Source organism: Clostridium tanneri (assembly GCF_033659955.1).
Classification (GTDB): domain Bacteria; phylum Bacillota; class Clostridia; order Clostridiales; family Clostridiaceae; genus Clostridium_AM; species Clostridium_AM tanneri.
This window is the reverse complement of record NZ_JARUJP010000001.1, coordinates 57,672-173,014: the sequence shown is the minus strand read 5'-3', so window position 1 is coordinate 173,014 and position 115,343 is coordinate 57,672. Positions and strand designations below refer to the sequence as shown.

Sequence of the window (115,343 nt, the reverse complement as noted above, 5' to 3'; positions counted from 1 at the left end):
AATGTCAAATATAATAAGTGGAGAAGTTAAGTTTACTGTAAATGGTAAGACTTTTCACTACAACTTTAACAGTGATACCGATAATAAAACTAACCCAGATGACATTATAGTAGGTGCAAAAAATAAATCAATAGATGATATAATTAGAGATATTGAAAGTAAGGCAGGAGTAGATATTTCCTATACTCAGCTTACAAGACAGTTTGTAATGACTTCAACGCAAACTGGAGCTAGCCAAACTCTAACTGGATCAGATACTACAGGAACTTTCTTGAATAAAATTTTTGGTTCCTCTAGCATAAATAAAACGGGAGAGGATGCTACAGTTACGTTAACTAGTAATGGCGTTTCTACTACTGTTAAGCAGTCTTTAAACAATTTTACTATTGATGGGGTAAACTATGTATTAAATGGAACTACTACTAGTCCCATAAGCTTTTCTGTAAACTCTAATGTGAACAAAGGATTTGACTCCATTAAAGGATTTATAGATAGTTATAATGAACTTATAGGTAAAATTTCTAGTGCAGTAGAAGAAAAAAAGCAGTATACCTATTTGCCTCTTACTGATGAACAAAAAAAATCTATGAGTGACAGTGAAATAGAAAAGTGGGAAACAAAAGCTAAACAAGGTATACTTTCTAAAGATAGTACCTTGGAAAATATGCTGCTTCAAATGAGAAAAGCATTTTTTGATGGAGTTGAAGGTGCTGGTACTAATTTATTTGAAGTAGGATTAAATACTTCATCTGACATAGCTCAAAGAGGAAAGATAATTATCGACGAAGAAAAGTTAAAAGAAGCTTTAAAAAATGAACCAGACAAGGTAATGAGCTTATTTACTCAAAAGTCTACAAGCCATAGTTCTTATTCTCGAACTATGGGAAGTGATGATAGAAAAGAAAGATATAATGAAGAAGGTATATTTAATAGAATAAGTGACATTTTTGAAGATAACATATCAGTCTTCAGAGATAGTAATGGTAGAAAAGGAACTCTTTTAGAAATAGCAGGAATTAAAGGGGATTTTACAGAATATAAGAACAGTATTACTAGTCAAATTCAAGATAAAGAAACCAAAATAAAGGAAATGTTAGAAAAAATATATGATAAAGAAGAGAGATATTATAAACAATTTGCTCAGTTAGAAACTGCAATGAATACTATGAATTCTCAAAGCAGTTGGCTGGCTAGTCAGCTAGGAATGAGTCAGGGCTAGTGAATAAACTTAACATGGAGAGCTTATTATGAATTTAAGAGAAAAGCTAATTCAGTACAAGAATATAACTATACAACTTATAACTAGTGCTGAAAATGAAGATTATGATAGTTTAGATAAGCTATTAGCTAATAGGCAAAATATAATGGATGAAATAGATAATATAACTTATTCTAAAGAAGAATTTTTACGCCTGTGCAGAGAGTTAGATATATTAGTACTAAATCAAAAGTTGATAAAGGTAACAAAAGAAAAAAAAGCTACTATTCTTAAAAATATAGATGAACTAAAAACATCAAAGTCGGCTAATAAAAGTTACAATAAAAGATTTTCAGTAGATTCAGTGTTTTTTAATAAAAAAATTTAAAATGCTATTAAGCATTAAAAAAAGCTAACGATATATTTACTGTAAACAAAAAAGGTGGAAAAGGAATTCCACAATTTAAAAATCAAGGAGGAATATTATTATGATAATCAATCACAACATGAATGCTATGAACTCTCATAGACAAATGACTGCAAACACAGCAGCAGCTGGAAAATCAATGGAAAAATTAAGCTCAGGTTTAAGAATTAACAGAGCTGGAGATGATGCAGCAGGACTAGCAATATCTGAAAAAATGAGAGGACAAATCAGAGGTCTTGACCAAGCTTCAAGAAACTCACAAGATGGTATCTCAATGATTCAAACAGCAGAAGGAGCTTTAAACGAAACTCACTCAATTCTTCAAAGAATGAGAGAGTTAACAGTACAAGCATCAAATGATACTAACGTTACAGCTGATAGAAACGCAATAAAGGACGAGTTAACTGCTTTAACTAGCGAAATCAATAGAATTGCTACACAAACTGAGTTCAATACTCAAACAATGTTTAGTGCAACTTCTCTTGGAGTGAACTTCCAAGTTGGAGCTAATAAGGGTCAACAAATAACTCTTACTTTCTCAGGAATGCAAGCTTCAAATTTAAGTATTGCTTCAGTAGCTAGTTCAGTAAGCACTGCAGCTGATGCAACAGCTGCAATTTGTGTAGTAAATGATGCAATTGAAGCAGTATCAAAAGAAAGATCAAAACTAGGAGCAGTACAAAATAGATTAGAACATACTATTGCTAACTTAAATAATGCTTCTGAAAACTTAAGTTCAGCTGAATCAAGAGTTAGAGATGTTGATATGGCTAAGGAAATGATGAACTTCTCAAAGAATAACATTCTTAACCAAGCTGCACAAGCAATGCTTGCTCAAGCTAATCAACAGCCACAAGGAGTTCTTCAATTATTAAGATAATTTAATGGCGAAGAATAACTGAAAAAATAAGATATCCAAAATTGTATTAAGTAGTAACAATTCGATATCTACTAGAATCTAAATTTTTTAGATTTTAATAATGATATATAAATAAAAAGGGTGGAAAAGGAATTCCACAATTTAAAAATCAAGGAGGAATATTATTATGATAATCAATCACAATATGAATGCTATGAACTCTCATAGACAAATGACTGCAAACACAGCAGCAGCTGGAAAATCAATGGAGAAATTAAGCTCAGGTTTAAGAATTAACAGAGCTGGAGACGATGCAGCAGGACTAGCAATATCTGAAAAAATGAGAGGACAAATCAGAGGTCTTGACCAAGCTTCAAGAAACTCACAAGATGGTATCTCAATGATCCAAACAGCAGAAGGAGCATTAAATGAAACTCACTCAATTCTTCAAAGAATGAGAGAGTTAACAGTACAAGCATCAAATGATACTAACGTTACAGCAGATAGAAACGCAATAAAGGATGAATTAACTGCATTAACTTCAGAAATCGATAGAATTGCTACACAAACTGAATTCAATACTCAAACAATGTTTAGTGCAACTTCTCTTGGAGTAAAATTCCAAGTTGGAGCTAATAAGGATCAACAAATAACTCTTACTTTCTCAGGAATGCAAGCTTCCAATTTAAGTGTTGCTTCAGTAGCTAGTTCAGTAAGCAGTGCAGCTGATGCAACAGCTGCAATTTGTGTAGTAAATGATGCAATTGAAGCAGTATCAAAAGAAAGATCAAAACTTGGAGCAGTACAAAATAGATTAGAGCATACTATTGCTAACTTAAATAATGCTTCTGAAAACTTAAGCTCAGCTGAATCAAGAGTTAGAGATGTTGATATGGCTAAAGAAATGATGAACTTCTCAAAGAATAACATTCTTAACCAAGCTGCACAAGCAATGCTTGCTCAAGCTAATCAACAACCACAAGGAGTTCTTCAATTATTAAGATAATTTAATAGTGAAGAATAGCTAAAAAATAAGATATGCAAAACTATATTAAGTTTAGCATATCTTATTTTTTAATTAATACTCTGTGATTGATAGTCATTATTTAAGAATTAACCTTGGAAGGATAGATATATAATGTTACTAAGCATAGCGATGATTGTTAAAAATGAAGAAAAAAACATAGAAAAATGTTTACAAGCATTAAAACCTTTGAAAAATAATGTGAATTATGAAATAATTATAGTAGATACTGGCAGCACAGATAATACTATTAGTATAGCAAAAAAGTATACTGAAAAAATATATGAACATCAGTGGACTAATAATTTTGCAGAAATGAGAAACTTAAGTATTAGCTACTGTAAAGGTAATTGGATTTTGGTAATAGACGCAGACGAAGTTTTAGAAAATCCTGATGAACTCATTAGTTTTTTTAAAGAAAAATATAAATCATATAATAGTGCCGTAGTTAAGCTTAATAATTATACTTCAGGAGATATGTATGTTATAGGAGGATTAATTAGACTCTTTAAAAATGAAGGTGATTTCCACTATGCAGGAAGGGTTCATGAACAACCTATCTGCAAAAAACCAACCTGCATTACCAACATAACCTTTAATCATTATGGATATTGTAGAAATGATTATGACTTAATGCAGTACAAATATGATAGAAACATTAAGTTATTATTAAAGGACTTAGATGAAGGAAAAGATGAAATATATACCTTATTTCAATTATGCCAAAGTTATTCCATGGCAAATAAAAAAAACCAAGCCTTAAAGTCAATAAATAAAGCTTATAAGCTAGTAAAAAGTAAAAAAGAGTTGAAAAATGATGTAAGATATTTATATGTAGATCGACAATTAGCCATAGAACTTTTTGACAGTAGTAATTATGAAAGAACTATAGAGGTATGTGAAAAGGCTATATTAATAGGCGATAACTTTATAGATTTTTACTACTTACTGTCTAAAAGTAATAACTTTTTAAAAAATTATTCTGCAGCAGAAAAATACTTTGGTAAGTATTTTGAACTATATGAAAATAACAAAAAAGAATATATAGATTATGTTACAGTAGTTGATTTTTCAACCTCAAGACATAGTGAAATGTTGATGAATAGAATTATTAATTTATATGAATTAAAGAATTATAAGAAAATTATTCAGTTATGTGAGAAGTTAAATAGAAAAGAAAGAGAAGAATTAAATCAGATTATATTATACTCCTTTATAAAAGAAAAAGAATACAAAAAAATAAGTGATTTTTATAAAAATAAAGAGATAAAAGATAAGGACATAGAAAATATTAGTGTTGTAATACAAAGAGTTGTGTTAGAAAGTTCAAATAGTAATTTTAATAATCTATTCAACAGTTTTAAAGATTTGAATAAAATTATGAGTTGTTATTTAAAATATATTATTTTTGATAATAAAATAGATATAAAAAATGCAGAGGTTAATTATGAGAATTTTTATTCATGGAAAGCAGAGATATTGAAATCAAAAATTAAAGAAGATATTTCTGTATTAGAAGAGATAAAAAAACTTGATAATATAGATAAAGAAAAGTATTTGGATTACGTATGTAGCGATTATGAATGTATAAAAATATTAAATAATTATGAAAAAGATAATTTCTTATGCCCAGATATAAAAAGTTTAAGTTTTATTAATATGATAGAAATGAAGTTGACTTTCTTATCATATATACAGGAAAAAAAGTTAGAGGACTTAATACAAAGAACTTTTACAAATAATATTAATTTGATTCAACAAATCTATAACTTTGATACTATTAATGAAGAAAATAGTAAGTTTATCTTAAATAGATATCAGTATTTTTGGTACAAAATAAACTGCGTTATAAGTAAATATTGTAATGATAAACTTCATTACATAAAGGGTTTAAAAGCTATTACTAAAGAAATGCCTGAATTTAAAAAGGTTTTGGAAGTTTTTACAGAAAGTATTAGTGATACTGTAATTTCAAGTGAAATGGAAAAAGAAAAAGATAACATTTTAGCAAAGGTTGAAGAACTTGTTAACAATAATATGTTAGATGAAGCTGAAAATATATTACGAGAATTAGATGGGGTATTCCTATATGATACTAGAGTGAAAAATTCACTAGGTGTGGTATTGTTTTTAAAAGGGCAGTTGGATAATTCACTAATTAATTTAGCAATATCAAATATTCTAAAACAAAACAACTTTGATACAATATATAATTTGGCATGCGTTCTGGAATCAAAACAAAACTTTGATGCAGCAATATATTATTATAGTAAGGCTTACGAGTTGTGTCAGGATGAAGAATTTAAGATACAAATTAAAAATATAATAAATACGTTGAGTAAAGGCTAAGGAGAAACAGTTATAGTTTATAAAACCAATAGGAATACATAAAAACATAACTGTTATTATTAGGTATTTTATAAAAGTTTTATAAAAGTAAAGAAACTAACTTGGAGAAACGAGGCAGTACATCTTGTTTCTTTGTTTTTTTATAATTAAAGAAATTGATTATATTGTCGATATAAGTAGTAGTGTATATGAAAATCTATATTATTCTAAAGAGGTAATAAGATAGTTTGAGGTGGCAAAATGAGATACATAGAACCATATATAATTAAGATAAAAGAAAAAATACAAAAGTTAATCAACGAAGGCATTACGGATGAAGCAACAAAGTTAATTTTAGAATACGAAGAGGAAACAAAAGATGATATAGAAATTCTTTCTATGAAATCTGTAATATTAATAATGAAAAATGAATTAGATGAAGCTGAAACTATTCTAAAAAAAGCTTTAGAACTAGATAAAAGTAATCCAGATATACTTTTTAATCTAGGCTACATTCATGAGCATAGGAGACAATATAAGGAAGCATATAATTATTATTCACAGTCTAAGATTAAATCGCAGGATATTGAATTTATTTCTAATGTAGATACAATAATAAATAAATTAGAAGAGAGTTCTAATTTAGAGATAGATAACTTCAGTAATAAAGAGTTAAAAACTAGTATAGTTATTTTAACATACAATAAATTAGACTATACTAAATTGTGCATAGATAGCGTAAAGAAATATACTAAGGCTGGAACTTATGAAATCATTGTTGTAGATAACAATTCTACTGATGATACAAGAGATTGGTTAAAAGAACAAAATGATATAAAAGTTATTTTAAATGATATAAATTTAGGGTTTCCTGGTGGATGTAATGTAGGTATAGAAGCAGCAGAAAAAGGTAATGATATATTGCTATTAAATAATGATACAATTGTAACACCAAGATGGCTTGAAAATCTCAATAACTGTTTATATAGTGATGAATACATTGGGGCAGTTGGAGCTGTTAGTAATAGTTGTTCAAATTATCAAGCAATAAAAACAGAATACAAATCTATAGAAGAAATGGTAGCTTTTGCAGATGAATATAATGTATCTGATTCAGCAAAATGGGAACAGAAAGTAAAATTGATAGGTTTTTGTATGTTAGTTAAAAGGCCTGTTTTGGATAAAGTAGGGTTGCTGGATGAAATATTTTTTCCAGGAAATTTTGAGGATGATGATTTAGGATATAGAATACAATCTGAGGGATATAAATTAATGCTTTGTAATGATACTTTTGTTCATCATTTTGGAAGCACCTCCTTTAAAGACAATCCAGAAAAATTCAATAAATTACTTAATGATAATTCAATTAAATTTATGAATAAATGGGGATTTAGTTCAGAAGAGAATTTTTCCGTAAATTATGATATTATAGAAAAACTTGATGTAAATAAATCTAATATTAATGTGCTTCATATAGGGTGTGGTACGGGCTCTCTTTTATATAAAATTAAGTATATATTTAAAGATGCAAAATTATATGCCATAGATGATAACAGGTACACCACCAAAGTTATACATAAACTTATTACTTTAAAAGAAACAAGTATAGACGATGAATTTTACTACCCAGAAAACTATTTTGATTACATTATAATTACAAATACTTTGGAAAAATCAGAAGCTCCAAGGTCAGCAGTTAAAAAGCTACTAAAGTTTCTTAAAGAAACGGGCAAGGTGATAGTAACTATAAAGAATTCTAACTTTTATGAAGAGCTTATAAAAATATTAATGGGAAGTGCAGATTTTAATAGTAAAAGAATGTACAACTATAATGAGATTAAAGAGATATTCTCTTATAAAGATTTTTCAAACACTACTATAGAAAGTGAAACTATAAATATAACTTCTGATAACGAAATGGTATTGGATTATATTTGCAAGTTAACAGGGGAGGACATGAAATCTCAATATGTAACGAAAGAATATTTAATAACACTCAATAAGAACTCTATAGATGTAAAAGAAATAAAGCTTATTTTAAGAAGAATAGAAAACTCTATTAATATTGATGAAAATTTAAAACTACTAAAGAATTATTTAGATAAAAAAAACTACGAAGTAATAAATGATATAGTGATGGAAAATATAATAAAAAAAGAAGAGGTTTTTAACACTATAGCTATAGATATGTTTAATAATCAAAGACAAATAGATGCATTAAAAATGTTAGAGCTATCCTATAAATATAATCCCAATCATAAAGATACAGTTTACAATATTTCATATATAATATCCCAGTTAGGAGACAAAGAAACTGCTATAAGTTATTTAGACTCATTCTCTAATAAATATCATGATAGTGATATATTAAAATTAAAGGAAGAAATATTAGGTGATACAAATGAACGATAAAAAAATATGTTTTATAACCTGTGTAAATGATGATAGACAATATGAAGAATGTTTGTTATACATAAATAACTTAAATATACCTAAAGGTTATGAAATAGATGTTATTTCAATTAAGGAGGCAGAAAGTATCACATCGGCGTATAACGCTGCAATCCAAGATACAGATGCTAAGTATAAGGTATACTTACATCAAGATACGTATATTATAAACAAAGATTTTTTATATGATATATTAGGTGTTTTTAATTCTAATGATAAGGTAGGAATGATTGGAGTAGCAGGAGCTAAAACAATTCCCCCTAGTGGAATTTGGTGGGAATCAATACATAAGTATGGAAAAGTGTATGATAGTCGTGCAGGTAAGATAGAGCTTTTATCTTTTAATGAAGTTACAAATGCTTATGAAGAAGTGAAAGCTATAGATGGACTAATAATGATAACTCAATATGATATACATTGGAAAGAAGACATATTTGATGGATGGCATTTTCATGATGTATCTCAAAGTATGGAGTTTATTAAGTCAGGGTATATAATAGTAATTCCAAAGCAAAGAGAAGCTTGGTGTATTCATGATTGTGAGGGATTTAATCCAAAAGATAGATATGATGACTATAGAAAAAAATTTTTAGATGAATATTCAAAAGAGATATTTAGAGATGATAATAATATAGTTAATTTAAATAAAAATACTAGCGAAAAGTTTTACAAGTTTGGCCGAAATTCTAGGATACAGGGTGAAGCAGAGATTTTTACTGCAGAAGGAATCTCAATTGGAAATAATGTCTCAATCCAAAAAGATGTAAGGCTTATGTTACCTTATAATAATTTTAATGGAGAACCAAGAATAATTATTGAAGATGGATGTGATATAGGGAAAAGGCTTACTGTTTCAGCTACTAATAAAATAGTAATAGAGAAAAACGTTATAATAGCTGCAAATGTTCATATTACAGATCATAATCATGAGTACAAAGAAGTAGGCATACCAATTATGTACCAAGGTGTAACATCTTTTACTAATGAAGTTATTATTGGACAAGGTAGCTGGATTGCAAATAATTGTGTCATAGTCGGTAATGTTCACATTGGAAGAGGATGTACAATAGCTGCTAATAGTGTTGTTACTAAGGACATTCCTGATTATTGCGTTGTAGCTGGAAGCCCTGCTAGAGTTAAAAAATGCTTTGATAGAGTTTCAGGAAAATGGATTAAGGTAAAAGATGAAAACCATTTAATGGAGGTTATTGAGGAGAGACAAACTTTTAAGCCTTTACTGACGATAGGTATTTTTACTTATAATAGGTCTAATTACTTAGATAAATGTTTGTATGCAATATTTAATCAAATAGGAAATGATAGCTTATTTGAAGTTTTGGTGTGTGATAACAATTCTACAGATAATACAAATATAGTAGTAGATAAATATAAAAGTAAGTATAATAATTTGGTATATTATAAAAACGAAAATAATATAGGGGCAATGAAAAATGTTCATAAAGTATTAGAAAAAGCTTCAGGAGAATTTGTAATTGCACATGGAGATGACGATTATTTAGCATATTTGACGATTTATAAATTAGTAGATATGATATATAAAAATAGAAATTGCTCATTAATGTACATGCTTCCTTCAAATGACAATTTCACTATTTATAATGGGGAAGGTATTAATAATTATGTTGAACAAGTATCTTTTGTTACAACCTTTATATCAGGTATGGTAGTAAAAAAAGATGAGTTTGATAAAATTGTGGATAAAGAAAAATTTATTTATACAGATATTAATCAAGTATATATTCAATTAGAATTATTAAGAAATAATCCTAATTTTGCCATTTTAAAAGGTAATACTCTAAGTAGGGGTTCTGGCGAACATAAGCCAAGTGGATATAACTTTGGTGAGGTTTTTATTAAAAATTACTTAGATATATTGACTCATTTTAAGGAATTTGGGTTAAAGGAAGATGTTGTTAAAAATGAAAAGTATAAACTTTTAACTTCTATGATAATTCCTTGGTGCAGAAAAATTATAAATGAAAACATAGACTTAGATATTAGTAATATTATGAGTCTGGTATATGATTATTATAATAGTGAAACTTATTTTAATGAAGCAAATAGAGAATTACAAATGATTTTAAAGAAGTAGTTGATTCAATTTCAACTTGTATAATTTATACATAGAAACGAATATAAATGTGCTATTTAACAAAGGAAATTTAAGTTCTAAGTTAAAGCTTATATATGAAATGTATTAATAAAGAGGGTGAAACTAATGAAAGCAGTAATTCTTTGTGGTGGAAAAGGTACACGTATGCGCGAAGAAACAGAATATAGACCAAAGCCTTTAGTATTAGTAGGCGGAAAACCAATACTTTGGCATATAATGAAATTATATTCTCATTATGGTATAAATGACTTTATACTTTGTGTTGGATATAAGGGGGACATGATTAAGCAATACTTTATGGAGATGTATTGGAGAAACAACGATTTTACACTTCATATAAATGGTAATAAAAATATTGATTATCTGACAAAAGAAGAAGATAACTGGAAGATTACTATTGTAGATACAGGGCTCGAAACTGGAACAGCGGCACGTTTGAAGCAAGTAGAGAAATATATAGAAGAAAATACTTTTATGTTTACCTATGGAGATGGACTAAGTGATGTTAACTTAATTGAATTGCTTGAATATCACAAATCAAAGAATAGAATTTCCACATTGACTGGTGTTCACCCATTTTCTACTTTTGGTTTAATGGACGTTGAGAATGGAATAGTTAAATCATTCAGAGAAAAGCCTGTACTTATGGATATGGTTAATGGTGGTTATATGGTATTAAATAAAAGGGTATTTGACTATATACCGGATGAAGATTGTATGTTTGAACAGGAGCCATTAAAGAATTTAGCAAAAGATTCACAACTTGCTGTATATGAACATAACGGGTTTTGGAGAGCATTAGACACTTTTAAAGATGTAGAAGTAGTGAATAATATGTATGAAAATGGAGATGCACCATGGAAAATATGGAAGTAAATATGTTTTATAAGTGCTACATAGAGATAAAGTAGTTTTAACTTACTTTATATACTAGTACTAAAAATTACCGGATTTTATTTTAGTTTAATGAATTCAGTGCAAATGTTGTAGGTTATTGATTGAGTTCATATACAGATAAAGATAACTTTGTAGTTGTAGGTTTTAAGGGCAGATGATATTAAATATACTTTAGTGTTATAGTAAGTCAGATTTGAACAAACTTGAAACATAGTAATTACTGGTAAATGATATATGAATAAAGTTCAAATATGAGATTATAGGTGGAATAATTTTTATTGCTAATATGAAAATGATACGTAAATTATTATGAACTATGTTTACAGCAAATAAATATACATTGGAGTTGATTACTTTGAATAAAGAACAATTGGAGATTATCATAAATGATTGTCATAGTATCATTAAAAGGGTAGGAAATGATTTTAATAAACTTCAAGGTAAGAAAATTTTAATAACTGGATCAAGTGGTATGTTAGCTAGTTATTTCTTAGATACGATAAATGTACTAAATGAGTGTTATTTTAAAGTTCCTTGTAAGGTTATAGCTATGATTCATTCCCCATTGTTAAATTATAAGAGATTAGAACATTTAAGAAATAATCCAAATATAAAGTTTATAACTCAAGATATATCAAAGTCATTTGATATAAACGAAGATGTAGACTATATAATACATGCAGCCTCTAAAGCCTCACCTAAATATTATCTGAATGATACTCTAGATACTATATATGCCAATTTAAATGGACTTAAAACAATATTAGAATATAGTACTAATAATAGTGTAAAAAGTATTTTATATTTTAGTAGTGGAGAAATATATGGTAATCCTGATGAAGACAATATACCAACATCTGAGGTATATGAGGGAAAAGTTTTATGTACAGGTCCAAGGGCATGCTATACAGAAACAAAAAGATTTTGTGAAACCTTGCTGATGAATTATGTAATCAACTATAAGATACATGCAAAAATAGTAAGACCTTGGCATGTATTTGGACCAGGGATGAAACTAAATGATGGTAGAGTTATTGCTGATTTTATCAGCAATGGATTAAATGGAGAAGATATAAAGATATTGAGTAGTGGCTTAGCAACAAGAACATTTTGCTATATAACGGATGCTCATGTTGGGTTTTGGAAATTATTATTTTCAAATTATGACGGTGAAGCTTTTAATATAGGAAATGATAATCCAGAAATAAGTGTAAGAGAGTTAGCGAGCTTAATGTGCAAACTATTTGGAAATAATATCAATTATATATTAAAGAAACAAAATGATGCTGAATATTTAAATAATGCTCCGTTAAGATGTTGTCCTAATATAGATAAGGCTAAAAAATTGTTGAACTATAATCCAGAAGAAAAATTAGAAGAGTGGTTACTAAAAATGATTAGGTGGTATCAGATAGGAGTGAAGCAATATGAAAATAATTAATGAGTGTAGATGTTGCAATAGCATGGAACTAATAGAATTGATTCATTATGAGTCTTTACCTGTAGCAGGTTTATATTATGATGAAGAAGAGCTGAATATGTCTTTAAAGTTACCGATGACTATTGAATTTTGTAAAAGTTGTGGACATGTACAGCTAAAAGAAGTTGTTAACAATAATATATACGAACAATATAGCTATGCTGGGACTTTCTCAGATAGTTATATGAAACATTTAGAGTATGTAGCAAAATATCTATATAAAGATTATAATATAAAAAATAAAAATATAATTGAAATCGGTTCAAGTAATGGACAGTTATTATATCTACTGAAAGAGATAGGAGATAACTGTGTTTTTGGATATGAACCATCAAAAAAATTGACAGATGATGCTTGGAATAGTAGAGGAATAAAATCAGCAACTACTTACTTCTCGAAAGATAACTTAAAATATAGTAGTTTTAATAAAGTAGATTTATTTATAGTTAGACATGTTCTAGAGCATATAGACGATTTTGATTGTATATTTGACGGTATAAATAGCTGCCTAACTGATAATGGATTATTGGTTATTGAAGTACCAAGTATTGAAAAAATTCTTGAAGAAAATTTATATTCAAACTTTTTTCATGAACACTTAAATTATTTTTCAGAAACAACTATTACATATTTAGCTAATAAATCTGGATTTAGTCTTATAGATAAAAAAGATGTTAATATTCATGGTGGATCTATATTCTTGATTTATAGAAAAAGTAATAATGTTAGGAATTATACAAGTGAGTTAACTAAAATTGATTTAGATACCATCAATAAATTTATAGAGAGGATGAAAGATTACTATAACAGTATATACGAATTTATATGTAAAGAAAAAAATAAAGGATTAAAAATATGTGGTTATGGGGCGTCACATAGAACTACTATGTTACTTTCAATGTCAGGTTTAGATAAAAAGGTTATCGATAAAATATATGATAAAAATGTATTTTTAAAAGATAAGTATATACCATTTACAGGTGTAAAAATAGATTTGCCAGAAAGAATAAAAAAAGATAGTCCCGATATTCTAATAGTATTTGCAATTTCATTTGAAGATGAAATATCTAAGTATATTCGTGAAAATTATAAAAATGAAATAAAAATTATTTCATTAAAGGGAAGTCCTCATTTTATTGAATAGTTAAAATGAAATTTAGGAGTATAGAGGTTGAAACAATGAATCAAATAGAGATAAATGAATTGGTTAATATATCAAAGAAAATAAGAAAAGACGTAGTCAGAATGTCTTATAAAGCATGTAGTTCTCACTTAGGTTCTGCATTATCTATGATTGATATCTTAATTGTACTATATTTTAAAATATTAAACATTACTCCTGAAAATTATAAAAATAGAGATAGAGATAAATTTATACTAAGTAAGGGTCATGCCTCTTCAGGATTATATGCAGTTTTAGCACAAGCAGGATTTATTGATAGGAAAATACTAGATACATATTATGAAGATGGCTCTCATTTAATTGGACATCCTAAAAAAGATTCATTACCTGGTATAGAAGTCTCTACAGGATCTTTAGGACATGGATTGCCTTTAGGATGTGGTTTAGCGTTAAGTGATAAAAATGATAGAAAACTGTGTAAGACTGTTGTATTAATGGGTGACGGGGAATGTAATGAAGGATCTGTATGGGAGTCAGCTATGTTTGCTGCATCAAGAAATTTAAATGATTTAATAGTTATTGTAGATAATAATAGACTTCAAGGATTGGGTACAGTTGATAAAATAACTGGACTATATCCTTTGGCTGAAAAGTGGAGAGCTTTCAACTGGAGTGTAGAGGAAATCGATGGGCATAATTTTGAGGAAATATATAAAAGCTTAAAACAAGCTTATGAGTCAAAAGATAAACCAACTGTTATAATAGCACACACTATCAAAGGTAAAGGAGTTTCTTTTATGGAAGATAAGCTTGAGTGGCATTATAAGTCGCCTAACAAAGAACAATATGAATTAGCAATAAAGGAGCTAATGTAAATGAGAACAACATTCATTAATAAAGTTACAGAAATGGCGAGAAAAGATAAAGATATTTATTTAATAACTGGAGACTTGGGGTTTTCTGTATTTGAAAACTTTGAAAAAGAATTTTCAGATAGATTCATAAACGTAGGAATAGCTGAGTCAGCTATGATTGGAATAGCTGCAGGGTTAGCGTTAAATGGAAAAAAAATATATGTTTACTCCATAGCACCGTTTCTTACAATGAGGTGCTTTGAACAAATTAGAGTTGATTTGTGTTATCAAAATCTAAATGTAAATTTAATAGGCGTTGGTGGGGGGCTAAGCTATGGAGCCTCAGGAGCAACTCACCATGCGATAGAAGATATAGCAATCATGAGATCATTACCTAATATGAAGGTTATATGTCCAGGTGACCCATTTGAAACTGAAAATATTGTTGAACAGGTATTGAATATAGGAGGACCAACATATATTAGATTAAATAAAAATAGGGAACCTAGATTATATACTAAAAAAAATATAAATTTTCAGATAGGAAAGGCTATTAGAGTATTTGAAGGAAATGATGTTTCAATAATAGCTACAGGAAATATGCTGGAGCAATCTATAAATATTTCAAAAAGGTTAAAAGAAATCGGGTATAGCGTTAACTTGATAAGTATGCATACTATAAAACCTATTGATATTAATATAATAAATGAGTGTATAAGTAATACAAAATACATATTTACTATGGAGGAACATAATGTAATAGGTGGTTTAGCGTCAGCAGTTTCAGAAGTGGTTGTATCAAGTAGGTTAGAGCACGTAACGTTTAAAGCTTTTGGAATACCAGATGTATATGCTGATTGTGCTGGAAGCAGAGATTATTTTAGAAAAAAATATAATATTGATGAAGATAATATATTTAATGAAATGACTAAAATTTTAAATGAAAATGGTTTTGAAAGTTACAATTGATGAAATATGAAATAAGAAAAGCAACTAAGATAAGAAATGTAGATATAGTAAAAAACTTTACCGATTAAATTATTTGTTATTGAATTTATACCATAAATTTGTATAATTCGGATAATGAAAAAATAAGCGTAACAATAGGATTATGTAATATGCTACAGGCTTTCAGAAAGTCTTGCAGTAAAGTGCATTGGTAAGATTCACAAGTGTGAGAATTTAGTACAACACGTAATTTTATAATTAAAAGATTTAATGATATAAACAAACTATATGTGATATAAAATAGAAATGGAAAAGTTATTAACGAAGGAATAATTTGTGGTTTTGACAGTAGTAAAGACAATATGAAAGAAATGAATTTTCAAAATCATGGTGACATTTTTGTAGGAATAGCTGTGAAAGATGTTCTTAATAATACATTTGGATATTTGCAAGTTTGTGGAGAAGTTTCTGAAAGGATATTATTAATTTAAATGAAAATGGTAAAGTTAAATTAAAATATGATTCTGTACTAAAACATAAAAAAATTGGTCTTGGAATAATGGCGTATAAATATATAAAATAAAAATATATATGAAGCAAAAAAATACAGCATAGGAATGTTTTAAAATAAATTATTACTTAGAAAGAGTAGGAATTATTAAGTGAATAAGTTTAGTAATATATATAAGAATAAAAAAGTATTAGTTACAGGTGCTACTGGATTTAAGGGAGCCTGGCTTTCTATATGGCTTAGTAAATTGGGCGCAGAAGTTATAGGATACTCTCTAGAGCCTTCAACTAATCCTTCTATGTTTAAAATGTGTAATTTGGATAACAAAATTACCAATATAATTGGTGATATTAGAGACTATTCTAGTTTAGTAAGTGTATTTAAAGAGTATAGACCAGACATAGTTTTTCACTTGGCGGCACAACCTCTTGTAAGACATTCATATAACTTTCCAAGAGAAACCTATGAAACTAACGTGATGGGTACAGTTAACGTGCTTGAAGCGGCAAAAAGTACAGATAGTGTAAAAGCAGTAGTAGTTATTACCACAGATAAGTGTTATGAAAACAAAGAATGGGTTTATGGATACAGGGAAACAGACCCAATGGGTGGATATGACCCTTATAGTTCTAGTAAGGGATGTGTTGAACTTGTGGTTTCTTCCTACAGAAATAGTTTTTATAATGAAAGAGATATAGCCTTAGCTTCCGTAAGAGCAGGGAATATTATAGGTGGTGGGGATTGGGCAGAGGATAGGTTAGTTCCTGATTTTGTTAGAGCAGTATCAGAAGATAGAAGTATAATTATAAGAAATCCTCTAGCCATAAGACCTTGGCAGCATGTATTGGAGCCATTATCAGGATATTTGTGGCTTGGTGCATTAATGTTTAAGAGTAAAGAAAAGTATAGTAGTGCTTGGAACTTTGGACCGAAGGATACAGATGTTTTAAACGTAGAGGAAATAATAAAGTTAGCTATAAGTTCTTGGGGAAAAGGTTCTATAGTGTTAGATAAAGGCTATAATCCTCATGAAGCTAATACGTTAAAATTAGACATAAGTAAAGCTAAGGCTTACTTAAAATGGAGTCCAGCATATAATGTTAGTAAAGCGGTAGAGAAAACAATAAGTTGGTATAAGACTTATTATAAAAATGATAATCAAAATATGTATGAATATACTTTGAAACAGATAGACGAATACGAAAAAGAAGCAAAGATACAAAACTTAATATGGAGTGAATAGAATGAGTGATTTGAGTTTTAATGAAATTAATTTTAGAGCTGATATTTTAAATAAAGCTAAAGAGTTCCATAATAAAAAAAGCATCGATAAAAAGTTTATTCCAGGGGAAACTTATATACCAGCTTCAGGTAAAGTATTAGATGAAGAGGATTTAGCCAATTTAATAGATGCCTCTTTAGATATGTGGTTAACTTCAGGGAGATATGGAAATCAATTTGAAAAGGAGTTTCCTAAGTTTTTAGGTACGAGGCATTGCTCCCTTGTAAATTCAGGTTCCTCTGCAAATTTAGTAGCGGTAACTGCTTTGACTTCTCATAAATTAGGCGATCGAAGATTGAAGCATGGTGATGAAGTAATAACTGTGGCTGCTGGATTTCCTACTACAGTAGCGCCAATAATTCAAAATGGGTTAGTTCCTGTATTTGTAGATGTAGAACTTGAAACTTATAACATAAAAATTGATGACTTGGAGAAAGCTATATCAGACAAAACAAGAGCTATAATTTTAGCACATACTTTGGGAAATCCTTTTAATTTAAATAAAGTGATGGAGTTTGCTGAAAAGTATGATTTATGGGTTATAGAGGATAACTGTGATGCACTAGGAGCAAAGTATGGAGGAAAATATACAGGAACTTTTGGGCATATATCTACATATAGTTTTTATCCAGCACATCATATAACTATGGGTGAAGGTGGAGCTGTAGTTACTAATAATTTAGAATTACATAATATAATTCGCTCTATAAGAGATTGGGGAAGAGATTGTATATGCCCTCCAGGAAAAGATAACTTTTGTGGACATAGATTTACTCAACAACATGGAGAACTACCTATAGGATATGACCACAAGTATGTTTATTCTCATTTAGGATATAATCTTAAAGTTACAGATATGCAAGCTGCCATAGGAGTATCGCAACTAAAAAAACTAACTAAGTTTATTGAAATAAGAAGAGAAAATTATAGAAAATTGCATGAAGGATTAAAAAACTTTGAAGAATATTTAATTCTACCTAGAGAAACAGAAAATAGTGAACCTAGTTGGTTTGGATTTCCGATAACATTAAAACAAAATACTAGATATGACAGAAATGGACTTGTACAATTTCTAGAAGAAAGAAAAATAGGAACAAGATTACTTTTTGCAGGGAATATGTTAAAGCAACCAATGTTTACAGAAAATAGAGTTAAATATAGAGTAGTAGGAAATTTAGAAAACACAGATATCATAATGAAGGATACCTTTTGGATAGGGGTTTGGCCAGGCATTGACAATGATCAAATAGAATATATTATTAAGCAGTTTAAAGAGTATTTCTATAAATAGATTTATTAAAAAAATAACTAATAATTTAATTTTTATATTTATAATTCTTCAAATAACGATAAAAGAATTTGTAATAATAGGTGATAAAATTGAGAATTATTGTAGCAGGATCTAGTGGGCAACTTGGAACTGAAATAATTAGTGGATTTAAGAAAGGTATTTCAGAGATTGGGGAAATATCAAAGAAATACAGAAAATCAGAAATTATAGGAATTAATAGTAGAGACATTGATATATCAAACTTGGATAAAGTTTTGCAGTATATTGAGCATGCTAAACCTAATATAATAATTAATACGGCAGCATACACTAATGTTGATGGCTGTGAAGAAAACTCTGATATGGCTTTTAAAGTAAATAGTTTAGGTGCGAGAAACCTTGCAGTAGCTGCTGAAAAAGTTGGAGCAAAGCTCATACATATATCTACAGACTATGTATTCGACGGATCAAGTAATATTCCTTATAAGGAATATGATATAACAAAGCCAGTAAGTGTTTATGGTAAGTCAAAGCTTTTAGGTGAAAAATATGTACAAGATTTTTGCAGTAAGTATTTTATAGTGAGAACTGCATGGCTTTATGGAGATGAGGGTAAAAATTTTGTAAAGACTATCTTAAAAGCAGCAAGGGAAAAAGGATACCTTGAAGTAGTAAACGATCAAAGAGGTAATCCGACTAATGTAGAAGACTTAGCTTATCATATATTAAAAATAGCTTTAACAGATGAATATGGAATATACCATTGTACAGGTAATGGTGAATGTTCTTGGTACGAATTCGCTTGTAAAATAGTAGAATATGCAGAAATTGATTGCGTAGTAAAACCTATAACTTCAGATAAATTAGATAGGAAAGCTAGAAGACCATCCTACTCATGCCTTGATAACATGATGCTAAGGTGTACTGTTGGTGATGAAACGAGAAATTGGAATGAAGCTTTAAAAAGCTTTATTAAGAGGAATATCTAGGTTACATAGGATTAAAAGAAAGAAGTGAAATTATGGGTCAATTTAAGTTTGGTGAAACTTTTATAGAAGGTGTTTATGTTATTGAGCCTAAAGTATTTGGAGATAACAGAGGATATTTTATGGAAACCTATAACTACGAGGATTTTGAGAATGCAGGACTCGATATGAGGTTTGTTCAAGATAATCACTCTATGTCAAGAAAGGGCGTATTAAGGGGACTTCATTTTCAGAAAGAATGTCCTCAAGGAAAGTTAGTAAGGATAACAAAGGGAGAAGTTTTTGATGTTGCAGTAGATCTTAGAAAAAGTTCTAGTACATATGGTAAATGGTTTGGTATTGTTTTAAGTGAAGAAAACAAAAAACAATTATACATTCCAAAAGGCTTTGCACATGGTTTTTTAGTTCTTTCTGAAACTGCTGAGTTTATATATAAGTGTACTGACTTTTATTATCCAGAATATGAATGTGGAATTACATGGAATGATGAGCAAATAAGCATTGAGTGGCCTTTAGATAATATACAAGAGATTATATTATCAGATAAGGATAAAGGATGGAAAAGTTTAAAACAGTTAAACTTTTGCTTTGAATAAATGATTTAGAGGTTATCTTCTAAATCATTTTGTTTTTCTAACGATAATCATTGTAAGTTAAATATTCTAAAGTTAGGAGAAGATTTATATGAAAACTTACCTTGTTACAGGTGGAGCAGGATTTATAGGATCTAATTTTATATGTTATATGCTTAATAAATATAAAAACGATATATTTATCATAAATCTAGATAAACTTACCTATGCTGGAAACCTAAATAATCTTAAGGATTTAGATGGAAACTCTAATTATAAATTTATAAAGGGCGATATATGTGATAGAGAAGCTTTACATAAAATTTTTACAGAACATGATGTAGATTATGTAGTAAATTTTGCAGCGGAATCTCATGTAGACAGAAGTATAAAGGAGCCTGAAATATTCGTAAGGACAAATGTTTTAGGAACTCAAGTTTTATTAGATTTAACAAAACAATATTGGAAAGTAAATTCTGGGTTTAAATCAGGAAAAAAATATATTCAAGTATCTACAGATGAAGTATATGGTTCACTAGGAGAAAAGGGATACTTTGATGAGGATACACCATTAAATCCCCATAGTCCCTATTCAGCAAGTAAGGCTTCAGCTGATATGCTAGTTAAAGCATATTATGATACTTACAAAATGCCCATAAATATAACTAGATGTTCTAATAACTATGGACCATATCAGTTTCCTGAAAAATTAATACCTCTTATAATAAATAACTGTTTAAATGGCAAGGAACTACCGATTTATGGAGACGGTAAAAATATTAGGGATTGGCTTTATGTAAAAGATCATTGTAAGGCAATTGATATGGTGCTCGACAGAGGAACTTTAGGTGAAGTGTATAATATAGGTGGACACAATGAGAAAGAAAATATATATATTGTAAAACTAATTATTGAAAAGCTACATAGTATACTACCGGATGATAGTGATAAAAAGAAGCATATAAATGACAGCTTAATAAAATTCGTTGAAGATAGAAAAGGTCACGATAGAAGGTATGCTATAGACCCTACTAAAATAGGAAATGAGTTAGGGTGGCTTCCAGAAACTAAGTTTGAAGAGGGAATCTTACATACTATAGAATGGTACATAAATAATGAGAAGTGGATCAATTCTGTAACTTCTGGTGAATATGAAAATTACTATAATGAAATGTATAACAAAAGGTAAGGGGGATAAAGGCTATGAAAGGTATTATACTAGCAGGGGGAAGCGGAACAAGGTTATATCCAAGCACTAAAATGGTAAGTAAACAGATTATTCCTGTATACGACAAACCTATGATATATTATCCATTGTCAACTCTTATGCTTGCTGGCATAAAAGATATATTAATAATTTCTACTAAAAGAGATATACCATCATTCCAAGAGCTGTTAGGAGATGGAAGTCAGCTTGGCATTTCTCTTTCATATAAAATTCAGGATGCGCCTAAAGGAATTGCAGAAGCATTTATAATAGGCGAAGAGTTTATTGGAAATGAAAAGGTTGCACTGGTACTTGGGGATAATATTTTTTATGGCTATGGTTTTTCTGGAATTTTAAAAGACGTAGTAGATAATAATGAGAGCCCCTGTATTTTTGCTTACTATGTAAATAATCCGGAAGACTATGGAGTTATAGAATTTGATAAGGACGGCAAGGCTTTATCTATAGAAGAAAAGCCTAAAAATCCAAAATCAAATTATGCAATACCAGGACTATATTTTTATGATAATAGTGTAGTTCAAATAGCTAAGTCTCTGAAACCCTCATTACGAGGAGAATTAGAAATAACGGATATAAATAAAGTATATCTTAAGGCTAGAAAATTAAATGTAAAAACTTTAGGTAGAGGTTTTGCCTGGCTTGATACAGGTACTCATGATTCATTGCTTGAAGCTAGCAACTTTGTACAAGCTATTCAAAAGAGACAAGGATTATATGTTGCTTGCATAGAGGAAATAGCATACAGAAGCAAATTTATTACTAGAACTCAGCTTGAGAAATTAGCTGAACCTCTTCTTAAGACAGATTATGGAAAATACTTGATGAAATTATAAAAGAGGGAGATCAATATGTTAACTTTATGCATGATAGTTAAAAACGAAGAGGAAACACTAGAAAAATGCTTAAATAGTGCTAAAGAACTAATAGATGAAATAATTATAGTTGATACAGGATCTACAGATAAAACTAAAGAAATTGCATTTCAATGTACTGATAAGGTTTTTGATTTTAGGTGGTGTAACGATTTTTCAAAAGCTAGAAATTACGCTATTTCAAAAGCTTCAAATGACTGGGTATTAATTTTAGATGCTGATGAGATTATAAAAGAATTTAATAAAAAAAGCATACTTGAGTTTTGTAATAAAAATAACAATACAATTGTTGGTAGGTTAAAGAGAATAAATGAATATGAAGATGAATACGGAGTAAAAAGGTATATAGAGAGGGTTAACAGACTTTTTAATAAAAATTACTTTAATTACGAAGGTATAATACATGAACAGATAGTTAGGAAAGATAGAAATTTATATAATGCTAACAATATAGATTTAATTATAAATCATATAGGGTATTCTAAAGAAGTTGTAAATAAAACAAATAAAATTCAAAGGAATATAGATCTTTTAAAGAAGGCTCTAGAAAATAATTTTACGGATCCGTACTTACATTATCAACTGGGTAAAAGCTATTTTATGCATAAGGATTATAAAAATGCTTATAATTCTTTTAAGGAAGCTATAAGTTTTATAGATAATTTCCAATATGAATATGCTGAAGATTTAGTAGAGAGCTATGGTTATACATTGATAAATTTAGAGTTGTTTAAAGAAGCACTAATACTATATGAATATGAAAAGTACTATTGTAATTCTCCAGATTTTTTATTTATATTAGGTCTTATAGAAATGAATAATAGTAAATTTCAAATAGCAGCAGAAACTTTTTTGAAATGTACGGAATTCAAGGAGGGGAAAATAGAAGGAATTACTTCCTACTTACCGTTATATAATATAGGTGTTATATTTGAATGCTTAGGATTTGAAGATGAAGCTTTACAATATTACAAGCTATGTGAGGGGTATGTTCCAGCCGTAAAAGCTATAAAGAGAATTTAGATATGTGAAAGTCAAGCTTAATAGTGGTAGCACAATTAGAGTTTGTACAAGATAAGAATAGATAGTTATCACAATTGTGGTAACTATCTATTCTTATTTATTTATGATACATTTGATTGATTAACGTAAAGCTTCTAAAAATTCAGCTAAATTATGCTCTTTGATTACTATAATACCCCTTAATTTTTTCTACGCACTACTGGTAGTAAACCAGAACACTATCCTCTAATCTTTCACAGTTTTTAGTTGTTTGTATAAATTTTTCATCAATATCAGCAAGGTAAAATATATCATGATTTACCATACATCTAATATGAGCGAGAAGGATATTGAGGAACTGTTCAGTTTTGGTGATTGAAACAGAAAAGGTTGAAGAGATGAGGAAAGATTTAGTAACTGTAGAAATAGTGAAAGACATGGGAAATTTAAAAATTGTAAAATAAAATTGAATTATTATGAAAAACTCTTAATGAGCTATCTCACAAAACCTAATTTGTGAGATAGCCTATTTTATTCATGAACCTAAAGTTACCATTTGTTAAATATTCACTAAATACGATCAAAGGAGTTTTTGTTAGTAAATCCATTCGTATACAGCAGAAGGAAGGAGAAAATTTTTAAAACTTGGTGTTTTTTGTGGAAAAAAGTAGCATAAAATGGTATCATATTATATAATGAGATTTTTATTGGAATAAATGCAGAAAATTGTAATTTGCAACTAAGTTTTAGTGTAAATGTTAGAGACAATAGATAAGGGGAATGGAAACACTATGGGGAAAACTAAAATATATGTATCAGTACAAGAACTTAAAGCTGGAATGATTTCTGCACAAAAAATAATGTTTAATAATCTAATATTAATTAGTCCAGGATTAATATTTACCGAATCAATAATCGGAAAACTCAAAGAAAAGTATCTATTTGATAAAGTGCTTATCTATAGTGACCAAGAGGTAGAGGAATCTGACTTACCAAAACAAAAAACTGTAGAAGAGATAGAGAAAAGTTTTCAAGAGTTTTCAGATATAGTGGAAGATATGTTTTCTACTATTGAAAACACCAATAAAGCAAATGTGGATGAAATTAGACTTTTTGGAAAGAAGATTCAAGATGAGTTAGGTCCACCTAGTTTGGTCATTAAAAATATAGTACTTCATGGAAGTGGTGATGATTGTATTTACAGACATTCTGTAAATGTTGCAGCATTAAGTTCAATGATAGGTAATTGGATGGGCCTTGACGAAAAAGAGGTTAATTTATTAACTTATGCAGCTATCCTTCACGACTTTGGAAAAACAAAAATAGACAAGAGAATACTTAGCAAATCAGATACATTGACAAGAGGGGAGTATGAACTAATAAAAAAACACCCTATAATTGGATATGAATTTGCTAAAAACATACCTTACTTGCATCAGACAGTGGGCTATGGCATAGTTATGCACCATGAACGGTTAGATGGTTCGGGATATCCTTTAAGGTTGAAAGGTAATGAAATTCACCTTTTTGCAAAAATAATAGCAATTAGTGACGTTTTTGATGCTATAAATTCAGACAGACCTTATAGAAAAAAGATGGATCCTTTTAGTGCTCTAGAAACAATTCGTAGAGAAAGTTTAGGAAGGTTAGATTATGAGTGCTGTAAAATGTTCATAGAGCATGTTGCAAATTACTACATTGGTGAAAAAGTTTTACTAAGTAACAATAAGGTCTGCAAAATAGTTCAGGTAGATTTCAAAAATCTTTCAAAGCCTTTACTACTTTCAGATTCAGGGTTTATAGACTTTAAAAATGAAAAAGGAGTATCTATAGAAAGACTGATGCTGTAGACAGATTATTTCTAGAACTAGATAGTATGAGTATTCTGATAAAGGTATAGAGTGTATCTTAAGACTTAAATAAAAGTATGATATACTTTAAATAGTAGTGCATAATTATAGTCTTAGGATAGGATTATCCCAAGACTATAATTATGCAGTTTTTTCAATATTGTTATTTAAATTATAAATAAGGATTACTAGTATGGAGAGATAGTTCTTCTCCACTGCTATTAATTATTACTACCTTTGTAGGAAGTTCTTTAACCTTTTCTGCAAATTTCTTTGTAATATTGCAGTTATCACCAAAATGCATAGGAATGAAAAATTTAGGTTTTAACTCTTTAATAAAATACTCGCCACCTAAACTGTAGTGTTCTTCAAGTCTAGGGTCTACAGGGAAAAAAGCTATATCTATATTTTCATCCTTAATTTTTTCTATTTCTAATTTAAAGTTTTTCTCTGCGAAGCTCCTTTCCTCAAGAGAATCGTCCTTCCAATGCCACCAGTTTAAATCACCAGCATGAAAAAGTGTTATACCATCTACTTTAATCAAAAAAGATATACCTATATCTGTAGAACCATAGGCTTTTACATAAACTTCTGAAGAGTTATCAATTTTACTATTATTCTTATGAGCATGTGGTGAATCATCTTTAAACTCGAAAATTGTTTCTTCGTATTTTGAAAGCTTATAGTAGTTACTTTTTTTAAAGTCTACAGGTATGTCACTATCCAGTATATATTTAATACTAGGATTAATTTTTTCCCAATGTAAAATTTCAGTATTAAAATGATCCTCGTGATTATGAGAAGAAAAAACCAGAACATTATTTTTATTTTTTATATTGTCCTGTAGTGAAAACTTACTTTGGCCATTATTATTTAATTCTTTGGCGCTCATATAGTAATCAAATACTAAAAAATGATTTTCAGTTTCTACAGCAAATCCGCTGTGGAATATATAGTATATTCTTATTTTTGATTTATTCATAGTAATTCTCCTTCTATACTTAGTGTATATTCCTGCACATTATTGATTTTACTTATAATTATTATATACTATTTTGATGCCGACCACACATAGAGCTTTCTGTATAAATATTTGTAAAAATATTAACTGTGGATTGAAAACCAGTATTTTTATATTAAATAATAAGATTATTGGCGAGCTATACTTATACATAATAGTTTAAAAATATTAAAATTTAGTATATAATAAAAAGACAAATTGGATGAAAGGGGAAATGAACTATGAAATTTACATTCGAACACAATAATATAAATGTATTTGATCTGGAAAAAAGCGTAGCTTTTTATAAAGAGGCTTTAGGATTTAAAGAGATTAGAAGGTATCAGCCAGAAGATAAAAGCTTCACTCTTGTGTTTATGGGGGATGGCGTTAATGCTTATCAGCTTGAGCTAACATGGCTTCGTGATAGAAAAGAACCTTATAATTTAGGAGATAATGAAATACACATGGCGGTAAAAACTGAGGATTTTGAAGGTGCTTATGAACATCATAAGAAAATGGGTTGTATCTGCTATGAAAATAAAGGAATGGGTCTTTACTTTATAGCAGACCCAGATGGATATTGGACTGAAATTTTACCTAACAAGAATGTAGTTTAATATAAACCTTGGCATGAGCTATATTGTAATACATAAATTTGTATTACAATATAGCCCATTTTAATTTACATAAGATCTTCTTATAAGTTTCCCATAACATTTTAGTGACTATTAGAATATATTTTACTATAAGTAAAAATAGGAGAGATAGATATGTCAATAGGAGATAAGTTAAAGATTTTAAAAATTTCACTGGAAGACGGGGCAGAAGCTGCAGCTAAAAAGTCCCAAAGTCTTGTTGAATACTCAGAACTATCAATTTCTATGGCATCCTGTAAGAAAAAAATAGATGAAGTGTATTTAAAAATAGGTGAAAGAATATATAGGGACTTTAAAGAGGGGGACCTAAACATTTCAAATATTAGGGAAATATTAGAGTATTGTACTGAAATAAATGAACTAGAGAGAGAATTAAAAAAACTAAAAAAGAAGATGCTAAAGCTAAAAAATAAAAAGGAATGTAGAAGCTGTGGTAGGCTTATCGAAAAAAAAGCTCAATACTGTGATAGATGTGGGTGTAAGCAGTGATTAAACTTTGTTAACTTGGACATAATTACAGAAAATGTAATTAGGAGGACAAGGTCTTGAACAAAGTAGTTTTAATTGGGCGACTGACAAAAGATGCGGAACTTATGCAGCTGGAAGGTAAAGAAAGAGGTGTTTTAAGATTTACCTTAGCAGTGGACAGAAGGTTTTCAAATAATAGTGGAGGAAAAGAAGCAGACTTTATTCCAGTTAGATATTGGAGTGATTTCGGACATAAAATTCAGCCGTATTTACTGAAAGGAAAGCTTATAGGTGTAAGTGGAAAAGTAAGTACAAGAAGCTATACTACAGATGAGAGTGCAAAACGATACGTTACTGAAATCGAGGCGGACAATATTCAGTTCTTAGAAAGAAAGAAAGAGGATATTGTATAATTAAGCTAAGATAAAGTAGTATGAATAAAGAGAACTGTTTATTTTAGGCTCAACATTAGGTTGTTGAGCCTAAAATTTAGTTGATAACAAGTAGATTATTTAAGTCATTTTTCTATAACTTAAACTTATCTATATTCGCCATCATTTCCTTTGAAGTATTATTTAATATGTTAGTTGAAGATGATACATCATTAGAAAAAGAGCTTAGCTTTTCAGATAAAGCGGCTATTTCTTCAGAGGAAGTAGACACTTCTTGCGCTAATGAAGAAATTTTCTCTATATTGCTTAGTATTTCATTCTTTTGATTGTCTACGCTGTTAATGGAGTCGGTTGCCTTTTTCATTTTAGAGGCAACTCTAGATACAGAATCCATAATGGTTTTAAAGGATTGAACGGTACTGTTTATTGTCTGTATTTAATTGTTTGATTCTTCATTCACTGACATTGAATCACTAACGATTAAGCTTGTACTTTTAGATATATCTTCTATTAACTTATTTATACTTTCATTGTTGTTACTAGCCATACTGTTAATTTCTTTTGAACTAGAGGGAAAATAATATTATTAGCATTAGATTCCTATAAAAATTTAAAAATCTTAGTTAGTTAAATATAGGTTTTTGTTAAATTGTTTTTTATTTACAAAATCTATCATCTTAATTGACACATTCATGATTTCATTGATAGAATAAAGATATGGAATAATATATTATTAGACTTAAAAAATTATTAAACATATTTAACAATAAAAGGTGGGAAACAGTTTTGGGTGGTAACGAGAAAATACTGATTAATAAAGAATGCATAGATAAAATTAAAGCTGGAATGCATACTATAAGAGTAACAACTAAGGAAAAAAAAACTAGAAGAGAGATAGAAGCCCTCATAAACATGCTGGAAAGTGAAATTAACTTAGATAATTTATCTTTAGAAGAGAAGATACTTCAAAAGATGAGAGAAACGAAAAGCGCAGATCCTGAAATGAATGCAAATCTTTATATACTACATCGTAAATTAATCAATGGACAAATTACTGAAGAACAGGCGCTGGAGTTATTTGAAATGTATGTTAAAACAAATGACTTTAATTCATTTTTTTAAATTAAAATTGAAGGTGGGATCCTATGAACAATAAAATTTTGTTAAACAAAGATCTGCTAGATAAGATAACTTCAGAATTAAAAGAGCTTAAGACTATATGTAGAGATGAAAAGATGGCCAAGAAAATCGAGGATTTATTGAATAATATAGTCGATGAAACTACCAATAAAACAGTGTCTCTAGAAGAGCTTATAAGAGAAAAGATGAAAGAAACTAAGCTTGTAAACCCGGACCTTAATGCTAGTTTATATCTCTTATACCGTAACTTAGTGAATGGTAAAATAACTCAAGAAGATGCTTTAAGAAGATTTGAAGCTTATGTTAGAATGGAAGGCTATGACAAAAAGATATATTAATTATATAATATCAACCTTTAAGTTGGAAAACATTACTAGGTGTTTAACTTAAAGGTTGATTTTTATTTCCTCATAATTTATTGTATAATAGAATATAATGTCATATTTAGTATATTAAACTTAAAAAGAAAATTTATTTTAAAACAGCCTATTATTAAATATTATTGTAAATTATACGATAATAAGATAGGATGAATATTCCATTGTGTATCACACAAGAAATTAAATTTGTTTCTTAAATAATATTAAAATTATGATGTTTTATTTTTAATAAAAGTATTGGAGGAAATATAGTGATTAGGAAAAAGAAATATATACTCGCTTTAATATTAACTGCTACCCTAAGCACTAATTTTTTTTATAAGGTTAGTGCAGCATTTCCAGGGCTAAAGAGGTTATATGGTGAAGATAGGTACACTACTTCCTTAAAGGTAGCTCAAGACGGCTGGTCATCTTCTTATTATGCTATTTTAGCCTGTGGTGAAGATTATCCTGATGCCTTAAGTGCAGTACCTCTTGCAAAAAAGTATAATGCCCCTATACTTTTAACTCATAGAAACTATATTGATTCATCAGTATTAAATGAATTGAAAAGTCTTCAGGTGCAGAGGGTTGTTATAATTGGAGGAGCAGGATCTGTCAGCGAAAAAATTGTAAGCGAGCTTAATTCCTTGGGTATAAGTACTGAAAGAATCGGAGGCGCTGATAGATATGAAACATCTATAAAAATAGCAGAGAAGTTTGGAAATGTAGATACTTTAACAGTGGCTACTGGAGAGGACTATGCTGATGCCATATCTGTAGGGGCAGCAGCTGCTGCTATGGAAGTCCCTGTGGTTTTAGTTCCTAAAAATACTATGCCTAATACAACAAAGGAATATATAAATAGGTTAAGAACTATAAAAAGTTCTGAATACAGTAATCCACAAAATGGACAAAAGGATAACACAAAAGACAATGTGGGAGCCTTTAGAAAAATGAAGGTTTTTGTAGTAGGAGATAACAATATAGTAAGTGATAATGTAGTAAGAGAATTTGAAAATACCTTTAAAGATGAGGGTGGAATACAGCAATTTGGAAATGTTGAGAGAATAATCGGACAAGATAAGTATGAAAGAAATATTAATATAGTAGCTAGATTTTTACAGAATTATGAAGGTAAAACTATAGAATACGATGATCATAAAAAGAGTAAAGATGACTATGATAAGACACAGTATTCTACAGAATATGATTTGTTTAATCTTAATAATATATTTATCGCCTCAGGAGATGGCTTTGCAGATGCTTTATCCGGTGCAGCTTTAGCAGCTAAGACCAAGTCTCCCGTTATACTTAGTGGTAATTCTAATTCTCAAATGTTAAAAAACTTCATTTTAGATAAAATACCTAACTACGATAACAACAGTACTGCTCCAGAATATTTGACAGTATTAGGTGGAGAAGCTGTAATGCCGGATAACAGAGTAAATGACATTTTTGGAACTGTAATTTTTGATAGCGGTGTTGATTTCACAAATTCTTCAGTGAAATTTAAAGATAAGCAGTTTGAAAAGCTTGTTAGGGATAAGGTAGGGATTCATGACAGGGAATTACACTACTCTGATTTGAAAAACATTACATCTTTAGACTTAAGTAATAAGGGAATAGGAGACATAACTGGACTTGAGTATTTTTCCGGTCTGCAAAGTTTGGATTTAAGTTACAATCAGATAACAAATGTAAAGCCCATTATAAAATTATATGCCCTTGAGAACTTGAATTTAAGCCATAATCAGATAATGGATATATCCTATATATCCAATCTTAGGAACCTTAAGCAGTTAAGTTTAAGCGACAATAAAATAAGTAACTTAGATGACTCAAGGAAATCAGAGAAGGACTATGATGAAAAGGACTATGATAAGGTAAGTCAAAATGTATTTAAGTATCTTACTAATTTAACCTTTTTAGATTTAAGTAATTCTAATATTAAGGCATCTACCAGCAATAAAAATAGAATAAACAGTGGAGATTTAGATAACTTAAAGGTGCTTACAAACCTTGTATCCTTAAATTTAAAGGGAAACAGCTTAGGAAGTCTTAGTGATTTAGAAAAGCTGACAAGCTTAAAGACTCTAAACCTAAGCAAAACAGGGATAAGCAGTCTAACCTCCTTAGAAAAGTTAGTTAACCTAGAACAACTTGATATAAGTCTTAATAACAACATAGATGGAAAAGACTTAAAACCACTGCAAAAGCTATACAACCTAAAGTATTTAGATGCTAGCAGCAATAATATAGATGATTTAACTTATATAGGAGGATTAACTTACTTAAATACTCTTTACTTAGAAGATAATCCTATTAGGGACTATACCCCTATATTAAACTATAAAAATTCACTTTATTATAGAGATTTTGATGCGGCTTTAGTGGAAGAGAGTGACAACTTTTATTCAACAGATTCTATTATAAATGGGCAAATTAAAAACCAGATAAGTGAATTTGAAAGTGCCTATAATTATAGCAATTACAGTAAGCTTAAACTTAGACAGTTATATCGTCCCTATGATTTGGGTGCTTACAATACGAAGCTTACAGAACTTTATAAGGATAGGGAATGGTTAAATAGTCAATTATCCTTTGGTGGGTTATCTGCTCTTCAGCTTAAAGATATAAATGATGATTTAACAAGTATTGAGGATCAAATAGCAGATATAAATAAGAAAGATGATATGAATAGAAAAGTTAAGGATTTACAGAATCAGCTTATTACAACTTATACCCCAAAGGATATGGCAAAAATTATAAATGAAATAAATTATATTTACGCAGATTACAGATATGATGATTATAGAGTAGAAGTCGATAGATGCAGCAGAGATATAGAAAAGATGAAGGCACAGCTGCAAATAATAAGTATGCAAAGTCCAAGCTATAGCGGTGCTAGCAGTGTAGAAGATATTAAATATGAGCTTGAACAGAGACAAAGGGATTTGGATTTTGCTCAAGAAAAAGTAGGAATGTATGATAACTATAGAAACTTTTTCAATGCAATAAGTTCAGTAATTGAAGAAAATTAAAGAAAGGAGCTGTATATATATTAATGAATAAATCAATATTTATAGGCGTGTTAAAAAGCAAAAGACTGGCATTAATAGTAGCAGCAGTAGCAGTCTCCAGCACATTAAATGCTGCAAAGGTACAAGCTGCACCAGAGGTAAACAGATATAATGGCATGGATAGGTATGAAACTGCTGCTAAGGTATGTAATGATGGTTGGAATATGGATACAGATTATGCTGTAATAGTAAATGGCGAAAATTTCCCAGATGCTCTTTCTGCTGCTCCTCTTGCTAAAAAATATAATGCACCTATACTTTTAACGGAGGCAGAGGTACTAAATCATTATACTTCCGCAGAACTCACAAGGTTAAATGTGAAAAATGTATTTATAATAGGAGGAAAAGGTGTAGTATCACAAAGCATAGAGGATGCTTTAAAGGCAAGAAAAATAAAGGTAACTAGACTTGGTGGAGCAGATAGATACGAAACTGCCCTTCAGGTGGCTGCAAAGGTTGGGAAAACCGGGGAAGTAGCTATTATCAATGGTAATGATTTTAGGGATGGTATGACCATTGCATCTATAGCAGCTGCAAAAGGAATGCCCATAGTCTTAACGGAGAAAAACCACATGCCAGATTCTGTTAAGAAGTATTTAGGCAATACCTCTAAAATGGCACAGGTATATGTGGTAGGAGATGAAAATACCATAAGTGAAGAAGCTATAAAAGGTCTTTCTAACGTCAAAAGAGTAGGTTATGGAAATGCATATGAGAAAAATACCAGCATAATAGATGCTTTTCAAAATGAACTAGATACAGATACCTTGTATGTAGCTTCTGCCAAAGATTTTCCAGATTCACTTGCAGCTTCTGCATTAGCTCCAAGGACAGCATCTCCTGTCTTATTTGTAGATAGTCCTATGGATGCTTCTACGCAGAGATTTTTGAAGAAGCATATAGTTAACAAGCTAAAGGTTTTAGGTGGACCAGGTTCTGTAAGTTATGATGCTGAACAAATTGCTAAAGGGCTTCCACTAGGGATAGGAAAAGCTGAGAATATAACAGATACTATATGGCAAAATGAAAAGTATACTCCACCAGCAACTATGATAATAACCGCTACAGATGGCAATAAAAAAGAAGTATCTGTAGACTGGAATCTTACTAAAATAAATACTACAAAGCCGGGGATATACACCTTTACTGGAAAAGTTAAAGGTTCAGACAAAACAGTATTTACAACTTTAACAGTAAAACCAATACCATATAAAATTGATGATATAACAAAAACTGCTAAAAGTAGAGAGAGTTTTGAACTTCCATCTACAGTAACTGCTCAGATGTCTGATGGAACTAAAGTTCCAGTGCCCGTTACCTGGGATTATGGAACACAAAATGGCAGCAAAGGAGGAGTTTATACCTTCAACGGTACTGTAGATAAATACAATAAAAAGGTTAAATTGACCTTAACTATAACCCCTAAAGCTGCTATAGCAAGCATAGAGGATTTCAAGAAGGTTTTTGAAACTTCGCAGGATATGTATAGCTTTATAAGATCTAAAATGCCAAAGGAGGCAACGGCATTAATGGATGATGGAAATGAGAGTACTGTTGATATAACTTGGGAACCAGTAAGTAAACTTACTAATGGAAGTGCAGCAGGAACACATATACTAAGAGGTACTGTACCAGATTATGCAAATAAGGTTAAATTCCTTATGATAGTAAAATCTGAAGGTGGAGTAGATCCAAATCCAAGTAATCCGGGAAATGGAAGTGGGGATACTGGAACGAACCCAAATAACCCGAATAATCCAGAGGATCCAGATGATACTGTTAAAGATTTAGGAGAATTACCAGCTATTGTACAGGGACAGGCTTATCCTGATACAGTTAAAGATCCTGTAACTGGAAGACAAGTACAAGTTACTTGGACAAAAGTTATTAATATAGATACTACCTTTGTAAATGAAGATAAATTAGAGGATTGTAGAATATCAAAAGTAACTTTAGAAGGAACTATAGGAAATAGCAATAATAAAGTTAAGGCTACAATTGGAGTAATCCCTAGAATATTAGGAATAACAACTAGTAGTAATACAAGTAATACTTTAACACCTGTAGTTATACCTATAAGTGGAACTGGCGTCTATGATATGGAAACAGCTACAGAGCAACTAAGAGCTATCATAATAGATCCGAGAACTGGAGAGAGAATTAAAAAGGAAGTTACCGTTCTTATTTGGGATCCTCCTTATATAAGTGTGGGAGATTCTCAAAACTATAATGTTAGAGCAGCCATAAAGTATTATATTAATTCAAATAATACCAATACCATTGATGTTACCTTACAAGTTCAACAAACTCAAAATTAGAAGCTAATTAGGAGGAAAATGTAATGAAGAGAACCAAAGTATTAGTCATGATAGCAACAATTGTGCTGGGAATTGGTTCAGCAGCACAAGCAAAACTACCAGCTGACTCAATAATGATTGGTAGTAATGTATACAACATAGGATATCTTAACAATCCAGCAAATTTGTTAAATATAAATGATCAACTAATGAATAATTTAGGATCAATATATTTTATAGATAGTTCAGGAAAAGCAAAGGATATTTTTACTGAAGCAGTAGTAGAAGATAACCAAATAGCAGCAAAAGTAGGAAACACATTGACTTATTATACATCTGCAGGAACAAAAAAGAAAATAGTTACAAATTCTAATGGTGAGTATACAGATCCTGCAGATACCAATACAAATATGTTTGCTATAGTAAATGTAAACTATAAAACTATAACTACAGGATTTAGTATGTATAGTGTTAAGGCTACACAGGTTGAAGGAATAAGTAATGCTGCTTATTTTAAAGTTGGGGATAGTGCAATTACTCCCCTTACAGATATAGCAACGTATATAGGTGGATACTCATCTGGCAGTGGAATTTTATTCTCTTTATATGCCAGTGATGGAATAACTGAACTTGCAAATGGTTATGCGAACTTAAATCAAGGAAGTTCTACATCTGGCAATGTTAATGTTTCTATAATTTTAACACAAACATCAGCACAGAATCCGGCAGATAACTCAACTCATGGGAACACTGCTTTGAATTTAACTAATAATGGTTTTGCAGCTATAGATAAGAATAACAGCTGGATATACTATAAAAATACTGCAGATAGTAATAAACTTTATAGAAAAAGTGTAACTGGTGTAGATGATTATGTTATAAGTGATGATAGTGTTAATTATGTGAATACAGTTGGTGACTGGGTATATTATAGTAGTTATAAAGACGGTGGAAATATTTACAAGGTAAGAACTGATGGAACCCAAAGACAAAAAATCTGTGATGATATGGCATCATATATAAATGTAGTAGGAGATAAAATCTATTATATTAATAACTCTGATAGAGGAAGAATATATATAATAGATTCTCAAGGAAGAAGACAATTTATATCAGATTCAGCTAAACAGCTAGCTGTCGGAGACAGTTTCTTATTTTATATAAATGCTTCCGATGGAAATAAGTTGTATAGCTATAATCTACTAAATAATGGTATGAAAACCAAGTTGAGTGATATCAGTGCAGAATTTATTAGTGTTTCAGGAGATTATTTAATTTACTATAGTGGTAAAGATGGTAAGCTTTATAGATCTACAGGAAGCTATACAAATCATCCAACTCCACTAAGTGTAATTACAAATATTCCTCAAAAAGGATCTGCTAATATGAAAAGTGTAGCAGATAAGACTACAGCTATACTAGGAGTAAGTGACAATAACATTTATTATATAAGCTATGTTGATGGAAGAAAAATATATAAGTTAGACAGCACTGGAAATGGATACAAGGTAGTAGACGATTCTGCAGATTTTATTAATATAGTAGGTGACTCACTCTATTATATGAAGTCAGGAAAGGTATCTGTAATTCCAAAAGATTCAGATGGAAGTACAAAGGGAACTGCAGTTACAAAACCTAAGTTAACTGAAAAAGTAGTAAGTATAGATCCGCTTCCGACTTTTTCAACTGATGACATAACAAACTTTAATTTTCCAGACAGAGTTTCTGCTATTATGAGTGATGGAACTATTCGTCAATTAGTTGTTAACTGGAATAAGACTGTACCTAAACCACAAAAAGGTGTGTATAATTTCACTGGTAGTATATTAGGTTATGGAACAAAGGTTACTTTATCAGTGGCACTAGATTCTGGAACAATAAACGCAGGCAATATAATCGTTGTAAATGAAGTAGGAAGTAAAGACACTGTAACTGTAAAGGGAGCAAATACAAAATTAAAACCAGGAGACATAGTAAGTGTTTATACCAATATGTCTGATACAAAACCAGCAAAAACTGCAGTAGTAGATAATAATGGTAATGCTGTTATATCTGGTTTAAATCTTGATCCAAATGGCACTACTATATATGTAACTGTAACAGCTACTGGTAAGGCAGAAGGAAGTAAAATAGCAGTTTCATGTCCAGCAGAGGCACCAACAGGCTTCCAGATAGATGCCCAAAACCAAAAGATAACAGGTTTAAAACCAGGAAAAGCTTATAAAGTTTATATCAATGACCAAAGTACTGATGGAAGCATACCTGCTCTTCCTTCAGATTATATAACTGCTAGCGCTAATGGCGATGGTGAAATAATAGTGAGCAATATGCAGTCTAAGATAACAGGTAATAAAGATCTTAAACAAATGCTTAGAGTAGTCCTTGCTGGAAATGTTGATAGTATGCCATCAACACCAATAGAAATAAGTAAAGCAAAAGTTCCAGATTATGTATCTATTGACTTAAATCTTGGAAGAATTGTTGGAAGTACTGCTGGAATGCAGTATAGATACAACACAGATGATTGGAAAGACTGTCAAGGAGGAAGTACACCGATTTCAATGACTATGTCGTTACAGGTACAAGTTAAGGTTAAAGCAAGTGGACCGGTTATGGAAAGTGATGTTGAAACCTTTGGATTGTTCCCAATGCCTGTGGTAACAGGACTTGAAAATGGAAAGATTTACTCTACCGGTGTTGATGCTGACGGAAAATCTACTTTCCCTGAAGTAAGCTGGAATACAGGAAAAGTTGGAAGCATAACTTACTCAGCTAAGTTGACTAGAAAAGATGGAACATTAATAAGTGATAATGAAACTCCATCAACGATATTGAGTCATTTAAAAGCATCAGGAAATGGAGATTACATATTAACTGTAACTGCCACTAAAACTGATACTAATATGAATCCAAGCACTGCTACAAATAGCAAAGTTATTAACTTCACTATCAACTCCGCTAAACCTTCAGTTGTAGATATAGATATGATAGAGAAGCCGGGAACTAAGAAAGCTAAGCCAACTGATCCAGATACTTACCATCAAGCAACACCAACATGGACAAACTTAGCAGGAACTTATAGTACAGCTACTATAACTATGACTCATACAGCTAGTGGTACTCCAGGAAGTGTAACTTATACACCAGTACCTACGCCAGCTACAGTAGCTTTCGTACCAGGAAACACTATAACTCAAAATGGAGAGTATAAGCTTGTTGTAACTACAACTAGTAGAGAAAATGGAGCAGTTACTACAACTGAAAAGACATTTAGAGTTGATAGTATTGATACAGCAGTTTCGCCTACTGTAACAGGAGTAACTAATGGAGGAGCTTATAATGGAGCAGTAACTCCGAAAGTTGTTGATGATCCAAATTGTACTACAAAAGCAACTATAATGCTTAACGGATATACTACGGATTATCCAATAGACCCTACAACGCACGAAGGCAGAAAAGTTACTGTTAATGGATCTTATGTATTGATACTAAATACTACAAACAATATTAATGGAAGTACAAAAGAAACTAAGATTGTATTTACCATGAATGATATAAGCAGTATATCTGCAGATGTATCAAGTATCACTCCAACAAATAATCCTTCAGGAGACGATTATGTGAAGGTAAATGATACCATTCCATATGGTTCTGTAATTAAGGTGTACAGTTCTACAGGAAACCTAATAGGATCAGCAACTAATAATAGTGTAGCAGGACCAGTAACAGTAACGATAACTGGAGGCTTCCCAAATAGTGACACTAGCATATATGTAACAAGAACTGATTCAGGAAAGCAAGAAAGTAATAAGACAAAGTTCCCTATAGCATTGGTGCCAAGCATAAAATCAGTTTCTCCAACAACATTAACTGAAACAGCAGCTAATGATGGAACTGTATCAGGAACGATATCTGGAGCTTCAACTGATACCATTGTTGTAGAGATACAAAATGGAACTATAGATAATTCAATAGCAAAAGCTGATGTAACACAGACTAATTTACCAGCAGGATTAGGCTATGATGTTAAGAAACTAGATGATACTCATTTAGGTATAATTATTTCAGGAAAGGCATCAGATCATGCTAATGCAGATGACATAAATTATGTAACCTTTACAATTGATAAGAGTAAAGTAGCAGGGGCAACTGAAAACTTGACTACAGTAAATATAAAGATAGACTTTAATGATCCAGTAGAATTAAAAGTTTCTCCGACAGCATTAACTGAAGCTGCTGTTAACGATGGAACTGTAACGGGAAATATAATAGTGACAGTCAACAATGGAACATTAACTGATCCTAGTGCAAGTGATAGTGTAACTGACAGTACTGGATATGTAACGGCAGCTAATTTACCAGCAGGCTTACATTACAACGTAACAAAAGTTGATAGCACACATTTACAAATAGCTATTTCAGGAAAAGCAGCTGCTAATGCCACTGCTGATAGTGTAAATAATGTGGCGTTCACAATTAAGGCAGGTAAGATAGTAGGGGCAGCTGGAGACTTGGCTACAGGAAATATAAGTGTTAATTTCAAGGATAAATCAACACTAACATATTCAAGTAATGGTTTTTCGGAGGCAGCTGCAAATAATGGAACTATAGGAGCACCAATAACTATTACTCTTACAGGAGATGCATTTGCAGGAAATGTCGGTGATGATTTTGTTTCTAAAGGCCTTGTAACTGTTTCAAATGTACCAGGCGGTTTAAGTGCAAAGATAACAAAAACAAGTGCCAGCGTGTTAACAGTAACATTACAAGGTAATGCAACACTTAATGCTAGTGCAAATAATGTGTCTAACCTAATAATTAATTTTGCTGATGGTGCCTTTGCAAATGAGCCTGCAGCCCAAATAACAAATTCTAAGAAATCAGATCTAACTGTAACTTTTACTGATTAGTAGAAAGATACTTAAGCAGTTGGGTATGGAATTAATTACTTTAACACAGCGGTAGCTTTTACAGCTGTGTTAAGGTATAGTTTTCTATAGAATTTATGAATATCTATGATAAGAAATAATGAGGAAAGATATCTTTAAATTATTTTAATTCAAGGAGGATAAGAAGATTGTTATATAAACTTAAAAAATATAATATATTAGCGTTACTTGTGTTTGTATTTATTACCTTTACTTCTTATGTGGTCTTAGCTGCAGATAATGATACAAAAGATATGGGAAATAAAACTATAACGGATACAAAAAAAGTATGGACTGTAAGTTTTAAATCAGAAGTAGATTTAGCTTCTTTATCAAATAATGTACAAATTAAGGACATAACAAATGGAAATGCTTTCACTCCTACCGTTACTGCAGGCGATACTGCTAATACTGTAAAGGTAAATCCACCTTCTTCAGGCTATACTGTAGGACATAAGTATCAGCTAATATTAAAAAATGCTATAAAATCAAAAAAAGGCAAGAACCTGCCTAAAACAACTGTGTTAACTTTTTCAATTGCATCCAAGGACAGCAGCAATGATTATAGTATTAATGCTAGTGTTACAGTTTCACCAGTATGGAGTGGATTTAAAGCAGTGACAATTAATTCTACAAACTTGCCAGATGCTAAAAAATATAAATTAGAAGGAAACAACAACTTGTTTGATATAGGAAAACAAGCGGCTTCAATAATACCTGGAGATACTGTCAAAATTTCCATATGTGATTCTCAAGGAAATGTGCTTGCAACAGTAGACATGGATGTTTCAACTAATAAGAGTAATATAGATTTAGATTTAAATATTTAGCCTCAAGGTTATTTTGTAACCATTTATAAAAATTAACCTAATGTAGTATGAACTTTTTATTATATTTAGAGAATGCTAAAGAAAAAAAAAGTTTTAACGATAAAAGTAATGAATAATAGGTTATAGATAACTAATTTAGTGAATGTTGCTGAAAACTAGTAATTAAGTTATGTATCTTTAAACCAACTATATTAGAGAAGTTGGAGTGAAAGTCTATGAGATTAAGTCATAATATAGCCTCATTAAATGTATATAGAAGCTATTCTAAAGCATTGCAGAAGCAAAGTGATGCTTTAGGAAAAATTTCATCAGGCTATAAAGTAAATACTGCAAAGGATGATCCGAACGTTATAGCGCAAAGCGAAAGAATGAGAATGCAGATAAGAGGTCTACAGATGGCAGGAAGAAATGCACAGGACGGGGTAAGTATGTTGCAAACTGCTGAAGGTGGACTAGATAGCATAACCTCAATGCTTCAAAGGGTAAGGGAACTTGTGATACAGTCAGGGAGTGGAGCAAATAGTGAAGATGATAAAGAAATTATTCAAAAAGAAATAAACCAGATGATAAACGGTATAAATGATGTTGCTAATAATACTGAATTCAACGGTATAAAAATGCTTGGTAATAATACATCATCACTAACAATGTCAGTAGGAGCAAATGCTGATGAAAATGTGAAAATACCACGTTTAGATGTAACACCAGAAGGAATTGAAGTATTTGATAAAAAGACATCAACAAATATAAAGTTACAGCAGTTACAAACGGACTATAGCGTTACAAAAGATAACACAATAGACACAGCGTTAAATGTTGTAGATGGAGCTTTAGATATTGTAACTTCAATAAGAAGTAAGTATGGTGCTTTAGAAAATCGTTTTGAGGACAGCCTTGGAAATATAGGCGAAATATCAGTCGTTATGGAAGGTGCAGATAGTAGTATAAGAGATGCGGATATTGCAGAAGAAATGATGGAGTTAACAAAGAGTAACTTACTGGCAGAAGCAGGAAATGCAATGATGGTTCAGACAAATAAGTTTCCTCAAGATGTTTTAAGGATACTTGAAAATGTAAGAAGCAGGTAAAAGAAATAAAAAATTTTAGCCTTTAGTTTAGGTATACTGTCATTTAGATATTAACTTATAAAACAAGAGAAGCGGTGTTTACATAAAATTGAAACACTGCTTCTCTTGTTTTATAAATTAAAACAAAAAAAGACAAATACCGGCCTCCTTAATTTACCTATAGATTAGTACTAAGGTTTAGAACATTGAAACATAACAGTTTTTTATGAGTCAACAGTTATGGAGGGAAAAGTGGCAGTAGTTTCTTATTTACAAAGACTTCACCTTGATGATATGTTATTTATATAAGATTATATAAGTTAGTATTAAAGTAATATTTGTTGTTTTACACTGCCTTAAATTCTTCTTTGAATTTAAATAAAAAAAATATTTAAATTTTGTTATCGAGTTATGTCTAAAAAGGTAGCAAAAAATACCTTTTTATTGTATAATGATAGTGGCAAAAATACTATTATATAAAAAAAATGAAAATATTTACATAAACACAGCAAATAATGCAATAGATTCATGGGAGGTTATGGTGGCTATCAATGAATTATATAAAAGTATGGTAAATATATACTTACATATGATAGAATAGTTATCTCGATATTTCCTGATGATAATTATAGTAAATTAAAGCAACACTAAGATTTTTGTGAGTATAAATATGGAGGTGGGAAATTTGAATATAGGAAGTATGTCAACAGACAAAAAAGTCTATGATCTACTAAAAAAAGGATTAGATACATCTTCTCTTAGAAGCAAAGCAACAGCAAACAACATAGCCAATATAAATACTAAAGGCTATAAGAGGCAATATGTAACCTTTGAGGAAAATCTAAAAGAAAACATGAGTAACTTTCCATTAAAGACTACAGAAGACAAGCATATTGGAGGAAGCAGTAATGATGGAGAGGCAAAGGTTGAAACGGATAAGTCTTCTAGCATGAGGGAAGATGGAAATAACGTGGATATAGATAACGAAATAGTAAATCAAGCAGCAAATACCATGATGTATAATGCACTAATTAGCCAAGTTAACAATAGAATGGCTATGGAAAGATACGTAATTAATGGTAGATAAAATTTTAATGAGGAGGAAAGTTTATGATAAAGACCTTTAATACATTAAGAATAAGTGCCAGTGGTCTTTCGGCAGAAAGGCTTCGAATGGATACTATAGCATCAAATATTGCAAATGTCAATACTACTAGAGGGGCAGATGGACAGCCCTATAGAAGAAAGATTGCTGTTTTTCAAGAAAATCTAAATAAAGAATTGAATAAAGAAACTGGTAAATATGAAGGTAAATCTATAGGAGTTAAAGCGGTAGGAATTGAAGAAGATAAATCTCCACTTAGAAGAGTTTACGATCCATCTAATCCGGATGCAGATGAAGAAGGATATGTTTCTATGCCTAATGTAAATATATTGAATGAGATGGCTGACATGATAGTTGCTACGAGAGCTTATGAAGCAAACATCAATGCAGTAAATTCGGAAAAAAGTATGTTTTTGAAAGCTTTAGAAATAGGAAGGTAGGTAGACTAGAATATGAGAATAAATGAGTTTGTTCCAGATAATAGGTTATTTGAGAAAATAGGCGAAAAGGAAGTTAAAAATGAAAAAACTTCCACAAGCTTTGGCGAATTTTTGAAAGAAAAACTAGATAATGTCAATGAAAAGCAGGTTAATTCTGAAAATACAACAGAAAAATTCATCAAAGGTGATGAGGTGGATATACACAAGGTTATGATGGATTCAGAAGAGGCCAAGATGTCGCTAGAACTTGCAGTTCAAGTTAGAAACAAGTTTGTTGAGGCATATCAGGAATTAAGTAGAACGCAGTTATAGTAAGGAGTGCTAGATTAAATGAGTAAGCTATCAGAAAGCTTTAAAAAGCTAATAGATAAATTGAAAGGTTTAAGTAAAACCAGAAAGATAGCTTTTGGTGTAATTTTTGCGGGAATTATAGCATCTTTAGTGTTTTTAGGCGTATCTTTAGGTTCAACAAAGTATGATGTGCTTTTTTCTAATATGGATCCTGCTGACTCAGCGGCAGTTTATAAAAAGCTACAAGACCAAAAAATATCTGCCAAGGTAGAGGGGAATTCTATACTGGTTCCTAAGGATCAAGTAGATACACTTAGAATGCAAATGCTTGCTGAAGTTCCTATGACTAATGGCAGCCAGGGCTTTGAAATTTTAGATAAAAGTAAATTTGGATCAACAGATACGGAAATGAAAATAAATTACCAAAGAGCCCTTCAAGGAGAGCTAGAAAGGACAATTAAAAGTTTTCCAGAGGTAGAGAATGCTAGGGTTCACCTTGTACTTCCAGAGGATACAGCTTTCGTCAAAGATACTGAGCCTGGAAGTGCTTCCGTAACACTTAAGCTAAAACAGGGAGAAAAAATAAGTAGTGATCAGGTAAAAGCTATAATTGCACTAATAACAGGATCTGTGAAAAATATACCCAAAGAAAATGTACAAGTTATCGATGATAAGATGACTTTATTATCAAAGGATTTATTTAATGAAAATAAGGATATATCTGATTCTACTACTCCAGCAGAAAAACAGCAGCAATTAAAGCAGCAATACGAAAAGGATATGGAAAAAAGACTTTCAAATATGCTGGAAGCAATATATGGAAAAAACAAAGTTAAAGTAAAGGTTAACGCAGATTTAGATTTTGATGCAGTACAGCAGGACTCTGTAACCTATGATCCTAAAAGTGTTGTGGTTAGTGAACATGGTGTCAAGGATAGTTCTACAGTTCCAGGTACTAATTCATCAAGCAGTCCAGTAGATAATAATATGACAAATGCTGCAGGAACTAATACTAATAATAATGGTGTTTCAACTCATGAAGAAACTACGAAAAACTATGATATTTCAAAAGTTGAGCAAAAGACAATAAAAGCACCAGGAGCTGTTAAGAGACTGACAGCATCAGTAGCTTTAGATGGAAATATAGATGATGCTACTAAAGTTTCTATAAGAAACTTAGCGGTATCAGCTATAGGTTATGATGATAAGAGAGGGGATACCATAAGTGTAGAGGGCATACCTTTTGATACTTCAATAACTGATGATGCCAAGAAAGATTTAGATGCGATGAATAAAGCAGCTGAACAAGCTAAAAAAATTAAAACCTATGCAGCCATTGGAGCAGGAGCAGCTCTTCTTGTAGGTTTGATAGTGGCTCTTATACTGTGGAGAAGAAAGAAGAAGGCAGAGGAAGAGGAATTAATGAAAGATCAAATAACTCCGCAAGGTATTGATGTAATTATAGGTGATGATGGAATCGAAGGAACAAAGGAGCATCCTAAATTTAAGCCTATAGAACTTGATGAAGAAAATGAAAGAACTCATTTTGAAAATGAAATAAAGAAATATGCTAAGGAAAAACCAGATCAGGTGGCAGATATTATCAAATCATGGCTTGCCGAGGATGAGAGGTGATAAATTTTGACTAAGGAAAATCAAAAATTAACAGGAGTGCAAAAGGCAGCCATATTGTTTATAACTCTAGGACCAGAAGCTTCTGCAGGTATAATAAAGAAATTACCAGACTCTGAGATACAGAAAATAACCTATGAAATAGCCAATATACCTGCTGTAAAATCAGAACAAAAACAAGAGATATTACAAGAGTTTATGGAAATGAATAAGGCTAAGGATTATTTAACAGAAGGTGGAATAGAGTATGCTAGAAACCTTCTTGGAAAAGCCTTAGGAAGTCAAAGAGCAATGGAGATATTAGATAAAGTTACTGAAGCGACACAACAATTTAGACCTTTTGCTATAGCCAGAAAAGCAGATGCTCATCAGCTGTTAAATATTATATCTAATGAGCATCCTCAGACTATAGCTCTAATACTGTGCTATCTTCAAACAGATAAAGCTGGGCAAATTTTGTCTGCTCTTCCTGAAGATACTCAGACAGAGGTTGCTTACAGAATTGCCAATATGAGTAATACATCACCATTAGTGGTGAAAGAAATAGAGAAGGTATTAGATGATAAGCTATCTTCAGTAGTTAAATCTGATATGAAGGTAATAGGTGGAGTTCAAACTATTGTTGATATCTTAAACCAGGTAGACAGGACAACAGAGAAGAATATTACAGAGGGATTAGAGAAGGAAGATGCAGAATTAGCAGAAAAGGTAAAAGAATCCATGTTTGTATTCGAGGATATTGTTACTCTTGATGATGTTTCTATACAAAGAGTTCTTAGAGAAGTTGAAACTAAAGAACTTGCTCTTGCACTTAAAGGTTGTTCAGAAGATGTTGCAAACTGTATTTTCAGAAATCAGTCAAAGAGAGCTGCTGCAGCTTTAAAGGAAGATATAGAATTCCTAGGTCCTGTAAGACTTATGGATGTAGAAAAGTCTCAACAGAGAATTGTAAGTGTTATAAGAAGATTGGACGAGGCTGGAGAAATCGTACTGTCAAGAGGTGGAGAAGATGCAATCATCGTATAGAGTTATTAAAAGTTTCAGCGTAGTAGAAGAAGGTAAGAAATCTATAGTAACAGATTTTGAAACCAAGACAGAGACAAAGCAAAAAGAACTTGGCGAAACTAATGCAAGAACATTTATAGACAGTTATGAAAACTTGGCAAGAACTATGGTGGAGGATGCTCGGAAACAAAGAGATTCGATACTCTCAACTGCCTATGCAGAGGCGGAAAGAATTGAAGAGGAAGCATATAAAAATGCTTATGAAAAAGGTTACGAAGAAGGTAGTGAAAAGGGCTATAATGATGGGTTTAACAAGGCCTACCAGGACGGTTACCAAGCTAATGTTGATAAAGCTATGCAGGAAGGTGAAAGTATTAAAAATAATGCTGACAATGTATTGAAAGTCTGCATAGCTGAAAAAGAAAAGTATATAGTGGATAAGGAAAAGGAAATAAAAGAGTTAATAGTTAACTGTGTAGAGAGTATTTTAAGGAGAGAAATAAAGTATAAAGAAGGATTAAATGGTATTGTCTTTGACTCACTTTCAAAGGTTAAAAATACTAAGACTATTATAATAAAAAGTAAGGCCATTTATTGTGAAGAGTTTAAAAAACAAACAGATCTGTGGAAGGAGCAGCTTCCTTTTAAAGGAGATATATTTATAATACCGGACGAATCTATAGAAGAGGGAAGTGCAATTATAGAGAGGGAGAATGGCAAGATTGTAATTAGCGTGGACATCGCACTTAACAGGATTAGAGAGATATTTAATACTGTAGAGTAGCTCAGCTAATAATTTAGAGGTGGTTTATGATTAATTTGAACTTTGATATCCTAAATAGAAAAGTACAACAAGCTAATTTTATCTACTCTGAGGGTATTGTAAAAAAAGTTATTGGACTTACTGTAGAGGTAGAGGGAATAAAGTCCTTTGTTGGAGAGGTATGTACTATATACAATGAGAAAAATGATCCTATAACCTGTGAAGCAGTTGGGTTCAGAGAGGATAATGTTATACTTATGCCTCTTGGAGAACTTATAGGGATTGCTCCAGGATGTAGGGTAGTTCCAGAAGGAAAACCTATGAGTGTAAAATGCTCTGAGGATTTATTTGGAAAGGTACTTGATGGACTCGGAAATCCTTTAAATGGGGAAGAGTTATCAGAAGGGGCATTGTATCCTTTGGATACAGAGCCCCCAGACCCAATGAAAAGGAGAAGGATTAAAGATGTCATACCTACAGGCATTCGAGCTATAGATGGCTTTATTACCTGTGGAGAAGGACAAAGAATAGGAATTTTTGCAGGCAGTGGTGTTGGTAAAAGCACAACCTTAGGTATGATTGCAAGATATGCTGAGGCAGATGTTAATGTAATTGCTCTTATTGGAGAAAGAGGCAGAGAGGTTAGAGACTTTCTTGAAAAGGACTTAGGAATCGATGGCATGAAAAAGTCTATAATCGTCTGTGCTACATCAGATAAGCCTGCATTGGTAAGACTTAAAGGGGCTTTTACCGCCACCGCTATTGCAGAATACTTTAGAGATAAGGGTAAAAAAGTAATCTTAATGATGGACTCAGTTACTAGATTTGCTATGGCTCAAAGGGAAATTGGACTAGCTATAGGAGAGCCGCCTGCAACTAAAGGCTATACTCCTTCTGTTTTTGCAAAACTACCAAGACTTATGGAAAGGGCAGGTATGTCTGATAAAGGTTCTATTACAGCCTTTTATACTGTTTTAGTTGATGGTGATGATTTTAACGAGCCTATTGCAGACGCAGTGAGAGGTATCTTAGATGGCCATATAGTACTGTCCCGTGCACTAGCAGCCAAAAACCATTATCCGGCTATAGACGTACTTAATAGTATAAGCAGGCTTATGTCAGAGATAGCTAGTGAAGATCATAAATCCGCAGCATCCTTTGCAAGAGATTTGATGGCTACTCACAAAAACTCAGAGGATTTAATTAATATAGGTGCTTATGTAAAAGGTAGTAACAAAAAGATAGATCTTTCTATAGAGTATAACGAAAAAATAGTGGACTATTTAAAACAAGGAATGAAGGAACATTGGAGTTTTAAAGAAAGTATAAATAAGCTCCAGAGTATATTTACGTAATATAAATATATTTTCACAACTGACAATAGCTAATTGACAGTTAAGGTAGTTTGTATTCCCTAGCTGAACAATGTCTGCTATTAAAACTAGGGGGGGAAAGATGCAGCACTATCGGTTTAGACTTCAAAAGCTTCTTGATATAAGAATAGATAAAGAAGAAGAGAGTAAAAGAATTTTTAAAGATGCTCAGAGTGAAAAATTGAAGGTAGAAGAAAAATTGAATATTCTCAAAGAAAATTACAATAAATATAGGGAGCTTAATGGGTCAGAGTCTCCTATAGAACGTAAGATAAAGCATGTTTATCTAAATGCTATAAGTCACAGTATTTCGGAAGTTTCAGAGGAACTTAAAAGAAAAAGTCAAGTTTTAGAAGAGAAAAGACTGGAACTTAATGAAAAACAAATAGATAGAAAAACAGTGGAATCTCTAAAAGAAAAACAAAAGGCAGAATTTTTAAAGGAACAGGATCTAATAGAACAGAGAATGAATGATGAATTTGCATTGTATGCTTTTATTAGAAATCAAGAAAATAAATAATATGAAATATTTATATTAAGGAGTAAAATTAAATGCTTTTAAATTTTATAAATATATAGCATTATACTTGAAAGGAGGTGAAATTATGAAAGTAGGTAATATTAATATTGATGGTTCAGTGAATAGCACTGAAAGAACAAAAACTAAAAACTCAAAGGAACTTAACTCTTTTGATAGAATGTTGTCTAAGATGGCATATGAGAATAAAGACAAAAGTGTGAACACCAGCTCCAAGGAAATGAAGAAAGTTGCTAGTAGCAAATCAGACCCTAAAGATAGTTCTGTAGAAGAGACTGCAACTAGTAAGGTAGATAAAGATGATAGCTTAAAGACAATACCAAAGGAAGTCAAGGAAAAATTAAAGGAAGCTGGAATGGATGCTGAAGATGTAGACAAGGTAGGTTCTTTAGAGGATCTAAAACAAATGGTAGAACCAGATAAACTTTTAGCTATGTTACTATCTCTTATGAACCTTAATACTAATAGTTCTAACGTAGAAGGTTTAGAAATTAGTAACTTGGAAGGAAAAATAGAGAAACAGATAGAAGATATTTTTAATACAAATCTTCAACAGAATACCAATGTTACAGATAAACTTCAATTAAAGGATAAAGTTATTGATAAATTATTTGCAAAAGTAACTCAGGAAGAAACCTTAGCTCCACAATCAAGCAATGTAAAAAATGATGATTTAGTGTCAAAGATTGAGGCAGAGCTGATAGCCTTATCTAGTAACAGTCAAAAAGAGTTAAAAGTTGATAAAAAGGATATAAAGGATATTATGTCAGATTTAAAGCTTGCATCTAAAAGTATTAATGGAGATGCTGCAGAAGAGTTAAAGCTAAATAAAAAGGATGAAAAAGGTGTTATGACAGACGAAAAGGATGTTACAACAGACTTAAAACAGATATCCAAGAATCTTAATGGTTCAGCTGCAAAAGAAACCATCAGTGTTGCTCAAGGTAAAGATAAAAATTTGGATAACTTAGGCTTTAATAGTAATTCTAAATCAGAGGACGACTTCTTAAAAAATATTTTATCTGATAGCAATGATAAAATATCAAAGGTTACAAGTTTTATGTCTCATTTAAGCAATATGAAGGTGGACAACTCAAATGTTGTTGAAGGAGAAAAACTAGTTATCAATAAAAACACTTTAAATGCAGATATAATTAAAACACTTAAGTTCATGCAGATAAATAATAAATCAGATTTAACTGTTAAAATAATGCCTAAAGAGTTAGGAGAAGTGATAATAAGTCTTACTGTGGAGGCTGGGGTTATGAAAGGTACAATAACTGCTGCTAATAAGGAGGCTTATAACCTTATAAATTCTAATTTAATGGACATAACAAATAAACTTCAGAATAATGATATAAAAATTGAGAACCTTACGCTAAATATCTACAATGAGGACACAACTTTCTTTAAGAATGGTGATAATAGAGAAAGAAGTGATAACGGCCAGCAAAAAGAAAGAAAGACTAACTCAATAGGAGCTGTTGGTGAGGAGATAAGTAAAGCTGACAATTTAAGTGGAATAGATAGCAATGTAGACATGCTTGCTTAATAATGGAGGTGAGTAAATGGCAGGAACTGTTAACAATGATTCTCAAAATCAAACAATTAAAGATTTAGTTAATGAAATTAACTCAACTAAGACTTCAAGAGGTACTAGAATAGTAAAACCAGGACAGGATATGGACAAGAATGCATTCTTAAAAATACTTTCTGCAGAGCTTTCGAATCAAGATCCTACAAATGCTAAGGATGGCACCGAATATGTAGCCCAAATGGCACAGTTTGCCGGACTTGAGCAGATGGCAAATCTAAATGGCAGTATGAAGCTTTCAGGAGCTAATTCTCTTATTGGCAAGGGAGTTGTTTTGAGAAAATATGATGATATGGGAAACCTATATGCAGGACAGGTAACAAACGTAATCAAAACTGGAGACGAGATAAAGCTTAGTGTACTGGTTGGTTACGATAAAGATGCTGATGGAAAACCTGTGGAAAAAATTAAACAGTTCAGTATGGAGGATGTTGTCAGTATAGAAGATTTCTATGACTCATCTAATTTTCCAAGTGAAGGAATGAATTTATTAAATGGAGCTGCCTTAATAGGAAAGTCTGTAGAAATTGATGAAAAAGACAGCAGTGATAAAAACTATAAAGGTATAGTAAAAGAAATTTCAAGATCCTCTGAGGGAGTATTAAAGGTAGCTATTCAAACCTCAGAAAATGAAGTTAAAGAGTTCCCATTTGATAAGGTTATAAAAATAAGAGAAAGCTAACCTTAGGAAGAAGTGATACTATGGGATATAGAGTTATTAATGGAAAGCTGCATTTAATTGAGGATTTTCAACCTTATGACAAAAGCTCTAGAAATAAAGCTGAGAAAGCCAGGATTTCTTTTAAAGATATACTGGATAAGAAAATCGATAAAAAAGAAAGCTTTATTATATCTAACCATGCTGCAGAAAGACTTAAACAAAGAGATATAACCTTTGATGAAGAGGATATGAGAAACATTAATGAAGGGATAAATAAAGCAGAAGAAAAGGGATGTAGAGAATCCTTAATTCTTTACAAGGATACTGCACTAGTAGCTTCAGTAAGAAATAGAACCATAATTACTGCTATGGATAAGGATGATAGCAAAGGAAATGTATTTACTAATATAGACAGTGTAGTAATGTTATAAGCAGCAGGACCAGAAGATGGATGCTGTGCTTTGTGGAACGATGGAAGCAAAGCGTAATAAAGGAATTAATAAAAAAATTTTTTTCGGAGGTAAAAACATGTTACCATCAATGTATTCAGGGATTAGCGGACTTAAAGCTAATCAAAAGAAATTAGACGTAATTGGAAATAATATAGCTAACTCAAGTACAACAGCATATAAATCACAGAGAGTAAGATTTCAGGATATGGTAAGCCAGAATGTTGCACAGGCTACTCAAGCTAGTACAAACCTTGGAGGCACTAATCCAAGACAGGTAGGTCTTGGTGTTCAAATTGCAGGTATTGACACAACTACTTCTACAGGAAATATGCAGCCAACTAGTAGAAACCTAGATGCAGCTATTGATGGACCAGGATATTTCGTAGTTGGTTCAGGTCCTGTGCCAGAGGGAGATAGTACTGCTACAGGGCTTGGTACAATAGAACAGCCTACTCCAGAAGAGCATAAAATGAGTCCAAATGGGATTAACGTAAATTTTACTAGGGATGGATCTTTTACTTTAGACACTCAAGGCAGCTTGCTTACATCTGATGGTTTAAGAGTTTATGGATATGCAAATGATAATGTTGTAATAGACTATACTGAAGGAAAAGCTGATCCAAAGGTTCCATTTACAGTTACTTTTACGCCAAATGCAAATAAGGGAGCTGATACTACCATCAATTCTCAAGCCTTAGTACCTTTAGTTATACCAGATAGCATATCTGATGGAACAGATAACTACAGAATTCAGTCCTTTTCCATAGGAAAAGAGGGTTTAATCACAGCTACTTTATCTAGTGGTGCTACTGCAGTTTTAGGTCAGATAGCTATGACTTCCTTTAAGAATGATGCTGGTCTTTCAAAGCTGGGTAAAAATCTTTATGAAACATCAGCAAACTCAGGAGAGCCAATTTTAAAAAGTGCATTTGGTGTTGCCTCAACTGAGGATAACAGTAGTGGGTATGGAGAGATGCTTCAAGGAATGCTTGAAATGTCTAATGTAGACTTAGCAGAGCAGTTTACTGACATGATAGTAGCTAGCAGAGCTTTCCAAGCAAATGGTAAAATAATAACAACTGGGGATGAAATATTACAGGATTTGGTTAACTTGAAGAGATAGTATTAAGTTATAGTGGACAACTGAAATTAGACAATGAAGGTAACTTTGGCTAATACAGCTAAAAAATCAACCTTCATTGTCAATAGTCCATTAGATAAAAGGGGGATATTTATGATTAAGTTGACAGGTTTAGATAATAAGGAATATATCCTTAATGCAGATCACATAGAAAGGGTGGAGCATATTCCAGAAAGTGTAATTACGTTAACTAACGGCAAAAAGTATCTTGTGAAGGAATCTAATGAAGAAATAATAAGAAAAGTTATAGAATATAAAAGAAAGATTTATACTGGACCATAGTTCAATTTAGTAAATAAAGTTTTAACCTTATAACAACTATTTCATATTGTATAGGGAAAACAGTATGACATTAAAAGTTATTTAATTTTAGTAATAAAAGGAGAGCAGCAATATGGAGAACAAAAAAGAAAAAAAAGGCGGCAGCAAAGTCAAAATTATTATAATTGCATTAGTTGTTTTGCTTGTAGTTGGAGTTGGAAGTTTTTTTGGGTATAATATGTTTTTAAAAGATAAGTCAGGAAAAGAAAATAAGACAACAGCTGTTCAACAAATTCCAGTTCAGCAGGTTCAGCAGCAATCGGGGGCAGTAAATACAAGTTACTTAGATCAAGTAGTTTCAGAAAAAACCTTTGAACTTGATGAGTTTTTAGTTAACCTTGCAGATGAAGATGGAAAGAGATATTTAAAAGCAAAGGTATCTCTTGGTTATAACAATAAAAAATTAGATAAAGAATTAGAGGAAAAGAAACCAGTGCTTAGGGATGCAATTATATCTATATTAAGAACTAAAAAGGCAGCAGATATAGGTCCTAAGAATATGAACAATATTAAGATGGAAATTATTCAAAGAATAAACACAATGCTTAAAGAAGACCAGTTAAACAATATATACTTCAATGACATTTTAGTTCAATAGCTATTTAAGGCAAAGGAGAGTGTAGATGGACTTACAATTTTGGTGGATGCTTTTAAAAATATTAATATTTTTACCCTTTATACTTCTTCTTATTTACACATCTATGAAATTTGGTGGAAATAAACTTCAGAATATGCAAAATGGAAGATATATAAAAGTAATAGAAAGAGCAACAATTTCAAAGGAAAACAGTCTTGTAGTAGTTAAAATAGGGGATAAGGGATACGTAATGGCTTCTACTAATGGTAAGCTTGAAATAATTTCTGAATTAAGTAAGGAAGAAATAGTAAAAATAGAGACTTTGAGAACTATACCTCAGTATAATAGTTTAAAGGATTTTTACCAAAAGTCAGGATTAAAAAAGGTTTCTGACAGCCCTCACCTTAAGAGCCTTTATACAAAACTTAAATTTAAAAAGGAAGGTAGAGATGAGTAGAAAAAACAGTACAATCTTAATAAGTGTTTTTGCTTTATTATTTATATCCATAATTTTTACCACTGTAAAAGTTCATGCAGCACCAGAAGCCTTTCCCATTCCTAAAATTAATATTTCAGTAGATAATGCTGAAACACCACAGCAATATGTAGGAAATATAAAGCTGCTTATAACGCTTACAATTTTATCACTGCTTCCATCTTTTATTATGATGATGACTAGCTTCGTTAGGATTGTGGTAGTTTTTGGGTTTTTAAGGAGTGCTATAGGTACACAGCAATCACCACCCAATCAGGTTTTAATTGGACTAGCATTGTTTTTAACGGTATTTATTATGCAGCCTGTTTATAGTAGAATAAATACTAATGCTATACAGCCGTATATTCAAGATAGCATAACTCAAGAAAAAGCTATTGAAGAAGCAGCAAAACCTCTAAGAGAATTTATGCTGAAACAAACAAGACAGAAGGACTTTAAGTTATTCATAGATGCAGCAAAATTAGACTATAAGGTGACTAAAGACAATGCACCTCTTTACGTAGTTGTGCCATCTTATATGATTAGTGAGCTAAAGACAGCATTTCAGATAGGATTTTTAATATATATACCTTTTTTAATAATAGATTTAGTAGTGGGAAGTGTACTTATGTCAATGGGTATGTTTATGCTTCCTCCAGTTATGGTATCATTGCCTTTTAAATTATTATTATTTGTCATGGTAGACGGCTGGTATCTGATGATAAAATCTTTAATTATGAGTTTTTCGTGAGGTGAATTAGATGAGCGAAAATTTAGTAATTGGCATTATAAAAGATGCAATACAAACGGGGATAATGGTATCAGCACCTATACTTTTGGTTTCAATAATCATTGGACTTGCTATAAGTATATTTCAAGCTACAACACAAATACAGGAGCAGACACTAACCTTTGTACCTAAGCTTATAGCAATAGCAATAGTAGGACTTATAACAGGAAGTTGGATGCTTCATCAGTTAATAGCTTTTACAGAAAGAATTTTTACCTATATATCTCACATAACTCAGTAGAATGTTTTAATGAATAGTTAACAGGTTTTTTTCTATGATATTAGAAAACAACTAGTTTCCATAGTACTAGGAGGTGAAACAGTATTTGATAGATACACTATTTTTTACAGCACTAATACTAATAACTATAAGAATATTCGCCTTCTTTGTAGTAGTTCCAATATTTTTTCCTAATGGCACTCCCAATGCGGTTAAAGTAGGCTTAACCCTTGTTATGGCATATATGCTAATACCAGGGATAGATTATTCAACAGTAAATACTATAAATAATAATTTACCTTTCTTTATAAATGTTATGAATGAGGTAGTAGCAGGATTGACCCTAGGTTTCATAGTTAACCTGTGTTTTACTGCAGTAAAGATAGCAGGTAACCTTATAGACTTGCAAGTTGGATTTGCCATGATGACAATGTTTGACCCAACTTCAAACAGCAATGCTACATTAATGGAGCATTTACTCTATTGGTTTAGCATTATAGTTTTCTTTATTGTAGATGGACATCATATGCTTATTAAAGCATTGATGGAAAGCTTTAATGTTATTAAACTAGGAAACTTTTTTTTAAGCCAGGGTTCCATAGATCTCATATTGAGAGCTTTTGTAGAATACTTTGGCATAGCATTGAAAATAGCAATACCCATAGTATTGATAATTTTTATAACTGATTTAACAATGGGACTTATTGCAAGAACAGTTCCACAGCTAAATATAATGATACTTGGACTTCCAGTAAAATTACTTGTAGGATTGACTTCCTTTGCTTTTGCTCTTCCTATATTTCTAAAGGTTATTGAAAATTCCTTTCAAGAAATACCGGATGCTATAAAAGGTTTTTATAAAACTATACCTTTGCTTATAATATTCGCTTCTGATGATAAAACAGAAGAAGCTACACCGAAGAAAAAGAGTGATGCTAGAAAAAAGGGTCAGATAGCTAAAAGTAAGGAAGTAGGTTTAGCTTTAACACTATTATCATCGACTGTTGTTTTGTTAACTTTAGGCGGTTATGCAGGAAATGCATTAAAGGGAACACTAATTACCTTTCTAAACAACTATTTAACTACATCTTTAGACTACAGTAGCGTGCAGAAAATATCCTTTATAGTTATATGGCGTTTAATGATAATATTTTTGCCGATAGTGATCCCAATAATGGTTATGGGTATATTAGCTAATTTCCTACAGACTGGAGTACTACTTACATCAGAACCATTAAAACCGGACTTATCAAAATTAAATCCTATAAACGGTTTAAAGAGGATGTTTTCTATAAGAACAGTTATGGAGCTTATCAAGGATATAGCTATAGTATCTGTAGTAGGGTTTGTCGGTTATAAGTTTGTAAGAGACAACTATTTATATATACTTACCTTAGGAAACTTAAAACCTGTAGCGGTAATATCTGCAGTAGGTAAGCTTACGGTAGATATTTTCTTCAGGGTAACTATAGTAATGATTATTATTGCATTAATAGATTATATTTATCAAAGATATCAACACAATAAGGATTTAAAGATGTCTAAGCAGGAAGTAAAAGAGGAGTTTAAGCAGCAGGAGGGAGATCCTCAAATTAAAGGTAAAATAAAGCAAAGACAAAGGGAAATGGCTATGAGAAGAATGATGCAGGAAGTTCCAAAGGCAACGGTGGTTGTTACAAACCCAACACATATTTCTGTAGCACTTAAATATGAAGAGGGCCAGGAGGCACCGATGGTAGTAGCAAAAGGAGCAGACAGCATAGCTATTAAAATAAAAGAGTTAGCTAAGGAAAACGATATTCCAATTATGGAAAATAAGCCTTTAGCAAGATTAATTTATGCGGAGGTTGACATAAATGAAGAAATTCCAGTGGAAATGTATCAAGCAGTGGCAGAAATACTGGCACTTGTTTACAAAATTAAGAAAAAGTAATGGGCAATTGAACTAAGGGGTGATATTTTGGAAGGCAGCAGAAAAAGGTTTAGCATAAAAAATAATGTGGATATCATAATGGCTTTTGTGGTTATAGCAATAGTTCTTATGATTATAATACCACTACCATCACAACTATTAGACGTATTACTAGCCTTTAATATAACAATATCTGTAGTTATTATACTTTTAACCTTATTTACTACAGAGGTACTACAATTTTCAGTATTTCCAACTTTGCTCTTAATCACAACTCTATTTAGACTAGCACTTAATATATCATCTTCAAGGCTTATACTTAAGGATGGTTTTGCGGGAGAAGTAATCGAAGCTTTTGGTAGCTTCGTTGTTGGTGGAAACTATATAGTTGGAATAATTATTTTCTTAATAATAGTAATAATACAGTTTATAGTTATCACAAACGGTGCTGGTAGAGTATCAGAGGTATCAGCAAGATTCACACTGGATGCTATGCCTGGAAAGCAGATGAGTATAGATGCAGATTTAAATGCAGGTATGATTGATGAAGCTGGAGCAAGAGAGAGAAGAAAGAAACTTCAACAGGAAGCAGATTTCTATGGAGCTATGGATGGTGCTTCTAAGTTTATAAAAGGTGATGCCATAGCAGGACTTATAATCACAGCAATAAATATACTAGCAGGTATTGTATTAGGTGTGGTTATGCTAAAAATGGATGCAGCTACTGCTGCACAAACCTATACAAGATTAACCATAGGAGATGGTCTTGTAACCCAAGTTCCTGCTCTTTTAATATCTACAGCATCTGGTATATTAGTTACCCGTTCTGGTAATGATGAGAGTTTTGGAAGTCTTACAATTAGACAGCTTACCGGTTTTCCAAAGGTTATAGCAATGGCTTCAGTAGTACTTTTGTTCATGGCCATGATACCTGGGCTGCCACATTTAGCTTTTTTTATTCTTTCATTGGCTTGTGGAATTGCAGCATACCTTCTATATAAGGAAGAAAAAGAAAAGATTATTGAACAGATAGAAATAGAACAGCAGGAGATAACAGAAATAGAGAGTAAAGAGCCAGAAAATGTAATGAGTCTTATATCCGTAGAGCCTATGGAGGTTGAGATTGGTTATGGACTTATTCCACTAGCAGATGAAAGCTCTGGTGGAGACTTGTTACAGAGAATAACCTCCGTTAGACGTCAATGTGCTATTGAGATGGGAATAGTAGTACAACCTATTAGAATAAGAGATAATCTACAGCTAAAGACTAATGAGTATGTTTTAAAAATAAGGGGAACGGTAATGGCAAGATCAGAACTAATGCCAAATATGCTGCTGTGCATGGATCCTACAAATAGTGAAGCAGAAATTCAAGGAATTAGAACAGTAGAGCCATCCTTTAATCTTCCAGCATTGTGGATAAATAAGGATCAAAGGGAAGAAGCTGAAATTAAAGGGTTAACAGTAGTTGATCCTACCACTGTTATGGTTACTCATTTAACAGAAACAATTAAGAATCACTCTTACGAATTGCTTGGAAGGCAGGAAGTTAAGCTTATCGTAGATTCTGCTAAGGAAAAATACAGCGCTGTAGTTGAGGAGCTGATACCAGACCTTTTAACTATAGGAGAACTTCAAAAGGTACTTCAAAACCTTCTGAAGGAAAGAGTGCCTGTTAAGGACATGGTAACTATAATGGAGTCTTTAGCAGATAACTCAAGAACCACAAAAGATATTGAAGTTCTTACAGAATATGTTAGATTTGCTTTGGGAAGAAGCATATGCAATCCTCTTGTAGATGAAAATAGAAGTATAACTGTAGTTACATTAGATCCACAAATAGAGGATTTAATTGCTAATAATATACAGAAGTCTATGCAGGGATCATTCCCAGCAATAGACCCTGACACCACAGGAAGGATATTAAACTCTATAAAGAATACTCTTGATTCTGTATACTTTTATGAAAATCAGCCAGTAGTTTTGGTATCACCTAAGGTAAGACCAGCTTTTAGAAAACTTATAGAAATGGTATTCCCAGCGATAAATGTATTATCGTTAAATGAAATCCCAAATGATATAGAGATAAGAACGGAAGGGGTGATTTCTATATAATGATTATAAAAAAGTATGTAGTCAATAACATGAATGAAGCTATGACTAGAATTAGATACGAACTTGGAAAAGATGCAGTTATAGTAAGTCAGAGAAAGATAAAAAAAGGCGGCTTTTTAGGAATTTTTTCAAAAAAGATGCTAGAGGTCACAGCGGCAGTAGATAACAGTAAGGATGATACATCAGAAGATATGCAGGAAAGCATTGAAGCAATAAAAAGATTAATGACTAATAAACTGGATGGAGAATTAAAAGTCAATAACAACTTTAATGAAATAGAGAGTAAGTATAAATCTAGGCTACAAATTGGAGAAAAAAAAGAAGAACAAGTTAAAGAGTATAAACCTGTAGAAGATGGTAATAGTGAAGCAGTAATGAAAGAAATGCAGGAAATGAGAACTATGTTAGGTGAAATGATTAATATGTCTGCTGCAGGAAGCCTTAGTAAAAGCAAAATGGAGTTAACACTAGAGGGTTGCGATTTAGATCATAAGGTTATAAAAAAGATAATGACAAAGATGAGAAGTATTGAGGATGATAGAACAGAAGAGGAGAAAGTTAAGGATATTATTGAGAATATGATAGAGATATCACCAAATAAGCTAGATAATGTAGTAGTTCTTGTAGGACCTACCGGTGTTGGAAAAACTACTACCATCGCAAAGTTAGCCGGGAGATTTGCTCTAATTGAAAAAAAGAAGGTAGGCCTTATTACAATTGATACCTATAGAATAGGGGCGGTAGAACAGCTAAGGACTTATGCTGATATTATGAATATACCGTTTAGAGTAGTATTTACTATGAAGGATATGGAAACTGCAGTAGAGGCAATGGATGACTGTGACGTGATTTTAATAGACACAACAGGAAGAAGCAGCAAAAACACAATGCAAATATCTGAGCTTAGAGCTTTTATAGATAAAGTCAATACAAATAATATTAACTTAGTTATAAGTTCTACTACGAAAAATAAGGATATAGAAGTAATAGTTAACGGATATAAAGCATTAAACTATAATGGAGTAATTATTACTAAGCTTGACGAAACTTCAACCTATGGTTCTATTTTGAATATACTAGAGTGTGCAGAAAAGCCAATTAGCTTTGTAACTACAGGTCAAAATGTTCCGGATGATATAAAAATTATGAGTTCAAAAGAAATAACCAAGCTTATACTAGGAGAAGATGTTATATGCTAGACCAAGCACAAAAATTAAGACAATTAGCAGAAAAAGAAAATATTAAAAGAAAAGATCCTAGTGGGGAGAAATCAAAGCCCAGAATTATTACCGTTACTTCTGGAAAAGGTGGAGTAGGAAAAAGTAATTTTGTTGTAAATTTAGCTATAGCCCTACAAAAAATGAATAAAAGAGTGTTTATATTCGATGCAGATATGGGAATGGGAAATGATGATGTGCTGATGGGTTTTTTGCCTAAATATAATGTTTATGATGTAATTTTTGGAGATAAAACAATAGAGGATGTAGTAATAGAGGGGCCGCTGGGGGTAAAACTTCTTCCAGGAGGAACTGGAATAACAAGACTAGAAGAAATTACAAAGAGCCAGAGAGAAAATTTTTTATCCAAACTTGCCAGTTTAGATAATCTAGACTATATAATTATGGACACTGGAGCAGGTATAACTAAAACTGTATTAGGATTTGTTGATTGTTGTGAGGAGTTAATAGTTATAACCACTCCAGAGCCTACATCACTTACAGACGCATATAGTCTTCTTAAAGCTGTAAACTATTTTAAGATAAAAGATGCGGCAAAAGTAGTAGTTAATAGAACTATAGATACTGATGAGGGAAGGCAAACCTTTAATAAGTTTGATAATGCAGTAAAGAAGTTTTTAAACATTAAGTTGGAGTATTTGGGAAATATTGCAGAGGATAAAAAATTGGTTCAAGCTGTGAGAAAGCAGCAGCCCTTCATAGTAGGGTATCCAAACTCAGAGGCAGCTAGAGACATAGTTTCTATAGCAGACACTATTTTAGGTCTACAACCAAATAAAAAGGGAAGTTCAGTACAGGACTTATTTAGAAAAATTTTTAATATTTTTTCGTAAGGAGTAATGGCATATGGATGTTAAAATACAGTTTTTAGTTAATAATAAAATAGAAATAGACTATAATGATGAAGCCTATAAGAGTAACATTCAAGATGTAACCGATGAATATATTGCAATAAGTATACCAGTACATGACGGAAAGTATCTGCCTCTGGCTAAAGGGGAAAAGGTTACAGTCTTATATTATTATGGGAAAGATATCTACAAATTTAACACAGTAGTAATAGGAAGAAAGATAGATAGAATATTACTGATAATGCTTAAAAAACCAGATACTGTAACAATTATACAAAGAAGAAATTTTGCAAGAGTACCTTTTATGTTAAATGTTTATTGTGCACTAATACGTACTGAAAAGAGTATAAATACTATTAGCGATAACCAAATAGATTTTTTTGATGCATATACATTAGATATAAGTGGCGGAGGATTAAGAATCGTAGTTGATAGAAAACTAGAGCACAAAATACAAAAAGGAAATATTCTAATGTTAACAATTCCTATAGACAACGAAAACTTAACTTTAGAAGCTAAAATCATAAGAGTTGAAAATGATAGAAAGAATCCTAAAATCATTTGTGGTTTAACATTCCTAGATTTAGATAGAAAAACAAGAGAGACTATAGTGAAATTAGTATTTGAAATTATGAGAAAACAAATGAGAAAGGGTGCAAAGGGGGACTAGCTTATGGCATTAGCAGATGGGCTTAATATAAAAGAGGAGTTGGTAAAAAAATATATACCATTAGTGAAGTATATAGCCTCTAGAGTTATAATAGGCAAAACAAAATATATTGAATATGAGGACTTAGTAAGCTATGGAATGGTTGGACTTATGGATGCTATTAATAAGTTTGATGATACTAGAGGAATGAAGTTTTCAACTTATGCCTCCATAAGAATAAAAGGTTCCATGATTGATGAACTAAGAAAAAATAGTCCTATTTCCAAAGGTGCTATGGATAAGCTTAATAGATATAATGATGCAGTAGATAAGCTGCAAAAGAAACTTGGAAGAGAACCTGAGGACAAAGAAATATCACAGTTACTTCAGATATCTTTGAAGGAAATAATGGAGATAGAAAACTATATAAATTATATATCTATAGTTTCTTTAGAGGATTTAATATTCTCCGATGATGATGATATTCCTTTAATAGGAACTATAGAGGATGACAAAAGTCCAAGCCCTGAAAAAACCTTAGAGGAAAAGGAGGAACTAGAGTATTTAGCTAAGGCTTTAGACTTGCTAAATGAAAAGGATAAAACTGTTCTATCTTTATACTACTATGAGGGTTTAACTTTAAAGGAAATAGGAAAGGTATTAACTGTATCTGAATCTAGAATATGTCAGCTTCACAGTAGAGCTATTGTGAATTTGAGAAAGGCTATGATAAAGCTGAAGTATATAGAGCAGTAAGTACCTACTGCTCTCAGTATAATAATTAAAAGAGGAGAAATAGTATGACAGTAATTGTCCTTATTATTATCGGAACATTATTAATAGTGTTAAATATTAATGCAATTAGAAAAGATAAGAAATCCTTTAAAGCTGTGCTAAATAATGAAGAAGATGACATAAAAGAATATGAAGTTGAGATAGGTAAAATTAGAAGAGAGTTTTCTGAAACAGTACTAGAGCTTCAGAAGGAGATTGAGAATTTAAAAGATAAAAATGAAAATATTATTGATAATAGCGAAAAAGTAAGTATAGGAATAGAAAAAAGTAGTAAAAATGATACTTGGGGTAACCAAGAACTGATAGAGCTTATACATAAGAATGCCAATATAACACAAACAGAGGAAACAGATAATTTGTATACTATTAAGGTTAATAATAGAACCGAAGAAAGTTCCTCGCAATATGATGAAAAATCAGAAGATAAAAATTTACATAATGAGCTAAATAAATCAGATATAATAGACGAAAATAATAGTGAAGAACATAATACAGTTAGGGTTAATGAAATTAGAGAATTGCTAGAGGTCGGTTATAATGTCGAAGAAATCGCTGAAAAGATCGGTATAGGTAAGGGGGAAGTACTATTAATAAAAGAGTTGTATATAAAATAAAAACCTTATTTGATTTTTTAAGTGATAGGAAAATATTAGTGGGAATAGGGATAGGAATGGTATTGTCTACCCTTATTATGACCGGTGTAAAAATTAATTATCAGATGAGCAAAAGTCAAATTGAGGATAAAGCCAGGGGTATGGGCATGGTATATCCAGAAGAGGTTAAAGTAATAAATGATAAGGGTGTGAGCAAATGATAAGAAGTCTTTATACTTCCATATCAGGAATGATAACTCAAGAAGCAAAACAGAATGTAATAACCAATAATTTAGCAAATGCAAATACTGTAGGCTTTAAGAGTGATGATCTATCAATAAGAAGATTTAATGATGTGTTAATAGAAAATTATGACAAAAAGGTTGGGGACAAAAATGTAAAAAATGTCATAGGTTCCTTAAGCCAAGGAAGTAAGATAGACTCTGTTAACACAAATTTTACTCAAGGAATGCTTCAAACAACTGATAAACCTACAGATTTTGCAATAGAAGGATCTGGTTTTTTTGTGGTACAGAGGAATGATGGAGCTGGTAATGGTCAATATTATACAAGGGATGGCCACTTTCATTTAAATTCTCAGGGTATCCTTGTAAATGATTCAGGGGATACTGTGATGGCTAGAAATTTACAAACAGGAGAGCTTGGACCAATTAATGTAGGTAATGGAAAATTGGTAACAGATGTCAATGGTAATATGAGCATCAATGGAACTAGACTATATAAATTGTATACTGTAGATTTTGCAAATTATGGTCAGTTAACAAAGGTTGGGGACAATCTTTATCAAGGAAACAATCCAACAGAAAATAATGCATTAGTTAAGCAAAACTCTTTAGAAAGATCTAATGTTAGTGTAATAAACGAAATGACTAACATGATAACTACTATGAGGTCCTTTGAAACCAATCAAAAAATTATTCAATCATTAGATGAGACTTTATCAAAGTTAGTAAACGAGGTAGGAAGTGTAAGATAGAGCAAAGAATAGTTAGTTCATAAGTGATTATTATACAATCTTATTAACTGCAAGTTCTGTGCCTATGATTAAAAAGAGGTGAATAATATGATAAGAGCTTTATGGAACAGTAGGAGTGCTATGAATGCACAACAGGAAAAGCTGGATAGTATTTCTAATAACATTGCAAATGTGAACACAGTAGGATATAAGAGAGAAGATGTAAGTTTTCAGGATTTAGTTTATGAAACTTTAAATAGAAAGGGGTATCCTAATAATGGGAACGACCCTAATGAACCATTAAACGGCAGTGGAGTAAGAGCAACTGAGTGGATTAGAGATAATAGTCAAGGAGTTCTAAAGGAAACTGGTGCTAAAACAGATTTTGCTATTGATGGAGAAGGATTTTTTAGAGTTACATTGCCAGATGGCAGAAAAGCTTATGAAAGATCAGGAAGCTTTAACATAGATTCAAATGGTGACATTGTAGATAAAAGTGGGAATAGGTTAGATATAGAGTTTACGGAGGAGGGAGCAGAGTTGTTTAACTCTGGAACTAACTTCTCAGAAAATAACCTTATAGTTAACAAGGATGGAGAGGTTTTTGTAAATATACAAGATAATGGACAAGATAGAAGTATCCCTTATGGGAAAATAAATATTTATGCTCCAATAGGACAAAACTCTTTAAGCTCCATTGGAGAAAATTTGTATGTACCTAACCCAGGAGTTCAGATGAACGAAGCTCTAGACACAGATATAATGCAGGGATTTTTAGAGGAGTCCAATGTAGATGTTGCCAAAGAGTTAACGGATATGATAGTAGCCCAAAGATCCTTTGAGCTTGGTTCAAGAGGACTTAAGACTGCAGATGAAATGTGGGGACTTATTAACAGCATGAAGGGAAGATAGCAAAAAAACTGTTTATAATATTTTATATTTAAAGTCACTTAAAAACTAAATAGAATTGAAAATATAGTGAAGCCTATACTTTAAATAAAGTATAGGTTTTTTAAATAATTCTATTATTGCTATACTGTTTTTTATTTTTGTAAATATATGACAACCTGAGACATATAATATAATGATGTTAAGTTTTAGGAGGATTATTTAATGAGAAATAAATATTATGCAAGTGATTACAGTATAGCTATGGATGGCTGTCCAATGATGAATGAACATATGGGTTATAATTGTAATTGTGGTATGCAGTATATGGATGATACGGGAATTGATCCGTCAATGATGAGAATGCCATATCCATCATTAGAATGGGGAGGACAGTGTCCGGCAATGGGAATGTCCTACTCGCCAATGGAAATGCAGTGCCCAATGATGGCAATGTTTTGTCCATCTATGGAGGTTCAGTGTCCAATGCTAGCAATGTCCTATTCACCAATGGAGATGCATTGCCCAATGATGGGAATGCCATATCCAACCATGGGAGCCCAATATCCACCTATGGGAATGCAGCAGCCGATGATGGGAACAGAATATTCACCTATGGGTATGCAGCAGCCAACGATGGAAACAGAATATTCGCCTATGGGAATGCAGCAACCAATGATGGGAACAGAATATCCGCCTATGGGAATGCAGCAGCCGATGATGGGAACAGAATATTCACCTATGGAAATGCAGCAGCCAATGATGGAAACAGAACATACATCTATGGAGATGCCATGTCCACCAGTAGGAATGCAGCAGCAACCTATATATTCAGATGTTCAAATGGAAAAGTCAAATCCATTATATGAAGAGTTAGAGGGAATAGAGGAAACAAATATGCTAGAAGACTTACCTAAGCTAGGAATGGGAGACATAAAGATGCAAGAAATAGATGTTAGTGAAATAGAAGATTAAATAGAAAGAAAGGTGCCCATTAGAGGCACCTGAGTTTTTATTTTTGTGCAGTCATTGCTGCAGTTAATGGTGGTATAACTTGTTTCTTTCTTGAAAGAACTCCTGGTGCATAAGCACTAGTGCCTTCAAGAGTGACGTTAAAGGCTCTTGAAACTGCATCCTTATGGTCTCCAACAGCTATTAATTCTGAACCGCCCTTTAATATGTCTGTTACAAGTAATAGAACTAATCCATATCCATCACTTGAGGCTGTTTTCTCCATTAACTCAATAACATCTTTTCTTACTTTCTCAAAACCCTCTGTATCCATAGTTGAAATTTGTCCTACACCAACCTTAACGTCACCCATAGTAAATGGCTTGAAGTCTTGGTTAAGTATTTGTGCTGGTGTTTTTCCTTCTAGAGATGAACCAGCTATAAACATTTCAGTAGCAAACTTTTCAGGATTTATATCAGCTATACTAGCAAGTCTTTCTAGAATAAGCTTATCTGTGTTAGTTGCAGTAGGTGATTTAAACAGTAATGTATCTGAAATAATAGCAGCGCATAAAAGTCCAGCAATTTTTTTAGATGGTCTTATGCCATTTTCAAAGAATCTAGAAGCAACTATTGTTGCAGTACATCCTACTGGTTCGTTTCTAAAGTATATAGGGGAACCGGTTTGAACTCCACCTATTTTATGGTGATCTATTATTTCTAGTATTTCAGCGTCCTCAAGGCCGTGAACAGATTGAGCCTTTTCATTGTGATCTACAAGAATAACCTTCTTTTTGCTTTCAGATATTAAATGATATCTTGAAATGCTTCCTACTATTTTATTTTCAGAATTTACTACTGGATAACTTCTGTATCTAGTTTGAAGCATAACTTCTCTTACATCATCGATTAAATCATCAGTTTTAAAAGATACAAGATTATCCTTAGTCATTACGTGGCCTACAGGTATACTTTGAGGAATTAATCTTGCAGAAGTAAAAGTATCGTAAGGTGTAATTATCACTGAGCAGTGGCAATCTTTAGCCTTTTGAAGTATCTCATCATTTACCAGATGGTTACCTGTTACTACTATTAAAGAAGCACCACATTTAAGAGCAACATTTTGAGCATCTTCTCTATTCCCACAGATTACCATATCACCTTTATCTATAAATTCTCCAGCACTTTCTGCATCCATTGCGGCAACTACTACTTTTCCCGTAAATTTAGGATTTTTCTCTGAAGCATATAGACACTTAGCAGAAAGCGTATCTACTATGTTTTCAAGTTTTGTACCGCTTTTTTCGATTACATTGGTATCCCATATATCCATGTAAGATGAAGTTAAGTTTGATTGAGAAGCAAGACCAACAAGTTTATCTTCATCATCTACCACAGGAACAGTTTTAACATTGTTTTTTCTTATCATTGACCAAGCTGTTTTTAATGAAGTTTCAGGTGCAATAGGTGTAACACCATCAATATCTAGGTCAGCTATTTGTGTCTTAACTGTTTCAACTAGTTTAGGTGCTTTAACTCCAAAATAATCAAGTACAAATTGAGTTTCTCTGCTAACCTCTCCTAATCTTATAGGAATAGCATTTACTCCCATCTTGTTTTTAAATTCAGCATAAGATACAGCAGAACAAATAGAATCTGTATCTGGATTTCTATGTCCTGTTATGTATACTACATCGTTCATTTATCAGTTCCTCCTAATCATATATGTAATTCATCATAAAAAACCTCTTTGCATATTTATAATAATATTAGCAACAGACAATAATCATTATCATAAATAAAGTACATATATATTATATACAATCACAAAATTTTATCAAACATATTTTAACAAAAAATTTGAATTTACAGTTGCTATTTTTAAATTTCTTATATATATGAATTAACAATATCTCTTAGTTTTTGCTTTTAGGAAAGTGCAATTTCCTAATTATAAAGCATAATATTTTAACATAGAGCCTCATATATTTAATTAATGAAGGATAAGGAGGAAAGCTTTAACACTATAGTTCTGTGAGTAAATGAAGGAAGTGTTAACCTAATTAAACAGAGCTAAAAAATACATTGCTTGGAGGGATGAAATTGATAAATGAAAGGGACTTACAAAGCGGGCTAACACAAGCTGAAGCCGCAAGAAGGCTTAAAAAGTATGGACCAAACAGATTAGAAAAAAAGAAAAAAATATCTCCTGCTAAGATATTTTTTTCTCAATTTAATGATTTTATAGTCTGGGTACTTATTGTAGCTACTGTTATATCTGGAATAATGGGAGAGAAGGCTGATGCTGTCACCATATTAATAATCATTATAATGAATGCAGTATTAGGCTTCATACAAGAGTATAAAACAGAAAAGTCTTTAGAGGCCTTGAAAGAATTAGCTGCACCTACAGCTAAGGTAATAAGGGATGGAAATATAAAAGTAATAAATGCAGAGGATTTAGTTGTAGGGGACTTAGTTGTACTAGAAAGTGGTGACAGAATACCGGCAGACTGTATGATGGTAGAAGACAGTAACTTTATGACAGATGAATCTCTTTTAACCGGTGAATCAATAGGGGTTGAAAAAAGTTCAAGAGGTAATAATAGTTCAATATACATGGGGACTATAGTTCTTACTGGAAAAGGCAAAGCTAGAATCATACAAACAGGCATGAAAACAGAAATGGGTAAAATAGCTGGAATGCTAAATAGTATTGAAGGAGAAAAATCCCCTCTTAAAAAGAGACTCGATTCTTTAGGAAAAATACTTGTAGTGCTTTGTTTAGTTATATGTGCTATTGTGACACTAACTGGCATATGGAGAGGGCAGGATATGTATGAAATGTTCCTTCTAGGTGTTAGCTTGGCAGTTGCTGCTATTCCAGAAGGACTTGCAGCTATAGTTACTGTAGCCTTAGCACTTGGTGTTTCTAGGATGTTAAAAAGAAATGCTTTAGTTAGAAAACTACCAGCAGTAGAAACCTTAGGCTGTACATCTATAATATGTAGTGATAAAACTGGTACTTTAACAGAAAATAAAATGACGGTAAAAGCTCTTTATTTTGATGGGAAGGTTTATAGAGTGGACAAAGAGTCAGTTCCAGAAAATTTATTGTTAAAAAAAGCTTTTACATACTGTAATGACTGTAACTTTGATTTTAAAGAAAGCAGCATTACGAAAAGCTTATTTGGTGATCCTACAGAAACTGCTCTAATTAAAGGTTTTTTTGCAGCTACCAAAGATTTGAAGGTCTTCTTAGATAGAGCTAAGAGAGTATATGATATTCCCTTTGACTCTGATAGGAAAATGATGTCTGTAATAATGAAAGAAGGAAATAGGGAAACTTGCTACGTAAAAGGAGCACCAGAAAGAATAATAAATAGATGTAAATATATATTGGATAGGGGAGAGGTAAAGCTATTTACATCAGACCAAAGACAAAGAGTACTAAAGGCAGTGGAAAGTATGTCTTTCGACGCTTTAAGATGTATAGCAGGAGCCTACAAGGATGAAGGTATCACAAAAGGTAAAGGTTTAGAGGAAAATTTAGTTTTTGTAGGTATTGCAGGAATTATTGATCCGCCAAGAAGAGAGGCAAAGGAAGCTGTTTTAAAGTGTAAAATGGCAGGTATTAGGGCTGTAATGATAACAGGAGACCACAGGAATACAGCTTTTGCCATAGGTAAACAGCTGGATATATGTAAAGACCAATCACAGGTTATTACGGGGGAGGAGTTAGACAATCTAAGTGACAAACAATTAGCAGCGAAGGTTGACAACATATCTATTTTTGCTAGAGTAAGCCCGAATCACAAATTAAGAATTGTAAAGGCCTTTAAGTCTAAAAATAAAATAGTTGCAATGACTGGGGATGGTGTAAATGATGCACCAGCAGTTAAGGAAGCTGACATAGGGATTTCAATGGGTATATCTGGTACAGACGTAACTAAGGAAGCCTCCTCAATGATACTACTGGATGACAACTTTGCTACAATAGTATCAGCAGTGGAAGAGGGAAGAGTAATCTACGATAACATAAGGAAATTCATAAGATATCTTCTTTCCTGTAACCTAGGCGAAGTGTTAACTATGTTCTTAGCATCACTCTTTTATTTAGATACACCGCTTTTGCCAATACAAATTTTATTGGTAAACCTTGCCACTGATGGACTTCCAGCTATGGCATTAGGGGTAGACCCACCGGATGGAGATATAATGAGTGGAAAACCTAGGCCTAAAAATGAGAGTATATTTGCTAGAGGATTAAGTGAAAAAATAATAGTAAGAGGTTCCCTCATTGGTGTTTGTACCGTCCTTGCATTCTTGGCTGGAAAATACTATGGATATGACTTAAGAACCTGTAGAACTCTTGCACTTACCACTCTAGTAATGTCTCAGCTTATACATGTTTTCGAGTGCAGGTCAGAGCGACATTCTATATTTGAAATAAAATTATTTACTAACCCATACCTGGTAGGAGCGGTAGCTATATCTATAACCATGATACTTTGCGTGCTTTATATTCCATTTATGCAAGCGGTATTCCACACATCAGCACTTCATATTGGACAGTGGGGAATAGTACTATTCTTCTCTGGAATAATAGCACTGGTTAATAGTTTGTATTTATACTTTAAATAAAGAATAAAAAAGATTAGAATTGCTTAGCAATTCTAATCTTTTTTATTTTATTCTCTGTACTCTCTGAACCTTTTGCATTTTTCCTTCCATAGGAACCAAGTCTTTCTTAGTTGTCATATTTCTAATATTAATCATTTCTATCTGCTCACTATTTTGTTTGCCTTTTTTGCCTTTTAGACCCTGAACTAATACAAGATTTCCTTGATTTACTGGTATGAATTCAGGTTTTTTAAACCATCTATTTCTCATATATATACATTTGGTTATGTTCTTACTTCTTTCAGGTCTTACTAGAAGTGTGACAGTAAGCTTATTGAATACCCATAATATTGTTTTTTCAGTAACTTTAACAGACACAACAGTACCTTGCACTTGAGTAAGTCTATCACCATACTTTTTTAAATAAGATTTTGTGTAATATTGAGCAATTTTTTCTTTTAAACTCATGTTTTTGACTCCTTTACGTTAAAATTTATCTGATAGCTAAGCGCCTCCAATAATTACGCCTTTGTCTTTGTTACCGAGAACTTGATAACCATTTAAGCTAAAGGCATTTTCCATGATTAAATTATACCTTATTTGCTATACTTTGAAAGTCCCAGTAGAATTTTATGTATATTATAACACAGTATTGCCCTTTTTAAAATATAATGGATTACTTTTGTTATAGTTTTACCATTAACTTATTGATAGATGTATAGAATATAAATATTTTATTTACCATGTAAATTGAAAAAGGAATTTTTAAAATAATGTTGAATGTTTATATAGTATATAGATGTCTATCCTAGAACTTTATGTAATATTAATAAAAAGATAATAACCATATTAGTTTAGGATAGAGGAAAGTAATTATGGGAGAACAGTGGGATAATAGGGTTTAACTTTAAGTTTAAAAAGAAATTTAAAGTTAAACTCTATTTTTTTATATTTTTTGTACCTAAATATTATTTTAAAGAATATTATTATAGTAAGCGGTAAAAAGGGGGATGAGATATGAACAGAGAATTAATACCTCAGGAGGTCATCTACGACTTTAAGGTTGATACTATAGGCTTAAGAGGGGATTTTAATAGTATGCCTGAGTATGATCAAGTATATGAAAAAATAAAAACTGCTTTGGAAATAGATAAGGAAGGATATAATATTTATCTTATAGATGATTTTTCAAAGGACAAATTAGAAAAAATAATAGAATTTGTAAAGAAAAATCTTAAAACAAAGGATAAACCTCAGGATATATGCTATGTTGTTCATAATGATGAAAAGGTTCCAGAAGCCATATTTTTACCCGGTGGAAAAGGCATGAAATTAAAGGAAACTGTTGAGAATATACAGAAATTTTATTTGGAAACAACCTACGACTTTTATAATAGCTCTTCGAACAAGGAAAAGGAAACTATAGTTGACAATCTTCAAAAAACAAGAGGAAACTTGATAAGTAAGCTTGTTAAAATGGCAGAAGATGATGGTTTTACTATGAAAGCTACTCAAAACGGATTTACATTTATTCCCCTTAAGGAAGAAGGGGAGTTAATGGGTGAAGAAGATTATGACACCTTAAAATCTGAAGAAAAGGAAGACATACTAACTAAGGTAAACAGCTTGAAAAGTAATGCTCAGGAAGTATTAGATGAGTTAAGAGATATTGAATTACTGGAAGTTGAAAAAATAAAAAAGATAATGGAAGAGTATTATAAAACAAAGGCAAAAGAACAAAGAAAAGAGTTTTTAGAGGAGTTTTCAGAAAATCAACATATTGTAGAACTTTTAAATGATATCTGTGACGATATAGAAAAAGAGATAGTAGAGATATATTCCATAAGCTATGAAGATGATGAAGAGGAGATAAACGGGATAATCTACAGATATGTGGTTAATGTTTTAGTAGATAATAGTGAAAATGATACTCCGCCGGTAATTTTTGAAGAAGATCCTAACATTAACAACCTACTTGGAAGTATAGAATATGAAAATAAAAATGGAACTTATATTACAGATGTAAGTTTAATTAAGGCAGGCTCATTTTTAAAAGCTAATGGTGGCTGTCTAATATTAAGATTAAGTAGTCTTTTAACTAATTCCTCAGCTTACTACTATTTTAAAAAGTCATTAATAAGTGGAAAGGTAGATTTAGATTATAACAGGGGATATTTAGAACTTTTATCTCTTAATGGATTAAAACCAGAACCTGTAAACTTTAATGTGAAAATAATACTTATAGGAGACTATAACACTTATGATTTACTTTATTCCTATGATGAAGATTTTAAAAAAATATTTAAGATACGAGCAGAGCACAATTCTACCTTGGATATTAATAATGATACAAAGCAAGCTTTTTTTGAGAAACTATCAGATATATGCCAAAGCAATAACCTTCATGGGCTTACAGATGAAGCGGTGAAGGAGTTAGCAAAATTTTCATCAAGAAAAGCGGAAAATAAAAATAAATTATATATTGATGAATATGAATTAGGAAGGGTACTAATGCTTGCAAATAACAAGGTGGAAAGGGAGCAAAGAGCATTTATAGAGGACTATGATATAATTGATACAGTTTATGAAGAAGAGCTAATTGAGAGGGAAATAGATGAAAGTTATAAGGATAATAAAATATTTATCAATGTAAAAGGAAAGTTAATAGGTGAAGTAAATGGACTATCTGTTATAGATACAGGATATTTTAGTTTTGGCAAACCAATAAGAATAACCTGTTCCTGTTATAAAGGAGCGGGAAATATAGTAGATGTACAAAAAGAGAGTGATTTAAGTGGAAAAATTCATAATAAAGCTATAAATACCTTAAAGGGATTTATGAATACATTAATGGGTGGATATGAAAAGCTTCCTGTGGATTTTCATCTAAGCTTTGAGCAGCTATACGGAAAGATAGATGGAGATAGTGCTTCTGTGGCTGAAATAATATCTATGATATCTGCCTTTAGCAAAATACCAGTAAAACAAAATGTAGCAGTCACAGGTTCTATAAACCAATTTGGGGAAGTGCAGCCAATTGGCGGTGTAAATGAAAAAATAGAAGGCTTCTTCAAGATATGCAAGTTAGTAGATACAATAAAGGGAAAAGGAGTACTAATACCAGAATCAAATGTAAACAGCCTAGTTCTGAATAGGGAAGTTGAAGAAGAAATTAAGAAAGGAAACTTTCATATATACTCCATGTCTCATATCAAAGATGCAGTGGAAGTGCTAATAGGAGATAAAAATATAGGTTATAAAGAAGTTATGGAGGAATTAGAGAAAGAAAGTAAAAAGTATTCTGGTAAGAAAAGTACCAGAAAAAGCTCTACTACTAGAAGAAAGAAGAAGGAAGAGTAAGTTATTAGTGGACAGTGAAGAAATCTCTACTTACACTGTCCATTTATAAAGCCTGCTATTTAAACATTGAATCTAAAATGTACAACATCTCCGTCTTGCATAACATATTCTTTACCTTCAAGTCTAAAATATCCTTTTTCTTTAGCGGCAGCTTCTGAGCCGGATTCCACTAGTTTATCATAGGAAATTACTTCAGCTCTAATAAAGCCTTTTTCAATATCAGAGTGGATTTTACCTGCAGCTTGAGGAGCCTTTGTGCCTATTTTTATAGTCCAAGCTCTTGCTTCTTGAGGACCTACAGTTAAAAAGCTCATAAGGCCAAGAAGTTTATAGCTAGCATGTATTAGTTTATCAAGACCGGATTCTTCTAAGCCGTATTCTTCAAGCATTTCTTTCTTTTCTTCTTCATCTAAAGTAGACAGCTCTTCTTCGATTTTAGCAGAAATAACTACAACCCCTGAATTTTCACCAGCGGCAAATTCTTTAACTCTCTTTACATAGTCATTTTCTAATCTGCCAGATACTAAATCATCTTCAGAAATATTTGCTGCATATAATACCGGTTTTGTTGTAAGTAAGAAGAAGCCGTTTACCACTTCTGATTCATCTTCAGTTAAATCTAAAGTTCTAACCGGTTTTCCTGCCTCAAGATGCTCCTTAATTCTTATCATTAAATCATATTCAGCCTTTGCTTCTTTATTTCCACTTCTAGCAAGCTTAACTACTTTTTCTATTCTTCTATCCATAACCTCTATGTCGGAGAAGATAAGCTCAAGTCCTATAGTTTCTATATCACGAATTGGGTCAATAGATGCGTCTACGTGAACTATGTTAGGGTCATCAAAGCATCTTACTACATGAACTATAGACTCAACCTCTCTTATATGTGATAAGAATTTGTTTCCAAGACCTTCTCCCTTACTTGCACCTCTAACTAATCCAGCTATATCATAAAATTCTATAGCTGTGTGTATTTTCTTTTTAGAGCCATACATTTCTGCAAGCACATCTAATCTTTTATCTGGAACACTAACTACACCTACGTTTGGTTCAATTGTACAGAAGGGATAATTAGCAGATTCTGCTCCTGCCTGAGTTATAGCATTAAATAAAGTGCTTTTACCAACATTAGGTAAACCGACAATTCCAAGTTTCATTTATGTACATCCTTTCTCATCTTTGTATTAACTATTTAAATCTATTAAATTATACTCTACAAAGAAAGGCATTTCAAGATAATTGACAGTTGACAACTACTTATGTCTCCACTTATCAAAATCACCTCTTACATATTTAAGATAGTATTTTTCACCATGAATTTCACTAGAAGTTCTAACTCCTAATCTTCTTATAATTGGAAGGGGAGGACACCAACCCTGTAATGCATGTTGAAGTAAGAAACCTCCTACAGCAGCAGTAAGTACAGACCAGCGTTTTTTTTCAGTGATTAAAGCTAAAGCGGAACCTACAAGCATTAGAGCTCCTGCATTAGCTTCTAATACTCTTTCTGTGTCCCATTCTTTATTAAGACTGTTAATCCTAGCAGACACACCTTCTGGATTTTTTCCACCGTATAAATTCATATTATTTAAGGTTTTTTCTTTAATTATATTATTAACCCTTTTGCTCGTATGCATTTTTACTTTATGTGTTGTTGGTGGTAGTAAGTTATTAAGCATATTAGACTAATCCCCTCCTATTGTGAAAGCTACTATTAATTGTTCAAATTCACATTGATTTAAGATTCGCACAAGTATCATTTCCTAGTCATGGAATTATATGAGTTAAGTATTCCCTTTAAAAATAAAATTTACACCTATAAAACCTTGAACGAGGTATATTATCTCCTCAGAATTTCCTATCATAATTATTAGTTTATTTAAAGTACTAGCTAAAATTTTAGAGTGAGTTTTACATTATGCGATACTCTTTAAAGAGCATGTCAGTAAAGTTAAAAAATATAAAGTCGATATAAGTAGAAAAAACTTTTTTAATATACTTTAAAAAAATATTAAAAAGGTTTTTTAAAAGAGGAATTTTTATGTTAATATAGAATATGTAAGGTCAGTGGGAAAAAGTGGGGTAAAGTGGAGTGAAATAACAAAATTGGGGTGTAAATATGTTTATAGGGGAATATGAACATGCCTTGGATAGCAAAAATAGAATGATAGTTCCTTCTAAATTTAGAGAAGAACTAGGCAGTAAATTCATCCTTACTAAAGGACTGGACGGTTGTTTGTATGCCTACCCCTTAAGCGAGTGGTCGATATTAGAGGAAAAGCTAAAGAGACTTCCACTAACTAATAAAAATGCCAGAGCCTTTGCTAGATTCTTTTTTTCCGGTGCAAATGAAATGGAATTGGACAAACAGAGCAGAGCTTTGATTCCCCAGAGTCTTTTAGAATATGGAAAGATAAAAAAGGAAATAGTAAGTATAGGTGTATCTAATAGGGTAGAGATATGGAGTAAGGAAAGTTGGGAAGAATATAATAATTCCAATATAGACTATGACGATATAGCAGAGCAAATGAGTGAATTAGGAATATAGTAAGAAAATGAAGAACTTAAACACAGATGGATATTACGTTAAAAATTTAATTAATAATGGAAAAAGGTTTGGAGGAAGCAAAAGATGGAGTTTAAACATGTATCAGTTCTATTAAATGAATGTATAGAAGCTTTAAATATAAAAGAAGATGGAATATACGTAGATTGTACTCTTGGTGGAGGAGGTCATTCCTATGAAATAGCTAAGAGGCTATCGGAAAAAGGAAGATTAATTGGAATAGACCAAGATACGTCTGCACTAGGTGCTGCAAAGGAAAGATTAAAGGAATTTAACAATGTTACCTATGTTCATAATAACTTTTATAATATAGATTCTATTTTAACAGAATTGGATATTGAAAAAGTGGATGGAATACTTATGGACTTAGGAGTATCCTCCTACCAACTGGATACTGCCGAAAGAGGTTTTAGCTACATGAAGGACGCACCGCTTGATATGAGAATGAATAGAGAAGATGACCTCACTGCTTATGATATAGTAAATAGTTATAGCGAGGAGCAACTCTTTAGAATAATCAAGGAATATGGAGAAGATAATTTTGCTAAGAGAATAGCTAAGTTTATAGTAGATAGAAGAGAAAAGGAAAGCATAAAAACTACATCTAAGTTAGTGGATATAATAAGAGCTGCCATCCCAGCAAAATTTCAAAAGGATGGCCATCCTGCCAAAAGAACTTTTCAAGCTATAAGAATAGAAGTTAATAAAGAACTTGAAATATTAGATAAAGCTGTGGAAGATAGTATCAATCGTTTACAAAATGGTGGAAGAATAGCAATAATAACTTTCCATTCATTAGAAGATAGAAAGATTAAAAGCAAATTTAGACAATTAGAGAACCCATGTACTTGTCCACCGGATTTTCCTATTTGTGCATGCGGTAAACAATCTATATTAAAAGTTATCAGTAGAAAACCTATCGAACCAAGTAAAGAAGAGATGGAGGTAAACTCTAGAAGTAAAAGTGCAAAGCTTAGGGTAGCTGAGAGAATTTAGTTCTAAAATTTGTGTGGGGTGAATAAAGTGATAGTGGTAAATGAAGATAGCATTATACAGGGGAATACGGTTCTTAAGCCTAAATATAGTCCAACTAGGGGCAATGAGGTTGATAAAGAAAAAGCAAATAGGAAAAGAAGGCACAAACAAGTAAATAGACGAGTAAAAAATAAGATGAAAATTATAAGAAATATCGCTTTAATATTCATAATAGGACTAACACTTGTAGGAAGATACTGCATTATTTATGACATGCAAATGGAATTAAATTCTATAAAATCAAATATAAATACTATTAATAAGGAAAATGAGAACTTAAGAGTAGAGTTAGTTAAATTCAACAATATACAGCAGATAGAGGAAACAGCAGTAAGCAAGCTTCATATGGTAAAACCAGATAAAAGCATGGCTGTATATACTAATATAAGCAAAGAGACCATACAATCATCAGAGAAGAAAAAGCAGGTTGAAGAGGAGAAAAGTATTTGGAGCAGGATTAAGAGAGTATTGTTTTAAAATAATACTAAAAGCTAATATTAATCCTATAATCCATAAATTATTATAGCCTACATTGGCAACAAAGAAGTTTTTAAAAAGAGAAACTAATCTTTGTTGCCAATTATACACATACAAAGATAAGATATATAATGAACTAGCTTTTATTAAATTATCTATAGCAATGTTTAACGGAGGTAAATAGGTTGGCAAAAAAAGAATATAGAGATAAAGTTATCATTAGAAAAAGAATGGTAGTTATTTTTAGTTTTCTTTTCCTGTTGTTTACATTATTAGTTGTCAGAATGATGTACATAATGGTGTATCAATCAAACAAGCTCAAATCTTTAGCAGTTGATCAGTGGACAAGCGAAGTTAAGATTGCTGCAAAAAGAGGAAGAGTTCTTGATAGAAACGGTCATGAGTTGGCAGTAAGTGCCAATGTATACAGAGTAGATTTAGACATGAACACCTTAAGGGATACAATGAAGGAGAAGAGTTTAACTGAAGATCAGGTAGCAGGAAAACTATCTGAGGCTTTGGGAATGGAAAAGACAGAGGTTTCTAAGATACTAGGAAAGAAATTACCAGGGGGACTACCTTTAGCATCTGCTACTTTAAAGAGAAGAATTGAAAAAGCAGAGGCAGATAATGTTAGAAACTTAAATTTAAGAGGGGTTTTAGTATCGGCGGATACTAAAAGATATTACCCTAACAATAACTTTTTAGCTCATGTACTTGGACATACTAATTCAGATGGAAATGGACTTACTGGGGTTGAATTATATTATAATAAGGAATTGTCTGGTACTCCAGGAGTTAGAATTGCAGAAACGGATAGAAAAAGTAAGGAGCTTCCTTATACTATATCGGAATATTCAAAGCCGGTAGATGGAAAGGATGTTATACTGACAATAGATGAGATGATACAGCATTTTGCAGAGAAAGCAGCAGATCAAGCCATGAAGGATAATAAAGCAAATGCTGTTAGCATTATAGTTATGGACCCCAAGACTGGGGAAATTCTTGCAATGGCAAACAAACCTGACTATAACCCAAATGATCCATGGGTTAAGGATAAGTCCTTTGATGAACTGCAAAAAATGTGGAGAAATAGAGCAGTTAGCGATACCTTTGAACCAGGATCCATATTCAAGGTAATAACAGCTTCAGCAGCTCTTGAAGAAAATGCAGTAAGTACAAGTGACAAGTATACCTGTACAGGAAGTTTTACAGTAGGTAAAAAAGTGATACATTGTTGGAAAACTTCAGGACATGGGGAACAGACTTTTGTAGAAATACTTAAAAATTCTTGTAATCCTGGATTTGCAGCGGTGGGAAAAAAGGTAGGTAAAGAAAACCTTTATAAATATGAGCAAAAGTTTGGTCTAGGACAAAAAACAGGAATAGATTTACCAGGAGAGGCTAATGGAATTATTAAAAAGCCAGAAAATATTAGTGAAATAGATTTAGCTACTATATCCTTTGGTCAAACTAATACAGTGTCTTCAATTCAATATCTTACAGCTTTTAATGCAATAGCTAATGGTGGAATGTTAGTGAAACCACATGTGATGAAAGAGATAGCCCATTACGATGAAGAGAAAAATGTGGAAATAACAGATAAAAAATTTGAAGTCTCAGGAAATAACAGCAAGCAAATTTTAGATGCTAATAAGATGGCTGAGCTTAGAGGATATCTTGAAAAAGTTATTTCTGAGGGTGGTGGAAAGAAAGCCTTTATAGAAGGATACCATATAGCTGGAAAAACAGGAACAGCTCAAAAAGCTGGACCAGGAGGGTATCAACCAGGTAAGTATATAGCCTCTTTTGCGGGAATGGCACCAGCAAATGATCCAAGAGTAACAGTATTTGTATCTATAGATGAGCCAGATCCATCTAACTACTATGCGGGACAAATAGCAGCACCGGTAGCTCAGCAGATATTCAATGATATATTCAATTACCTAGCTATGAAGAGTGATGCAAGCAGTGAAGACATAGCTAAGAGTATGTTAAAGGATATAGTTGTACCAGATGTAAGGGGTATGAAAAAGGCTGAGGCAGAAAAAGCTCTACAGGATCTTCATCTAGATGGTGAGCCAGACTCAAATGGAGAGTATATTGTAGATATGAATCCAAAGCCAGGCTATACAGTTAAAGAAGGAACAAAAGTTATACTTTACACTGGAGCAACGCCAAACTATAATAAAGTAGTGTCAGTTCCAGATGTTAAGGGATTAAGCACCGAAAAAGCTGTGGCTGTATTTAATAGTGTTGGACTAAGGGCAGACTTTAATGAAGTTGGTATGGTGTCCGAACAAAGCATTGAACCGGGACAGGAAGTACAAAAGGGAACTCTTGTAAATCTTCATACAGAGCCGTTGGGAGATTAAATTAATATTAAGCATGCAGTACGTGTATAGAAGAGAATTATCTACATGACTGCATGCTAATGCTATGTTTAAGTTGGATACTTTATGTAAAGAATTGAAAGAGAATGTAATTATAAGGGGTTGTTATTATGAAACTAAAAGAGATTTTACAAGGTATAGATTATAAGGTAGTTAGAGGTTCTGAGGATTTAGAAATTGGAAAAATTCAGTATGATTCAAGGGCAGTTAAAGATGGAGATTTATTTGTCTGCATTGAGGGATATGCTACAGATGGGCATAAGTATATAGATAATGCTTATAAAAGTGGAGCTGCTGCAATAATCATAGGAAAAGATGTGGAAGACATTCCAGATTGTACAGTTATAAGAGTTAAAGATAGCAGAAAGGCATTAGCTTTAGCAGGGGCCAATTTTTATGACCATCCTGCAGATAAATTAAAGATAATAGGCGTTACTGGCACCAATGGAAAAACTACTTCTACTTTTATGATGAAATCTATATTAGAAGCAGCAGGATATAAAGTAGGTATTGTAGGAACTATCGCTAATTATATTGGAAGCAAAAAACTTCATACAGAGAGAACTACTCCAGAATCCTTGGAGCTTCAAAAGCTTTTTAAGGATATGGTAGATGATGGAGTTCAGTATTGTGTTATGGAAGTATCTTCTCATTCTTTATATTTAGATAGAGTCTATGGCGTGAAGTTTTCCCAGGCAATATTTACAAACCTTACCCAGGATCATTTAGATTTTCATAAGACTTTTGAAAATTACTACAATGCAAAGCTTATATTATTTAAAAATGCAGTTAACTCAGTTATAAATTTAGATGATGAGTACGGAGAAAGAGTTTATAATGATACAACAGAAAATAAAATTACTTATGCTATAGATAAAAATTCTGATGTCAAAGCAAGTGAGATACATATGCATTCTAGAGGTGTAGATTTTAATATAACATATGGTAGTGAAAAAGAGCATATAAATTTAAATATACCAGGTAAATATAATGTGATGAACGCTCTTGGAAGTGCAGGAGCTTGTTTAAAGGAAGGAATATCACTAAGCCTTGTAAAAAAAGGCTTGGAGGCTATGATTGCTGTTCCAGGAAGATGCGAAATAGTAACTAAGGATTATAATTTAGGTTACGAAGTTATAGTTGATTATGCACATACACCAGACGGTTTAGAGAATATATTGAAAACTGCTAGAGAGTTCACCAAAGGTAGACTTATCAGCGTATTTGGCTGTGGAGGAGATAGGGATAACAAGAAGAGACCTATTATGGGAAGAATAGGTTCAGAGTTAAGTGATTTAGCAGTTATTACATCAGATAACCCTAGAACAGAGGAGCCTATGGCTATAATAAAGGAAATAACTGAGGGGATAAAGAAGGATAACTATATTATTGTAGAAAATAGAAGAGAAGCTATTAAGAAGGCTATGGAAATGGCTGAAAAAGACGATGTTATAGTAGTAGCTGGAAAAGGACATGAGGACTATCAGATATTAAAAGATAAGACAATACATTTTGATGAGAGAGAAATTATTGGAGAAATTGTGGAAGCGTTAAAAGAAAGGAGTTGATTAAGGGTGGAACAGATGACTTTTGAAGAAATAGTTACTGCAGTACAGGGGGAAATTGTTTTACAAGGAAACTATAGTGGATTTAACTCCATAAATACCGATACAAGAAAAATAGAAAAAGGAAATATATTCATTGCATTAAAGGGAGGCAATTTTAATGCTAACGAATATATAAAAGAAGCTAGTGAAAAGGGAGCAGTCATCTGCATAATTGATGAGATTAAGTATAAAAAGGAAGATATACAAAATTATACAACAGTTATTAAGGTTAAGGATACGGGAAAGGCCCTTTTAGATTTGGCTGAATTCTATAGAAGTAAATTAACTTTAAAGGTAGTTGGAATCACTGGTTCTGCAGGAAAAACCTCCACTAAGGACCTAGTGGCAGCAACATTAAGCTCTAAGTATAAGGTTTTTAAAACAGAAGGTAATTTTAATAACCAAATAGGACTTCCGCTAATGATATTCAAATTAGATAATAGCTATGATATTGCAGTTCTAGAGATGGGAATGAATAGCCTAGGAGAAATAAGTTCTATGGCAAAGGCTGCAAGACCGGACATAGCCTTGATTACTAATGTAGGAACGGCTCACATAGGAATGCTTGGAAGCAGAGAGAACATACTAAAGGCTAAGCTTGAAATAACTGATTTTTTCGATAAGAATAATACTTTAATCATAAATAGAGACAATGATTTACTAGCAAAGGTTAAAGAAGACAAATTTAGAATAGTTAACACTGGTATAGATACTAACGCTGATTTTAAAGCAGAGAATGTAATACTTGGGGAAGACTATGTGGAATTTGCTGTGAAAGAATCTTCCGAAAGCAGCGAAGAAAAGCTCCATGTAGATGTTCCAGGAAGGCATACTATATCCAATACATTGTTGGCAGTAGCTTGTGGCAGGCTGTTTAAAATGAATTACGATGAAATAAGACAAGGGTTAAAAAACCTTCAAACTACTGCAAATAGAATGGAGATAACTAAGGGGACTAAATTTAATATAATAAATGACTGCTACAATGCTAATTCTGAGGCTATGAAAGTGGCTATAGATGTACTTAAGAATTTTAATTCTAATAGAAGGATAGCAATACTAGGCACTATGGGAGAACTAGGGGAAAGAGCCTATGACAGTCATAGGATAATAGGGGAATATGCAGCAAAAAATGGAGTTGACTTGCTAATAACCCTTGGAGAGTTCAGCGATGCTTATGAAGAAGGAGTTAAGGCAATAGATAATGACACTAGAAGACATATTGCTTTTCAGGATTATGATAAAGTGGTGGAGTATCTTATAGATCAGTATTTAAAAACAGGAGATACAGTATTAGTAAAGGCTTCAAGAGCTGCAAAATTTGAAACAATTGTAGAAAAACTAAAGAAGAGTAACTCATAGAAGGAGGTGAAGACGCTCTAAATTTTAGAGCGACAATAGCAAATGGATAGATTAATTTACTCAGTACTAGTTGCATTTTTTATATCAATATTAGCGGGACCTATAATAATTCCTATACTACATAAGTTGAAATTTGGTCAAAGTATAAGGGAAGAAGGACCCAAAAGTCACCAAAAGAAGGCCGGTACCCCTACAATGGGAGGAATAATATTTATAGTTTCTTCTTTTATAACAATGGCCCTTTTAATAAGGAAGCCTGGGGACGAAGCTATGGTTGCACTGTATGCCTTTATAGCTTTTGGGATAATTGGAGCATTAGATGATGGATTGAAAATTATACGTAAGAAGAATCTAGGTCTTAGAGCATATCAGAAGATGATATTATTGCTAGTTGTATCAGGAAGTTTTGCTTATTATGCAGCATACAATCCTAATATAGGTACATCTATTATATTACCTTTTGGACATAAGACATGGAATCTAGGCAGCTTTTATATTCCTTTTATTATAATTTATTTTGCAGCTACAACTAATGCAGTTAACTTAACAGATGGCCTTGATGGACTAGCGACTTCCGTTACCTTATTAGTTATGACTTTCTTTGCACTGGTGAGTTTAGCTACAGGACATTATACTCTATCAATCTTTTGTGGAGTTGTAGCAGGAGCTCTTTTAGGATTCTTAAGATATAATGCTTTTCCAGCAAGAATATTTATGGGAGACACAGGTTCATTGGCCTTAGGTGGAGCAGTTGCAGCTGTAGCTATGATACTAAAATTACCATTATTGGTTATAATAGTAGGTGGAATTTATGTAGCGGAAACATTATCTGTAATACTTCAAGTAATATCCTTTAAAACTACAGGAAAGAGGATATTTAAGATGAGTCCGTTACATCATCATTTTGAGCTATCAGGCTGGCATGAAACAAAGGTTGTATCTATATTTTGTATTGTTACAGTAGTATTATGTTTAGTTGCCTTTTTATCACTGTAGTATTTAGTTGGAGTTGTTAGTTTGATAGGAGTAATCAGGTAGGAGGATATAGTAATGAATAAACCTGGTAATAAAATTGGGCCTATAGATTTTTTGCTGTTTTCAACTATAATGCTTTTAGTAGCCATCGGAGTAGTTATGGTTTATAGTGCCAGTTCCTATAGTGCATTCTTTAATCCGGATATAAAGGATAGTATGTACTTCTTAAAGAAACAGGGACTTTGGGCACTTATAGGAACAATTTTTATGTTTTTCGCAATAAAAGTTGATTACCACAAGATAAAAAAGTATACAAAGATACTTATGATAATTGCTATAATACTTTTGTTAGCAGTATTTGCATTTCCAGCAGTAAATGGTGCAAGAAGATGGATAAGGCTAGGGCCTGCTTCATTTCAGCCTTCGGACATGGCTAAGTATATGGTAGTATTATATATGGCAAAAAGTATAGATGTGAAGGGCGAAAAAATTAAGAGTTTAATTTATGGAGTCATACCATATTTATTAGTATCTGGTTTTTATGCAGGGCTGGTACTAGCAGAGAAAAACTTAAGTATTGCCACTGTAATAATGATGGTTACTCTAATTGTTCTTTTTGTAGCTGGTGCGAAGATATCTCATATGGCTGGACTAATTGGATTAGTAGGTTTGGCAGGAGTAGCAGGTATAATATTAGAACCATATAGAATGGCTAGATTTACCAGTTTCTTAAATCCTTGGGCAGACCCAAAGGGAGACGGATATCAGTTAATTCAATCCTTATTAGCCTTAGGCTCAGGTGGAATATGGGGTATGGGTTTAGGAAAGTCACGACAAAAGTGTTACTACATACCAGAACCTCATAATGATTTTATCTTTTCAATAATTGGAGAAGAATTAGGTCTTATAGGGTGTACTTTAATCATCTTATTATTTGTTATATTTATATGGAGAGGAATTGTTACCGCTATAAGGGCAAAGGATACTTACGGAACTCTATTAGCTACAGGTATTACATCTGTTGTTGCAATACAGGCAATAATTAATATTGCAGTTGTAACAGGTTCAATGCCGGTAACAGGGGTACCGCTGCCATTTATAAGCTATGGAGGATCATCCTTGGTATTTAATCTGATGGCCATGGGCGTGCTCCTGAATATATCAAGGCAAAGGGAGCACACCTAATATTAAAAACTATTAGTTGAGAGTTGAGATTTGAAAGTTTATGAAGATTTTCTTCTTGTATTTTAGAGGAACTAAAATCATACTTTAGATCTTAACTCTCAATTTTTATTTCAGTCAATAGGTTTAGATAACTAAATTTGATGTAGAAAGAATTTATGAAAATTTAATCTATAATTTAATGAAATTAATTACGTGAAGTGTTATTATATATATATCTTATAGAGTTTTACTAAGGCGGGTTGGTGAAATATGGGTCAAGTTATAAAAAAAACAGACAACGAGCTAATTTTACAAAGAAGAAAAAAAATAAGAATCAAAAGAGCAATTTTACTGTTCATGCTTATGACATCACTATTTGTTACTCTTTGCCTAAAGCTACCTTATTTTAATATAAAGACAATTAAGGTAAGTGGTAATAAAAATATTCCTCAAAAGGAAATTATTTCACTTTCAAAGGTTACTTTAGATAACAATATATTTTATATTAATTTAAAATATATTGAAAGCAATATTCTAAGTAATCCATATATAGCTAGTATTAAAATAGAGAGGAAGCTGCCTTCTACCATACAGATTATTGTTAAGGAAAGAGAAGCGGTATTTTACAACAATAAGAATAATAAATACTTTGTAATAGATAAAGATGGTGTATTGCTTCAACAGAGAGCAGATGTCAAGGAAATGAAGCTTATTAAACTAGATGGAATAGATTATGAAAAGACGGATATTGGTAAGGTGTCAGAGGATAAGGATAAGAGAAAGATTGATGTAGTAAGAAATATAGGAAATGTGATACAGAATAATAAAATTACAAGTATAACATCGGTAGATGTAAGCAATTCTGTTGACATTAAGTTATACAGTGGAAATATTCTAATCAAAATTGGAAGTCCAGACAATATTGACAAGAAACTAAATAAGGCTGTAAATATATTAGCAAGGAAAGAACTACAAGGAGCTAAGGGATACATCGATGTAAGTTTTGATGGTAATCCTGTGTTTTTTATCGAAAAATAGGAGGATGTAAAAATGGGGAAAATTAAAGCGCAGGTTAGTGTTGCAATAGTATGTGCTATATTGGGATTTATGTTGGCTTATCAGTTCAAAGTACTTATGAAGCAGGATAAAACCTTGAACTTTACTAATAAGAGCAGTACAGATGTTACTGTAGAAATAGAGCAGTATAAGAAACAAAAGAGCGAATTAGAAAAAAAGGTTCAAGAACTTCAAGACCAAATTAAAAGTTATGAGAAGGCGGCAGCAGGGAAAAGTGATGCTACAAAGAATTTGCTTAAGGAGCTAGATGATACTAGATTGTTAACGGGAATTACTGATGTAAAAGGACAAGGCATTACTATATATCTCACTCCTGATAGTAAAATATTTGGTACAACAGGAGAACAAATTACAGATAAACATTTGGTATATTTGGTCAACGAACTAAGGTTTGCAGGGGCTGAGGCTATAGCTATAAATGATATAAGAGTAGTTTCTAAAACAGGGATAAGGAATGCAGGGAGTTATATATTAATAAATGACGAAAAGATATCTCCTTCAAGGAGAATAGTAATACAGGCTATAGGTGATAAAAATCTATTGTATAGTGCCATGAGCTTTCCGGAAGTTTTTACTGATTTTAAAGGGTTATGTGATGTAAAGTTTGATAAAGTTGATGATATTGTTATAAAAAAATATAACAAGGCTTATAAATTTGAGTATGCTAAACCGATAAAAGAATAATTTATAATTAAGGAGTGTTAGGTCAAATGATAGGTTTTTTTGGACTCATAATAGGTATTATAATAGGAATCGTTTGGAATATAAATATCCCAGATAAGTTTTCTCCCTATATGTCTGTAGCTATATTGGCTTGTTTAGACTCAGTATTCGGAGCTATCAAAGGAAGCCTTAGCAATAAGTTTCAGCCAGACATATTTATATCAGGTTTTTTCGGAAATGCTGTTCTTGCAGCAGGTCTTGCCTATTTAGGAGATAAATTAGGAGTTCCTATTTATTTAGCAGCAGTAATAGTATTTGGTGGCAGAATATTTGATAACTTTGCAACTATAAGAAGAATATTAATAGAAAAAGCAAGATCTCGTCAATGAGGTGAATTAAATGAAAAATAATGAGGCTAATATTTTCGTATTCATAGCTTCTATAATAATAGGAATACTAATATCTATGAATATCAGTTTTAAAAAAGAAAATGGAACAGTTTTTCTAAGTGCAAAGCAGTATCAAGATGCGTACAATTACAAAAATAAGCTGTATAGTGATATAGCTACCCTTATGGAGCAATATGATAAATACAACCTAAAGGTAGAGAACTTTAGAAATAACGAATTAAACGATGAACATGTTACTGAAGAAATTGAAGAAGAGTTAAATGCAAATAATATTATACTTGGAAAAGTCCCGGTAAGTGGGCAAGGAATTATAATTAATCTTAATGATGCTAGTATTGAAGATATAGAGAACTCTTTTGACTATCAATTAAGGCTTGTTCATAATACTGATATCATACAAGTAATAAATGATTTGATAAATGCCGGTGCAGAAGCAATTTCTATAAATGGTCAGAGGATAGTTGATACAACGGAAATATATTGCAGTGGCCCTTTCATAAGGGTAAATGGTGTAAAAATAGCTGCCGTTTTTAATATTCAAGCCATTGGAAATAAGGAGGTATTGTATAATTATATGATGTCAAATGAAAACTACTTAAAAACCTTAATGATTAGAAAGGTTAGAGTAGATGTGGAAAAAGCTGACAGTATAAAAATACCTGCTTATGTAGGAGAATATAAAAAAGAATTCATAAAAGTGAATTAGTAACTGTTTTTACATTTTACTCCATTATAATCGGTGGTTATATTTAAATAAATTAAAAAAATAATTAATTTTTGAAGGAATTTTTATTTTTATGAAGAATAGTAATATTAGTGAATGGTAAATTGAAGGAGACGATAATCTTGTCAATTGAAGAGAATATAAGAAAAATAAAAAACAGTATTCCAGAAGAGGTTACTTTAATAGCAGTTTCAAAAACAAAGCCAGTAGAGGATTTGACGGCAGCTTATAACCAGGGGATTCGAGACTTTGGAGAAAACAAGGTTCAGGAGTTTCTTGATAAATATGATAAGCTTCCTAAAGATATAAAATGGCATTTAATTGGTCATCTTCAAAGGAATAAGGTTAAATATATAGTTGGTAAGGTACATCTTATACACTCACTAGATAGCATAAGGCTTCTTGAAGAATTGGAGAAGCATTATAAAGCTGGGGAAATGATGGCACAGGCTTTGATTCAGATAAATATAGGTAAAGAAGAAAGTAAAACCGGTATTTATCAAGAAGATATTGAGGAATTTCTAGAAGCTTGTGAGCGGTGTAATAATGTGAAGATAAAAGGACTTATGACTATAATTCCGCAGGGTGATGAAGAAAGTTGCAGGAATTACTTTAAAGAGACAAAGGCCATATTTGAACAGTTAAAGTTGAGAAAATTTAACAACATTCATATGGATATATTGTCTATGGGTATGACTGGAGATTATGAAATTGCAATACAGGAAGGCTCTAATATGGTTAGAGTAGGAGAAGGTATATTTGGAAAAAGAAATTATAATAATAAATAGGAGGTAAATTCAATGGCTGGTAAAGTTATGAATAGAATGATGGGGTTTCTTGGATTAGAAGATGATTTAGAAGAATTAGAAGAAAGTGAAGAGAGAGAAGATAAGAAAGCAGTTAATGATTCTGTAGAAATGGAGCCTGTTATATCAAACACAAAGAGACAAAATAAGATTGTAAGTATACATAATAATATTTCAGCGAAAATAAAAATAGTTAAACCTACTACATATGATGACGCAGTAGATATTTGTGATGAATTAAAAAATAGAAAAATTGTAGTTATTAATACTACTGGTTTAGATCCAAGAACTGCTCAAAAACTTCTAGACTTTATGGGCGGCGCAAGCTATGCTCTAGGCGGTGATTTAGAAGAGGTGGAGAAAAACGTGTACATATTGTCACCAGCTTCAGTAGAGGTAAGCAACGACTTAAAGAATGAGTTGTCAGGTAAAGGGATTTTTAGCTGGAATAAGTAACAACGGAGGGTAGTAATGATAGGTAATACTTTAGCAGTTGCAGTATCTTTGTTATTTAGGTTTCTTGAAGGAGCTATATTATTAGAAGTTATTTTATCTTGGATTATGCCAGGGAGAAGTAATAAACTTACAGATATCTTGAGTATATTTACAGGTCCTTTTATGATACCTGGAAGAAAAATTCAAGAAAAGCTTATGCCTGGTTTTATGATTGATTTTTCGCCTATAATTGCTTTATTCATACTAGATATTTTACAGAGAATTATTTACAGTATTCTATAGTAGGAAGTTATGGATAAAAAGACTTTTTTAAATAGTATGGGTTTAGTAGAGGCAAGTATTTCTTCTAAACTATATGAAAAAATAATGCTGGCGGAAAAAATTAACGGAACTATATACACAGGAGAATTTTACACACCAAATGTATGGAAAACCATAGAGAAAGTTGAAACGGGCTTTTCTATAGGGGTTTATACCTATGGTATCTTTGAGGATGCTGAAAGAAAAATGATAGCATTTTCCAATGAGGAGCCTTGGCATTATCCCGTTAGCCTAATTAAAATTACTTGTAACTCTAAGTTTAATAAGGTGGAACATAAGGATTATTTAGGGGCTTTAATGGCACTTGGGATTAGGAGAGAAAAATTTGGGGATTTGATTTTGAAGGATGACCAATGCTATGTGGCTGCTAACGAAGAAATAAGTGATTATATAAAGATCAATTTAACCAGCGTAGGTAGGTGTGCTTGTACTGTAGAGGTTGCAGATACAAGTATCACAGAGGTTCCTGCATATGATTTTCAAACTATGGTAGTAAATGTTGCTTCTCTTAGAATTGACGGTGTTGTTGCATCTTTGTGCAACATAGCAAGGGGGAAGGCAGAAGAATTAATTAAACAGGGCAAAGTACTTGTAGATTATTCTGAAGTTTCAAGAAAAGACAAATTGTTAAAGAATGACTGCATTATAACCATAAGAGGATACGGAAAGTTCAAAGTTATAGAAGAAGCTGGATGGACAGGAAGTGGAAGAATAAAAATTCTTGTAAAAAAATTTATTTGATTTGAGGTGTTCTTAGTGAGAATTACGGCTATGGAAATAACAAATAAGGAATTTAAAAAGGTTATTAGAGGTTACAGCCCTGAGGAAGTTGATGAATTTTTAGATAGAATAGCTGAAAGTTACGAGGCTCTTTATAAAGAGAATTCCTCTGTAAAGGAAAAGCTTTTAAATATTGAAGAAAAAATAAACCACTATAATAAGATGGAAAATACTATACAAAACACACTTCTGCTAGCACAGAATGCTTCTGATCAGGCAAGAGAAAATGCTAAAAAGGAAAGTGAGTTAATTATTAAAAATGCCAATGAAACAGCTCAAAAAATAATTGATAAGGCTCATGGAGATGTTATTCAAATTAATGATGAATTTGAAAGAATGAAGCAGGAGTTCTGTAAATTTAGAACTAAGTTTAGAAGCTTTATGGAGTCTCAACTAGAAATGTTTGATGATATGGAGAAAGACTTTGTTAAGCATTATAATATAGGCTTTGAAGTCAATGAAATTATTAACAAAGACACAAGACTTAAAGGGAAAGAGATTGAAGTAATTACCTCAGATGCTCCTGACACTGTAAGTTTACAGGAGGAAAAGAAGGATGAATACGATATAAAGGAAGAAATTTTCACCAATAGCAACGAATTGGAAGAAATTAAGAATTTTTTTGTAAATGACTAAAAAATCCCACTCAATAGAGTGAGATTTTTTATTTGAATTAAAACCAGTCTATGATAAAGTTGACAATTATTCAGCATTTATGTATGCTATTAATCATGATAAAAAAATAGTGATAAACCGAGATTTGTGTTATTAGAAAGTTTTACTCAATGAAGAGCGAAAGTAGAAGTTTCTAAGGAAAAAATTTTAAATACACTGAAAAAGTATTGCTAGGGGGTAATATAAAATGATAACTGGAATTATAGGAGCTATGGATGAAGAATTAGAAATATTATTAAAGGAAATGAGCCTTGAAAGAACAGAAGTAAAGGCCAATATGAACTTTAATTTTGGAAAGTTATATGATAAAGAATTGGTAGTAGTAAGAAGTGGAATAGGAAAAGTAAATTCTTCTATTTGTACTCAAATCTTAATTGATGATTTTAAAGTAGATAAGGTAATTAATGTAGGGATTGCTGGAGGAATAGGCAAAGAGGTTTATCCTGGAGACGTGGTTATAGCTAACAATCTTGTGCAACATGATGTGGATACATCTGCCTTTGGTGATAAAATTGGTCAAATTCCAAGATTAGATACCTACGATTTTAAGTGTGATAAAGAGCTAGTAGATAAGGCTAAAGCAGCTTGTGACAATATTAAAGAGCATAAAAGCTTTATAGGGAGAATAGTAACAGGGGATCAATTTATTTCAAATACTGAGAAAATAAAGTGGTTAAGTGAAGAGTTTGAGGCACTTGCCTGTGAAATGGAAGGCGGAAGTATTGCACAAGTATGTTACCTAAATAAGATACCTTTTGTTGTTATAAGATCTATTTCAGATAATGCAAACAATGGCGCACATATGGATTATGAAAAGTTCGCACCGATAGCAATAAAAAATTCTACTGAAATACTTAAAAACATGCTTATGAGTATATAATAACTAGTAATATTCTAAAAGTTAATTTATATAGGTGGGTATTAAATGAAAAATTTATTGGTAGACAAAAATAGTGGGGATAATATACAAGTAAAGGTTAGAGATGTTATCATTGGAGCCCAAGAAAAGACTATAATATCTGGACCATGTTCTGTGGAAAGCTTGGATACTATGATGAAGATAGGAAGGGAGCTTAAAGCATTAGGAGTTCATATATTAAGAGGAGGAGCCTTTAAACCTAGAACCTCACCCTATGATTTTCAAGGACTTAAAGATGATGGATTAAGAATTTTAAGTACTGTTGGAAAGGAAATGAATTTACCAATAGTTACAGAGGTTATGGATGCTAGGGATATAGAGGATGTTCTTAAATATGCAGATATGCTTCAGATAGGTTCAAGAAATATGTATAATTATACCTTGTTAAAAGAAGTAGGAAAAACAAAGGCACCGATACTTCTAAAAAGAGGTCTTAGTGCAACTATAAGTGAGTGGCTATATGCGGCAGAGTATATTATGGCAGCGGGAAATGAGAACGTAGTACTTTGCGAAAGAGGAATAAGAACCTTTGAAAGCTATACAAGAAATACTTTAGATTTAAATAGTGTTGCAGTAGCAAAACAAAAATACAGGATACCTGTTATAGTAGATCCAAGTCATGGAACTGGACTTAGAGAGCTTGTTTCTACAATGAGTGTTGCTTCAATTGCAGCTGGTGCTGATGGACTTATGATAGAAAGTCATATAAGTCCTGACAATTCAGTATCAGATGCAAGGCAAACGGTGTCTATGGAAACCTTAGGAAGAATAATGGATACTGTAAGAAAGTTAGAAACTGTACTATAAGTAACTGAGAATGCGATTCCATAATTACAGAATAAATATAAAAATTCTAGTTAAAATAAGTATAACCATGAAGTAAAAAGTAAAACTATAATGGAGAACTATAGTTTAAATTATCTTTAAAATCTTTTAGACATCCAATGATTTGTTAAAAGGTTGTGAAAGGAGCTTCTGTAGTTATGGATAAGGAAAGAATGGAATATTTTAGGGGAGTGCTTGAAAAAGAGAAAGATAGGGTCTATGAGTTATTAGATCAAATGGAAGAAAATGAAACTATAAACTCTAATTCTGCCATGTCTAGAGAGTTATCAGCCTATGATAATCATCCTTCAGATACTGCGACTGAAATGTTTGATAAGGAGAGAGGTTTGGCCTTCAAAGAAAATGAAATATCTATAATAAAGAAGATAGATGATGCTTTGGCTAGCATTGACAAAGGTAATTATGGAAGATGTAAAATGTGCGGTAAGGATATTAATGAGGAAAGATTGGAATTTATACCCTATGCTCAGTTTTGTGTAGGGTGTCAAAATGAAACCAATGATTCAAGACCTTTGGAGAAGCATAATAGACCTATAGAAGAATATGTTATTGATTACCCTTTTGGGTATGGGTTTAATGACTATGACAAGGATGAGAAGGTCATTTTTGATGCAGAAGATAGTTATCAAGCTGTTTGGAGATTTGAAAGATTAGAAAATCAGTTAGAATGGTATACAGATACCGACGATGCTTTTGTTGACCCTATAGAAAGAATAAGTAACCAGCAGTATAAGAGTCAATTACCAGACTAAAAAGAAATGGGGAGTTGGGAGTTAGGAATATCAGTTAATTCTTTGCACTCCTAATTCCCCGTTCCAAATTAAAACTGGGGGGATGGAATTGGAAATATTAATAATAATCTTGGGCGTAATCTTGGATAGATTTACAAAAATATGGGCACTTAATAATCTATCTAGGATTTCAGAGATAGTAGTAATAAGAGATTTTTTTAGCTTTTCTTATTTAGAGAATAGAGGGGCGGCTTTTGGAATTTTACAAAATAAAGTTAGCTTTTTATCCCTAGTTACTTTGATTATAATGCTAGCTATTATTTATTATTTATTTAGGTACAAACCTCTATCTAGATTGATGAGAATAAGTTTATCACTTATAGTAAGTGGTGCTATAGGAAACCTAGTGGATAGATTAGTCTATAGATATGTAGTTGATTTTATTATGCTTCATTACAAGGATGTATATTATTTTCCTACCTTTAATATAGCTGATATTTTAGTAGTAACTGGTACAGCACTACTTGCAATTTATTTAATAAAGGAAGAGAATGATGGAAAATAAGCAGTTTATAGTAGACGATAGTTATAAGAATGTAAGATTGGATGTGTTTTTATCTAAGTTCTTTGAGGATAAATCTAGATCCTATCTTCAAAACTTAATTGAAGAAGGTAGTGTAAGAATAAATGGTAGTTTAAAGAAGAGCAACTATAAACTAAGGACAGGTGATATGGTAGATGTTAATATACCAGAACCGATTGGCCTTAACGTAGAACCGGAAGATATACCCTTAGACATAGTTTATGAAGATAGTGATGTAATTGTGGTGAATAAGCCTCAGGGGATGGTTGTTCATCCTGCTCCTGGAGTGTATAGTGGCACATTGGTAAATGCTCTCCTATATCACTGTAAAGACTTGTCTGGAATAAATGGTGTGGCTAGGCCAGGAATAGTTCATAGAATAGACAAGGATACTTCAGGAATATTGGTGGTAGCTAAAAACGATAATTCTCATAATAAACTTGCAGAGCAGTTAAAGGACCATTCTATGACAAGAACATATGTAGCTTTAGTAGAAGGTATAATAAAGAAGGAGGAGGGCACTGTAGATGCTCCCTTAGGAAGACATCCTGTAGATAGGATAAAAATTGCCGTAGTAAAGGACGGCAGGAGAGCTGTTACCCACTATAGGGTATTAGAAACACTAAAAAATAATACACTTATAGAATGTAGGTTAGAGACTGGAAGAACTCACCAAATAAGAGTTCATATGGCCTATATTAGTCATCCTTTAATAGGTGATCCGGTATATGGACATAAAAAGCAGAGATTTAATCTTGAAGGACAAATGCTCCATGCTAAAAAGCTAGGATTTATACACCCAACTACGGGAAAATACATAGAGTTCCACTGTGATATACCAGAACATTTTAAAAGAGTATTAGATATATTGAGAAAAGAATTGAAATAGCTAAAAGTCTGTGATACAATTATAGAAATATTGTTGTGTTAAAAGATGAATTAGTTTTTAATGGAAAAATCCTTTAAATGATCCAGTGAGGTCATAAGGCGGTTGATTAAGGCTAAATAGGCTTATTACGCCCATGCTCACTGAGCATGGGTTTAATTTTGCAATAAAGGTAAATTTTATAGCAAAATATAGGCTTTAAAAATAATTTACAGGAAAAAGGAGGAAGTGTATATGCAGAATCTTAAAGCCACTATACTAGATGAAAAAGGCATTCAAAGAACCCTCACTAGAATTTCTCACGAAATAATTGAGAAAAACAAGGGTATTGAGGATGTAATACTAGTAGGAATAAAGAGAAGAGGGTATCCTCTAGCTCAGAGAATTGCTAAAATAATAGAGCAAATTGAGGGTACTAAGGTTCCAGTAGAAAGTGTAGATATAACTCTTTACAGAGATGACTTGAGCAAATTAGGAGAGCATCCTATAGTTAAGGATGGAAACCTAATTAATGTAAAAGACAAGAAGGTTATATTAGTGGATGATGTGATTTATACTGGAAGAACAGTTAGAGCAGCAATTGATGCAGTTATACATTCAGGACGACCTAAAATGATACAATTAGCAGTTTTAGTTGATAGAGGACATAGAGAGCTTCCTATACGATCAGACTATGTAGGAAAAAACATTCCTACATCAAAAGGGGAGATTGTATCAGTAGAAATTAAGGAATTTGATGATTGTGATTCAGTAAAAATCTATGAATTATAGTTTTAAGCTGCTACAAGTATTAAATAGCAAACTTTTAAAATAGTCCTGAGAGGCTATAAAAGGAGGAAGAAAAAGTGAAAAATTTTGTAAACGTCGAAGAAAGATTACCTATAGGAGTTACTATTCCCTTGAGCTTACAGCATCTCTTTGCCATGGTGGGGTCAACTATCCTTGTGCCTATCATTACTGGTATGAGTCCGTCTATTGCACTTTTCTGCAGTGGTGTAGGAACTCTGCTCTATATATTATGTACTAAGGCCAAGCTTCCAGCATTTATAGGATCATCCTTTGCATTTATAGGACCGATGCTAGTAGCTTCTAAAAATTATGGTTCAGGAGCTATGTTTTCAGGAGTCATCGCTGCCGGTATGGTATATATACTAGTGGCTATTATTATTAAGTTTTGTGGTATTAGTTGGCTAAGGAAGGCATTACCACCGGTAGTAGTCGGTTCCATTGTTATAGTTATTGGATTAGGACTAGCAGCTGTTGCAGTAAATTGGTCAGGCCTAAATTCCTCATATACAACAACGGCAATGGATAGTGTACCAAGGTGGGCTTGGATAACAGTATCTATGGTTACCCTAGGTGTAGGTATACTAGGAACTATGTATTTTAAGGGTTTTTTAGGAGTAATACCGATATTAATATCAATGCTAACTGGATATATGACTGCGCTAGTTCTTGGAGTTATACCTGAAAGCGCTATACATTCTATTATAAATGCAGAGTTACTAAGACTTCCAGCCTTTACAGCGCCTGAGTTTAATCTAAACGCTGTAATGCTTATGGCACCAATATCCTTTGTAACGTTAGCAGAACATATTGGACATGTTTATGTTACAAATAATATAGTAGGAAGAGACTTTACCAAAGAACCAGGACTTCACAGATCTATATTAGGAGACGGTGTGGCTACTATGTTTGCAGGACTGGTTGGAGGACCTCCCAATACAACTTATGGAGAAAACATAGGGGTTATGGCAATAACCAGGGTATATAGTGTATGGGTAATAGGTGGAGCAGGAATTATAGCAATTTTACTTTCCTTCATAGGTCCTATAGCAGCTATAATTGAAAATATGCCAATGCCTGTCATGGGTGGGGTTAGTATACTGCTTTTCGGCATAATAGCTTCATCTGGATTTAGAATATTTGTAGAGGATAAAATTGATTTTGGAAAGAAAAAAAGTCTGATATTAGCCTCAGTAATAATAGTAGTGGGAATTGGCGGTGCTGCAATAAAGTTCACTGTTAATGGTTCAGAAGTAGAAATTGCTGGAGTTGCACTAGCTACTATAGTTGGAATTGTACTAAATTTAATTCTTCCAGAGAAGAGTACTACAGAAGATCAGTTTGCTGGTGAAGAAGATACATCTATTAGCGATTCAGAAGAAAAAGTAGCATAATTTTACTAAAAAGTCTCTAAAACTTCATTTGGGAGTTTTAGGGACTTTTATATTTATCACTAATTTTAGTTAGACAAGGTTTTAGCTCTAGCGAAAAAATAAGAATTTTATATTTGAAAAAAACAAAGTTATGGGTATAATAAGTTTAGTATATATTAAAATGGAAAAAACATGAGAGTAAAGGTATATAAAGCAACTCTTAATTAAATGAAAAAGGGAGATAAATAAATGGAATACACACTAATTGCAACAGCAACTTTTGGATTAGAATCTATAGTAGCAAGTGAGTTGAAAGAACTTGGTTATGATGATTTGAAAATAGAAAATGGGAAGGTAACCTTTCAAGGAGATGAAAGGGACATAGTAACCTGTAATATGTGGCTTAGAACTGCAGATAGAATACTAATAAAAATGGCGGAATTTAAAGCTGTAACCTTTGAAGAATTATTTCAGGGAACTTTAGCTGTGGATTGGGGAAGTATAATGCCAGTAGATGCTTTTATGCATGTAGAAGGTAAATCAGTAAAGTCTACTTTATTCAGCGTGCCAGATTGCCAATCTATAGTTAAAAAGGCCATTATAGAAGGAATGAAAAGAAAGTATAAAAGAGATTGGTTTAGCGAAGAAGGACCTAGGTATAGGGTAGAAGTAGCACTGTTAAAGGACATAGTAACTTTAACTCTAGATACTTCCGGCACAGGGCTTCACAAAAGAGGATATAGAGAGAATGCCGGCGGGGCACCTATAAAGGAAACCTTAGCCGCTGCATTGGTACTTTTAAGCAAGTGGGAGCCATCCAGGTTACTTGCAGACCCTATGTGCGGTTCAGGAACTATACCTATTGAGGCTGCTCTCATAGGCAAAAATATTGCACCGGGATTAAATAGAAGCTTCATATCAGAACAATGGGACATTATTCCAAAGAGTATATGGGAGGAAAGTAGAAGATTTGCTAAGAATGCTGTAAACAATAAGGAATTTAAAATAATGGCATCAGATATGGATGGAAGAGTTATAAGAACCGCTATGGAAAATGCTAAAAAAGCAGGTGTAGATGAATATATAAGCTTTCAAAAGATGCCTATGCAAGACTTTAGCTCTAAAAAAAGATATGGTTTTATAATAACTAATCCTCCTTATGGTGAGAGACTTGGAGAGGTTAAGCAGGTAGAAGCTTTGTATAAGGATATGGGAGAAGTTTTTAGTAGATTAAAGGATTGGTCTTACTTTGTAATTACCGCCCATCCAGAATTTCAGAAGCATTTTGGAAAGGATGCCGATAAAAATAGAAAACTTTATAATGGAAGGTTAAAGTGCTACTATTATCAATATTTGGGACCAAAGCCGGAGAAAAAGTTTTATGAATAATATAGTTTATATAAAATAGATAGACTGTATGGATAATCCATACAGTCTATTTTTTTAAGCAATATTTTCTTTTATATTTTTACCAGAATCAGATTTTACTACTACTGAAGCTATAATAAATGCAGCTACAGCTGGTATAAGCCAAGAGAAACCTGCCTTTGCTAAAGGAATAGCGTTAACTATACCGCTTATAAATCCTATCTTATTAGCAGTTAAAAGATTGATAGTGTCAAGAACACTTACTACTAAAGTTACGTAAGTTGTAATAGCAACAATTTTATCGCTTTTAACTTTCTTTCCTAATAATGTCATAATTATTAGAACAATTACTATAGGATATAGTATTTGTAAAACAGGTACTGCAAGAGCAACTATTTTATCAACGTTTTGTGTAGCTATTACACCACTGACTAAAGATATAAGTATTGCAAAAACCTTGTAAGAAACTTTGCCTTTAGTAAGCTTTGAGAAGAACTCTGCACCAGTTGAAACTAAACCTATTGCTGTAGTTAAGCAGGCAAGTCCAACTGCAAGACCAAGTATTACACTTCCTATGCTACCTAAGTCTAGTTTAACTATTTCAGTAACTAATGTAGTTCTAGCTATATCTGCTGGGAATAAAGTACTTGTTTGGCTTCCAAGGTAAGTAAGTCCACCATATACAAATGCAAGACCAGCTACAGCAACACCAGCTGATTTTATTGTCATCATCATGACATCTTTAGGAGTGCTGTATCCCTTTGATCTTACAGATGTAAGAATCATAGATGCAAATATAACTGATGCCATGGCATCCATTGTTTGATAACCTTCTAATAGTGAGCTTGAGAAAACGTTTTTATAATCTGTAGCTACAACTGGTCCAATAGGATCAATAATTCCTTTAACTATTATAATAGCTAACATAACTAAAAGTGCTGGTGTAAGAATCTTACCTATATCATCAATAAGAGATGATGGTCTAAGAACGAAAAATAGTGTAATACCAAAATAAACTATAACGGATATAATTGGTGACACTGAAGGGAATATAGGATGTACCCCTAATTCAAAAGTTGTTGCGGCAGTTCTAGGTATTGCTAGCATCGGTCCTATTGCTAGTATTAAACCTATAGTAGCAATTACTGAAAAGGTCTTACCAACTCTATTTGCCATGTCTTCAAAAGAACCGTTGATCATTGCACAGGCAATTACACCACTAAGTGGTAAACCAACTCCTGTTATTAAAAAACCTATAATAGCTGTACCATAGCTAGCACCAACGGCTTTACCTAGATATGGTGGAAAAATGAGGTTTCCTGCTCCAAAGAACATTGCGAAGAGTGCGAAACCAATGACTAGTGCATTTTTTGTTGAATTTTTCATGTTTGGTTACCTCCAATTAAATAAAATTATTTAGTAAAAAATTTAACTAATAAAGAGTGAATAAGAAATTAAGGATTATGAATTATTTAATTTATTGTCTTTATATAATATTCTGTAAATATGAATAAAATCCTTCTAAATTAATAAAAATTTTAAAAAAAATATATATTTATAGTATTCGTAAATAGATTAATAATATTTAGTGGTAATTTTAAATAATTTGTAATTTTTTGCGGAAATCTAAATTAAAAACATTTAAAATTGTTAGATTATTAAGAATTGAGTGTCGTTAAAAATTTAACACAATGATAAATTTCATAAATTATGGTGTTGAATATTCAGTCATTTATAAATATTTGAATTAATTGTATCTAGAATGAGAAAAAATTGCAATGTATAAATAATATTAATAAAGGTAAATGATGGAGAGAAAGAGAATTAAGATACAACATTAATCATATGTGGATATGAAATTGTTATGTTAGTAATATTAAAATGAAAAAAATAGGAAGAGACTCTTTTCCTGTAGAGTCTCCTCCTATTTTAGTTTATTTGTTCTAGCTGTGGTTTTTCTGGATTTACGTAAATAGTTTTATTTGTATAGTAGATTACCATTCCTGGCTTTGAGCCACTTGGCTTATGTACATTTTTAATCTCAGTGTAGTCTACAGGAACTTTAGTAGAATCCTTAGCTTTACTATAGAAAGCAGCTAATAACGCCGCTTCTTCTAAAGTTCTGTTTGGTATATTGCCAAAGTTCTTTACTATAACATGAGAACCAGGTATGTTTTTAGTATGCATCCATAGATCTCTTTTATCGGCAAACTTTAGGGTTAAATAGTCATTTTGAAAATTATTTTTTCCTACATAGATCTCTATACCATCACTAGATATGAATTTCATAGGCTTTGATGGTTTAGGTTTTTTATTAGAGGTTTTTTTAAACTTGATGTAGCTAGTTTCCATTAATTCCCTTTTAATCTCTTCTATGCTTTCATAATCCTCTGCGTTTTTTATATTCGTTAATACGGAACTTAAATAGTCTATCTCTTGCTCTGTTAACTCTAACTGAACTTTTGCAGATTCTTCCGCTTTTTTAAATTTATTGTACTTTTTAAAGTAGTGCTGAATGTTATCTGTTGGCGTTTTATCTTTATCAAGTTTAATAGTTATGCACTCTAAATCTTCACTATAGTAGTTTTGGACAGAGGCAGAAGTATCACCTTTTTTTAAGCTGTATATATTAGCTGTTAAAAGTTCTCCATATAGCTTATACTTATCTTTATTTTGACAGTCTTTCAAAGTATCCTCTAAAATATGTACTTTTTTATAGCATCTATCTAAATTAATATTTACCAGCTTTTGTAAGTCGGCACTTTTATTATTAAGTCGATCTGCCTTATCTTTTTCATAATAAAAATCTTCTAGAAGCTCTGAAGGAGAACTAAAAACCTTCACAGTATAATCCTTTAGGTAATTAAGTTTCTCGCAGTAGAAATCCTTTATAATACCCTCTATAGAATAAGATCCAAAGAAAAACTGGTTACTTTCAATTTTGTTGAAGATTTCCTTGGAAAACTCAAATATAAAATCAAGATTTTCTTCTGTAAAAGCGTCTACAGTATTTAATCTATATAAAATTTCCTTGGAAAACTGGGAACTTACTCCTGTAAATATTTTGGAAAAAAAGTTATTATCCAGTCTAAGATTATTTTCCTTAATATAAGATATAAAATCTTCTTTTGTATAATTAAAAGGGTTTAATTTTGGTGAACTAGGAGGAAAGGTATATTTTATCCCGGGATAAAGGCTTCTTACAGTATTTATTTCTGGTGTTATATGTTTTATACTGTCCATGGTAACATTATCTCTTTCACGAACCAGAGAAATATTACTATGTTTCCCCATAATTTCTATTATTAATGTATATATGCTATTAAAACCTAACTCGTCAGAACTTTCAAAGTCTATAAAAACCACTCTATCTGTACCTAATTGCCTTATGTTTACAATTCTACCAGTGTTAAGATGCTTTCTTAAAACCATGCAAAACATAGGAGGCTGCATAGGATTTTGTTTGGCTATTTTTGTAAGATGTATTTTAGGATAAACAGAACTTGAGCTAATTAACAATTTATAGGTTTTTCTTTCATTCTTAATAGATAAAATTATTTCATCTTTTTCTGGCTGATTTATTTTATCAACTCTACCATTTATCAGGCATCTTTTCAACTCTTCTATAATGCTATGTATAAAAATTCCATCTAAGGCCATGGATATCATCCTTTCTTACGTCTGTTCAGTTTAATCTAGTTTATTTATATAGTTTAAACTAAAAAATAAAATATATAAATCTAGTAAAAATTATATCATTTTAAATTTTTAAAATAAAGTTAAATAATTTATTGATTAAACTTTATCATAGTAGTACACTTATTTTGAAGTTTATAAAATTGTAAAACTTATCATGGGAAGGGTGGAGAATTTTGATGAAATTTACTAAAATGCATGGCAATGGAAATGATTTTATTGTTATAGATGATAGAAAAAAGGAATTCCTAGGAAAAGAAAGAGAGTTGGCTAAGGAACTATGTAATAGGAATTTTGCAATTGGTGGAGATGGAATACTAATAGTTAGAGAAAGTGACACTGCTGAAACTGAAATGATCATAATTAACGCTGATGGATCTTATGCTGCCATGTGTGGAAACGGAATAAGATGTTTTGCAAAATATGTATGGGATGAGAATATAGTAAGGAATAATCGTATAAAAATTCAAACTGGCGATGGAATAAAAGAAGCCTTTTTAAAGGTAGAAGATGATAAAGTGAAAGAAGTTAAAATATATATGGGTAAGGCTTCTCTTAAAATAGAGGATATACCTGCAAAATTTGAGGAAGAGCTAATAAATAAACAAATAAAAATAAATGGTAGAGAATATAATATAACAAGTATGCTTATGGGTGTGCCTCATACAGTTATATTTGGAAGCCTCGATAACTGTGATGTAAGTGAAGGTAAAAGTATTGAAAAATACGATATCTTCCCTGAAGGAACAAATGTTAACTTTTGTGAAGTTGTAAGCAAAAGTAAAGTCAAAGTTAAAACATGGGAAAGAGGAGCAGGACCTACATTAGCTTGTGGCACTGGAAGTTGTGCTGCTGTAGTAGCTTCCAATAGATTAGGATTTACAGATGAAAAAGTAGAAGTTGAGGTTCCTGGAGGAAGGCTTGTAATAGAAATAGAAGAAGAGGGAGTGTATATGACGGGACCAGCAGTAGTTTCTTTTAAGGGTGAATATAATCTATAAAGGGGAATATTAAGGTTAAATGAAGACTTTTATAAAAACCACATTTTTTATAACCTTTTTTTTAGTGTCCTTAGTTCTCACTGCTTGTAGTGAAAAAGAGAGTGAGACCTCCATGGTGGTTAATATTCCACGGTACTCTAAGGTTACTGCTATAGAAAATTTAGATAGTAGTGCTAATGTTTTTAAAATAGAAAATAGAGGCTTATATAAAATAGGAGTTGTAGAAGACTTAAATGAGATGGTATACAGCATTAAAAATTCAGTCTATGCTTATTCAGTTAATAAGTCTAAGGGAGAAAATTTTAATAACAACAGCATTATAATTATCAAGGATGGAAAAAAGAAGGAATTGAAGGGTTTTTATTCTGCATTAGATTTAAGATTAAGCCCTTCTGGGGATAAGTTAGCCTATAGAACATTTAAAAAAGACTCTTTAGATAGTGCAGAGGGATTAAAAATATATAATATAAAAGACAAAAAGCAAATGGTCTTAAACTCCAAGGTAATGGTATCAGGAAATTTATATTGGTGGTTAGATTCAGATAGGATTATGTACTATGGTGCTGTTGAAGGAAAGAAAAATTCAGATAATATTTATGTATATGATTTTACAAAAAACAAAGAAGAAATTTACTTAGAAGATACTAAAGGATATTGTATGTTTTTAACACCTATAAACAATAGTGTGTTTTTTCTCGGGAGAGAAGGAGATGAATCTAGGATATACTATTATGATATTCAAAGTAAAGAAACAAGAAGTATAGATAGCAATGTAGAAGAGATATATAAGGCAACAGCAGATTTAGAAAGTGGTGATATATTTTTCCTGGGAGCTGAAGAGGATAGACAACTGGCATTATATAGATTCTCATCTAAAAGCCTTAAAATAGATAGGCTAACCTACGATTTTCCTAAAAGGTTAGACTTACAATCAGAGCTGGCCTTAGATGACCAGGGAAATATCTATTTCTCTGGTATAGAAAATGAAGAAGTGCAGGATAAAAAAGACGTTTTTATGTATGATAAGAAGGAAAGGGCTATAAATCTAATATCAACCCATGAAGGTAAATATAATGTTTATAGCAGCGATAGATGGTAACGATAGCTTATGAGGTTACATTTAGTAACTTTATAAGCTTTTTTCTTTGATATTTATACTAACCTTTGATTGCTTTACTAGTCTATAAAATTAATATTGTGTTATTAACAGGATATTTTTGAAATTCCTATGTATTTTGTTTATAAGAGAAAATAATGGATATAATTCAGGATAAATATAGATAGGAGATTAGGTGAGTATGTTAAAGGTTCGGAATTTGCAGACAATAAATTTAGAGGAAACAGCTATTGATGTTGAAGCAGTAAAACTTATACCAGAGGATATAGCTGTAAGTAATTGTTTAATAGCTTTTAAACAAAACAAAGACAACTTGTGCATTGCTGTTAATAGAAATCTAGATATATTTTTATATGAAGAATTAAAGTTTATTACTGGGAAAAGTATTGAATTTTTTTACTCATCAAAGCACTGTATAGTAAATGCGGTAAATTCCTATTACTGCAAAAACAGTGTACAAAGTGTTGTAAGAGCAATTGAAGAAGAAAAGGACTCTAATACAAAGGAAAAAAAATTCTCCTTCAAGGAAGAAGAAAGTTTACAGCAGTTTCCCATAGTAAAACTTACTAATCATTTAGTTAATAGCGCTATATGTAAGAATGCCAGCGACATACATTTAGAACCTTTTCAGGATCAGCTTTTAGTAAGGTTTAGAGTTGATGGCATTATGATGGAGTTTTTGTCAATTCCACTGGATATATATCCACATATTTGCACTAGACTAAAAATTATGGCTTCCCTAAATATCGCAGAAAAAAGAGTTCCTCAGGATGGAAAGATAGAGTTTGTTTATGATAATGCAAATTATGATTTAAGAATTTCAACTCTTCCAACTGTATATGGGGAAAAGATAGTTGTGAGAATCCTATATAAATCTGAAGGGCTAAATTCCTTAAGTTCTCTTGGGTTTTCTGATAGGGATGAAAAAGATATCAAATTCATGCTAACAAATCCTCATGGAATATTGCTTGTTAGTGGTCCTACAGGTAGTGGGAAAACTACTACTTTATATTCAATGCTTCAAACTTTTAATAAGAAGGAAAAGAACATTACAAGTATAGAAGATCCAGTGGAATATACTGTAGACAATGTAAACCAAGTAAATGTTAACAATAAAATAGGCTTTAGCTTTCCAGAGGGGTTAAGGAGCATTTTGAGACAGGACCCGGACATAATAATGATAGGAGAAATTAGGGATGAGGAAACAGCACAGATAGCTATTAGGGCAGCAGTAACAGGGCATCTTGTTATTAGTACAATCCATACAAATGATGCAGCTGCAGCGGTGCTTAGGCTTAAAGATATGGGAGTGCCATCATATTTTATCGAGGATGCTGTAATAGGAATTATAGCCCAGAGGCTAGTAAGAAAAATATGTACATTTTGCAAAAAAGAACACTCTCCCACAGAGAATGAAAAAGAATATCTAAACCTAGATACTGAAAATAAGTTATTTAAGGGGGAAGGCTGTAATAATTGCAGCGGTACAGGATATAATGGGAGAACTATAATTTATGAATTAATAGATTTTAGAGAATTGAGAAAAAAAGGCTTTAAGCTTAAGGACTCAGCAGAAGAGTTAAGAAAGTTTAGTTTCAAAGAAGGTATAGGCTCCATAAGAGAAAATTGTGAAATGCTTGTAAAAGAAGGGATAACCACCTTCGATGAACTTCTTAGGATAAACTTATAAATATTAAGGAGATGAAAAAAATCTTTAGGTACGAAGCAGTAAACCTTCGGGGAGAAAAAATAAAGGGACATTATGATTATAGTATCGAAGAACTAAATTTGCTATTAAAGAAAAGGGGATATTTCCTTTGCAGCGTGGAAAAAAGAAAAAAAGATTTAAAAGAAATAGGGCTAAAAAAGCCTAGTTCCCGTGATTTTAGTAATTTATGTAGAATTTTGGGTTCTATGATAACGGTTGGAATCCCTATTCCTCAAGTATTAAGCATGACGGAGGAGTTAAGCGATAATGTCTTATTAAAAAGAAGCTTAAAAGAAATTGGGAGATATGTAAGTAAAGGTCAGTCTATCTATGAAAGTATGAAAACCTTTGGAAATATATATCCGATATTTTTATTAGAAATGATTAGGATAGGTGAGGAAAGCGGCAGATTAGATTTGATATTGAAACAATTGTCGGAATATTACGAAAGTGAACATAAAATATTTACTAAAATTAAAACGGCACTTACTTATCCTTTAATTGTTTTAATCCTTTCTATCTTTGTTTCTGTATTTTTAATGGTTAAAATAGTACCTCAATTTATAGATATATTAAATTTAACCGGTGGAGAAGTTCCTTTCATAACTAAGGTAGTTCTGTCTGTTTGTAGTTTTTTTAAGAGGAATTTTTTAGTTATAAGTTTTACCAATCTTATAATCATTATTTTAATACTGAGGTTTAGCAAAACATCTACAGGGAAAGGCTTTATTGCTAAAGTTAAACTTACAACTCCTTTGGTGGATAGAATTTATAATAAAGCCATGTTAGCGAGATTTTCTATGGCAATGGGTATGCTCTTAAGATCTGGTATTAACATAGTTAAGTCTTTAGAGATAACTACTAGCATCTTGGAAAATAGAATTATAGAGCAGAGAATACAGAATACCATTGAACAAATAAACAAAGGAGATGGTATTCATAGTTCCTTTGTAAAGGCAAAAGTAGGCAATAGTTTGTTCTTATCTCTAGTCTATACGGGCGAGGAGGTTGGCAATTTAGACTATATGTTTTTGAAGATAGGAGAGTTGCTGTCACAGGATGTTGAACAAAGCATGAAAAAAATAATAATTTTTATAGAACCGGTGGCAATTCTAATTTTAACTATGGTTATAGGAACCTTTATTATTACAGCACTATCGCCGGTATTTAGTATTATGGATGGAATGGGTTAAAGGAATCTTTTAGTGATAAAAATTATAACAGGAGGAACTAAGATGAAGAATAAGGAAAAGGGATTTACATTAATAGAGCTTATGCTGGTAGTCTCAATTATGCTAGTGCTAATGGGGTTTATGATTCCTAAGTTTTCAGCTTATCAAAATAAGGTAAAAGAAACAAAGGCAGTTAATATCGCAAAACAAATTCAAACTGCTGCTATGGCAAGCTATGGATATAATGATGGCAAATTCATTAAAGAAGATATAACAGGTAATATAACCACACTAACTTCTCTGAAGGGAGTTGGTGTGAATGATGTGAAGGTAAATAGAGATGGACAGAGCGTAAATGTTAACTATGTCAGTGATGAAACTAAATATACTTTAACAATTGATGCTGCACAAAACACTTGTGAAGTAAGTTGTGGAACTACCACAATATTTCCAAAGACTACAAAAACAACAACAGAAAAAAGGGATTAATTTATGTATATTCTTAAACAGAGAAATAAGGGATTTACTATGGTTGAAGTGGTTCTAGTATTAGGAATAATATCTATACTTCTTACTTTCAGTCTAGTTAACCTAGGAGGATACAGAAAAATAACAAGTAAAATAGATTCAGAAATACTAAGCAATAGTATATTAAATTTTATTAATAATTCTAAGGAGTATTGCAGAGATAACAAGATTAGAGGTCATATCTATTTCAATTCTGATAATAATTCATTAAATAATTCTATGACTCTAAATTGTAGTTCTGAACAGATAAACAAACTGTTGTTTCCGGAAGGCTTTGTGCTTGAAAAAGAAAGAATGCCAGAAGAAATACTGATTGACAGCAGAGGTATAACAGCTAGTTCTTGCACTATAAAATTTAGTGATAGAGAAGGGAAAATACATGAAATAAGCATGTGTGTAGGAACGGAATATGTGGACATTAAAAACTAAGAAAGGGTTCACCATTGTGGAGGTACTATGTAGTATAACAATATTCTCAATTTTATTCATGACATCCCTTACAATTGCATTAGATTCATTAAAATTAAAAAAGTACAACTCTAAGACAGAACAGTATTCTATGTTTATGGAGGAACTTAAAAATAATATGATCTATGATACTTCTTATGAAGACCTGAAAGGTCTTCATGGAGAGGGAAAGTATTATGTAACTGAAGATAAAATAGGTAAAGGAAATATTAAAGAAACTTCAATTAAGAATATGTTTACTAGCAGTCGCCCGTTAAAGGAACCCTATCTAGTCCTTAGAATAGAAGAGGGTGATGTACTAAAAGTAAACCTAAAGCTTTATATCAAGCAATTTAACCGTTTAAGGATTATGGAGTGTGAATTTTATAAAGGAAAATATAAGAGGTAATACAACTAAAGGTTTTATATTAGTAGAAATAATGTTAGTTTTTTCTCTAATTGGAATCCTTGTTTCCATGGAGATTATTGTTGTATCTAAATATATGAGAGTTCATAGGCAGGAAATAGAAAGAAGTAGAGAGAGCTTTTATGTAAATGAGGCACTAATGCTAATTGAATATCACGTTAACAGTGCTGAGTACGTAGAAGTTGAGGAAAATAAAATTAAACTGAAAAGATTTAATGAGTCAGGATATGACTACATTAGGAAAGATAGACAGTCAGATATTATTATTTCTTATGGCTCTGAGTACTATTCAACTACTAATAATATACTTAAAAAAACTAAGGATTTTAAAGTAGAGAAAGCTGGCGGAGTCATATATATATCTATTGAGATGGATAAAGGTAGGATTTACAGGAGATGTTTAGGGTTAGAGAGATTAAAAGTAAGGGCTACATCTTAATATACACTTTAACTATTTGCAGCTTATGTCTTTTTATAGCATTAGGGTGCTATAAAATGGAGATATTGATAAAACAAAATGTTGAAAGAACGGAGAGAAATATACTTAAGATTGGCAAGGAACATAAACATAGGGAATATATTCTTACAGCACTAGATCAGCATATATATGAAAATATTAAAAACATAAGTGAAGAAGAAATAAAAAGGTTTTTTAATTCTTTAGACAACTTTTCATTAAGTTATGAAGAATCCACTGTGCAGTATAATAAAGACAAGGATTGTTTCTTAGTCCAATATTATTTGAAGGGTAAATTTTATAAGGAAGAACTTTATGAATACAGAGTTGATGGATCATCTGTTGTTTATGGGTGTATAGATTATTCTTTTCTGAAAGGAGAATTAAAATGATTGCTAAAAAAGGTATATTAGAGATATTCGAAAATCATATGAGCTATAGAGATTTATTTAGCATAAGCCTTTTACATAGAATAAATAAAAGAAGAAAAGAGGAAAGTCTAAAAATAGAGGCAGATAGCATACAAGACATCAAAATTCATGTGAGAAACAAAAACTTATTCATAGTTGTTCATGGTGAAGAAGTATATGTAAAACTTATAACGTTGCCAAAGGTGTCAAAAGAAAAGCTATATTTTATTATTAAACAGGAACTAAGGGTTAGGTTCGAAAATTTAGATAGTATAATGTTTACTTATGAAATTCTGAAAGATAACGGAAATAGTTTAGATATTATTGTATTTTGCTTAAACTGGAATGGAGTAAATTTAGTAGAAAAGTGTATAGAAACCGGCGGAGAAGTAAAAGGAATATATCCTGTACAGTTTTGTATATTGAACAGCTATAGGAATCAAATTAAATCAGAAAATTATGTACTAGTTTTCTCACTGGAAGGTAATGTTTACCTAGTAGGATATTACAAAGATAGAATAGTAGGTAATACTGTTTTAAAAAACTTCAATTTAGAAGGTCTTAAAGAAGAACTAGATATTTTTATAGTGAAATGCAACATTTTAAGTAAAGCTAAAGAGATACCTGCTATATTCTTCTTAAACTTTTTTAATAAAGAGCTAATCGAATCCTTAAGTAAAGATCATATCTGTGAGGATTTGGGGGAACTTGATAAAGAATATAGCATTAATCAAATTTTAAAATAAAGGATTTATTTAATAAAAAATATTTAAGTTACATACTAAGTTAGTATTAAATTAGTAATTATATAAGACAATGGGAGTCATGTTAAATGAACAAAGGTTTTTTCCTACCGCAATGGTATTTAGAAAGTAAACTAAACAGAAAAAGAAAAGTCATGAAACTATGTATTATGGCTATTGTCATCGTAAACATAGTTCTTACAGATTTTCTAATTATTAAACTAAACAAAGTAAAAAGTTTGGATAATAGAATCAATGAAACAAAACTTTACAACGAGGGTAATTATTCAGGTAAAAATAAAGGTGATATGAAGGAGTGCAAAACATTAGATACTTTATCTCAGGTAAATAAAATAATAGAGACAGGTATTCCTTTTAAACAAATCTACATAAAAAACAAAAAAGTAGATATTCAAATAAGCAGCGAAGAATTTAATTATATATCCTTAATAAAAAACATAGAAGAAGAGGAGGAATTTATTATAAAAAACTTAGTTCTTCCAGAAGAACAAAATAATAAGGAGATTAGAATTTCTATAGAATTAAGGTGAAGGGAAATATAAATGTATAAGAAGTATAGACTATTGCTGTTCTTGTGTATAATTTTTAATATAGTGATGATTATCGGGAATTATAAAGTTCATCAGCAATTATTGAAATATGAAGGGAAAGAGCGTATCATAGAACAACAAAATGATCAGCATCTAGTGTCAAAAAAATATGGATATAGTGACATAGTGCAGGGGTTAGGACAGTATTCCAATATAAAAATTAAAAGTTTCAACGAGCCTAAGGATAACACAGTATCAGTAGAAATTGAACTCTTAGGTAACATATATGATGAAGAGAAAACATTAAAGGAACTTAAGAACTTAGAATATTTTCATAGCATTGAAGATATTAGAATAGAAAAACATGACAATGAAGTGAGTACTGTAGTAAATGTGACTTTTATTAAGAATAGGTAATATTAATATTTGCAAATAATCACAAGTTTTGATAAAATAACATTGTTAATCTAGAAATGTAGTAATATAGTATACTTCTGAGTTAGAAATTAAAGAATAAATAAAGTAGGAATAATCCTTATAGAAATAGGAAAAATTAATATCAAAATTATACCTATATTACATTGGGGGAATTAAATATGTTTAAAAAAAGAATAGAAAAATTGAGAGAAAAAATGAAAGGCAAAGATCTCCAAGGAGTACTTTTTGTTGGAGATGCTAATAGAAATTACTTAAGTGGATTTACTGGAGATGAGAGTTTTTCAGTAATAACATTAGATAGGGCGTTTTTTATTACGGACTCTAGATTTACAGAGCAAGCTAAACAGCAGGTTAAGGATTATGAAGTTCTAGAGTATAGCAAAAATAGTACTTTTGCAGACTTTTTAGCAGAGTTAGTTGAAAAAAATGATATAAAGAAATTAGGCTTTGAAGAAGATGTAGTTTCCTTCAGTACTTACAGTGTCTATAAAAGCAAAGTAAGCTGTGAACTAATTCCTATGGAAGGAATAGTCGAAGAAATAAGAATAATAAAGGACGAAAGTGAATTAGACATTATAAGAAAAGCTGCAGAAATTGCTGATAAGGCTTTTGATCATATCATTAAATTTATTAAACCAGGAATGACAGAGAGGGAAATCGGATTAGAGCTAGAATTTTTCATGAAAAAGCTAGGAGCCACTGCATTATCCTTCCCTTCCATTGTTGCGTCAGGCGTTAGATCCAGTTTGCCTCATGGAGTAGCTACCGATAAAGTAGTAAATAAAGGGGAATTTTTAACTCTTGACTACGGATGTGTTTATGAGGGATACTGTTCAGATATGACAAGAACTCTTGTTATAGGAGAGCCTTCAGAAAAAATGGTTGAAATCTATAATGTAGTTCTGGAAGCTCAGGAAAGAGCATTAAAAGCTTTTAAGCCAGGAACCCCAGCAATAGATGTAGATAAGGTTGCAAGGGACTATATTAAGGAAAAAGGATATGGAGACTACTTTGGACATGGCCTAGGTCACGGTGTTGGAAGACAAATTCACGAAGCCCCAATGGTGGGATATAGAAATGCTAAGGAGTTACAAGCTGGTATGGTAGTTACTGACGAACCAGGAATTTATATACCAGGTTTTGGCGGAGTTAGAATAGAAGATTTATTAATTATTAAAGAAGATGGAATAGAGATTTTGTCTAAATCACCTAAAGAGCTTATATGTATAAAATAATACATTAGCATATTTTTAATGAATTATACTGATATATCAGTTTTTTGAAATTTAAATTAAATAATTGTATATAATTACCTGTAAAGGTTAAAATATAAAAATGAATATATTTTGGAGGGATACATTAATGATATCAGCAGGAGAATTAAGAAAAGGAACTACTTTTGAAGATAATGGACAAGTGTATGTTGTAATAGACTTCCTTCATGTTAAACCTGGTAAAGGAGCTGCTTTTGTTAGAACAAAGCTTAGAAATGTTATAACAGGAGGAGTTACTGATACAACTTTTAACCCAACTGCAAAACTTCAAGAAGCAGTTATAGAAAGAAAAGAAATGCAATACTTGTATTCAGATGGTGAGTTATACTATTTCATGGATCAAGAAACTTTTGAGCAAATTCCATTAAACTATGAGAAGGTTGAAGGAGCTATAAAGTTCTTAAAAGAAAATATGTTTGCTGTAATTAAATTCTACAAAGGAGAAGCTTTCTCAGTTGAAGCTCCAAACTTTGTTGAATTAATGGTAACTCAGACAGATCCAGGAGTTAAGGGAAACACTGCTACAAATGTACTAAAACCAGCTACTGTTGAAACTGGTGCAGTTGTTCCAGTTCCAATATTCGTAAATGAAGGTGAAGTTATAAGAATAGATACAAGAACTGGAGAATATATGGAGAGAGTTTAAGGTATACTAATGGCAAAATAAGTTTAAGGATGTGATTTGATGAATTCTATTATCTCAAAGGTTTCCTACCTTAGCGGGTTAGTGGATGGATTAGATATTGACAAAAACACTAAGGAAGGAAGAGTCTTAGTTGAGATTGTCAACGTACTTAAGGATATGGCAGAAGAAATGTCAGATATATCTGAAGCACAAATAGATATGGAACAGTATATCGATGCTATTGATGAAGATTTAGCAGAATTGCAAGATGGCATTTATGACAACGAATATGAGGCCTATGAAGACGAAGGAAATAACTTCATCCAATTAAGTTGTCCTGTTTGTAAAGATGATATATATGTTGATAAGGAACTACTAAGTCAGAGGGAAGAGATAACATGTCCAAATTGCCATAATAAGACGCCTATTACCAATTGTCAATGCCAAGGCGACAAGTAACACCTAATAAATCTATATAAAATAGAAATACCACACTAATGGAGAAATTCATTGGTGTGGTATTTTTTATTTTAATACTTTAACTTTTTTTATTTTAATTGGAATAATTTTAGAGAAATGAAAATAGAAATTAATATAAAGAAAGGAGATGAGAAAGATAGATACAAAAGAGATATTAAATATTTTACCACAAAACATAAAAACTGCTCTAGATGATTATATTAATTTAAAGGATTTAGAAGAGATAAGAATAAGAGTAGACAAGCCGTTAGTACTACAGGCTGGCAATAGGGAAATTATTCATAAATATATTCCTAGGGCAGAGGATTTGAAAAGTATTATTCAGAGAATGAGTAGTTATTCCATTTATGCCTTTGAAGAAGAGATAAAACAAGGATATATAACTATTAAAGGTGGACATAGAGTGGGGATATGTGGAAGGTGTGTAGTGGAAGGAAACCAGGTAAAAACCATAAGGAATATTGCATCAGTAAACATAAGAATTTGCAGGGAAATCTTATTTTGTTCAGACTCAATTATGAAATTCATTTTAAGTAACAATCAGGTAATTAACACAATAATTATTTCGCCACCTAAGTGTGGAAAAACTACATTACTTAGAGATATAGTTCGTAATATATCTGACGGTATAGATAAGATAGGTCTCATTGGGAGAAAAGTTTGTGTAATTGATGAAAGAAGTGAGCTTGGTGCCTGTTACAGCGGCTCACCACAGCTTAATATTGGCATTAGAACAGACATTTTAGATGGATGCCCTAAAAGTGAAGGAATAATAATGGCAATAAGAAGTATGTCTCCGGATGTAATAGTCTGTGATGAAATCGGTACATACAAGGATATGGATAGTGTTTTAACAGCTTTAAATTCCGGGGTAAACCTAATCACTACGATACATGGATATGACATAGAGGATTTATACAATAGGCCAGTGTTTAAGGAAATTATAGAAAATAACGTTTTTAAAAGAGCTATTGTGCTTAGTAATAGAAAAGGTGTAGGTACGGTAGAATATGTGTATGATTTTGACAATAAGTCAGTAATATGGAGGGGGTAGAATGCTAAAAGTTATTGGTTGCATGATGATTTTACTTGCTTCCACTGGAATTGGATTTATATATGGTGAAAGATTTAAGAAAAGAACAAACCAGTTGAATGAACTTCGTAGATGCATACATCAGCTTCAAAATGAAATAGTGTATACTCATACTCCCCTTCCAGAGGCTATTATGGATATATCAAAAAAAAGCAACTATCCTATAAAAGATATTTTTGAAGATATATCTAATTTGCTATTTGATGGAGAAGTAGATGATGTATATGAAGCTTTTAGAAATGTATTTATAAAAAAAAGAGAAGATCTCAATTTAAAAAGAGAGGATATAAATGTAATATTAGATTTGTCCAAGACCCTTGGAGAATCAGATATAGAAGGGCAACA

The 115,343-nt window shown here is 31.7% G+C and carries 110 protein-coding genes (2 of these 110 cut by a window edge); 102 read left to right on the top strand and 8 right to left on the bottom strand.

Annotation, left to right across the window (positions count from 1 at the left end):
• The 20 genes from fliD to P8V03_RS00750 form a co-directional block, all read left to right on the top strand.
• Nucleotides 1-1,219: the end of a flagellar filament capping protein FliD gene (fliD, locus tag P8V03_RS00845; protein ID WP_318796392.1), read on the top strand. It extends 1,322 nt beyond the left edge of the window; 1,219 of the gene's 2,541 nt are visible here — the last part of the coding sequence; its start codon lies beyond the left edge, outside the window; its stop codon occupies nt 1,217-1,219.
• Between the two features lie 28 nt (nt 1,220-1,247).
• On the top strand, nt 1,248-1,586 hold the full coding sequence (locus P8V03_RS00840) for a flagellar protein FliT (protein ID WP_318796391.1): 339 nt from the start codon (nt 1,248-1,250) through the stop codon (nt 1,584-1,586).
• Between the two features lie 100 nt (nt 1,587-1,686).
• The gene (locus tag P8V03_RS00835) at nt 1,687-2,505 is read left to right on the top strand and encodes a flagellin N-terminal helical domain-containing protein (RefSeq protein WP_318796390.1); all 819 of its coding nucleotides are present in this window, start codon (nt 1,687-1,689) and stop codon (nt 2,503-2,505) included.
• A 166-nt stretch (nt 2,506-2,671) separates the two neighbouring features.
• A complete protein-coding gene (locus P8V03_RS00830; protein WP_318796389.1) occupies nt 2,672-3,490 on the top strand; it encodes a flagellin N-terminal helical domain-containing protein in 819 nt (272 codons plus the stop codon).
• A 132-nt stretch (nt 3,491-3,622) separates the two neighbouring features.
• Nucleotides 3,623-5,857, top strand: a complete 2,235-nt coding sequence (locus tag P8V03_RS00825) for a glycosyltransferase family 2 protein (RefSeq protein ID WP_318796388.1) — start codon at nt 3,623-3,625, stop codon at nt 5,855-5,857.
• A 240-nt stretch (nt 5,858-6,097) separates the two neighbouring features.
• Nucleotides 6,098-8,248, top strand: a complete 2,151-nt coding sequence (locus P8V03_RS00820) for a glycosyltransferase (protein ID WP_318796387.1) — start codon at nt 6,098-6,100, stop codon at nt 8,246-8,248.
• Complete coding sequence (locus P8V03_RS00815; RefSeq protein WP_318796386.1) at nt 8,238-10,400, top strand: glycosyltransferase; 2,163 nt, start codon at nt 8,238-8,240, stop codon at nt 10,398-10,400. Before P8V03_RS00820 ends, P8V03_RS00815 begins: the two co-directional genes overlap by 11 nt.
• 126 nt (nt 10,401-10,526) lie before the next feature.
• Nucleotides 10,527-11,297, top strand: a complete 771-nt coding sequence (gene rfbF, locus P8V03_RS00810; protein ID WP_318796385.1) for a glucose-1-phosphate cytidylyltransferase — start codon at nt 10,527-10,529, stop codon at nt 11,295-11,297.
• A gap of 376 nt (nt 11,298-11,673) precedes the next feature.
• Nucleotides 11,674-12,759, top strand: a complete 1,086-nt coding sequence (locus tag P8V03_RS00805) for an NAD-dependent epimerase/dehydratase family protein (RefSeq protein ID WP_318796384.1) — start codon at nt 11,674-11,676, stop codon at nt 12,757-12,759.
• Entirely contained in the window at nt 12,746-13,942 is a 1,197-nt protein-coding gene (locus P8V03_RS00800) for a class I SAM-dependent methyltransferase (RefSeq protein WP_318796383.1), read from the top strand. Before P8V03_RS00805 ends, P8V03_RS00800 begins: the two co-directional genes overlap by 14 nt.
• Nucleotides 13,943-13,977: 35 nt before the next feature.
• Entirely contained in the window at nt 13,978-14,796 is an 819-nt protein-coding gene (locus P8V03_RS00795; protein WP_318796382.1) for a transketolase, read from the top strand.
• Nucleotides 14,797-15,744: a transketolase family protein gene (locus P8V03_RS00790; protein ID WP_318796381.1), complete on the top strand. Its 948-nt coding sequence runs from the start codon at nt 14,797-14,799 to the stop codon at nt 15,742-15,744. It begins immediately after the preceding gene.
• 641 nt (nt 15,745-16,385) lie between these two features.
• The gene (gene rfbG / locus P8V03_RS00785) at nt 16,386-17,477 is read left to right on the top strand and encodes a CDP-glucose 4,6-dehydratase (RefSeq protein WP_318796380.1); all 1,092 of its coding nucleotides are present in this window, start codon (nt 16,386-16,388) and stop codon (nt 17,475-17,477) included.
• Nucleotide 17,478: 1 nt separating this feature from the next.
• Nucleotides 17,479-18,807, top strand: a complete 1,329-nt coding sequence (gene rfbH, locus P8V03_RS00780) for a lipopolysaccharide biosynthesis protein RfbH (protein WP_318796379.1) — start codon at nt 17,479-17,481, stop codon at nt 18,805-18,807.
• An 89-nt stretch (nt 18,808-18,896) separates the two neighbouring features.
• On the top strand, nt 18,897-19,775 hold the full coding sequence (gene rfbD, locus P8V03_RS00775) for a dTDP-4-dehydrorhamnose reductase (RefSeq protein WP_318796378.1): 879 nt from the start codon (nt 18,897-18,899) through the stop codon (nt 19,773-19,775).
• A 32-nt stretch (nt 19,776-19,807) separates the two neighbouring features.
• On the top strand, nt 19,808-20,368 hold the full coding sequence (rfbC, locus tag P8V03_RS00770) for a dTDP-4-dehydrorhamnose 3,5-epimerase (protein WP_318796377.1): 561 nt from the start codon (nt 19,808-19,810) through the stop codon (nt 20,366-20,368).
• Nucleotides 20,369-20,456: 88 nt separating this feature from the next.
• Complete coding sequence (rfbB, locus tag P8V03_RS00765) at nt 20,457-21,533, top strand: dTDP-glucose 4,6-dehydratase (protein ID WP_318796376.1); 1,077 nt, start codon at nt 20,457-20,459, stop codon at nt 21,531-21,533.
• Between the two features lie 14 nt (nt 21,534-21,547).
• On the top strand, nt 21,548-22,405 hold the full coding sequence (gene rfbA / locus P8V03_RS00760; protein ID WP_318796375.1) for a glucose-1-phosphate thymidylyltransferase RfbA: 858 nt from the start codon (nt 21,548-21,550) through the stop codon (nt 22,403-22,405).
• A 15-nt stretch (nt 22,406-22,420) separates the two neighbouring features.
• The gene (locus P8V03_RS00755; RefSeq protein ID WP_318796374.1) at nt 22,421-23,467 is read left to right on the top strand and encodes a glycosyltransferase; all 1,047 of its coding nucleotides are present in this window, start codon (nt 22,421-22,423) and stop codon (nt 23,465-23,467) included.
• A 770-nt stretch (nt 23,468-24,237) separates the two neighbouring features.
• Complete coding sequence (locus tag P8V03_RS00750) at nt 24,238-25,296, top strand: HD-GYP domain-containing protein (RefSeq protein WP_318796373.1); 1,059 nt, start codon at nt 24,238-24,240, stop codon at nt 25,294-25,296.
• Nucleotides 25,297-25,468: 172 nt separating this feature from the next.
• Here P8V03_RS00750 and P8V03_RS00745 read toward each other — a convergent pair whose 3' ends face one another.
• Nucleotides 25,469-26,278, bottom strand: a complete 810-nt coding sequence (locus tag P8V03_RS00745) for an MBL fold metallo-hydrolase (RefSeq protein ID WP_318796372.1) — start codon at nt 26,276-26,278, stop codon at nt 25,469-25,471.
• 260 nt (nt 26,279-26,538) lie between these two features.
• Here P8V03_RS00745 and P8V03_RS00740 point away from each other — a divergent pair, with 260 nt between their 5' ends.
• The 3 genes from P8V03_RS00740 (at nt 26,539) to P8V03_RS00730 (ending at nt 27,836) form a co-directional block, all read left to right on the top strand.
• On the top strand, nt 26,539-26,916 hold the full coding sequence (locus tag P8V03_RS00740) for a VOC family protein (protein WP_318796371.1): 378 nt from the start codon (nt 26,539-26,541) through the stop codon (nt 26,914-26,916).
• 153 nt (nt 26,917-27,069) lie between these two features.
• Nucleotides 27,070-27,444 (top strand): zinc ribbon domain-containing protein, encoded by a 375-nt coding sequence (locus P8V03_RS00735; RefSeq protein WP_318796370.1) that lies wholly within the window; start codon nt 27,070-27,072, stop codon nt 27,442-27,444.
• Nucleotides 27,445-27,500: 56 nt separating this feature from the next.
• On the top strand, nt 27,501-27,836 hold the full coding sequence (locus tag P8V03_RS00730; RefSeq protein ID WP_318796369.1) for a single-stranded DNA-binding protein: 336 nt from the start codon (nt 27,501-27,503) through the stop codon (nt 27,834-27,836).
• Nucleotides 27,837-27,948: 112 nt separating this feature from the next.
• Here the strand turns inward: P8V03_RS00730 and P8V03_RS00725 are convergent, their stop codons facing one another.
• Nucleotides 27,949-28,179, bottom strand: coding sequence for a hypothetical protein (locus tag P8V03_RS00725; protein WP_318796368.1), 231 nt, complete (start codon nt 28,177-28,179; stop codon nt 27,949-27,951).
• Nucleotides 28,180-28,601: 422 nt separating this feature from the next.
• Between P8V03_RS00725 and P8V03_RS00720 the strand changes: the two genes are divergently transcribed.
• From P8V03_RS00720 to P8V03_RS00550, 35 genes are all read left to right on the top strand, one after another.
• Nucleotides 28,602-28,937 carry a hypothetical protein gene (locus tag P8V03_RS00720; protein ID WP_318796367.1) on the top strand — a complete coding sequence of 112 codons (336 nt, stop codon included), beginning with the start codon at nt 28,602-28,604 and terminating at the stop codon, nt 28,935-28,937.
• Between the two features lie 23 nt (nt 28,938-28,960).
• On the top strand, nt 28,961-29,293 hold the full coding sequence (locus tag P8V03_RS00715) for a hypothetical protein (protein WP_318796366.1): 333 nt from the start codon (nt 28,961-28,963) through the stop codon (nt 29,291-29,293).
• A gap of 293 nt (nt 29,294-29,586) precedes the next feature.
• Nucleotides 29,587-32,358: a cell wall-binding repeat-containing protein gene (locus P8V03_RS00710; RefSeq protein WP_318796365.1), complete on the top strand. Its 2,772-nt coding sequence runs from the start codon at nt 29,587-29,589 to the stop codon at nt 32,356-32,358.
• 23 nt (nt 32,359-32,381) lie between these two features.
• Complete coding sequence (locus tag P8V03_RS00705; protein WP_318796364.1) at nt 32,382-34,715, top strand: cell wall-binding repeat-containing protein; 2,334 nt, start codon at nt 32,382-32,384, stop codon at nt 34,713-34,715.
• A 23-nt stretch (nt 34,716-34,738) separates the two neighbouring features.
• Nucleotides 34,739-39,604: a DUF5050 domain-containing protein gene (locus tag P8V03_RS00700; RefSeq protein ID WP_318796363.1), complete on the top strand. Its 4,866-nt coding sequence runs from the start codon at nt 34,739-34,741 to the stop codon at nt 39,602-39,604.
• Between the two features lie 167 nt (nt 39,605-39,771).
• Nucleotides 39,772-40,452, top strand: a complete 681-nt coding sequence (locus tag P8V03_RS00695) for an Ig-like domain-containing protein (RefSeq protein WP_318796362.1) — start codon at nt 39,772-39,774, stop codon at nt 40,450-40,452.
• A 215-nt stretch (nt 40,453-40,667) separates the two neighbouring features.
• Nucleotides 40,668-41,540, top strand: a complete 873-nt coding sequence (locus P8V03_RS00690) for a flagellin N-terminal helical domain-containing protein (protein WP_318796361.1) — start codon at nt 40,668-40,670, stop codon at nt 41,538-41,540.
• Between the two features lie 664 nt (nt 41,541-42,204).
• Nucleotides 42,205-42,606 (top strand): flagellar basal body rod protein FlgB, encoded by a 402-nt coding sequence (flgB, locus tag P8V03_RS00685; protein ID WP_318796360.1) that lies wholly within the window; start codon nt 42,205-42,207, stop codon nt 42,604-42,606.
• Nucleotides 42,607-42,629: 23 nt separating this feature from the next.
• On the top strand, nt 42,630-43,064 hold the full coding sequence (gene flgC / locus P8V03_RS00680) for a flagellar basal body rod protein FlgC (protein ID WP_318796359.1): 435 nt from the start codon (nt 42,630-42,632) through the stop codon (nt 43,062-43,064).
• 12 nt (nt 43,065-43,076) lie between these two features.
• Nucleotides 43,077-43,376: a flagellar hook-basal body complex protein FliE gene (gene fliE, locus P8V03_RS00675; RefSeq protein ID WP_318796358.1), complete on the top strand. Its 300-nt coding sequence runs from the start codon at nt 43,077-43,079 to the stop codon at nt 43,374-43,376.
• Between the two features lie 18 nt (nt 43,377-43,394).
• On the top strand, nt 43,395-44,990 hold the full coding sequence (gene fliF / locus P8V03_RS00670; protein ID WP_318796357.1) for a flagellar basal-body MS-ring/collar protein FliF: 1,596 nt from the start codon (nt 43,395-43,397) through the stop codon (nt 44,988-44,990).
• 6 nt (nt 44,991-44,996) lie between these two features.
• Nucleotides 44,997-46,013 (top strand): flagellar motor switch protein FliG, encoded by a 1,017-nt coding sequence (fliG, locus tag P8V03_RS00665; protein ID WP_318796356.1) that lies wholly within the window; start codon nt 44,997-44,999, stop codon nt 46,011-46,013.
• Entirely contained in the window at nt 45,997-46,776 is a 780-nt protein-coding gene (locus tag P8V03_RS00660) for a FliH/SctL family protein (RefSeq protein WP_318796355.1), read from the top strand. Before fliG ends, P8V03_RS00660 begins: the two co-directional genes overlap by 17 nt.
• Nucleotides 46,777-46,802: 26 nt before the next feature.
• Nucleotides 46,803-48,110 carry a flagellar protein export ATPase FliI gene (gene fliI, locus P8V03_RS00655; protein ID WP_318796354.1) on the top strand — a complete coding sequence of 436 codons (1,308 nt, stop codon included), beginning with the start codon at nt 46,803-46,805 and terminating at the stop codon, nt 48,108-48,110.
• A gap of 100 nt (nt 48,111-48,210) precedes the next feature.
• Complete coding sequence (fliJ, locus tag P8V03_RS00650) at nt 48,211-48,648, top strand: flagellar export protein FliJ (protein WP_318796353.1); 438 nt, start codon at nt 48,211-48,213, stop codon at nt 48,646-48,648.
• A gap of 85 nt (nt 48,649-48,733) precedes the next feature.
• Nucleotides 48,734-50,218, top strand: coding sequence for a flagellar hook-length control protein FliK (locus tag P8V03_RS00645; RefSeq protein WP_318796352.1), 1,485 nt, complete (start codon nt 48,734-48,736; stop codon nt 50,216-50,218).
• 16 nt (nt 50,219-50,234) lie between these two features.
• Nucleotides 50,235-50,942, top strand: a complete 708-nt coding sequence (locus P8V03_RS00640; protein WP_318796351.1) for a flagellar hook assembly protein FlgD — start codon at nt 50,235-50,237, stop codon at nt 50,940-50,942.
• Between the two features lie 20 nt (nt 50,943-50,962).
• Nucleotides 50,963-51,352: a TIGR02530 family flagellar biosynthesis protein gene (locus P8V03_RS00635; protein ID WP_318796350.1), complete on the top strand. Its 390-nt coding sequence runs from the start codon at nt 50,963-50,965 to the stop codon at nt 51,350-51,352.
• 97 nt (nt 51,353-51,449) lie between these two features.
• Nucleotides 51,450-52,496, top strand: a complete 1,047-nt coding sequence (locus P8V03_RS00630; protein WP_318796349.1) for a flagellar hook-basal body complex protein — start codon at nt 51,450-51,452, stop codon at nt 52,494-52,496.
• Nucleotides 52,497-52,607: 111 nt separating this feature from the next.
• Nucleotides 52,608-52,796 carry a flagellar FlbD family protein gene (locus tag P8V03_RS00625; RefSeq protein WP_318796348.1) on the top strand — a complete coding sequence of 63 codons (189 nt, stop codon included), beginning with the start codon at nt 52,608-52,610 and terminating at the stop codon, nt 52,794-52,796.
• Nucleotides 52,797-52,908: 112 nt separating this feature from the next.
• A complete protein-coding gene (locus tag P8V03_RS00620; RefSeq protein ID WP_318796347.1) occupies nt 52,909-53,433 on the top strand; it encodes a flagellar basal body-associated FliL family protein in 525 nt (174 codons plus the stop codon).
• Nucleotides 53,434-53,458: 25 nt separating this feature from the next.
• Nucleotides 53,459-53,869 (top strand): flagellar biosynthetic protein FliO, encoded by a 411-nt coding sequence (gene fliO, locus P8V03_RS00615; protein ID WP_318796346.1) that lies wholly within the window; start codon nt 53,459-53,461, stop codon nt 53,867-53,869.
• The gene (gene fliP / locus P8V03_RS00610) at nt 53,862-54,638 is read left to right on the top strand and encodes a flagellar type III secretion system pore protein FliP (protein WP_318796345.1); all 777 of its coding nucleotides are present in this window, start codon (nt 53,862-53,864) and stop codon (nt 54,636-54,638) included. The genes fliO and fliP overlap by 8 nt, the downstream gene beginning before the upstream one ends.
• Nucleotides 54,639-54,648: 10 nt before the next feature.
• The gene (gene fliQ / locus P8V03_RS00605) at nt 54,649-54,918 is read left to right on the top strand and encodes a flagellar biosynthesis protein FliQ (RefSeq protein ID WP_318796344.1); all 270 of its coding nucleotides are present in this window, start codon (nt 54,649-54,651) and stop codon (nt 54,916-54,918) included.
• 85 nt (nt 54,919-55,003) lie between these two features.
• Nucleotides 55,004-56,830 (top strand): fused FliR family export protein/FlhB family type III secretion system protein, encoded by a 1,827-nt coding sequence (locus P8V03_RS00600; RefSeq protein WP_318796343.1) that lies wholly within the window; start codon nt 55,004-55,006, stop codon nt 56,828-56,830.
• Between the two features lie 27 nt (nt 56,831-56,857).
• Complete coding sequence (gene flhA, locus P8V03_RS00595; protein WP_318796342.1) at nt 56,858-58,924, top strand: flagellar biosynthesis protein FlhA; 2,067 nt, start codon at nt 56,858-56,860, stop codon at nt 58,922-58,924.
• Nucleotides 58,924-60,123 (top strand): flagellar biosynthesis GTPase FlhF, encoded by a 1,200-nt coding sequence (gene flhF / locus P8V03_RS00590; RefSeq protein WP_318796341.1) that lies wholly within the window; start codon nt 58,924-58,926, stop codon nt 60,121-60,123. Before flhA ends, flhF begins: the two co-directional genes overlap by 1 nt.
• Nucleotides 60,117-60,995, top strand: a complete 879-nt coding sequence (locus P8V03_RS00585) for a MinD/ParA family protein (RefSeq protein ID WP_318796340.1) — start codon at nt 60,117-60,119, stop codon at nt 60,993-60,995. Before flhF ends, P8V03_RS00585 begins: the two co-directional genes overlap by 7 nt.
• Before the next feature lie 13 nt (nt 60,996-61,008).
• Nucleotides 61,009-61,683 (top strand): flagellar brake protein, encoded by a 675-nt coding sequence (locus P8V03_RS00580; protein WP_318796339.1) that lies wholly within the window; start codon nt 61,009-61,011, stop codon nt 61,681-61,683.
• Nucleotides 61,684-61,686: 3 nt separating this feature from the next.
• Complete coding sequence (locus P8V03_RS00575; protein ID WP_318796338.1) at nt 61,687-62,418, top strand: FliA/WhiG family RNA polymerase sigma factor; 732 nt, start codon at nt 61,687-61,689, stop codon at nt 62,416-62,418.
• Between the two features lie 44 nt (nt 62,419-62,462).
• A complete protein-coding gene (locus P8V03_RS00570; RefSeq protein ID WP_318796337.1) occupies nt 62,463-63,071 on the top strand; it encodes a DUF6115 domain-containing protein in 609 nt (202 codons plus the stop codon).
• Nucleotides 63,072-63,109: 38 nt separating this feature from the next.
• Nucleotides 63,110-63,271 (top strand): hypothetical protein, encoded by a 162-nt coding sequence (locus tag P8V03_RS00565; RefSeq protein ID WP_318796336.1) that lies wholly within the window; start codon nt 63,110-63,112, stop codon nt 63,269-63,271.
• Entirely contained in the window at nt 63,268-64,047 is a 780-nt protein-coding gene (locus P8V03_RS00560) for a flagellar hook-basal body complex protein (RefSeq protein WP_318796335.1), read from the top strand. Before P8V03_RS00565 ends, P8V03_RS00560 begins: the two co-directional genes overlap by 4 nt.
• An 87-nt stretch (nt 64,048-64,134) precedes the next feature.
• Nucleotides 64,135-64,938, top strand: a complete 804-nt coding sequence (locus P8V03_RS00555) for a flagellar basal-body rod protein FlgG (protein ID WP_318796334.1) — start codon at nt 64,135-64,137, stop codon at nt 64,936-64,938.
• A gap of 201 nt (nt 64,939-65,139) precedes the next feature.
• Nucleotides 65,140-65,889, top strand: coding sequence for a hypothetical protein (locus tag P8V03_RS00550; protein WP_318796333.1), 750 nt, complete (start codon nt 65,140-65,142; stop codon nt 65,887-65,889).
• Between the two features lie 37 nt (nt 65,890-65,926).
• On the opposite strand, the gene P8V03_RS00545 is transcribed toward P8V03_RS00550, so the two are convergent.
• Nucleotides 65,927-67,567 (bottom strand): putative manganese-dependent inorganic diphosphatase, encoded by a 1,641-nt coding sequence (locus tag P8V03_RS00545; protein ID WP_318796332.1) that lies wholly within the window; start codon nt 67,565-67,567, stop codon nt 65,927-65,929.
• Nucleotides 67,568-67,962: 395 nt separating this feature from the next.
• Between P8V03_RS00545 and P8V03_RS00540 the strand changes: the two genes are divergently transcribed.
• Complete coding sequence (locus P8V03_RS00540; protein ID WP_428978955.1) at nt 67,963-70,509, top strand: calcium-translocating P-type ATPase, PMCA-type; 2,547 nt, start codon at nt 67,963-67,965, stop codon at nt 70,507-70,509.
• A 42-nt stretch (nt 70,510-70,551) separates the two neighbouring features.
• On the opposite strand, the gene P8V03_RS00535 is transcribed toward P8V03_RS00540, so the two are convergent.
• The gene (locus P8V03_RS00535) at nt 70,552-70,956 is read right to left on the bottom strand and encodes a hypothetical protein (protein WP_261670789.1); all 405 of its coding nucleotides are present in this window, start codon (nt 70,954-70,956) and stop codon (nt 70,552-70,554) included.
• 549 nt (nt 70,957-71,505) lie between these two features.
• Between P8V03_RS00535 and P8V03_RS00530 the strand changes: the two genes are divergently transcribed.
• Nucleotides 71,506-73,848, top strand: a complete 2,343-nt coding sequence (locus P8V03_RS00530) for an AAA family ATPase (protein WP_318796331.1) — start codon at nt 71,506-71,508, stop codon at nt 73,846-73,848.
• A 59-nt stretch (nt 73,849-73,907) separates the two neighbouring features.
• Here the strand turns inward: P8V03_RS00530 and ychF are convergent, their stop codons facing one another.
• Nucleotides 73,908-75,005: a redox-regulated ATPase YchF gene (gene ychF, locus P8V03_RS00525; protein ID WP_261670787.1), complete on the bottom strand. Its 1,098-nt coding sequence runs from the start codon at nt 75,003-75,005 to the stop codon at nt 73,908-73,910.
• 96 nt (nt 75,006-75,101) lie between these two features.
• On the bottom strand, nt 75,102-75,527 hold the full coding sequence (locus tag P8V03_RS00520) for a YgaP family membrane protein (RefSeq protein ID WP_318796330.1): 426 nt from the start codon (nt 75,525-75,527) through the stop codon (nt 75,102-75,104).
• A 440-nt stretch (nt 75,528-75,967) separates the two neighbouring features.
• Between P8V03_RS00520 and mraZ the strand changes: the two genes are divergently transcribed.
• The 25 genes from mraZ to P8V03_RS00395 all read left to right on the top strand — a co-directional run bounded on the left by mraZ (nt 75,968) and on the right by P8V03_RS00395 (nt 98,852).
• Nucleotides 75,968-76,396, top strand: coding sequence for a division/cell wall cluster transcriptional repressor MraZ (gene mraZ / locus P8V03_RS00515; RefSeq protein ID WP_318796329.1), 429 nt, complete (start codon nt 75,968-75,970; stop codon nt 76,394-76,396).
• A gap of 84 nt (nt 76,397-76,480) precedes the next feature.
• On the top strand, nt 76,481-77,410 hold the full coding sequence (rsmH, locus tag P8V03_RS00510; protein ID WP_318796328.1) for a 16S rRNA (cytosine(1402)-N(4))-methyltransferase RsmH: 930 nt from the start codon (nt 76,481-76,483) through the stop codon (nt 77,408-77,410).
• A 27-nt stretch (nt 77,411-77,437) separates the two neighbouring features.
• Nucleotides 77,438-77,926 carry an FtsB family cell division protein gene (locus P8V03_RS00505; protein ID WP_318796327.1) on the top strand — a complete coding sequence of 163 codons (489 nt, stop codon included), beginning with the start codon at nt 77,438-77,440 and terminating at the stop codon, nt 77,924-77,926.
• 230 nt (nt 77,927-78,156) lie between these two features.
• A complete protein-coding gene (locus P8V03_RS00500) occupies nt 78,157-80,301 on the top strand; it encodes a stage V sporulation protein D (protein ID WP_428978958.1) in 2,145 nt (714 codons plus the stop codon).
• Nucleotides 80,302-80,429: 128 nt separating this feature from the next.
• The gene (locus tag P8V03_RS00495; RefSeq protein WP_261670781.1) at nt 80,430-81,887 is read left to right on the top strand and encodes a UDP-N-acetylmuramoyl-L-alanyl-D-glutamate--2,6-diaminopimelate ligase; all 1,458 of its coding nucleotides are present in this window, start codon (nt 80,430-80,432) and stop codon (nt 81,885-81,887) included.
• A 6-nt stretch (nt 81,888-81,893) separates the two neighbouring features.
• Nucleotides 81,894-83,288 (top strand): UDP-N-acetylmuramoyl-tripeptide--D-alanyl-D-alanine ligase, encoded by a 1,395-nt coding sequence (locus P8V03_RS00490; protein WP_318796325.1) that lies wholly within the window; start codon nt 81,894-81,896, stop codon nt 83,286-83,288.
• Nucleotides 83,289-83,330: 42 nt separating this feature from the next.
• On the top strand, nt 83,331-84,284 hold the full coding sequence (mraY, locus tag P8V03_RS00485) for a phospho-N-acetylmuramoyl-pentapeptide-transferase (RefSeq protein WP_261670779.1): 954 nt from the start codon (nt 83,331-83,333) through the stop codon (nt 84,282-84,284).
• Between the two features lie 54 nt (nt 84,285-84,338).
• Nucleotides 84,339-85,448: a stage V sporulation protein E gene (spoVE, locus tag P8V03_RS00480; RefSeq protein ID WP_261670778.1), complete on the top strand. Its 1,110-nt coding sequence runs from the start codon at nt 84,339-84,341 to the stop codon at nt 85,446-85,448.
• A gap of 249 nt (nt 85,449-85,697) precedes the next feature.
• Nucleotides 85,698-86,465, top strand: coding sequence for a cell division protein FtsQ/DivIB (locus P8V03_RS00475; RefSeq protein ID WP_318796324.1), 768 nt, complete (start codon nt 85,698-85,700; stop codon nt 86,463-86,465).
• 12 nt (nt 86,466-86,477) lie between these two features.
• Nucleotides 86,478-87,188, top strand: a complete 711-nt coding sequence (locus tag P8V03_RS00470; RefSeq protein WP_261670776.1) for a DUF881 domain-containing protein — start codon at nt 86,478-86,480, stop codon at nt 87,186-87,188.
• A 26-nt stretch (nt 87,189-87,214) separates the two neighbouring features.
• Nucleotides 87,215-87,556 (top strand): small basic family protein, encoded by a 342-nt coding sequence (locus P8V03_RS00465; RefSeq protein WP_261670775.1) that lies wholly within the window; start codon nt 87,215-87,217, stop codon nt 87,554-87,556.
• 10 nt (nt 87,557-87,566) lie between these two features.
• Nucleotides 87,567-88,283, top strand: a complete 717-nt coding sequence (locus P8V03_RS00460) for a DUF881 domain-containing protein (RefSeq protein WP_261670774.1) — start codon at nt 87,567-87,569, stop codon at nt 88,281-88,283.
• 140 nt (nt 88,284-88,423) lie between these two features.
• A complete protein-coding gene (locus tag P8V03_RS00455) occupies nt 88,424-89,089 on the top strand; it encodes a YggS family pyridoxal phosphate-dependent enzyme (protein ID WP_261670773.1) in 666 nt (221 codons plus the stop codon).
• A 12-nt stretch (nt 89,090-89,101) separates the two neighbouring features.
• Nucleotides 89,102-89,563, top strand: a complete 462-nt coding sequence (locus tag P8V03_RS00450; RefSeq protein WP_261670772.1) for a cell division protein SepF — start codon at nt 89,102-89,104, stop codon at nt 89,561-89,563.
• Nucleotides 89,564-89,578: 15 nt separating this feature from the next.
• Nucleotides 89,579-89,845 carry a YggT family protein gene (locus tag P8V03_RS00445; protein ID WP_261670771.1) on the top strand — a complete coding sequence of 89 codons (267 nt, stop codon included), beginning with the start codon at nt 89,579-89,581 and terminating at the stop codon, nt 89,843-89,845.
• 9 nt (nt 89,846-89,854) lie between these two features.
• Nucleotides 89,855-90,625 (top strand): YlmH family RNA-binding protein, encoded by a 771-nt coding sequence (locus tag P8V03_RS00440; protein ID WP_318796323.1) that lies wholly within the window; start codon nt 89,855-89,857, stop codon nt 90,623-90,625.
• A 15-nt stretch (nt 90,626-90,640) separates the two neighbouring features.
• Nucleotides 90,641-91,300, top strand: coding sequence for a DivIVA domain-containing protein (locus P8V03_RS00435; protein ID WP_318796322.1), 660 nt, complete (start codon nt 90,641-90,643; stop codon nt 91,298-91,300).
• 226 nt (nt 91,301-91,526) lie between these two features.
• The gene (locus P8V03_RS00430; RefSeq protein WP_261670768.1) at nt 91,527-92,219 is read left to right on the top strand and encodes a 5'-methylthioadenosine/adenosylhomocysteine nucleosidase; all 693 of its coding nucleotides are present in this window, start codon (nt 91,527-91,529) and stop codon (nt 92,217-92,219) included.
• 45 nt (nt 92,220-92,264) lie between these two features.
• Nucleotides 92,265-93,065 carry a 3-deoxy-7-phosphoheptulonate synthase gene (aroF, locus tag P8V03_RS00425; RefSeq protein WP_318796321.1) on the top strand — a complete coding sequence of 267 codons (801 nt, stop codon included), beginning with the start codon at nt 92,265-92,267 and terminating at the stop codon, nt 93,063-93,065.
• 176 nt (nt 93,066-93,241) lie between these two features.
• Nucleotides 93,242-93,856 carry a TraR/DksA C4-type zinc finger protein gene (locus P8V03_RS00420; protein WP_318796320.1) on the top strand — a complete coding sequence of 205 codons (615 nt, stop codon included), beginning with the start codon at nt 93,242-93,244 and terminating at the stop codon, nt 93,854-93,856.
• A gap of 88 nt (nt 93,857-93,944) precedes the next feature.
• Nucleotides 93,945-94,400 (top strand): signal peptidase II, encoded by a 456-nt coding sequence (gene lspA / locus P8V03_RS00415; RefSeq protein ID WP_261670765.1) that lies wholly within the window; start codon nt 93,945-93,947, stop codon nt 94,398-94,400.
• Nucleotides 94,390-95,307, top strand: coding sequence for an RluA family pseudouridine synthase (locus tag P8V03_RS00410; RefSeq protein WP_318796319.1), 918 nt, complete (start codon nt 94,390-94,392; stop codon nt 95,305-95,307). The genes lspA and P8V03_RS00410 overlap by 11 nt, the downstream gene beginning before the upstream one ends.
• A 231-nt stretch (nt 95,308-95,538) precedes the next feature.
• Entirely contained in the window at nt 95,539-96,075 is a 537-nt protein-coding gene (gene pyrR, locus P8V03_RS00405; protein ID WP_261670763.1) for a bifunctional pyr operon transcriptional regulator/uracil phosphoribosyltransferase PyrR, read from the top strand.
• A 74-nt stretch (nt 96,076-96,149) separates the two neighbouring features.
• Nucleotides 96,150-97,484: a uracil permease gene (uraA, locus tag P8V03_RS00400; RefSeq protein WP_318796318.1), complete on the top strand. Its 1,335-nt coding sequence runs from the start codon at nt 96,150-96,152 to the stop codon at nt 97,482-97,484.
• Nucleotides 97,485-97,712: 228 nt separating this feature from the next.
• A complete protein-coding gene (locus P8V03_RS00395) occupies nt 97,713-98,852 on the top strand; it encodes a THUMP domain-containing class I SAM-dependent RNA methyltransferase (RefSeq protein WP_318796317.1) in 1,140 nt (379 codons plus the stop codon).
• A gap of 54 nt (nt 98,853-98,906) precedes the next feature.
• Here the strand turns inward: P8V03_RS00395 and brnQ are convergent, their stop codons facing one another.
• Nucleotides 98,907-100,217: a branched-chain amino acid transport system II carrier protein gene (gene brnQ, locus P8V03_RS00390; protein ID WP_318796316.1), complete on the bottom strand. Its 1,311-nt coding sequence runs from the start codon at nt 100,215-100,217 to the stop codon at nt 98,907-98,909.
• 543 nt (nt 100,218-100,760) lie between these two features.
• The gene (locus tag P8V03_RS00385) at nt 100,761-102,491 is read right to left on the bottom strand and encodes an Rqc2 family fibronectin-binding protein (protein WP_318796315.1); all 1,731 of its coding nucleotides are present in this window, start codon (nt 102,489-102,491) and stop codon (nt 100,761-100,763) included.
• A 215-nt stretch (nt 102,492-102,706) separates the two neighbouring features.
• On the opposite strand from P8V03_RS00385, the gene dapF reads away from it, so the two are divergent.
• The 17 genes from dapF to spoIIIAB all read left to right on the top strand — a co-directional run.
• Nucleotides 102,707-103,528, top strand: a complete 822-nt coding sequence (gene dapF / locus P8V03_RS00380; protein ID WP_318796314.1) for a diaminopimelate epimerase — start codon at nt 102,707-102,709, stop codon at nt 103,526-103,528.
• Nucleotides 103,529-103,547: 19 nt separating this feature from the next.
• Complete coding sequence (locus tag P8V03_RS00375) at nt 103,548-104,627, top strand: hypothetical protein (protein WP_318796313.1); 1,080 nt, start codon at nt 103,548-103,550, stop codon at nt 104,625-104,627.
• A 199-nt stretch (nt 104,628-104,826) separates the two neighbouring features.
• Nucleotides 104,827-106,335, top strand: coding sequence for a GspE/PulE family protein (locus P8V03_RS00370; protein WP_318796312.1), 1,509 nt, complete (start codon nt 104,827-104,829; stop codon nt 106,333-106,335).
• Nucleotides 106,336-106,469: 134 nt separating this feature from the next.
• Nucleotides 106,470-107,546, top strand: a complete 1,077-nt coding sequence (locus P8V03_RS00365; protein WP_318796311.1) for a type II secretion system F family protein — start codon at nt 106,470-106,472, stop codon at nt 107,544-107,546.
• A 42-nt stretch (nt 107,547-107,588) separates the two neighbouring features.
• The gene (locus P8V03_RS00360) at nt 107,589-108,014 is read left to right on the top strand and encodes a type II secretion system protein (protein ID WP_318796310.1); all 426 of its coding nucleotides are present in this window, start codon (nt 107,589-107,591) and stop codon (nt 108,012-108,014) included.
• Nucleotides 108,015-108,017: 3 nt separating this feature from the next.
• Nucleotides 108,018-108,482 (top strand): type II secretion system protein, encoded by a 465-nt coding sequence (locus P8V03_RS00355; RefSeq protein ID WP_318796309.1) that lies wholly within the window; start codon nt 108,018-108,020, stop codon nt 108,480-108,482.
• A complete protein-coding gene (locus P8V03_RS00350) occupies nt 108,463-108,909 on the top strand; it encodes a type II secretion system protein (protein WP_318796308.1) in 447 nt (148 codons plus the stop codon). Before P8V03_RS00355 ends, P8V03_RS00350 begins: the two co-directional genes overlap by 20 nt.
• Complete coding sequence (locus tag P8V03_RS00345) at nt 108,878-109,366, top strand: type II secretion system protein (protein WP_318796307.1); 489 nt, start codon at nt 108,878-108,880, stop codon at nt 109,364-109,366. The genes P8V03_RS00350 and P8V03_RS00345 overlap by 32 nt, the downstream gene beginning before the upstream one ends.
• Nucleotides 109,367-109,422: 56 nt before the next feature.
• Complete coding sequence (locus P8V03_RS00340) at nt 109,423-109,776, top strand: hypothetical protein (RefSeq protein ID WP_318796306.1); 354 nt, start codon at nt 109,423-109,425, stop codon at nt 109,774-109,776.
• Entirely contained in the window at nt 109,773-110,540 is a 768-nt protein-coding gene (locus tag P8V03_RS00335; protein WP_318796305.1) for a hypothetical protein, read from the top strand. The genes P8V03_RS00340 and P8V03_RS00335 overlap by 4 nt, the downstream gene beginning before the upstream one ends.
• Before the next feature lie 86 nt (nt 110,541-110,626).
• Complete coding sequence (locus tag P8V03_RS00330; protein ID WP_318796304.1) at nt 110,627-111,088, top strand: hypothetical protein; 462 nt, start codon at nt 110,627-110,629, stop codon at nt 111,086-111,088.
• A 12-nt stretch (nt 111,089-111,100) separates the two neighbouring features.
• Nucleotides 111,101-111,505 (top strand): hypothetical protein, encoded by a 405-nt coding sequence (locus P8V03_RS00325; RefSeq protein ID WP_318796303.1) that lies wholly within the window; start codon nt 111,101-111,103, stop codon nt 111,503-111,505.
• A 179-nt stretch (nt 111,506-111,684) separates the two neighbouring features.
• Nucleotides 111,685-112,761 (top strand): M24 family metallopeptidase, encoded by a 1,077-nt coding sequence (locus tag P8V03_RS00320; protein WP_318796302.1) that lies wholly within the window; start codon nt 111,685-111,687, stop codon nt 112,759-112,761.
• A 127-nt stretch (nt 112,762-112,888) separates the two neighbouring features.
• Nucleotides 112,889-113,446, top strand: a complete 558-nt coding sequence (gene efp / locus P8V03_RS00315) for an elongation factor P (protein WP_261670744.1) — start codon at nt 112,889-112,891, stop codon at nt 113,444-113,446.
• Nucleotides 113,447-113,485: 39 nt separating this feature from the next.
• Nucleotides 113,486-113,884 (top strand): CD1247 N-terminal domain-containing protein, encoded by a 399-nt coding sequence (locus tag P8V03_RS00310; protein ID WP_261670743.1) that lies wholly within the window; start codon nt 113,486-113,488, stop codon nt 113,882-113,884.
• A 157-nt stretch (nt 113,885-114,041) separates the two neighbouring features.
• Complete coding sequence (gene spoIIIAA / locus P8V03_RS00305; RefSeq protein ID WP_318796632.1) at nt 114,042-114,959, top strand: stage III sporulation protein AA; 918 nt, start codon at nt 114,042-114,044, stop codon at nt 114,957-114,959.
• A 1-nt stretch (nt 114,960) separates the two neighbouring features.
• Nucleotides 114,961-115,343 carry the 5' portion of a stage III sporulation protein SpoIIIAB gene (spoIIIAB, locus tag P8V03_RS00300; RefSeq protein ID WP_261670742.1) on the top strand. Its footprint extends 136 nt past the window's final position, so only the first 383 of its 519 coding nucleotides appear in the window; it begins with the start codon at nt 114,961-114,963; its stop codon lies beyond the right edge, outside the window.

Coding starts and splice junctions, on each gene's coding strand:
- P8V03_RS00625 (WP_318796348.1), top strand. CDS start 52,608: ATGATTAAGTTGACAGGTTTAGATAATAAGGAATATATCCTTAATGCA.
- fliP (WP_318796345.1), top strand. CDS start 53,862: ATGAGTAGAAAAAACAGTACAATCTTAATAAGTGTTTTTGCTTTATTA.
- P8V03_RS00350 (WP_318796308.1), top strand. CDS start 108,463: ATGTGGACATTAAAAACTAAGAAAGGGTTCACCATTGTGGAGGTACTA.
- P8V03_RS00475 (WP_318796324.1), top strand. CDS start 85,698: ATGGGTCAAGTTATAAAAAAAACAGACAACGAGCTAATTTTACAAAGA.
- P8V03_RS00560 (WP_318796335.1), top strand. CDS start 63,268: ATGATAAGAAGTCTTTATACTTCCATATCAGGAATGATAACTCAAGAA.
- P8V03_RS00745 (WP_318796372.1), bottom strand. CDS start 26,278: ATGAATAAATCAAAAATAAGAATATACTATATATTCCACAGCGGATTT.
- P8V03_RS00355 (WP_318796309.1), top strand. CDS start 108,018: ATGTATATTCTTAAACAGAGAAATAAGGGATTTACTATGGTTGAAGTG.
- P8V03_RS00520 (WP_318796330.1), bottom strand. CDS start 75,527: ATGCTTAATAACTTACTACCACCAACAACACATAAAGTAAAAATGCAT.
- fliE (WP_318796358.1), top strand. CDS start 43,077: ATGAGAATAAATGAGTTTGTTCCAGATAATAGGTTATTTGAGAAAATA.
- P8V03_RS00445 (WP_261670771.1), top strand. CDS start 89,579: ATGATAGGTAATACTTTAGCAGTTGCAGTATCTTTGTTATTTAGGTTT.
- P8V03_RS00460 (WP_261670774.1), top strand. CDS start 87,567: ATGAAAAATAATGAGGCTAATATTTTCGTATTCATAGCTTCTATAATA.
- P8V03_RS00395 (WP_318796317.1), top strand. CDS start 97,713: ATGGAATACACACTAATTGCAACAGCAACTTTTGGATTAGAATCTATA.
- P8V03_RS00735 (WP_318796370.1), top strand. CDS start 27,070: ATGTCAATAGGAGATAAGTTAAAGATTTTAAAAATTTCACTGGAAGAC.
- flgC (WP_318796359.1), top strand. CDS start 42,630: ATGATAAAGACCTTTAATACATTAAGAATAAGTGCCAGTGGTCTTTCG.
- P8V03_RS00370 (WP_318796312.1), top strand. CDS start 104,827: ATGTTAAAGGTTCGGAATTTGCAGACAATAAATTTAGAGGAAACAGCT.
- P8V03_RS00500 (WP_428978958.1), top strand. CDS start 78,157: ATGGTAGTTATTTTTAGTTTTCTTTTCCTGTTGTTTACATTATTAGTT.
- P8V03_RS00830 (WP_318796389.1), top strand. CDS start 2,672: ATGATAATCAATCACAATATGAATGCTATGAACTCTCATAGACAAATG.
- P8V03_RS00555 (WP_318796334.1), top strand. CDS start 64,135: ATGATAAGAGCTTTATGGAACAGTAGGAGTGCTATGAATGCACAACAG.
- rfbH (WP_318796379.1), top strand. CDS start 17,479: ATGAGTGATTTGAGTTTTAATGAAATTAATTTTAGAGCTGATATTTTA.
- P8V03_RS00630 (WP_318796349.1), top strand. CDS start 51,450: ATGTTACCATCAATGTATTCAGGGATTAGCGGACTTAAAGCTAATCAA.
- ychF (WP_261670787.1), bottom strand. CDS start 75,005: ATGAAACTTGGAATTGTCGGTTTACCTAATGTTGGTAAAAGCACTTTA.
- P8V03_RS00660 (WP_318796355.1), top strand. CDS start 45,997: ATGCAATCATCGTATAGAGTTATTAAAAGTTTCAGCGTAGTAGAAGAA.
- rfbB (WP_318796376.1), top strand. CDS start 20,457: ATGAAAACTTACCTTGTTACAGGTGGAGCAGGATTTATAGGATCTAAT.
- P8V03_RS00550 (WP_318796333.1), top strand. CDS start 65,140: ATGAGAAATAAATATTATGCAAGTGATTACAGTATAGCTATGGATGGC.
- P8V03_RS00580 (WP_318796339.1), top strand. CDS start 61,009: ATGGATGTTAAAATACAGTTTTTAGTTAATAATAAAATAGAAATAGAC.
- P8V03_RS00635 (WP_318796350.1), top strand. CDS start 50,963: ATGGGATATAGAGTTATTAATGGAAAGCTGCATTTAATTGAGGATTTT.
- P8V03_RS00570 (WP_318796337.1), top strand. CDS start 62,463: ATGACAGTAATTGTCCTTATTATTATCGGAACATTATTAATAGTGTTA.
- fliQ (WP_318796344.1), top strand. CDS start 54,649: ATGAGCGAAAATTTAGTAATTGGCATTATAAAAGATGCAATACAAACG.
- brnQ (WP_318796316.1), bottom strand. CDS start 100,217: ATGAAAAATTCAACAAAAAATGCACTAGTCATTGGTTTCGCACTCTTC.
- P8V03_RS00740 (WP_318796371.1), top strand. CDS start 26,539: ATGAAATTTACATTCGAACACAATAATATAAATGTATTTGATCTGGAA.
- P8V03_RS00790 (WP_318796381.1), top strand. CDS start 14,797: ATGAGAACAACATTCATTAATAAAGTTACAGAAATGGCGAGAAAAGAT.
- P8V03_RS00755 (WP_318796374.1), top strand. CDS start 22,421: ATGTTAACTTTATGCATGATAGTTAAAAACGAAGAGGAAACACTAGAA.
- P8V03_RS00815 (WP_318796386.1), top strand. CDS start 8,238: ATGAACGATAAAAAAATATGTTTTATAACCTGTGTAAATGATGATAGA.
- P8V03_RS00440 (WP_318796323.1), top strand. CDS start 89,855: ATGGATAAAAAGACTTTTTTAAATAGTATGGGTTTAGTAGAGGCAAGT.
- P8V03_RS00430 (WP_261670768.1), top strand. CDS start 91,527: ATGATAACTGGAATTATAGGAGCTATGGATGAAGAATTAGAAATATTA.
- P8V03_RS00310 (WP_261670743.1), top strand. CDS start 113,486: ATGAATTCTATTATCTCAAAGGTTTCCTACCTTAGCGGGTTAGTGGAT.
- P8V03_RS00585 (WP_318796340.1), top strand. CDS start 60,117: ATGCTAGACCAAGCACAAAAATTAAGACAATTAGCAGAAAAAGAAAAT.
- aroF (WP_318796321.1), top strand. CDS start 92,265: ATGAAAAATTTATTGGTAGACAAAAATAGTGGGGATAATATACAAGTA.
- rfbC (WP_318796377.1), top strand. CDS start 19,808: ATGGGTCAATTTAAGTTTGGTGAAACTTTTATAGAAGGTGTTTATGTT.
- P8V03_RS00325 (WP_318796303.1), top strand. CDS start 111,101: ATGTATAAGAAGTATAGACTATTGCTGTTCTTGTGTATAATTTTTAAT.
- P8V03_RS00825 (WP_318796388.1), top strand. CDS start 3,623: ATGTTACTAAGCATAGCGATGATTGTTAAAAATGAAGAAAAAAACATA.
- P8V03_RS00375 (WP_318796313.1), top strand. CDS start 103,548: ATGAAGACTTTTATAAAAACCACATTTTTTATAACCTTTTTTTTAGTG.
- fliF (WP_318796357.1), top strand. CDS start 43,395: ATGAGTAAGCTATCAGAAAGCTTTAAAAAGCTAATAGATAAATTGAAA.
- P8V03_RS00410 (WP_318796319.1), top strand. CDS start 94,390: ATGGAAAATAAGCAGTTTATAGTAGACGATAGTTATAAGAATGTAAGA.
- mraZ (WP_318796329.1), top strand. CDS start 75,968: ATGTTTATAGGGGAATATGAACATGCCTTGGATAGCAAAAATAGAATG.
- P8V03_RS00330 (WP_318796304.1), top strand. CDS start 110,627: ATGAACAAAGGTTTTTTCCTACCGCAATGGTATTTAGAAAGTAAACTA.
- P8V03_RS00575 (WP_318796338.1), top strand. CDS start 61,687: ATGGCATTAGCAGATGGGCTTAATATAAAAGAGGAGTTGGTAAAAAAA.
- P8V03_RS00840 (WP_318796391.1), top strand. CDS start 1,248: ATGAATTTAAGAGAAAAGCTAATTCAGTACAAGAATATAACTATACAA.
- P8V03_RS00715 (WP_318796366.1), top strand. CDS start 28,961: ATGAACAATAAAATTTTGTTAAACAAAGATCTGCTAGATAAGATAACT.
- fliO (WP_318796346.1), top strand. CDS start 53,459: ATGGACTTACAATTTTGGTGGATGCTTTTAAAAATATTAATATTTTTA.
- P8V03_RS00750 (WP_318796373.1), top strand. CDS start 24,238: ATGGGGAAAACTAAAATATATGTATCAGTACAAGAACTTAAAGCTGGA.
- P8V03_RS00705 (WP_318796364.1), top strand. CDS start 32,382: ATGAATAAATCAATATTTATAGGCGTGTTAAAAAGCAAAAGACTGGCA.
- flhF (WP_318796341.1), top strand. CDS start 58,924: ATGATTATAAAAAAGTATGTAGTCAATAACATGAATGAAGCTATGACT.
- P8V03_RS00530 (WP_318796331.1), top strand. CDS start 71,506: ATGAACAGAGAATTAATACCTCAGGAGGTCATCTACGACTTTAAGGTT.
- P8V03_RS00465 (WP_261670775.1), top strand. CDS start 87,215: ATGATAGGTTTTTTTGGACTCATAATAGGTATTATAATAGGAATCGTT.
- fliJ (WP_318796353.1), top strand. CDS start 48,211: ATGCAGCACTATCGGTTTAGACTTCAAAAGCTTCTTGATATAAGAATA.
- P8V03_RS00320 (WP_318796302.1), top strand. CDS start 111,685: ATGTTTAAAAAAAGAATAGAAAAATTGAGAGAAAAAATGAAAGGCAAA.
- P8V03_RS00620 (WP_318796347.1), top strand. CDS start 52,909: ATGGAGAACAAAAAAGAAAAAAAAGGCGGCAGCAAAGTCAAAATTATT.
- P8V03_RS00495 (WP_261670781.1), top strand. CDS start 80,430: ATGAAACTAAAAGAGATTTTACAAGGTATAGATTATAAGGTAGTTAGA.
- P8V03_RS00795 (WP_318796382.1), top strand. CDS start 13,978: ATGAATCAAATAGAGATAAATGAATTGGTTAATATATCAAAGAAAATA.
- spoVE (WP_261670778.1), top strand. CDS start 84,339: ATGAATAAACCTGGTAATAAAATTGGGCCTATAGATTTTTTGCTGTTT.
- efp (WP_261670744.1), top strand. CDS start 112,889: ATGATATCAGCAGGAGAATTAAGAAAAGGAACTACTTTTGAAGATAAT.
- P8V03_RS00360 (WP_318796310.1), top strand. CDS start 107,589: ATGAAGAATAAGGAAAAGGGATTTACATTAATAGAGCTTATGCTGGTA.
- P8V03_RS00645 (WP_318796352.1), top strand. CDS start 48,734: ATGAAAGTAGGTAATATTAATATTGATGGTTCAGTGAATAGCACTGAA.
- P8V03_RS00690 (WP_318796361.1), top strand. CDS start 40,668: ATGAGATTAAGTCATAATATAGCCTCATTAAATGTATATAGAAGCTAT.
- P8V03_RS00545 (WP_318796332.1), bottom strand. CDS start 67,567: ATGAACGATGTAGTATACATAACAGGACATAGAAATCCAGATACAGAT.
- P8V03_RS00725 (WP_318796368.1), bottom strand. CDS start 28,179: ATGAAAAAGGCAACCGACTCCATTAACAGCGTAGACAATCAAAAGAAT.
- rfbA (WP_318796375.1), top strand. CDS start 21,548: ATGAAAGGTATTATACTAGCAGGGGGAAGCGGAACAAGGTTATATCCA.
- P8V03_RS00470 (WP_261670776.1), top strand. CDS start 86,478: ATGGGGAAAATTAAAGCGCAGGTTAGTGTTGCAATAGTATGTGCTATA.
- fliI (WP_318796354.1), top strand. CDS start 46,803: ATGATTAATTTGAACTTTGATATCCTAAATAGAAAAGTACAACAAGCT.
- P8V03_RS00535 (WP_261670789.1), bottom strand. CDS start 70,956: ATGAGTTTAAAAGAAAAAATTGCTCAATATTACACAAAATCTTATTTA.
- P8V03_RS00835 (WP_318796390.1), top strand. CDS start 1,687: ATGATAATCAATCACAACATGAATGCTATGAACTCTCATAGACAAATG.
- P8V03_RS00820 (WP_318796387.1), top strand. CDS start 6,098: ATGAGATACATAGAACCATATATAATTAAGATAAAAGAAAAAATACAA.
- rsmH (WP_318796328.1), top strand. CDS start 76,481: ATGGAGTTTAAACATGTATCAGTTCTATTAAATGAATGTATAGAAGCT.
- pyrR (WP_261670763.1), top strand. CDS start 95,539: ATGCAGAATCTTAAAGCCACTATACTAGATGAAAAAGGCATTCAAAGA.
- P8V03_RS00540 (WP_428978955.1), top strand. CDS start 67,963: ATGAAATTGATAAATGAAAGGGACTTACAAAGCGGGCTAACACAAGCT.
- P8V03_RS00335 (WP_318796305.1), top strand. CDS start 109,773: ATGATTGCTAAAAAAGGTATATTAGAGATATTCGAAAATCATATGAGC.
- P8V03_RS00700 (WP_318796363.1), top strand. CDS start 34,739: ATGAAGAGAACCAAAGTATTAGTCATGATAGCAACAATTGTGCTGGGA.
- P8V03_RS00640 (WP_318796351.1), top strand. CDS start 50,235: ATGGCAGGAACTGTTAACAATGATTCTCAAAATCAAACAATTAAAGAT.
- P8V03_RS00340 (WP_318796306.1), top strand. CDS start 109,423: ATGGAGATATTGATAAAACAAAATGTTGAAAGAACGGAGAGAAATATA.
- P8V03_RS00385 (WP_318796315.1), bottom strand. CDS start 102,491: ATGGCCTTAGATGGAATTTTTATACATAGCATTATAGAAGAGTTGAAA.
- dapF (WP_318796314.1), top strand. CDS start 102,707: ATGAAATTTACTAAAATGCATGGCAATGGAAATGATTTTATTGTTATA.
- P8V03_RS00420 (WP_318796320.1), top strand. CDS start 93,242: ATGGATAAGGAAAGAATGGAATATTTTAGGGGAGTGCTTGAAAAAGAG.
- rfbF (WP_318796385.1), top strand. CDS start 10,527: ATGAAAGCAGTAATTCTTTGTGGTGGAAAAGGTACACGTATGCGCGAA.
- P8V03_RS00800 (WP_318796383.1), top strand. CDS start 12,746: ATGAAAATAATTAATGAGTGTAGATGTTGCAATAGCATGGAACTAATA.
- mraY (WP_261670779.1), top strand. CDS start 83,331: ATGGATAGATTAATTTACTCAGTACTAGTTGCATTTTTTATATCAATA.
- P8V03_RS00450 (WP_261670772.1), top strand. CDS start 89,102: ATGGCTGGTAAAGTTATGAATAGAATGATGGGGTTTCTTGGATTAGAA.